The following is a 115,343-nucleotide window of genomic DNA, read 5'->3' as shown; positions in this document are numbered from 1 at the left end:
TCATGGACGTCATTGACGTTGAGCGTCCCGACGGCGTCGTGGTGACGCTCGGCGGCCAGACCCCGCTTAAGCTGGCGCGCATGCTCGAGGAGAGCGGCGTGAACATTATGGGTACCAAGCCCGACGCCATCGATTTTGCCGAGGACCGCGAGCGTTTCGCCGCTCTGCTCGACAAGCTGGGCATCATGTACCCGCCGGCGGGCCAGGCCACCTCGTTTGAGGAGGCCGAGGCCGTGGCCGCGCATATCGGCTACCCGCTGCTGGTGCGTCCGAGCTACGTGCTGGGCGGCCGCGGCATGATGATCGCCTACGATGCCGAGCATCTGCGCGATTACATGGCAGAGGCTGCGCGCATCAGCCCCGACTACCCGGTATATCTGGACCGCTTCCTGGAGGGCGCAATCGAGTCCGATGTCGACGCCCTGTGCGATGGCGAAGAGGTGTACATCGGCGGCATCCTGGAGCATATCGAGGAAGCTGGTATTCACTCCGGCGACTCCGCGACCTGCATTCCGCCGTTCAGCTTTAGCGAGAGCCTGCAGGCGAAGCTCCGCGAGACCACGCGCCGCATCGCGATGGCGCTGGGCGTGCGCGGCCTGGTCAACGTGCAGTACGCCATCAAGGGCGAGACCGTTTACGTGATCGAGGCCAACCCGCGTGCCAGCCGCACCGTGCCGTTTATCTCCAAGGCCACCGGCGTGCCGCTGGCCAAGTGCGCGGCGCGTATCATGGCGGGCGATTCCATCGCAAGCCTGGGCCTGCCGAGCGACGAGCGTCAGCTGGACTGGTTCTGCATGAAGGAAGCCGTTATGCCCTGGGGCCGTTTCCCGGGCGCCGACGTTATCCTGGGGCCCGAGATGAAGTCGACGGGCGAGGTCATGGGTATCGCCAAGAGCTATCCCGAGGCATACGCCAAGACGCAACTGGCGATTGACTACAAGCTGCCCGACCCGAGCGCCGGCAAGGTGTTCATTAGCGTGTGCGACCGTGACAAGCGTCATATCCTTTCGGTCGCCCGTATCCTGCGCTACCTGGGCTTTGATATCTGCTCCACCGAGGGCACGGCGCGCGTGCTGCGTGGAGGCAACGTGACGTGCGAGGTCGTGGAAAAGATTAGCGGCCCGCACGACGGCGAGCGTCCCAACATTGGTGACCTCATCGCCGATGGCAAGATTGCGGTAATCATCAATACGCCGTATGGCCCGGGTTCTCGTGGCGACGGCTACCTTCTGCGCACCGAGGCGGTGCGTCGCGGCGTGACCTGCGTGACCGCGATGTCCGCGGCCAACACGTACGTGAGCGCTATCGAGGCCGTGCGTGAGGACCAGCAGGGTCACGGCAGCGCCAACGACATGGGCATGGACGTCATCGCCCTGCAGGACCTGCCGCAGTACACGGTGTAGTGTGACCTGTCCGGCCGGGGCGGGAGGGGCCGAGATTTCCCCCTTTCGCTCCGGCTGCAAGCAGAGTCGCTCAGGAGGAAACTCGGCCCCTCCCGCCCCGGCCTGCGGTGACTTAGCTGCACCGTGTGCTGCCAAAGGGGCTTTGCGCGATGACTAGGGCTGAATTATTAGTGTGGGCCCTGCCGTTCGAACGAACGGCAGGGCCCACACTAATAATTCAGCCAACGTACGTCATAGCAACCCCCGGTAGGTCGAGGGTGCCCCGCGGCGGTCTGGTGTTTTCATCTGAACGACTTTGCGAAGCAACCGGAGTGAAGATGAAAACACCAGACCGCCGCGGGGCACCCGCAGACCGCAGGGACGGGAGCAGCTATACTACTCTCAGTAGTTAAGGGTCGCGGATCCGCCGCGTCGCCGCTCTCAACAGGAGGTCTTTGTTTATGGCAGATCAAAAGCCGGTCGTCGGGATCATCATGGGTTCCAAGTCCGATCTGGGCGTTATGGAAGGCTGCACCGCCGAGCTCGAGGCGCTTGGTGTGCCCTATGAGCTCGTCATTGCGAGCGCACACCGCACGCCGGCGAAGGTCCACGAGTGGGCCTCGACTGCCGCCGATCGCGGTATCAAAGTGATTATCGCCGCCGCCGGCAAGGCTGCTCACCTGGGCGGTGTCGTGGCTGCCTTTACGCCGCTGCCGGTCATCGGCGTGCCTATGAAGACGAGTGACCTGGGTGGCATGGATTCGCTGCTGTCGATGGTGCAGATGCCTTCGGGCGTGCCCGTGGCCTGCGTTGCCATCAACGGCGCCAAGAACGCCGCCATCTACGCCACGCAGATTCTGGGCGCTTGCGACCCCGAGTACCGCAAGGTTATCGAGAAGATGAAGCAGGAGATGGCCGACGCCTAGGCGTTCCGCCGTTTCACCGCAGTATAAGGAGAGCCATGTCCGACTATCAGGGAAAACGATTCAAGGCTTCTCAGATTCCCGATCCGTCGAAGCCGGGTGCTGCCCATGCGGCACAGCAGGGTCGGACATCCTCTCCTCAGCAGCCGCGCGCACCGCGTCCCGTAACGCCGATGTCCCATCATCGCCAGGATACGCCGGCTGCATATCGCCCTTCGTCGTATGATACGGCCAAGAAAGAATCGCGTTCTACGAAACAGTCGGGCGCTGCTCCGTCGAGCTATACCGAGCCGCCGCGCAAAAAGCGCCGCTCCGTTATCCCCATCTTGCTCATCATTATTGGCATCGGCCTAATCGTTGCCGCCGCTGCCATCTTTATCAATGCGCAGATTGGTTACAAGCAGGCGAGCGAGTCGTACCAAAAGATCGAAAAGCAATATATAAGCGATAAGGACGCCAGCGGTGTGCCGATTATCGACTTCGATGCGCTTGCTCAGACAAACCCCGAGATTGTGGGTTGGATTTATGTGCCGGGAACCAACATCAACTATCCCGTGGTGCAGACCAACAACAACTCCAAATACCTCAACACGCTGTTCGACGGTACAGCCAATGCATCTGGGGCCATTTTCCTGGATAGCGATGACACCGCGCCGGGAATGGTTGACCAGCAGACCACGATCTACGGACACCATATGAACGATGGGTCGATGTTCAACGTGATTTCGGATACGACTGACCAGGCAACGTTCGATAGCATTGAATATGTGTACTACATCACACGGGATGCTACGTATAAGCTGCGACCACTGGCGACCAAGGTCGTTGAGGACACGTATGCCAAGGCGCGCACGCCCAATTTTGAGGGCGATGACGGGCTCAAGAACTACCTGTCCGAGATGCTCGACGGTGCTTCGGCAGTGGCGAGTGATGCAGGCGACCGCGCTGCTTCGGCAACCAAGGTCGTAACGCTTGTGACCTGTCGTTCGTTATCGCTGAGCAACACGCGTGCCGTCATGGTGCTCACTCCGGTCGAGGAATAGATGATGGGCTACTCAATGACGGTGAAAGGGGAAATGATGCTCGAGAATGGCAAAACGATGCCTTCGGTTGATGCTTGGCTGCGCGAGGCCAAGGCCGATTCGTCGGCACCTGCGTGCGGTATGTATCTGACACATAACGGTGTGGTGCGCGCGACGCCCAAGGCCGAGGCGCGCGGTGTCGAGACCGATGGCGTGGCGCCGGGCCATAAGGTGGGCGGCATGGTGTTTGGCTACGACGCCAGCAAGGTGCAGGCTGCTATCGAGGCCACGCGCGCGATGCCGGGTATCGGCTATGTGCGCGTGTGGCTGGCAAGCGGCGAGCTTGCCGTAGGTGACGACATCATGCTCGTGCTCATCGGCGGGGACATTCGCCCGCACGTGGTCGATGCGCTGCAGGCGCTCGTTGGCACCATCAAGAACGAATGCGTGAGTGAGGTCGAGCGCGAGGCGTAAGGCCTCGTCGGCAATCCGAGTCTGTCTATAGCGAAAGCCCGCCGGCAGTTCATGTAGATCTGCCAGCGGGCTTTGATGTGTTGGAGCTATTTTGCTCTGGCGTTTGCTACACGCGTGTGGCGTCCTTGGGGCTCATGGTCATACTCTGAAAACGGTTCTCCATATATTCGTTATCGAAATGCTTGTCATAGAACTGTGCGACGGGAATATTTCGAACGGTTCCGTTGACGCGCTGATACCAATAGTCGAGCGATTGCAACGTCATGACGCCGTCGATCAACATGACGGCGGTCAGGATGACGGTAGCAGAGTAGCGGCGTTTCCATGGAATCATATTGATGAGCTTAAGCAGGCGCGGCAGCAAGACCTTGATCCAGATGAGGCCACCCAGGCCCCACATGCAGGCAAACGGCGTGCATGTGCGTCCCCCGGTCAATACCGCGATGGGATCGGGCATGCCGAATAGCCTAATGTGTGAATAGCTCCACGACACCACGCCAAATGAGGTCTGCATAAACCAGCCTACAAACACCTCGAAAGCGCCGCCGATCAGGGCACTTACCAGGAAAATGATCAGAGGATTCTTTTTATAGAAGCGGTTGAGCGCCATGGTCATGAGCACCGCGCCAAATCCGTAGATGGGGCTAAAGGGGCCAAATAGCATACCGGCACGGTCCTGATAGACGCCGGGATCGACGACGACCATATGCCAGACTTCCTCGAGAATGAGACCTAACACGCTGCAGACGAAGAATACCCAGAACAGGTTGAAGTAGTTGAGCTTGATGTAGCCCTCGCCGGTTTCGTCGCGGCCGAGCATCCCCTCGGCGGCGGCATCGCGGTCGAGCATCTCTTGCAGACGGCGCTGCAGTTCGCGCTCCTGGCGTAGCGTGGGGTCGACGGTGGCCGACAGCGCAATGAGGATGACAAGCTGGACGGCGGGGCGCAGCAGGAAGGGTCCGATGCCCTGGAGCATCACGTCAACTAAAAGCTCCACGACGGTAAATGCGATGAGGACGTAAGACAGGCGGGCGGCATTGCGCCGCTGGTCCTTGATGAGGTCCAGGCCAAAGACGATCAAGATGATCGCGCTTGCCGCCGAGAGCATAATGCCGGCGACGATAAGGCCAACCGCGACTAGGGTGTTATCACCGAGCTTAGCGGCGACGTTGCCGTTAATGAGTGCGGTGATGACCTGCCACATAAAAACGGCGACTGACGGGAGCGTGCCCACGCCAGATAGGGTGCACAGGACTGCGTAGACCTTGATGATAAGGGGGATCTTCTTGGCCTCCGTGGTGCTGGGGACACTGGGGTCGAGTTGATTTCGATCCATACGCTACCTTTCTCGTCTTGTAGTAGCCTACAAGGATACGCCGACGACCAGCTAAAAGACAGGACGAACGTCCCAATTGCAACAATGTAGCCCCTAGCGCGGGCGAGACACGGCGCACGGGAAGTCTTCGAGGCCGTTGCCCCTGAGAGTGGACTACCCAATAAAATGTTTGGTCGCAAAACGGATAATAAGCTCGGTGGGCTTTTAAAAAGCGCTGCTCATGCGCGGGGGAGCGCGTCGCGCCGTGCGTATAATAAGGCGGGTAACGCCAAAATACGAGGCTCTGAGGGGATGCCATGTCTCAAGAAACCATCCGCGCGGCCGAGCGTGCCGCGGGACAGGTGAACGCCATGTCGACGTATGATCCGGACTCTGACCAGCTGCATGAGGAATGCGGCGTTTTTGGTGTCTGGGCGCCCGATCGCGACGTGGCTCGACTGACGTACTTTGGCCTGCGTGCACTGCAGCATCGCGGCCAAGAATCGGCGGGAATCGCCGTTGGTGACGGCGGTACGGTTATGGTCCGCAAGGATCTGGGCCTGCTCGACCGCGTGTTCTCCAATGCCGACTTGTCGACGCTCTCCGGTCAGCTGGCCGTGGGTCATGTGCGCTACGGCACCGCCGGCGCCAAGAGCTGGGAAGCCTCTCAGCCGCACCTCTCTACCATCAATAGCGTCATTATCGCGCTCGCGCACAACGGCACCCTCGTCAACACCGACGAGCTGCGTCGCCAGCTGATCGAGCTGGGCGTACCGTTCCTCTCCAACTCGGATTCCGAGGTCGCGACCAAACTCATCGGCTACTTTACTCAGCGTACTGGCCATCTGCGCGAGGGCATTCGCAAGACCATGGAGCTCGTGCGCGGCGGCTACGCCATGACGCTCATCAACGAGCAGGCGCTCTACGCATTCCGCGATCCGCACGGCATTCGCCCGCTCGTGCTGGGCAAGCTGGTGGACGAGGGTCTGGACCAGGCCGATGCCGCATCCGTTTCGCAGCTGCCGTCGCAGGACGGCGCCGCGACGGTCGACGCCACCACCCATGTCACGCGCGCCGGCGGCTGGGTCGTTGCCTCCGAGACCTGCGCGCTCGATATCGTGGGCGCCGAGTACGTCCGCGACGTCCGTCCCGGTGAGATTTTGCGCATCAGCGCCGAGGGCCTTGTGTCCGAGCAGGGCGTGCCTGCCGCCGAAGAGCCTGCTAACTGCATTTTTGAGCAGGTCTACTTTGCTCGCCCCGATTCCATCATGAACGGCAAGAGCGTCTACGCCTGCCGTTATGACATGGGTCGTCAGCTGGCACATGAGGAGCCCGTCGAGGCCGACCTGGTCATCGGCGTGCCCGACTCCGGCCTGCCGCCCGCGGAGGGCTATTCGCACGAGAGTGGCATTCCCTTTGGCGAGGGCCTCATCAAGAACCGCTATGTGGGCCGTACGTTTATCGAGCCTACGCAGGAGCTGCGTGCCATGGGCGTGCGTATGAAGCTCAACCCGCTGCGTGACAACATCGAGGGCAAGCGCCTGGTCGTCATCGACGACTCCATCGTGCGCGGCACCACCATGGTGCAGCTCGTCAAGATGCTGCGCAACGCCGGCGCCAAGGAGATTCATATCCGCATCAACTCGCCCGAGGTCATCTGGCCGTGCTTCTACGGTATCGATACCGACGTGCAGTCGCAGCTTATCAGCGCCAACAAGACGGTCGACGAGATTTGCGAGTATATCGGCGCCGATTCGCTGGCCTTCCTTTCGGTCGAGGGCCTGCTTAAGGTCATGCCCAAGGGCGGTTACTGCGATGCGTGCTTTACCGGCCGCTACCCCGTGGCGATTCCCGAGAGCTTTGGCCGCGACAAGTTCATGGAGGGCTTTAAGCCCCGCAACCTGGACAAGCCGCTGCACTTTGATGACGACGCCGTGGTCGAGAAATACGACGATCGCAGCTGGGAAGAGGAACACGGCGAGGCCTAAAACCTGCCAAAAAGGGACAGGTTTATTTTGGTAGGTTTTACCTGCTGTTTTGTTGATATGACGGCGCGCGTTGTTATGGCGCGCGCCGAAATGAACGCAACTATGAGCACCGTTTGGCGCCCGGGCGGCGCCACGGTAGTGGGAGAGGAAGGCTCAGATGAGCGACAGCAAGCATGTGACGTATGAGGATGCCGGCGTCGATACCGCCGAGGGCGGCCGCGCCGTTGACGCTATTAAGCAGATGGTTAAGGACACCAACCGTCCCGAGGTCATCGGCGGCATCGGTGGCTTTGGTGGCCTGTTCTCGGCTGCCGCGCTTAAGGATATGGAAGACCCGATTCTGATTAGCGGTACCGACGGCGTGGGCACCAAGCTCGTGCTCGCCCAGATCATGGACCGTCACGAGACGGTGGGCCAGGACCTGGTTGCTATGTGCGTCAACGACATTCTGGCTTCGGGTGCCGAGCCGCTGTTCTTCCTGGACTACGTTGCCATCGGCCACATCGAGGCCGAGCACATGGCAAAGATCATCAAGGGTGTGGCCGACGGCTGCAAGCTCGCGGGCTGCGCGCTCGTGGGCGGCGAGATGGCCGAGCACCCCGGCGTCATGGCTCCTGCCGACTACGACCTTGCCGGATTTACCGTGGGCGTCGTCGACCGTCCCAAGATGCTCGACCCCGCGAATGTCCGTCCCGGCGACGTGATCCTGGGCCTGCCTTCCACCGGCGTGCACTCCAACGGCTACTCGCTCGTGCGTAAGGTCATTGGCGTCGACGGTATTAAGCCGGGCACGCCCGAGGCCGCCGCTAAGGCCGAGGAGCTGAGCCGTCCGCTCGAGGAACTCGGCGGCGCATCGCTGGCAGACGCCCTGTTGGCCCCCACGCGCATCTATGTCAAGCCGATTCTGGAGCTGCTGCGCGGTGGCGCTCCGGTGCACGCCATCGCCCATATCACTGGCGGCGGTATTACCGAGAACCTCAACCGCGCGCTCGCCGACGACGTCGACGCCGTGGTCACCCGCAACGGCGCCGAGATGGGTTGGGACGTTCCGCCCGTCATCACCTACGTGTCGCGCCAGGCCGAGCTCGCGCCCAACGAGGCATGCAAGACCTTCAACATGGGCGTTGGCCTGTGCCTGATCGTCGCCCCCGAGGACGAGGCTGCCGTGACCGAGGCCCTGGTCGCGCTGGGCGAGAAGCCGTTCCGCGTGGGCGAGTGCGTCGAGGGCTCCGGTAAGGTCGTGTACTCCGATGAGCGCTAACGAGCAGATGGCTGCTGCCGCGAGCCTGGGCTTTGTGCCCTACACCCGTCCGACCGGCACCGATACGGCCGAGCCGCTCAAGATCGGTGTGCTCATCAGCGGTTCGGGTACCAACCTGCAGGCGCTGATCGATCTGATCGCCGCCGGCAAGCTCAACGCTTCGATTGAGCTTGTGGTGTCGAGCCGTCCTTCGGCTAAGGGTTTGCAGCGCGCTGAGCGCGCGGGCATCCAGACGCTCACGCTGTCCAAGGATGTCTATGCCGACCCCATCGCGGCTGACGAGATTATCGCGCATGAGCTGCTCGAACGCGGCTGCGAGTACGTGGTGATGGCCGGTTACATGCGCATGGTGCACACGCCGCTGCTGGCGGCGTTTCCCAATCGCGTGGTCAACCTACATCCGGCGCTGCTGCCGAGCTTTACCGGTGCCCATGCGATTGACGATGCGTTTGCTCGCGGCGTCAAGGTGACCGGCGTGACCGTGCACTTTGCCAACGAGATCTACGACAACGGCCCCATCATCGCCCAGCGCGCGCTGGCTGTCGAGGAGGGCTGGGACGTCGACACGCTCGAGGAGCATATCCACGCGATTGAGCACGTGCTGTATCCCGAGGTTGTTCAGATGCTCGCCGACGGCCGCGTCCACGTGCTGGAGAGCGGCAAGGTCGCAATTGATGCGCCTCGCGGCTAGTGGCACACAGTACAATTTAGCCGAGTAGTCAGGGTGGTCATTGGCGCCAAGGCGCAAGTGGCCACCCTTTGTTTTAGGTAGTCATTGGGGACGTTCTTAAACGACTAGTCATTGGGGACGTTCTTGAATGACTAGTCGTTTAAGAACGTCCCAGGTGACTAGGTGAGAGAGGTGGGCCCATGGCTGATAACGAAGCATTGTTTACGCCTGAGCTGGTGTTTTTTGATTGGGAGTGTGCGACGCCGGATGAGGTGTTTGCGCGACTCGAGGGCGAGCTCGCTCCGCGTGGCTACATTGCGCCCGGTTGGCTCGACGCCGTTCGCACACGTGAGGACGCCTATCCCACGGGTCTCGCTATGCCGGCGGCAAACATCGCCATTCCGCATACCGATCCGGGATTTGTGGCCAAGCCCTATATCGCGGTGGTAAAGCCTGCCACACCTGTGACGTTTAACGCGATGGCGGGCATGGGCGCCCCCGTGCCGGCGCAGATCATCATCAACCTGGGCATTGCCGAGCCGGGCGGTCAGGTCGAGGCACTTCAGGCACTCATGAATATCTTTATGGATGCCGACGCTGCAGCCGATGTACTCGGCCAAACCACGCAGCAGGACATGGTCGACGCCATCCGTCGACACTTTTAAGGCCGGCACTGGGGGACTGCCGGCAGCCGGGGACAGTCTCCATCTGCCGGCAGAAAAGGAACGTCCCTAACTGCCAACTGCCAGACCTGTCCCCTTTGCACCAAAATGGTGCAGATTAACCTGTCCCCCATGCACCAGGTGTGCCGCGGGGGCTGCGTTGTGACACAATGGCGTTTGTTCGATTCGTGATGCGAAAGGCCAAACATGGCAAATAAGAAAAAGAACCCCGAGGTCACGCCGACGCCCGAGCAACAGGCTCGCGCCGCCTCCAGCTCTCGCAAGAAGCAGCGCAAGACCTATGTGTCCAAGACCGTCAAGATTGTCCTGGTGGTCATCGGCGTGCTGGCGATGCTGCTTTCCGTCTCGGCCATGGCGTGCTCCGGCCTGATGTCACAGACCGAAAGTGCCAGCTCGGGCTATAAGCTTACTGGTGGCGTGGCTGCCACTATCAACGGCACCAACCTCACCGAGGACACCGTGACCAAGCAGATCATGAGCATGCGCACGTCCTATGGCTACACCAAGGACAAGGACTGGGCGCAGTACCTGGTCGACAACGACCTCACGCCCAAGAAGTATCGCAAACAGCTCATCGACTCCTACGCGCAGCAGATTCTGCTTCAGCAGGCGCAGAAGGAAAACGGCGTAACCGTCTCGGACGAGGAGGTCGAGAAGGCTTGGAAGGGCGCGTGCAAGAGCGCGGGCGGCGCCAAGACTTTTAAGAAGACGCTTAAGACCTACGGCTACACCGAGGACACCTACAAGGATTCGCTCAAGGAGAGCCTGGCGCAGCAGAAGCTCAAGGATGCCGTGGCACCCACCAGCAAGCCCAAGGACAGCGAGATTGTCGATTACATCAATGAGAACCTGTCCAACTACAACGACGCCCGTCGTTCGTCGAATATCCTGATCAAGGTTGATTCCGACGCATCTGACGAGGACAAGGCTGCCGCCAAGGCCAAGGCGCAGGAGTGCCTGGACAAGATCAACTCCGGCGAGCTGAGCTTTGAGGATGCCGTGGAGCAGTACTCCGACGATACCGGCTCCAAGGATAAGAAGGGCGATGTGGGCTGGGACAAGCTCACCACCTTCGTCGACAGCTACCAGGCGGCGCTCGAGGGGCTCAACAAGGGCGATGTGAGCGACGTCGTCGAGTCGACCTATGGTTATCACATCATCAAGTGCACCGACTACTTCCATGTCGATAATCAGGTCGATGACATTAAGCAGGTGCCCAAGGACATCAAGAAGTACGTCTCCAACGTTGTGAAGACGCAGGCGGCAAGCACCGCGTACAGCGAGTGGCTGGAGCAGTACAAGAAGGATGCCGACATCACCGTTAACCCCATGCCCAAGGACGTGCCGTACAACGTCAGCCTGAAGGGCGTCACCAAGAGTTCGACCGACGATTCGTCGACGACTGAGTAATCATGGAGCGGCGCTCGTGCGGGTGCCGCCCACGCTATTGAGGAGGATTTGCAGATGACCAACGAAGAGCTGCAGAAGGAAATGATTGCGGCCATGAAGGCCAAGGACAAGGTTCGCCTGTCTATCATTCGCCAGGTCAAGGCCGAGGTGAAGAATATCGAGGTTAACGAGCGCCGCGACGTGACCGAGGAAGACGTCAACAGCATGATCAAGCGTCTGATTAAGCAGACGAGCGAGACGCTGGAGATGTCCATTAAGGCCGGTACCGACCAGGAGCGTACCGACAACCTGACCGAGCAGGTCAAGATTCTGGAGAGCCTGCTGCCCGCGCAGGTTTCGGGCGAGGAGCTCGAGGCTCTGATCGAGCAGGTCATCGCCGAGCTGGGTGCGACCTCTAAGAAGCAGATGGGCCAGGTCATGGGTGCTCTGGGCAAGGCCACCGGCGGCAACTTCGATAAGCCGGCAGCAGCAAAGATCGTCGGCGCAAAGCTTGCGTAGGGGCCGAGCGGTACATAGTTGATGTTGAGGGGCGTGGCCGTCATGGTCGCGCCCCTTTTTGCTGGGCTGGGCACTCATTGGGGACAGGCTTAAATGAGTGCCCAATGGGTGGGTACTCATTTAAGCCTGTCCCCAATGAGTGGGTGGAAGGTTGCGGGTTCTTTACGGGAATGTAGTGTGGGCTGCGGAAACGCGGTTCTTTCCGTACAATAGTTCAACTCGTGTAAACGCAGGGAAGGGACATTCATGGCAGACATGATCGAGATCAAGCATCTCAACAAGTACTTTGGCGACCTGCATGTGCTCAAAGATATCAATCTCACCGTCAAGCGCGGCGAGAAGCTCGTAATGATCGGGCCTTCCGGCTCGGGTAAGTCGACGCTCATCCGTTGCGTCGATTATCTGGAGGAGCCCACGTCGGGCGAGGTCGTCATCGACGGTACGCCGCTCACCAAAAAGAATCACCTGGAGATGGCTCGCAAGTATAGTTCCATGGTGTTTCAGCAGTTCAACCTGTATCCCAACATGACGGTGCTCGGCAACCTGACGCTCGCGCCCATCAAGCTGCAAAAGAAGAGCAAGGAGGAGGCGACCGAGATCGCCATCGCTGCGCTCAAGCGCGTCGGCATGGCACATAAGGCCGGCGAGTATCCGCAGAATCTCTCGGGTGGTCAGCAGCAGCGCATCGCCATCGCCCGTGCCCTGTGCACCAAGCAGCCCATCATCCTGTTTGACGAGCCGACCTCGGCGCTCGACCCCGAGATGGTCCAGGAGGTTCTGGACGTTATGATTGAGCTCGCGCAGGAGGACATCACCATGATCTGCGTGACGCACGAGATGGGTTTTGCGCGTCAGGTGGCCGACCGCGTCATCTTTATGGAGGACGGCCGCATTCTGGAGGAGGGCACGCCCGAGCACTTCTTCGATAACCCCGAGAACCCGCGCTGCCGCGAGTTCCTGTCCAAGATTCTGCACTAGGCGCGGTGATGGACATGACGGATATGACGAGGGCGGCCGTGTCGCGCCGCCACTTTTTGCAGCTGGCGGGCGCCGGCATGCTCGCGCTGACGGGGACCGCGCTTACCGGTTGCGGCAACTCCGCCGGCGGCGAGGGTTCCGACAAGGGGTCCAAGCTTGCGGCCATCAAGTCGCGTGGCCATCTGAATGCCGGCGTTAAGAAGGACGTTCCCGGCTATGGCTATTACGACACCGCCAAGGGCCGCTTTGAGGGCATGGAAGTCGATTTGTGCTACCAGATCGCCGCTGCCGTCTTTGGCGTGAGCTACAAGGAGGCCCGCGCCCAGGAGCTTGTCGAGTTTACCGACGTAACGCCCAAGACACGCGGCCCGCTGATCGATAACGGCCAACTCGACGTGGTCGCGGCGACCTACACCATCACCGACGAGCGCAAGAAGAGCTGGGATTTCTCGACGCCGTACCGCACCGACTACGTGGGGCTCATGGTCAAGAAGCGTTCGGGCTTTACCTCGATTGAGGATCTGGACGGCAAGGTCATCGGCGTGAGCCAGGGTGCTACCACGCAGGGCCTGATCGAGCAGATGATCAAGGACAACGGCTTTAGCTGCAAGCCAGAGTTTAGGGCCTTTAGCGGCTATCCCATCATCAAGAGCTCGCTCGACGCCGGCAATATCGACGTCTTTGCCATGGACCGCTCCACGCTGGCCGGTTACATGAACGAGACCGTTGAGCTGCTGCAGCCCGAGGTCAAGTTTGGCGAGCAGGGCTACGGCGTGGCGACCAAGAAGGGCTGCGACCTTTCGGCCGTGGTCGATCAGGTGATTTGCGATCGCCTGGCCGACGGCTGGCTCGACCAAGAGGTCAAGACCTGGGGTCTTGTATAGGCGCATCGTCCAAGGAAGGAATCAAATGCTCGAAGGATTATTTGACGCCGACCGTTGGTCGACGACATTTCAAAATATGGGGCCCTTCTGGGAGGGCTTTGGCGTGACGCTGCAAGTGGTCGTTGCCGGCCTGCTGTTGTCGCTGGTGCTGGGCACGCTGCTGGGCGTGTTCTCTACCACTCGCTCGCGCGTGCTGCGCGCCATAAGCCGCGTGTACGTGGAGTTTTACCAGAACACCCCGTTGCCCGTGCAGGTGCTCTTTATGTACATGGCCGGTCCGCAGTTTTTGCAGGCCATAACCGGTGCCGACCAGCCGGTGCGCATCGCGCCGTTCGTGCTGGGCTTCTTGGGCGTGGGTCTGTATCACGCGGCCTACATTTCGGAGGTCATCCGCACTGGTATCGAGGCGGTTCCGCGCGGTCAGATGGAGGCGGCCCAGAGCCAGGGCTTCACCCGTGCGCAGGCGTACTGGTACATCGTACTGCCCCAGACATTCAAGATCATTCTGCCGCCGCTGTGCAACCAGGCGCTCAACCTGGTCAAGAATACGTCGGTGCTGGCGCTTGTGGCCGGCGGCGACCTTATGTACCGTTCCGACAACTTTGTGAGTCTGTACGGTTACCTGCAGGGATACATCGTCTGCTGCCTTATGTACTTCATCATCTGCTTTCCGCTCGCCATACTGGTGCAGTGGCTCGAGCGCCGCTCCAAGGAGCGTCCGCGCGGTGTGAGCCTGGCCGAGCTGGGGCTCGACAACGTAGAGGAGGCCTAGCGCATGGAAATCTTCAACGCGACCAACCTGCTCTACATTTGGGGCGGCTTTGTTAAGACGATCGAGATCTCGGCGCTGTCGATCTTTTTCTCGCTCATCTTTGGCACGGTGCTGGCGCTTGTTAAAAGCTATGCGCCCCGCCCGTTCCGTATTTTGGTGAGTGCCTATATCGAGCTGTTCCGTTGCACGCCGAACCTGCTGTGGATCCTTTTTATCTACTTTACGGTGCAGGGTTTGGACATTGTGATTTCGACCATCGCCTTTACGCTGTTTACCAGCGCTGTTATGGCTGAGATTGTGCGCGGCGGCCTCAACTCGATTCCGCGCGGCCAGTTTGAGGCAGCGCAGAGCCAGGGCTTTGGCTTCTTTGCCACCATGCGCTACATCATTCTGCCGCAGACGTTTAAGACGATCATTCCGGCGCTGTTTAGCCAGTGCACGACCGTCATCAAGGACAGCTCGTATCTTTCGGGCATTAACGTGGCCGAGCTCATGTACACGGCAAACGTCGTGATGGCCCACGCGATCGACCTGTCGCAGGTGCTTATGCTCTACGGCCTGGTGTTTGCGATGTACTTTGTACTCAACTTTGGTATCTCGCTGCTGGTCCGAGCGTATCAACGTCGTATTGTGGCAGCGTAGTCCTGCTTCCCCAAGCACGGCATCTTGCCCCTCAATCGTCGCTTGCGTACATTTAGTACGCGGCGCTCCTCTTTCGGGGCAATCTGCCGCACTTGGGAAACCAGGACGGTCGTAAGTGACAAAATGAGAATCAGGAATCGCCTATTTCTCATTTGTTAGAAAGGAATCGCGATGAGCGATCTGGAGAACAAGAAGAATCCTGTGGTCATTACCATCGCGCGCGACTTTGGCGCCGAGGGCCACGAGATTGGTCGCATGCTTGCCGACGAGTTGGGGATTCCGCTGTACGATAACGAGCTGCTGGTGCGTGCGTCGCTGCGCGCGGGCGAGTCGCTCGACAAGATGGCCGCCTATGATGAGCGTCTGGCCGTGGAGAACATGGCGTTTCTGCCCGACCGCTACGATGCGCGTTCGTACTCGGATAAGTTGTTCCAAAAGATGAGCCAGGTGATTTTGGATCTGGGCGAGACCGAGAGCTGCATTATCGAAGGTCGTCTGTCCGATTACCTGTTGCGTAACAACCCCAACCACATTGCCGTGTTGGTGACCGCTCCCTTTGAGGACCGCGTCGAGATCGTGCGCAAAAAGCGCGGCCTCAACAAAAAGAAGGGCGCCAAGTTGGTTAAACAGCAGCAGAAGGCGCGCGAGGCGTTCTATAAGCGCTACAGTGCCGGTAAGTGGAAGATGACGAGCGGCAAGGACATCGTCGTCAACCGCGCCAAGCTGGGCCGCGAGGGTTGTAAAGACGTTATCGCCGCTGCCTACCGCTACAAGGTGGCACAGCTCGAAGGCTAGCTGACCAAAACCACCACAAAGGTGCCTGTCCCCATCGTGGTGGTCGGGCGATCGGCATAGAAAAAGTCCCCGCCGGGCGTGTGCTCGACGGGGACTTTGCCGTTTGATGGCTAGCGTTGAGGGTGATTACTCGCCCAGCAGGCTCTTGGTGATGGAAGCGGCGGCCTTCTTGCCGGCGCCCATCGCCAGAATGACCGTAGCGGCACCGGTGACGATGTCGCCGCCGGCCCAGATGCGGGGATCGGTGGTCTGGCCGGTCTCCTCGTCGGCGATGATGTAGCCCCACTTGTTGAGCTCCATCTTGCCGCCGATCTTCTTTGCGAAGGGGTTGGCGTTGGTACCGATAGCCGAGATTGCGACGTCGCAGGGAATCTCCTCGATGGCGCCCTCGATGGGCACCGGGCGACGACGGCCGGACTCGTCGGGCTCGCCGAGCTCCATCTTCTGGACCTTGACGGCGCACACGGAGCCGTCCTCGCCAGCGACAAACTCGAGCGGGGAGACGAGCGGCAGAACCTCGACGCCCTCGGCCTTAGCGTGGTGCAGCTCGGCGCGACGGCAGGGCATCTCGTCTTCGGTACGACGGTAGGCGATGATGGCGTGCTCGGCGCCCAGGCGCTTGGCGGTACGGACGGCGTCCATAGCCACGTTGCCGCCACCAAAGACAACGACGTTCTTGCCGTGCTTGGTGGGGGTGTCGTACTCGGGGAACTTGTTGGCCTTCATCAGGTTCACGCGGGTGAGGTACTCGTTCGCGAAGAAGACGTTGGGCAGGTTCTCGCCGGGGACGTTGAGGAACTTGGGCAGGCCAGCGCCGGTCGCCACGTAGATGGCGTCGAAGCCCTGCTCGAACAGCTCCTCGGCCGTGGCCATGTTGCCCACGACGGAGTTGTACTCAAACTTGACGCCCATGTCCTCCAGGCCGTCAATCTCGCGCTTGACGACCGCCTTGGGCAGACGGAACTCGGGGATGCCGTAGACCAGCACGCCGCCGCCGGTGAAGAATGCCTCGAAGACGGTGACGTCAAAGCCGTTGCGGGCGAGCTCGCCGGCGCAGGTGATGCCGGACGGGCCGGAGCCGACGACGGCAACCTTCTTGCCGTTCTTGGGGGCCATCTTGGGCGTGGAGGCGAGCTCGGGGCGGTCACCCAGGAAGCGCTCGAGCTGGCCGATGGCCACGGGCTCGGACTTCTTGCCACGGATGCACTTGCCCTCGCACTGGTTCTCCTGCGGGCAGACGCGGCCGCAGATGGCGGGAAGCATGGAGTCCTCGCGGATGGTATCGAGAGCGCCGCCGAAGTCCTTCTCGCGGATCTGTTCGATAAAGCGGGGGATGTTGATGTTGACGGGGCAGCCCTCAACACAGAACGGCTTCTTGCAGTTGAGGCAGCGCTCGGCCTCGGCCAGCGCCATCTCCTCGGTGAAGCCCTTGTCGACGGGGCGGAAGTCGCAGGCGCGCTCGGCAGCCGGCTCCTCGTTATCGGGGGTGCGGGGCGACTTCATATCGGCAACGAAACGACCGTTAACTAGTGGCATGCGCAGCTCTTTTCCTCATAGGCCTTGAGGGACTCGCCCTCTTCGGAACGGTAAGCGGCCTGGCGGGCACGAAGGTCATCCCAGTCGACCAGGGTGGCATCGAAGTCGGGGCCGTCGACGCAAGCGAACTTGGTCACGCCGCCCACCTCGACGCGGCAGCAGCCGCACATGCCGGTGCCGTCAACCATGATGGGGTTGAGGGACGCGGTGATGGGGGTGTCGTACTTCTGGGCGGTGAGGGTCGAGAACTTCATCATCGGAACGGGGCCGACGCAGAAGACCTGGCTCACGGCCTTGTCCTGCAGCAGGCGCTCCAGCGGAGCGGTAACAACGCCCTGCTCGCCGTAGGAGCCGTCGTCGGTGGTGATGTGGATGTGGTCCTCGTCGAGGAGCTCGCGGAACTGGTCCTCCATGAGCAGGAGGTCCTTGGTGCGGGCGCCCATGATGGCGTGAACTTCGTGACCGGTCTCGACCAGGTGCTTGGCGACCGGGAAGGCAATTGCCAAGCCGACGCCGCCGCCAATGACGGCGCAGGGGCCCTCGGCCATCTCGGTGGGAACGCCCAGCGGGCCCACGACGTCGCGCAGTGACTCGCCGGCCTCGTAGGTGGAAAGCATCTCGGTGGTCTTGCCGATCACCATGAAGATGAACTCGACCCAGCCCTCGTCACCGTTCCAGCCGGCCAGGGTAAACGGGACACGCTCGCCCGTCTCGTTGGCGCGAACCATGAGGAACTGTCCAGCGTGCGCATGCTTGGCGATTGCGGGCGCCTCGATGCGGAACTTGAACACCTTCTCCGAGAACTGCGTCTTCTCCAGGATCTTATACATAGAACCCCTCTCTTGTTAGGGCCGCCGAACCGTGCCTCCACGGAAATGGACGGTAGCCCGAATAAAACCGTACGCGCACAGGCGTTGTGCAGACATACGGTGCAAATTATACCCTCATGGACATGTCACTTACGTGTGTCTTCGGCGGTTGGGAGCAGGGTTTATCCACTTTGGCCTACCAAAGGGGGAGAGGTTTATTTTGGTCGGTTTTATCAGGTAAAACGGCAAAGGGGGCCGGCCTCGGGTTGTGATGAGTCCGGCCCCCTTTGGGGTGCTGTGCATGTATGTCGGCGCGCGGTTGATTGCGATGCCGCAACTGGGGCGTTTCCGCAGGTAAAACCTGCCAAAATAAACCTGTCCCTAAATGATAGGTTTTAGTGCTTGCCGTTGGCGGAGGCGGCGCCGTTGACATGGTCGCGGGCATAAACCACGCCGTGCACGATCGCCAGGCCGGCGGCGTCGGCCGCGCGGGCGCAGGTGTCCTGGAAATCCTCGGCCTCGCGGGCGCGCAGCTGCTTAAGAACGTAGTCGGCGACGGCCATCTTGCCGGGAGGGTTGCCGATGCCGGTGCGGATGCGGCTGAAGTCGCGGCTGCCCATCTTGTCGATGATGGAACGCAGGCCGTTGTGACCGGCATGGCCGCCGCCCACCTTAACACGCACGTCGCCGGCGGGAATATCGAGCTCGTCGTGGATTACGAGCAGCTCCTCGGCCTTGATCTTGTACTCGCGACAGAGCTTGGAGATGGGGCCGCCCGAGGTATTCATGTACGACTGCGGCTTGACCAGCACAATCTGGCGCTTGCCATCCTCTTCCTCAGCATCGTTGATATTGATGAGCGCGACCTCGGCGCCTGCTTGGTTTTTCCAGTACGTGACGCCGGCCTGACGGGCCAGCTCGTCGATTGCCTTAAAGCCGGCGTTGTGGCGGGTCTCGGCATATTCCTCGCCAGGGTTGCCAAGCCCTGCAACCATGCGAATCTTAAGCGGCTGTGCAGCTGCCATATTTGTCCTTCCGTTACATAAAAAGTTTAATCAACGACAAAGGCTACCACGCCCGCCGAAGGCGAGGCTTTGCTTCAGCGAAATCCCACCAGACAAAAGCGCGGCCGCGGCAGAGCGAGCCGTCGGAACAGAAGAAACCCCCGCGCGACCTTTGCGAAGCAAGGGGGAGCGCGGGGGTTTCTTCTGTTCCGACGGCGATGCGCCGGGTTGCAAGGACGATGCGACTACAGCGCGAAGTCGCCGCCGACGAGCGTGGAGACGGGCTCCTCGTGGTAAACGGCGGAGATGGCCTGAGCGAACTCCTCGGCGACCGAGATGGTCTTGATCTTGCCGCCGACCTCGACGGGAATGGCGTCGGTGACGAGGCACTCGACGATCGGGGCGTCGTTCAGACGCTCGATGGCCGGACCGGAGAAGATGCCGTGGGTGGCGCAGACGTAGATGTCGCCAGCGCCCATAGCCTTGAGCTCCTTGACGTTGGCGCACAGGGTGCCAGCGGTGTCGATCATGTCGTCGTTGATGATGCAGGTCTTGCCCTTGATGTCACCGATGATGCCCATGACCTCGGCGGCGTTGTGGCGCGGACGGCCCTTGTGGGCGATGGCCAGGTCGCAGCCGAGCATGTCGGACAGCTTCTTGGCGGCCTTGGCGCGGCCCACGTCGGGGGAGACGACAACCAGGTTGTCGGTGTCGAAGTGCATGTCGTTGTAGTACTGGCCAAACAGCGGCAGTGCGGACAGGTGGTTAACCGGGATATCGAAGAAGCCCTGGATCTGGCCCTGGTGCAGGTCGAGGGTGATGATGCGGTTGACGCCGGCGCGCTCGAGCAGGTTGGCGACGAGGCGGGCGGTGATGGGCTCGCGCGGGCCGGCCTTGCGGTCCTGGCGGGCATAGCCGTAGTGGGTGATAACGGCGGTGATGGAGCGGGCGGATGCGCGCTTGGCAGCGTCGGTGGCGATGAGCAGCTCCATGAGCATGTCGTTGACGTTGCCGCCGGCCACGGACTGAATCAGGAAGACGTCGGCGCCGCGGACGGTCTCGTCGTAGCGGGCGTAAATCTCACCGTTGGCGAACTGCTTTAGCGTAAGGCCCGAAAGCTCGACCCCAAGGTACTCAGCAATCTTCTGAGCGAGGGGACGGTTGGAGGAACCGGAATACACGCGGATGGACTTGCGCATATTCTCCGACTTCTCGGGATCATTAATCGGCATTACCCTTCTCCTTTATATCGAATGCCATATAGATGCCTTGTTGCATTGTAACCGCGCGACGGGGTTAATCGGGTCTTGATAACGTCTTTACCGTCAACGGACACGAACCGACCACTCATCCGGTTGCGCAGGTCACGATAGAAAAAGGAGCTGCTCCCATGGGAACAGCTCCTTAGATGCTTGGTAAAACGTTATACCTCGTCGTCTTCGTGCAGACGGCGGCGGTAATCGGCGGCCCAGCCCTCAATGTTTACCTGACGGGCACGGCCCAGGCCAAGTGCGTCGGCCGGGACCGGCTCGGTGATGACGGAGCCGGCGGCCACGAGCGCGCCGTCGCCGATCTGGGCGGGCGCGACCATCATGGTGTCGGAACCGATGAAGGCGTCCTTGCCGATGACGGTCTTGTGCTTGTGCACGCCGTCGTAGTTGCAGGTGATGGAGCCCGCGCCCACGTTGACGCCGGAGCCCATGGTGGTGTCGCCGATGTAGGACAGGTGCGGCACCTTGGAGCCCTCGCCGATCGTGGACTTCTTGATCTCCACGTGCGTGCCGGCCTTGGAGCCGTCGAGCATGTGGGTGCCCGGGCGCAGGTAGGCGCGCGGGCCGCAGTCGACGCCGTTCTCGATGACGGCCTCGATGGCGATGGTCTCATCGATGGTGCAGCCGCTGCCGACGGTGGTGTCGGTGAGACGGCTGTTGGGGCCGAGCTGGCACTCTTCGCCCACGGTGACGTGACCGATCAGATGCGTCTGCGGCCACACGACGGTGTCTCGGCCGATGGTGGCATCGGGGCCGATCCAGGCCTGCGTGGGGTCGATGAAGGTAACGCCCTCGGCCATCCAGTGCTCGTTGATGCGGTCGCGCGCGATGGCGGTGAGCTGTGCGAGCTGGATGCGGCTGTTGACGCCCAGGCCGTCGCGGTAGTCATCGCAGTGGAAGATGGAGACTGCCTGACCATGGCCTTTGAGGATCTCGAGCATGTCGGGCAGGTAGTACTCGGATTGCGCGTTGTCGTTGCCGATCTCGTCAATGTGGGCGGCGAGCTGCGCGCCGTCAAAGGCGTAGCAGCCGGCGTTGCACTCCAGCAGCGTGGCGGCCTGCTCGGGCGTGCAGTCTTTCTGCTCGATGATGCGCTCGATCTGGCCGTCGGCGCCCAGCTTGATGCGGCCGTAGCCGAAGGGGTCGGGCGGGGTCATGGTCATGACGGTGCAGGCGAGCTCGCCGGTGGCGACGGTTTGCGCGAACTTGGCAACGGTGTCGGCGGTGATGAGGGGCAAGTCGCCGTTGAGCACGACGACGGGGCCTTGCGTGATGCCGCAGGCCTCGAGCGCGACTTTCACGGCGTGGCCGGTGCCCAGGCGCTCGGTCTGCTCAACGCACTCGACCTTGGTGGCGCTGTTGGCGTAGGTGCCGTCGATAAGGGCGCGCATCTCGTCGGCGTGGCTGCCGATGACGACCACGACGCGGCTGCAGCCGGCCTTGATGGTGGCGTCGACGATCCACTGGACCATGGGCTTGCCCAGGATCTTGTGCGAAACCTTGCAGTGGTTCGACTTCATGCGGGTGCCCTCGCCGGCAGCGAGGATAATTGCGGTTGCGTCCATGTGATCTCCTGTTACGTTATAGAGACGTGTGTTTGGAAACGATACACGGCGCAATATGATACCGCAGGCATATGTTGAGCGCGTAACGATTGGTTTGCGGCGGTTGAGGCTTGCGCCGCCGGCGTGGCGTTTGCGCTGCTTGCGTGCAGCGTTGGCGGTGCTGCGAAGCTGTCGTTTGAGCGAGGGGACGGGGGCGCCCGTGGATATCATGCGAGAGGAATCGGGCAACGAACCCGTCGCGGCATTTTCGATGTCGCATCCGGCGGTGCCGGCGTTCTACATGGCGTTGACGCTGGGGCTCACCATGTTCTCGATGCAACCGGTGCTGATCGCGCTGTCGCTTGCGGGCGGGCTGGCGTACGGGCTTGCGACGCGCGGCGCTGCGCGCACGTTGGGGGCGCTTCGCTGGCAGCTGTCGGTGATTTTGATTATCGCGCTGGTCAATCCGCTGTTTAGCGCTTCGGGTTCGACGGAGCTGTTTCGTATTGGCATGCGTGCGGTGTATCTAGAGAGCATGGTTTACGGCCTGTGCATGGGCGGGCTGTTTGTGGCGAGCGTGCTGTGGTTTGAGGCGGCGGCGTCGATGCTCGAATACGACAAGGTGCTTGCACTGTTGGGCAACGCCGCGCCGGTGATCGCACTCATGATTTCGATGTGTATGCGGCTTATCCCACAGTTTTTGCGCCGCGGCCGCACGGTACTGGCGGTGCAGGATGCGATTGATGTACCGGGGCGTGCGCCCACCGATCCCGTGCGATCGCGCCTGCGGGCGTCGAGCGTGCTGATGGGCTGGGGCATGGAAGATTCGCTTGAGCGCGCGGATGCCATGCGCTCGCGCGGGTGGGGTGCTGCGTCGCGCCGTACGACGTACGCGCGGTATCGACTGGGGCGCAGCGACGTTGCCGCGCTGGTCGGGCTCGCGCTGTTTGGTGCCGCCGCGGTGGCAGTGGCATGGACCGCGACAACGCAGTATTCGTTTTACCCGCAGCTTTCGGTGCCGGCGCCGTGGCTGGGCTATGTCGTGTACGCTGCCTGGATGGTGCTGCCCTGTGTGTTACATGCGATCGATGAGAAGAGGTTCGGCTGATGGCTCGGTTGGATAGGGGCCCGGTGTCAGGCGCGGCGTGCGGCCCGGATATGCCGGCGATTGAGGTGCGGAGCCTGAGCTTTGCCTACCCCGGGGCCGATGCTGCGGTGCTCGAGGGGCTCGACTGGTCTGTTCCCCAAGGTGCATTTGCGCTGCTTGTCGGCGGTACCGGATCGGGTAAGTCGACGTTGCTGTCGCTACTCAAGCCCGAGATCGCTCCGGCGGGCGAGCGCACTGGCGAACTGCTCGTGCTGGGCGAGAACGTCGCCGACATGGATGTGCGGGCATCGGCGGAGCGCGTGGGCTATGTGTTCCAGGATCCCGAGAACCAGATCGTGTGCGAAACCGTGTGGCACGAGATGGCGTTTGGCCTGGAAAACTTGGGGCTAGCGCGCGACGAGATGCGCCGCCGTGTTGCCGAGACCAGCTATTTCTTTGGTCTGGAGGACTGGCTTCATCGCGATACCGATACGCTTTCGGGTGGCCGCAAGCAGCTGCTGTCGCTTGCCGCCGTTCTGGCGCTGCGTCCGCGTGTGCTGTTACTCGACGAGCCCACGTCTCAGCTCGATCCCGTTGCCGAGAAGAATTTTCTGCACGCGCTGTTTCGTGTGAATCGCGAGCTGGGCTGCACGGTTGTTGTGGCGACGCATCAGCCGCGCCCAATGCTCGAATACGCGACGTGTGCGTACCGGATTGAGGATGGCCGCGTGCACGAGGCGGCGGATATGGCATCTTTGGGACGCCGAGAATCGCTGTTTTCCGATGACACGTTGGGGTGGGGTGCCATCCGATGTGCAAAAAACGGAGTATTCAGCAGGCGTGAGGACAATTTGGGCTCTCTGGAGCCGCCCGGGGGCGTATCGAGCGCGAAAAAAAGTTTGGAATTGGACAAATCGTCCGAATTTGTGGCGCAAACGTCGCTCGAGAACGGCTTGGAAGCCTTCTCGCGCACGGATGGAAGCAGAATACTCCAAAAAATGCACGCTGGGTCGGCTACCACCCTGTCGGAAGGTTGGTTTCGCTACGATCGAGCGTCCGGCTGGGTGTTGCGTGGGCTCGATGCGTCGTTTTCGGCCGGTGCGGTGCATGCGATCGTGGGCGGCAACGGATGCGGTAAGTCGACGATGCTCTCGGTGCTGGCGAAGACCGCCAAGCTGCAGCGCGGCCGCATGGTGCGCGGAGCGGCCTCGGCGGCGTTGCTGCCTCAGAATCCCAAAGCATTGCTGGTTGCCGAGACGGTGTGCGACGAGCTGATGGAATGGGCTTCAGCCTGCGGATATGACGAGACCGTGGCGCGGGAGCGCGCGGCGAGCTTGGGGCTGGACGGCCTGGAGACGCGCCACCCCTACGACCTCTCGGGCGGACAGCGCCAGCTGCTCGCACTGGCAAAGCTGCTGCTGATCGGCCCCGAGCTGCTGCTGCTTGACGAGCCCACGAAGGGCTTGGACCTGGAGAGTCGCCGCACCATCGCCCGCGCCCTGCGTGACCATGCGAAGGCTGGCGGCACCGTCATCATGGCTACGCACGATTTGGACTTTGCCGAGCAGGTAGCCGACGACGTCGCCATGATGTTTGACGGCGAGATTGCCTGCATGGAGTCCCCGGCCGACTTCTTTGCCGACAACGTGTTCTATAGGGCGTGATGGGATGACGGACTGTCGTTTCTCGCGTTTGCTTGCAAAACTGGAGATCCCGCTGTTGTTGGCGGTGCCGGCGGTGATGGCTGCGTCGTTGCTAGCGGGCGTTGAGCAGGCGGCATTGGCCATGCTGGTTGTGGTGGCGCTGGTGCTCGCGCTGTTCTTTGCGGGTTATGAGGCATCTCGTCCGGGTTTGCGCCAGATTATGCCCACGCTGGTGCTCGCGGCGCTGGCGGCGGCGGGGCGCATCCTGTTTGGGCCCATTCCCGACTTTAAACCGGTGAGCGCCATCGCCATTATCGCGGGGGCGACGCTTGGTCGCCGCAATGGTTTCATGGTTGGCGCGCTGGCGGCGCTGACCAGCAATTTCTTTTTTGGGCAGGGCATGTGGACGCCGTGGCAGATGTATGCCTGGGGCCTGGTTGGCTATGTTGGCGGCGCGCTGGCGTACGCGGGTGCGTTCGACCGCGCCGACGGCACCGTGCGATTGCCGGCGCTGCTGGCGTACGGTTTTGCGTCGGGCTTGCTCTATGGCGTCGTGATTAACGCGTATGACATCATTGGATTTGTACAGCCGCTTACTTGGGCGGGTGCCGTGGCGCGTCTTGCCACGGCAGTGCCGTTCGATATTACGCACGGCCTTGCGACCTGCGTGTTTTTGGCCGCCTTGTACAAGCCTTGGTGTCGCCGCATTAACCGTGTCGTCGTGAAATACGGGCTGTAAGGCATTTCGCGTTCCCTCACGAACTTGCGGTGGAATAGTTCTCGTTTTTGGCTATTTGCTGCCCAAACAGGAACTATTCCACCGCAACTTATAGGGGGAGAGGGGTCACATGATTTGTTTTCCTCTGTCCCCCAGGAATTACTTGGGGCTAGAGCTCTAGCGTGAGGGTGACGGGGCAGTGGTCGCTGCCAAAGATGTCGCCGCGGATATCGGTGTCGCGCACGGTATTGGCGATTGAATCACTTACCAAGAAGTAATCGATGCGCCAGCCGGCGTTGTTCTTGCGGGCATTAAAGCGATAGCTCCACCAGCTGTAGACGCCCTCGACGTCTGGATTAGCCGTGCGCCAGGTATCGGTAAAGCCGGCGTCGAGCAGCTCGGTAAACTTGCCGCGTTCTTCGTCCGAAAAGCCGGCGTTGCCGCGGTTGGACTTGGGGTTCTTAAGGTCGATCTCCTCGTGCGCTACGTTAAAGTCGCCGCAGGTCACGACGGGTTTGCCGCTCTCGCGCTCAAGCGCGCTCAAAAAGCCGCGATAGGCATCATCCCAGGCCATGCGCACGTCGATGCGGGCGAGTTCGTTTTGCGCGTTGGGAGTGTAGACATCCACAAACCAGAACTTGTCGAACTCCAACGCGCAGACGCGGCCCTCGGTTGCGGCTTGGGCGACGAGCTCGGCCGCCTCGCCCTCGCCGGCGTAGGGCAGCAGCGCATCGGCGCGCAGTACGCGCAGCGGTTCCTGGCGGCTAAAGACCGCGGTGCCCGAGTAGCCCTTGCGCTCGGCGTAGCTCCAGGTTTGGTGATAGCCGGGCAGGTCGATATCGACCTGGCCCTCCTGCAGCTTGGTCTCTTGCAGCGCCAGGATATCGACGTCGAGTTCTTGCGCGATCTGGATAAAGCTCGGGTCCTTTTTGAGCACGGCGCGCAGGCCGTTGACGTTCCACGAGGCGAAAGTGTAAGTCTGAGGCATGGTGTCCTTTCGACGGGGTTGGCAGGCTTAAGATTAACGCAACAAGAGCGGGGCGGAGTCCGCGAGTGATAGTGCGAACGCCGCCGTCCCGGAGACACGGACGGAGGACTCATATGACGCAGGCAATATCGGACCCCAGGCAGGCCTCCGCCGCGCTGGCGGATCTGTTTGACACCCACAAGCGCGTGGTCTTCTTTGGCGGCGCTGGTGTTTCCACGGCAAGTGGCATCCCCGATTTCCGCAGCGTGGACGGCCTGTATCACCAGCAGTTTGCCTATCCGCCCGAGACCATGCTGTCGCATAGCTTTTACGAGGCGCATCCGGCCGAGTTCTTCGACTTCTACCGCACCAAGATGATCGCGCTTGGCGCCAAGCCCAATCGCTGCCACACCAAGCTGGCCGAGCTGGAGCGCGCCGGCAAGCTAAATGCCGTGGTGACGCAAAATATCGACGGCCTGCATCAGATGGCCGGCTCACGGCGCGTGTTTGAGCTGCACGGATCGGTCCATCGCAACATTTGCCAGTCGTGTAGCGCGGTCTATAGCGCCGAGTGGATTTGCTCGCGCGAGCACGAGGACGCCGCGGGCGTGCCTGCGTGCCCCGCGTGCGGCGGCCGCATCAAGCCCGATGTAGTGCTCTACGAGGAGCCGCTCGACGAGCACGTGCTGACCGGTGCCGTTGCCGCCATCGCCGCGGCCGATGCCCTCATTGTGGGCGGGACCTCGCTCGTGGTGTATCCGGCGGCAGGCCTTACGCGTTACTTTACCGGCGATACGCTGGCTATATGCAACCTTGCTCCCACCGATCAGGATGCAAATGCCGACCTGCTGATTTCTTGCGACATCGCGGCCGCGTTTGCGTTCTAGCCCGCGCGCGCGGATACAATAGAAAGACTGAGTGCAAAGCGACCCCGCCGCCAGCTCCCCAAGCTCGGCGGCGTGGGCATTTTAGGAGGATGTTCATGGCGAACGACAGCAAGACATGGCGGTGCGGAAAGTACGAGCTCAGCTTTGACCGTCCGCGCATCATGGGCGTCCTCAACGTGACGCCCGATTCGTTTAGCGATGGCGGGGAGCACTTCGACCCGGACGCCGCCATCGAGTACGGCCTAGCGATGCTCGACGCCGGCGCCGACATCATCGATGTGGGCGGCGAGTCCACGCGCCCTGGTTTTACCCCGGTCAACCCCGACGAGGAGGCTCGCCGCGTGCTGCCCGTGGTGCGCGCGCTGGCCAAGGAGGGCGCCATCGTCTCGATCGACACGCGTCATGTGGCGGTTGCCAAGGCGGCCGTGCGCTGCGGCGCCTCGATCGTCAACGACGTGACCGGCTTCACCGACCCCAAGATGGTCGAGTTTGTTAAGACGAGCACCTGCGGCGTCATCGTGATGCATGCCGGCGAGGTCGCCGCGCCCACCCGCACGCACGCAACGGTGCAGCTCGATACCTCGGCAGCGGCGTTTGTTGCCGAGAAGGCGCGCGAGGCGGCTGCCGAGGCCGCGCGTGAGGCCGAGAAGCCGGCTCGCCGCCGTCGCGGCAAGTTGCTGGGTGAGCCTAAGTCGGAGGCCAAGCTTCCGGGCGGCGTGGTGCAGCCCTCGTTGCCGTTTGGCGAACCGGAGCCCACGTCCGAGCCTGCAAGCGAGCAGGAGACGCCCGCCGCCGAGCAGACTGCTGCCGCCGAGACCGTCGCGCCCGCGCCCGCAGCCACCGAGGCCGCATCGGAGTCCAATGACCGTCTGGCCGCCATGATGCGCCGCAGCGCCCGCCGCGAGGAAGCCTACGTGCCCACCTCGCAGCTCCGCCGCTTCACCCTGCCCGATTCGGCGCCCATTATGCGCCGCGTCATGGGCTTTCTGTCTGACCAGGCCCGCACACTCATCCATGCCGGCGTGTCGCGCGACCGCATCTGCATCGATCCTGGCCCGGGCTTTGGTAAGTCGGCTAACGAGGACATCGTCATCCAGCGCGAGACTGCCAAGATGGCGTCACTGGGCTATCCGCTCATGTGCGCCGTGTCGCGCAAGCGCTTTGTGGGCGCCGTCTCGGGCGTGACCGAGGCCGCCGAGCGCGATGCCGCTACGTTTGGCGTGTGCCTGGGCGCCATCCAGGCCGGTGCCAACATCGTGCGCGTGCACGACGCCGCGGGTTTTGCGCAGTTCCTAAACGGCTACTGGGCGGTTGCCAAGCCACAGCCGCGCCGCGCGTTTGTGGCCGTGGGCTCCAACCTGGGGCATCGCTGCGACAACATCCGCGCCGCACGCGAGATGATCGCCGAGATTCCACTCACCTGCGTGTCCAACTCCTCCAAGATCTACGAGAGCGAGCCTGCCTACGAGACGCGCCAGGACGCGTTTGCCAACGCCGTCATCGAGATCAAGACCGAGCTGGCGCCGTTGGTGCTGCTCGACGAGCTTATGAAGATCGAGGCCGAGCTGGGGCGCGACCGCTCCAAAAAGGCCAAGGCCAACGGTCCGCGCACCATCGACCTGGACCTGCTGTGGATGGACGGCGAGACCCACGGCGGCAAAAAGCTGCGCCTGCCGCATCCGCTGATCGGCGAACGCGATTTTGTGCTGGTGCCGCTCGAGGACCTGATGCACGACCCGGCGCGGTTCTTCCGCTACAACGGCGTCGAGGTCAAGGAGCCCGAGGACCGCGTGGGCCATATCGTGGGCGAATTGGGGCGTATGTAGATGATCGAGATGAATGCTGTTGTCGCTGGCACCGAGCTCGACGCGGCGCGCGACGCGGGCCGCGAGGGCATGTCCGCGGGCTGGTGCGCGTGGAGCGCGGGCGATGCATCGCTGATGTTTTCGCTGGTCGTGCGCCCCGATGTGAACATGCATGCCTTCCACGGCCTGCCGTTTGTGGCGGCTATGGGCATGATGGACGCGCTTGTGGGCACGGCTTCGACGCCGGGGTTGGGCCTTGCCGGTAAGGTGGGTATCCAGTGGCCGAGCGATATCGTGTGCGGTGCGCCTGCGTTTGAGACGTCGCTCGCGCGTGTTGCCGTGAACGGCGGTGCCGGTGCTGCGGGCATGTTCGGTGCCGTGACGGTGGATATTGAGCGTTCGGCGCTGAGCGAGCTTGGTGTGGACGTGGCTGACGAAGCGCTGGTCGAGACGCTGGCCGCCGCCGTGCTGGCCCGCGTGGACGCCTGGGCGGTTGTTGCCAACACGCCGCAAGGCGCCGCAGGGCCGCTGGCTCCCGTGCTGGGCGAGTACTTCGACATGGTGCCGCTGCTGGGCCGCCAGGTTGCGGCGGTGTCTCCCAACGGCTTGCCGCTTGCGGTCGGTGTGTTTGCGGGCCTGGACATCTGGGGCCGCGCGACCATCAAGACCGATGCCGGCGAGCAGGAGTTTCCGCCCGAGGCCGTACGAATTCGCGGGCTGTAACGCGAGGCGCCCGCGCTCAAAGATAACGATGACAACGAAGCCCTCTTCGGCCTGTGCCGGGGAGGGTTTCGCCTGTCTGGGGAATGGGCTTGGCGAACGTTTGCGGGGACTGTGGCATCGGGCGTGCTTGACTTAAGCCCCTGCTCTATCCCAGCTCCTGCATGCGGCGGTAGATTTCGCAGATGCCTTTGATGGTGAGTTGGCCGTCGACTATGTCGAAGGCGTCGGTCGAATCGGCGACGATGCTGGCGAGACCGCCCGTGGCGATAACGGTGGCATCCTCGCGGCCCAGCTCGCGCTTCATGCGCGCGACCAGGCCCTCAGCCATGGCGGCGGCGCCCGTTACGGCGCCGACCTTGATGCACTCCTCGGTATCGCGGCCGATGGCGTGCTCGGGCGCCTCGAGCGGCACGCTGGCGAGCTTGGCGGCACGGGCGGCAAGCGCGTCCATGGAGATGCGAATGCCCGGCGCGATCGCTCCGCCAATGTAATAACCGTCCTCATCGATGACGTCGATATTGGTCGCGGTGCCAAAGTCCACCACGATCGCCGGCGCGCCATAGAAGGTCTCGGCAGCGACGGCGTTGGCGATGCGGTCGGCACCAACGGCCTGGGGGCGCGCCGCCCGCAGCTTGGTTACGGCGGCCGTCTGCGGCCCGATGACGATGGCGTCCGCGGCAATGCGGTCGGCCACGGCGTGCCACTCGCGCGAGAGCTGCGGCACCACGCCCGCAAAGGCGATCGCGTCGACCGCATCGAGCGAAAGGCCGTACATCTTAAAGAAACCCATCAGGCGCACATGGATCTCGTCGGCGGTATAGGAGCGGTCGGTGGGCATGCGCCACGACTGCACCAGCTCGTCTCCGTCAAACAGGCCCATGGCCGTCTGCGTGTTTCCCATATCGATAGCGAGCAGCATGTCTACTCCCGGTGTCGGCATAAAAGGACGCGCACCATTGTATACGTGCCGTCGACGGCGCTCGGCTGCGATTCGTTTACGGTGATAGGGGCTGAGGGGTTTAAATATGAAGGAATTATGCTCTACGAGATTTTCCTTGCCGTTTACCGAACTCCCGCGTAATATTCTTTTTTGCGCACATGAGGCGCCCAGACATTGCGGGGTGGAGCAGTCTGGTAGCTCGCCGGGCTCATAACCCGGAGGTCGTAGGTTCAAATCCTGCCCCCGCGACCAAGAACTTGCAGCTCGTCGGCCTAGCCGGCGAGCTTTTTTGTTATTCCGGGACTGTGTTTTCGGTCCAATTCTCGGCTTCTTAAACAAAATCTCGATCTGTAACATCTAGACCCGATTTGGGCGGCTAAGTGTTACAGATCGAGATGTTTCGGCAGGACGGTCTTCGTTTGTCTAAATCTGTAACACGAGGGACGGATTTTGCCGAGTTGTTGTTATAGATTGAGATTTTTTAGCAGGCGGGTTTGGTTTGTCTCGATCTGTAACAGTAAGACCCGGTTTTGTCGCGTAACTGTTACAGATTGAGACAAACCGACGGGCCGCCCTGCCCCATCCACCTGCCGCTACCTGCTGTCCGCCGATTTCCGTTGCGCTGTTGTATTCCCATGCCATATCCTCTAGACAACTACGCGGCAACATCGCCGCCGCGCCTACAAGAGAGGAATGTCCATGACCGCACCTGCATCCAAGCTGCTTCAGCCCATTACGGTTGGCCCCCTTGAGCTCAAAAACCGCATTATGTTTCCGCCGCTGACCACCGGCTACGAGGAGCGTGACGGCTCCATTGGCGAGCGCAGCCTGGCTTTTTACGAGCGCTTGGCCCGTGGCGGCGTGAGTTACATCGTCATCGGCGACGTTGCTCCCGTCATGACCGCAAGCCCCACGCCCAAGCTGGCGGCCGACGCCCAAATCCCCACGTTTAAGGCCCTGGCCGATGCCGTCCACAAGCACGGCGCCAAGGTCGCGCTGCAGCTGTTCCACCCCGAGTACGACGTGCCCGGTGTCGGCCGCATGGTCATGGGATCCATGGCCGCCGCCAAGGCCGCGCAGGAGGCCAAGGCCGCCGGCGACGAGGAGACCTTTGCCGCCAAGATGGCCGAGTCCAACGAGATCCGCAACCAGGCCTACGCCAAGCTGCACCACGACATGCAGCACTTTGTGAACGAGGCGAGTGTGGAGCAGCTCACCCAGATCAAGGAGGCTATCGCCGCCTCGGCCGCTCGCGCGCAGCAGGCCGGGATCGATGCCATCGAGGTCCACGGCGACCGCCTGGTAGGTTCGCTGTGCTCGGCCATCCTCAACCAGCGCACCGACGAGTACGGCGGCTCGTTCGAGAACCGCGTTCGCTACGCGCTGGAGGTCGTCGCTGCCATTAAGGAAGCCGCGCCGCAGCTGATGGTGGAGTACAAGCTCCCCGTGATCATGGAGAACCCCGACGGCACGCCGCGCGGCAAGGGCGGCCTGCAGCCCGACGAGGCCTGCGAGTTCGCCAAGCTGCTCGAGGGCGCGGGCATCGATATGATCCAGGTCGCACAGGCCAACCACACCGGCAACATGGGCGACACCATTCCGCCCATGGGCGCCATGCCCTACAACTGGACGCTGCCCGTGGCCGAGCGCGTCAAGGCCCTGGTCTCCGTGCCGGTGGCAACCGTGGGCCGCGTGGTTTCGGTCGAGGCCGGCGAGAAGATTCTGGAAGACGGCGCCGCCGACATCATCGCCTATGGCCGCTCGCTCATGTGCGACCCCGACATTGCGCTGAAGGCCGCCACGGGTGAGCCCATCCGCGAGTGCCTCAACTGCAACAAGGGCTGCGTCGACGCGATTCAAAACCGCAAGTACATCTCGTGCGTGCTCAACGCCGAGAACGGTGACGAGGCGACCATAGCCATTAAGCCGGGCGAGGGCGACAAGAAGATCGCCGTGGTGGGCGGCGGTATTGCCGGCCTGGAGGCCGCGCGCGTGGCAGCCAAGCGCGGCTACGACGTGACCGTCTACGAGGCGAGCGACCATCTGGGCGGCCAGATTGTGCTGGCGGCCGCGCCCCCGCGCAAGGACGAGATCATGCGCTCGGTCGAGTACTACGAGAAGATTCTGCCTGGCCTGGGCGTGAAGGTCGAGCTCAACCACGTCGCTAGCCCCGCGGACCTCAACGCCGCCGACGCCGCGATTGTGGCTGTGGGCGCACACGACGTGGTCATTCCCGTTCCGGGCGCCGATTCGGACAAGGTCGTCTCGAGCTGGGACGTGCTGGCCGGCAAGGTGGAGCTTACGGGCCGCGTCGCCGTCATTGGCGGTGGCCTGGTGGGCACCGAGACTGCCGAGTACCTGCTGCAGCACGGCTGCGAGGTGGCGATCGTGGAGATGCTCGACAAGATTGCCGCGGGCGAGTCCGAGACCATTCTGCCGCTGATCATGAGCGACTTTGCCGAGCACAACGTGGAGCAGCACGTGAAGACCCGCCTGACCGCCATTACCGACGAGGGCGTGGAGGCTGTTCACACCACCGAGGACGGCGCCGAGGAGCCGGTAAAAATCGCCTGCGATTACGTGGTGATGGCCGTGGGCTCCAAGGCCAACGCGTTTGACTTGGATGGCGTGACGGTGCCCGTGACCCGCGTGGGCGACTGCTCGGGCGAGCGCACCGCCGACATTGCGAGCGCCATTCGCACGGCATATCACGCGGCCAACGAGCTGTAGTTGAACATCGCGGCCAGGCGGGGCGGTAGCACGGATCCGTCTCGCCCGGCTGTGTCCCGTCGGGTGTCAACCGGTGCGGGGCCTGCAAGCGCAGCAGGTCCCGCCCTTTTTGTTTTGCTCCGGTGGATGGCAATGCGCGGTAATCATGAGGAGTGAGGACGTCTACTGCCTCGCAGATCACTCAAAATTATTGGGGGAGGGGTTAATAACTATATCCTCTACACCAAAGGACATAAAAGAGATGTCAATTTTGTTGACAAGCGAATGACGATTAGCTGCGAGTCAGCTACCAGCGTAAATAATCGATAAAGAAATGTCGTAATTTGGTGCCAAATGCCCAGATAACGCCGCGTCTATTTTAATTAACTGCTTTGAGCAAACAGTAAAATGCTACTATCTAACTTGCACGTAAGAAAGCAGATTAACGGTTAAGGCTAAGAAGTGGCAGGTATGTCGGAAGCAACTAGGACTCGCACGCATGCGCCCGAGGTTAGACAGCGCGCCGTCGAGATCCTCCAAGAGGGGGTCGGTCATCGCGCCCTCGCCGCGGAGCTTGGCATTCCCCAGGCCACGGCTCGTCAGTGGGCCCGCGCGTATGCCGTGGGCGGTGCCGACGCCGTTCTCAATGCCGGTTCGCATCATCACACCTATTCGTACGACGTAAAGCTCGCTGTGGTTAAGGACCGTCTGGAAAACGGCTTGACGGTTCGCGAGGCCATGATCAAGCACAAGATTCCCAGCGAGTCTTCGGTCAAGGCTTGGTGCCGTCAGTACCGCGAGAGCGGTGAGTCCGCACTGGTCGATAAGCCGCGCGGTCGCAAGCCGCGCGTTAAAAAGGCGGAATAGCAAACGGGATGGTGCGCCCACAGGGGCGCATTTTTCTTGCCGCGCCAACTTTTTGGACCGGCGCGAGCCTGTCGGGACATCCTCCAAAGTGGCCAATAAACTGCGCGCAGTGGCCCGCGCGCCTGTCGCTGCGATAGGGGGAGCGTCGCCTCTCTGCTCCAAAGCGGACGTGCCCTTGCCCCGTACGCCTAAAACTCCCCAGTTGACCGAAAACCCGCCGCCGCTACTCCTCAATTGAGCTATAACGTTAAACAATTGCAGCGTTTTTGCATGGGGGAGTGATGGTATGACGCTACTGTATTTCCTTACCCTGTTTCCGCTGGTACCGGCGCTGGGCATGCTGCTCGCGCGCGGTGACCGAGCCCGCGATGCGGTGGGGCTTGTAGGCTCCGGCATTATTATGGCGGTGACAGTTGTAGTCGCCGTCTTGTTTTTTGGCACGGGTCCGCAGAGCTTTGAGGTTGCCCCCGGCACCTCGCATGTGCTCTCGATCATCAGCTCCGCCATCGATGTCATCCTGTGCGCCGTCATCCTGTACAACGCGTATAAATATAGGAACGCGCTCACCACGGTGCTCGGCATAGTCCAGCTGGTGGGCTCGCTCGCCTTTGCAGCCATGACGCTGCCCGCGGCCGAAGCCGTCACGGCGACGCCGCTCTACCTGGACTACATGAGCGTGATCATGGTCCTCGCCGTCGGTATCGTCGGCAGCCTGATCTGCGTGTATGCCCTGGGTTACATGAAGGACTTCCAGGCCCATGACGAGCACGAGGCCGCGCTGCGCGGGCAGACCGCGCCCGACCGTCGCCCGCAGTTCCTGGCGCTTATGTTCCTGTTCCTCTCGGCCATGTTCGTCATCGTGACGAGCGACAACCTTGAGTGGCTGTTCTGCGGCTGGGAAATCACCACCGTGTGCTCGTTCCTTATGATTGGCTACACGCGCACGCCCGAGGCCATCAAAAACGCCTTCACCCAGATCATCCTCAACATGCTGGGCGGCATCGCGTTTTTGGCGGGCCTTATGTTTCTGCACGTCAATGGCATGCCGCTGACCATCTCGGGCATGATCGAGCTTTCCGGCGCCGGAACCGCGCAGTCCGCGCTGCTGGTGATGCCGGTCGTTCTGCTGTCGCTCGCCGCACTCACCAAGGCCGCACAGATGCCGTTCCACACTTGGCTGCTGGGTGCCATGGTCGCCCCCACGCCCACGAGCGCCCTGCTGCACTCGTCAACCATGGTCAAAGCCGGTGTGTTCCTGATGGTCAAGCTGAGCCCGCTCTATGCCATCTATCCTGTGACCGGCTTTATGGTCACGAGTGTGGGTGCCATCACGTTTTCGCTCGCTGCCCTCATGGCCATCTCGCAGAGCAATGCCAAACGCGTGCTCGCGTACTCCACCATTTCCAACTTGGGCCTCATCAGTGCCTGCTTGGGTGTCGGCGCGCCCGAGGCCGTATGGGCGGCCATCTTCCTGATCCTGTTCCACACGGTGGCCAAGTCGCTGCTGTTCCTGTGCGTGGGCACGGCCGAGCATCATATCGGCAGCCGCGATATCGAGGACATGGACGGTATGTTCAGCCGCATGCCGCACCTGACGCGTCTGATGATGCTGGGCATTATGGGCATGTTTGTGGCGCCGTTTGGCATGCTCGTGTCCAAGTGGGGCGCCCTGGTGGCGTTTGCGCAGACCGGCAACGTGCTAATGATCATGGTACTTGCCTTTGGCTCGGCCGCGACGTTCTTCTTCTGGGGCAAGTGGCTTGCCAAGCTTTCGGGCGTCGACCCCACGGCTCAAAACGTTGAGGCCAATGTCCATAAGACCGAATGGATGGCCCTCAACACCATCGCCGCGCTGCTGATTCTGTGCTGCGTGGCGTTTCCGGTTATCTCGAGCGGTCTGGTGTCGCCTTACCTCGCCATGGTGTTTGGCCGCGTGCCGTACGTTATTGGCAAGGACGCCATGTATCTGATGGTGGTTATCGTGGCTTTTATCGCCGTGGTGCTGCTGACTTCATTCCGCGTGAGCAACAAGCCGCACGTCAACGTGTACCTCTCGGGTGTGGGAACCGACAAATATCGCCATTTCCGCGGCTCGATGGGACACGAGGTGAAGGCCGAAAAGCGCAATTGGTACTCGGAGGACGCCCTTGGCGAGAAGCGTATTGGCCCCGCGGGCAGCGTCGTGTGCTGCAGCATTATCTTGTTTGCGCTGCTGTGTTGCGCGTGGATTGGACCCGAGAGACTTGCCATGAGCGCGCCCTCGGTGCTGCGCGGCAAGTATTTCGAAGGTTCGGGCGTCGTGGGCATATTTATTGGTACCGTGGTGTTTGCCCTGCTGGCGCCTTTGGTTGGTGGCCTGATCGACGGCGTTGACCGCAAACTTTCGGCCCGTATGCAGGGCCGCGTGGGTCCGCGCCTGCTCCAGCCTTTCTACGACGTTGCCAAGCTGCTGCGCAAAGCCCCTGCCAGCGTAAACACCATGGACGATACCTATATGGCGTGCGCGCTCATCTTTACCGTCGTGGGCGGCGGCATCTTTGTGTCGGGCTCTAACACGCTACTGTGCGCTTTTATGGTGACGCTCGCCGCGATCTTTGTGGTGTTGGCGTCCGCCTCGACGCAAAGCCCGTTTGCCCAGGTTGGCGCCGATCGTGAGTTACTGCAGGTTATGAGTTACGAGCCCGCCGTTTTGCTGATGAGCGTGGGCCTGTACCTTGCCACCGACAGCTTCGATTCCATCGCCGTGACGGGGCAGTCGGTCCCCATCATCGTGTACAGCGCACCCATTTTCCTCGCGTTGCTCGCGGTGCTTACCATCAAGCTGCGCAAGTCGCCGTTTGACCTTTCGTACTCGCATCACGTGCATCAGGAGATCGTCCAGGGCGTCGCCACCGAGATGAGCGGCGGCACGCTGGCCAAGATGACCCTTATGCACTGGTGCGAGACCGTGCTGTTTTTGATGTGGGTGGGCATGTTCTTTGTCTGGGACAACCCGGTGAGTTGGGTTGTAGCCCTGGTCGTGATGGCCGCGACGTACTTTGTCGAGGTGCTTATCGACAACACCTTCGCGCGCAGCACCTGGCGCAGCTGCTTTAAGCTCGGCTGGGGCGTGGCGCTGGTGTTTGGCCTGCTCAACCTTATGCCCATCCTCGTCGACGTGTTTATTTAGGAGGCGGCATTCATGGATCATAAAATGTCGCGCTCGCCGTGGGTTATTCATTACGACGGCTCGAGCTGCAACGGATGCGATATCGAGGTGCTGGCCTCGCTCACGCCGCTGTTCGATGCGGAGCGCTTTGGCGTGGTCAACACCGGCAACCCCAAGCATGCGGATATCTTTTTGGTGACGGGGTCGGTCAATGCCCAGAACCTGCCCGTCGTGCGCCAGATCTACAACCAGATGCTCGAGCCCAAGTGCGTGGTGGCGTGCGGCATCTGCGCGTGTTCGGGCGGCGTGTTCCGCGATGCCTATAACGTGATCGGCGGCGTGGACCGCGCGATTCCCGTGGACGTGTACGCGCCCGGGTGCGCCATTCGCCCCGAGACGGTGATCGATGCCATCGTGGAGGCGTGCGGCATCCTGGACCAGAAGGAGGCCGTGATGCGCGCCGGTGGCGACCCGCTCACCGTGGGCGGTGCCGCTACCTGGGACGGTGGCGTTGAGCTGGGCGAGGATGGGTTTGTGGCTGTGGGGGCCGGGACTGTTGGTGCCGGTGACGGCGTCGAGGCCAACGTGTCCACCAGGTCCGCCGCACCCGTCGCTGGCGACGCACCTGCTGGGACGCCCGCCGCTGCAAAGGAGGCCGAGTAATGCAAAAGGCAATCTATACCACCGTCGGGATCGACGAGCTCCTGCCGCATGTCCAGGCGCTCAAGGGCGTCGGCGCGCGCTTTGTGCAAATGCACGCCGAGCGCAACGTCGACGACGGCTCGTATCGCCTGGTCTATACGTTTATCAACGTTCGTGCTGCTCAGAAGCATATTGCGCAGGACGGCAGCTATGCGATTGAGAACCTGGTAGTCGAGGGCATCGACCAGTACCAGGAGATTCCGTCCATCAGCTCGTATTATCCGGCGGTATTTCCGTTTGAAAACGAAGCGCACGACCTGTTTGGGCTTGCCATCACCGACATGCAGATCGACTTTAAGGGCTTTTTCTACCAGGTCTCGACTGCCGAGCCCATGAGCGTTATCACGCCCGAGGTGAAGGCTGCACGCGAGAAGGCCATGAAGGTCCGCGCGGCTGCCGAGGCCAAGGCGCGCAAGGCTGCGGCCGAAAAGGCCGCCGCTGCCGCGGCCGCCGCGGGGGAGGGCGCTGCGAGCATCGACGATGCCGCGGGTTCCGCTGCTCAGCCCGCTGCGGCTGCCGGCTCCGATGCTCAGCATGACGATGCCGCTGCCAAGGCCGCGCTCAAAGCCGCCGAGCTGGAAGCAAAGCTCGCCGCCATGGATCCCGAGAAGGCGGCCAAGGTCCGCGCGGCGCTTGCCGCCAAGGCCGCCCGCGACAAGCAGAAAAAGGAGGCGTAAGGTCCATGGCACATCGCTCCGTTATTCCGTTTGGCCCGCAACACCCGGTGCTGCCCGAGCCGCTTCATCTGGACCTGGTGATCGATGACGACCGTGTTATCGAGGCAATTCCGCAGATCGGCTTTGTGCACCGCGGACTCGAGAAGCTCACCGAAAAGCGCGACATGCACCAGTTTGGTTACATCGCCGAGCGCATCTGCGGCATCTGCGCCGTGGGCCACAGCTGCGGCTATGCCAGCGCCTGCGAACGCATGCTCGACATCGAGGTGCCCGGCCGCGTGCAGTATATCCGTGCCATTTTGCACGAGCTTTCGCGCATTCACTCGCACCTGCTGTGGCTGGGCCTGCTCGCCGATGCCTTTGGCTTCGAGGCGCTGTTCTATCGGTCGTGGACCCTGCGCGAGCAGATTCTCAAGATCTTCGAGAGCACCTGCGGCGGCCGCGTGATCCTTTCGATTAACGAGATCGGCGGCCTTAAGCACGACATCGAGGACTCCGAACTGGCGGGGATTGTCCAGACGCTTGACGCCATGCGTCCTGACTACGAGGCCCTGGTGCATACGTTTTTGGACGACAACAGCTGCGGCGAGCGCCTGCATGGCGTGGGCGTGATCAGCAAGAAAGACGCGCTGGATCTGTCGATGGTCGGCCCGTTCGGTCGCGCCTCGGGCGTGGATTACGACGTGCGTATGTTTGGCGACGGTGCCTATGCGGATCTGGCTGCGTTTGAGCCCATCGTTGCTACCGATGGCGATTGCTATGCCCGCTGCCAGGTGCGCTGTGCCGAGGTCACGCAGGCCATGGACATTATCAAGGAGCTTGTCGGCAAGATTCCGCACGACGGCATCGGCGGGCGCACCAAGCTTACGCCGGCCGACGGCGCGCGCGGCGAGGTTGTGATTGAACAGCCGCGCGGCGAGGCGTACTACTATGTGCGCGGCAACGGCACCAAGAATCTGGACCGCTTCCGTGTGCGCACGCCGACGTCGCAAAATCTGGCGGGTCTGACGCATGCACTGCAGGGCGTGCTCCTTGCCAACGTGCCCATGATTATCCTGACCATCGACCCCTGCATTAGCTGTACGGAAAGGTAGGCGCGGCATGAGTTTGCTGACATTTGCCAAGACGGCCTTGGGTTCTATGGTCAAGCAGCCGGTAACGGTGTGCTATCCGCAGGAGAAGCTCGCGGCACCCGAGCGCTTGCGCGGACATATCGTTAACGACATGGACGTGTGTATCTGCTGCGGCATGTGCGCGCGTCGCTGCCCGGCGGGCGCGCTCGCGGTCGATCGCAAGGGCGGAACGTGGTCGATCGATCCGTATTCTTGTGTGGTGTGCGGCGAGTGCGTCGAGAGCTGTCCTAAACACTGCCTGAGCATGGACACCGCCCGCACTCCGGTTGCGGCGGACAAGACTCCCACGGTAGAAACCAAGCCGGAGTAGCGTTTGGATGGGGCCGGTGGGGCAAAAATGCCCCACCGGCCCCGCGCGTGAACGCGCGGTTGGGCCGCCACGAACAAAACTATGCCGGTTTACGGAGCTGGATAGCGAACCTCCGACCATACGGAAAATCCCAAAAACAAAACCGCAGGTAGAACGCCTGCGGTTTTTCATAAAACGCGGTTGTGGTCGGGGGTGTCGAGTCAAACGTAGTAGATGGGCCGGTTTCGTGGCGGGCGGTTCCGGCTGATTCCTTGGGGGCGAAGGAAAACGGATCATTTTGGTCCCGCGAGGCTGGCGGAGGCACTCGTGCGGGGTCGCCCGAACAAAACTATGCCGGTTTACGGGGCTGAATCACGAGCCCCCAACCATGCCGATATTCGTGAAAATAAAACCGCAGGTAGACGAGCCGTCATTTTGCAGAAACCGTGGGTATGGATGGGGGCCCTGAGTTTAGCCCCGTAATCCGGCATGGTTTTGAAATGGCATCAAATCGATAACAGCCATTTTGCTATGTCGGAGTGTCCGGCCATTGGGTAGTTATCCCCGCAGGTAGGCGATGGCGATCTGCGTGCGGTTGCGTAGGCCCATTTTGGCTAGGATTGAGCTGATGTGGTTGCGCACGGTGCCTTCGCCCATGTAGGCGGTGGCGGCGATCTCCTTGTTGTCGAGGCCGCGGGCGATGAGCTCGGCGACTTCGAACTCGCGGTCGGTTAGGCCGGCAAAGGCTGTGGGCCGGCGGGGCGCGTCGGCTTCGGTGCCCGCCCCATCAAAATCGATATCCTCGATCGCCTTGCCCTCGAGCACGCGTTTGCCGCTCATGACCTGCGCCAACGCTGGCGGAATGGCGGCGACATCGGTTTTGATCAGATAGCCGCGGGCACCCAGCTTGAGCGCCGACACAATGTACTCGTCATCCGAGAATGTCGTCAGAAACACCACGCGTGCCGCAGGGTCGCGCCCGAGGATCTCGCGTGCTGCCGATAGGCCGTCGCGTCCCGGCATCTGGATGTCGAGCAGTGCGATATCGGGTGCGTGCTCGGCGTAGAGCGCCACCGCATCGTTGCCGTTGGCGCCGGTGCCCACCACCTCGATCTGCGGCTGGGCGCCCAGGATAATCTTGAGCGAATCGACCACCAAGCGGTCGTCGTCGACAACAATAAGCCTCATCGGCCCTCATCTCCTTGCGGTTTGGGAACGGTGGCAAACACGCGCCAGCCGCCGGCGCCGGCACGCGGACCGGCGGTGAAGGTGCCGCCAAGCGCCTCGACGCGCTCGCGCATGGAGGCGAGCCCCATGCCTTCTGCGACGTTGCTGCTGCTCGCCGGGGTCGCGTCCACGCCATCATCGGTAACGATGAGCTGGTAAAACGACGGATGCTCCATGCACCGCACGGTAATGGTTTTGGCATGGGCGTGGCGCATGGCGTTGGAAAGCGCCTCGCGCAGGACCGCCGCAAAGCAGTTGGCGACATTTGCGGGCGCATGTTCGGCCAAAACTTCAAGCTCAACCTGCGGGCCGCCGTCCGAGCGTGCGCCTTCAACGATGCAATCGAGCTGTACGGAGAGGTCGACGGCGTTGTCGTTGAGGGCGTGGACGCTGGTGCGTACGAGCTGGAGCGCCTCGTCAACCGTGCGTTTGACGTCGGCAAAGTCGGCGGCAATCCTGGGCTCGTCGGCGTGGACCACGCGCAGAGCTTCGGCCTGCAGCGAGGCGCGCGTGAGCTGGTGCCCGACGTTATCGTGGATCTCGCGCGCGATGCGGGCGCGTTCGGCGAGCGTCGCGAGCTCGATTTCGTAGTCCTGGCGGTCAGCAAGATCGCGGTTGCGCGCCTCGAGCGCGAGGGCTCGTTCCTGCAGCTCGTCGCGGGTACGGCGCATGCGCAGCTGCTCGCGCTCCAGCTGGGCGGTACGTAGCGATAGCAGGGTGGCGGCAACCGAAAGGATAGCGGCCAACAGGAGCGTTCGGGCGGTAAGCGCGTCGGTGCGAAAATCTGCGACGAGCGCACAGGCAAAGACAGCGCCGACACCCAGCGCGATCCAGGCGTGCTCACGGCGCGCGCGCCGCGCGATGTCATAGAGGGCGAGAGGCGCAAACGGCACAAACGGCAGCACGAAGACAGCCGCGATGACGTAAGCGTAGCTCGCGGCCTCGCTTGCACGGCAGGCGCGGTTTCCCTGTGCGACTTCGGCCAGTGAGGTGGCAATAACGCCCAGGCAAAACGCCGCGACCAGGCGAGCGTCCACGGCAAGGCCCATTGCGGCCGCAATGCAGCACGCCAGCACGATCGATTTGTCGAAAAGCCTGTTCATACGGGTATTGTACGCGAAGCCGCGCGTGGTGGAGGGGCCGCCTGCGCAACCGTGACATTCCTCCCGCGCGGCAAATCGGCGTCGATCGCTCGCACGAGCGGGGGTTTCGCCTCCGCCCCCCGCACTCGTGACAAAGCTCACTGGTGCGCGCCGGCGGCTCCTGCGATGATGCAATCGTACCGGGCCGCAATCAACAGAAGGGCCGCCTCATGACAGATATCGTCCGCGTCGAAAACCTCGTCAAGCGCTACGACGACCTTATCGCGCTCGACCACTTTAACCTCAGCATCGCCCCCGGCGAGATCTTTGGCCTGCTGGGCCCCAACGGCTCGGGCAAGACCACGTCCATCAACTGTATCCTGCAGCTGCTCGCCTACGACAAGGGCACCATCGAGCTGTTCGGCGAGCCCATGACGCCCGCCCGCTACGACCTCAAGCGCCGCATCGGCGTGGTACCGCAACAGGTGGCGGTGTTCGACGAGCTCACCGTGCGCGAGAACATCGACTATTTCTGCAGCCTCTACGTCAGCGACCGCAAACGCCGCCGCGCGCTGGTGGACGAGGCGATCGACTTTGTCGGTCTGGGCGACTTTACCAAGTTCCGCCCCGGCAAGCTTTCGGGTGGCCTGGCGCGTCGCCTCAACATCGCCTGCGGCATCGCGCACAAGCCCGAGCTCATCTTCTTTGACGAGCCCACGGTGGCAGTCGACCCGCAGAGTCGCAACGCCATCCTGGAGGGCATCTGCCGCCTGCGCGACGAGGGCGCCACGGTGGTGTATACCAGCCATTATATGGAGGAAGTCGAGCAGATCTGCAGCCGCATCATGATCATGGACGGCGGCCGCGTGCTGGCGCAGGGCACCAACGACGAGCTCAAGCGCATGATTCAGATGGGTGAGAAGATCGTGATCGAGGTCGGCGAGGTGCCGAGCGCGGCGCTCGGTGCCGTCGCGAGCCTGCCGCATGTCCTGGACCTGTCGGCGACGGCGGGCCAGCTCACGTTTTCGTGCGAGGCGAGCCCGCATAACCTGACGGACATTCTCGATGCGCTGCGCTCGCATGACGTGGCGCTCGGCCGCATTTATTCCGAGCCGCCGACCCTCAACGACGTGTTCCTCGAGATCACCGGCCGCGAGCTGCGCGACTAGGGGGCAGTCATGTTCAACACCATCATCACTACGGTCAAGACGCTGCTGCGCCGGCCGAGCACGTGGGTCTGGGGCGCTCTCTTTCCCATTGCGCTTTCCACGATGTTCATGTTTATGTTTGCGAACCTCAGCTCCGACGGTACGGTCGACCCGGTGCCGGTTGCCGTCGTGGCGGACGAGGCTTGGAACGTTTCGACCTTTAAGGGCGTGGCGACGTCGCTTGCCAAGCAAGGTGACGATCAGCTGCTCGAGATCCACGAGTGCGACGACGCAGCCGATGCGAACCGTGCGCTTAAGGCCGGCGAGGTCGCGGGCATCTATACGGTCGACGACGCGGGCACGCCCAAACTCACGTTGCTTTCGAGCTATGACAACTCGCGTGCGTCGTCGGTGCTCACCGACCGCAGCATTTTGGAGACGGTGGCAAGCTCGTATACACAAAATGCCGAGCTCATGTCCCAGATTGCCCAGGACAACCCGGCGGCACTCGCCGACCCGGAGGCGGTTGCGCGCGCCCTGTCGCTCGAGGGCAGTACCCGCCGCGTAAGCCTGACACGCACAACGCCCGATGGCACGGTCATCTACTACTACGCGCTCTTTGGCCTGGTCGCGATGATGTCTGCCGAGTTTGCCGCCTTGAGCGTCGTCGACCTGCAGCCCAATCTGTCGGGCCTTGGCGCGCGTCGCTGCGTGGGCGGCCTTTCCAAGACGGCGTCGCTGGCCGGTATCTTTGTGGGCTCGTGGCTGGTTTCCTTTGCCTCGATGACGATTGCGATCGGCTACGTGCGCCTGGTCGTGGGCGTCGACTTTGGCGGGCGCGAGGGGCTGTGTCTGGTGGGCGGTGCCGCTTCCGCGGTTGCCGCTACGGGCCTGGGACTCTTTGTGGGCACACTTCCCGTTAAGGGCGGCAAGGCGTCCAAGTCCGGCATCCTCACGGGCTTTGCTACCACGTGCGCCCTGTTCGCCGGCCTCTACGGCGAGCCGGCGATGGCACTTGCCGACGACGTCGCCCGCGCCTGCCCGGCCGAGTGCTGGCTCAACCCCGTCAAGCTCATCTGCGACATGTTCAACCGCCTGTATTTCTTTGAGGACCTGGGCCCCTTTGCCGTTCGCGCTGGCGCGCTGGTCCTTATGGCGCTGCTGTTCGTTGCCGCCGCCACGCTGATCTTTGGAAGGAGCCGCTATGAGCACCTTTAAGACCGCGCTTCGCATGGCGCTGGCGCACCCGTTCTACCTGCTTATCTACACGGTGTTCATTTCGCTCATGGGTGTGTTTATCGCGGCATCGGTGAGCTGGAACTCGTCGCAGCTCACCGAGTATAAGCCCTATGATGCCAACGTGATCGTGGTCGACCGCGACGACAGCGATCTTTCGCGTGCGCTTACCAAGCATCTGGGTTTGCGCTTTGAGCTGGTCACGGGCATCGGCGACGATACGTACGACCTTGCGGACGCGCTCTCCAAGAGCAACAGCGCCAAGGGCAGCGCCGACTGCGTGTTCTTTATCCCGGAGGAGTTTGAGGACGACCTCGTTGCGGCTGCCCGCGCGGGGGAGGCCCTGCCCAAGCTCGACGTGACCTACGGTGCCGGCACCATGGCGGCGGCGCTTTCGTCTGCCGAGGCCTCGCGCTGGATCTCGCTCGCGGGCGCTGCGGCCGCACTTGAGCCTGCTGCCTCCAACGGTGACGTCGCCAAGGCTGCCGAACACGCGGCCACCGAGCGTGCCGAGGTCGAGATCGAGCAGGTCAAGGTCGACTCGACTGCCGCCGCCACGCTCGAGTCGTACTTCAACTTTGGCGCGTACGCGATCATCTCGTCGGTCATCGTGTCGGTGGGACTGGTGTTCTCGGGCATGAACGAGCCCGAGCGCGTACGTCGTATGGATGCCGGCCCAATCTCCGAGCGCCAGCGCTCGCTTGCCGTGTTCGCGGCTGCTGCAGTGCTCACCGTCTGCATCTGGTTTGTGTCGAGCATGATGGGCGTCGTGGGCTTTGCCGGCGCGGTTGCCGAGGTCGGCGTGGGTCGTGTGTGCCTGGCGCTGGCAGCGACGTTTGCCCTGGCGTGCACGCCGCTGGCCGTTGGCTTTGCCCTTTCGGGCCTGGGTGCGCGCGAGGAGCTGCTCAATGGCGTGGGCAACCTGCTCGGCATGCTCATGACGTTTTTGGGCGGCGCTTGGATGCCGCTGTCGCTCATGGGCTCGGCCGTGCAGACGGTGGCGCACTTTGTGCCGACGTATTGGGTGAACGACGCGATCGGCAAGGCGCTTGCTTCGGACCTGACGTCTGCCGTGTTGGGCGACATCGCCTGCGACCTGGGCGTCACCGTGCTCTTCGCCGCCGCCATTGCCGCCGTAGGCCTGGCTCTCGCACGCGCCAAATCCCGCGCCTAGTCTGAAATAAATCCTAGGCCTCGCCCCAAAATAGTTCGCCAAGGTTTACTATTACGTTCATAAAGTAGTACGAGGCTAACAATGGGGGATACCATGGCAACGCAGGAAGCCTATGTCCAGGTCAAGGATCTCAAAAAGCACTACGGCGACGGTGATGCGCGCCTGACGGTACTCGATGGCATCGACACGTCCATCAATCGCGGCGAGATCTGCGTCATGCTGGGACCCTCGGGCTCGGGCAAGTCGACCTTTCTCAACCTGATCGGCGGCCTGGAGGATGCCGACGGCGGCTCCATCATGGTGGACGGCTGCGACCTCACGGTGCTCAAGCCTGCCGACCTGGGCGAGTATCGCCGCCGTGAGCTGGGTTTTGTCTTCCAGTTCTACAACCTGGTGCCCGACCTCACCATCAAGGAGAACATCGAGGTCACGGCGCACCTGTCCAAAAACCCGCTCAATGTCGACGACCTGCTGCGTTCGCTGGGCCTCTACGAGCACCGCAACAAGTTCCCGCGCCAGGTCTCGGGCGGCCAACAGCAGCGCTGCGCCATCGGCCGTGCGCTCGTCAAAAACCCGGGCCTGCTGCTGTGCGACGAGCCCACGGGCGCGCTTGACTATAAGACGTCCAAGGAAATCTTGCAGCTCATGGAGGATGTCAACCGCACCTACGGTTGCACCATCATCATTGTCACCCACAATGCCGCCATCGCGCGCATGGCCAATCGCGTGCTGCGCCTGCGCGACGGGCGCATCGTCGAGGAAGAGCTCAACGAGTCGCCCGTCGCGGCCGCCGAACTCGATTGGTAGGCGGCGCCATGACACCTCTCACAAAACGTCTCCCGCGCGAGCTGCTCCGCAATATCGGCAAGTATCTGGGCATCTTTTTGCTTATGTGCGGAAGTATCGCTCTCACCTCGGGCTTTTTGCTCGCGGCGCATTCCATCGGTTGCCTTATCGACGACATGCGCGATGCGTACACGATTGAGGACGGCCGCGTGACGACCTCCTTCGAGGCCACCGACGACCAGCTCAAGGCCGCCGAAGACGCCGCCAGTGACGTCGGCGGCGTTACGCTCTACAAGAATTTCTCCATCGACGCCATCATCAAAAAGACCGCCGGCGACGACGGCACCAAGCGCACGCTGCGCACCTATGCGCACCGCACCAAGGTCGATATCGCGTCCTACTGTGAGGGCAAGGAGCCCAAGACGGACGATGAGGTGGCAATCGACCGTGTCTTCGCCACCAACAACGACCTGTCCGTGGGCGATAAAGTCGAGCTCGAGGGCCGAACCTACACCGTCTGCGGCATCATGACCCAGCCCGATAGCCAGGCGCTGTTCCTCAACAATTCGGACTTTACGGTGAACACCATCACGTACGGCGTGGCCGAGGTCACCGATGGCGGCTTTGCCGCGCTCGAAGATGCCGGCGGCGCACCCGCCTACACCTACTCCTTCACCTTTACCGATCGCGACCTCCCCACCGCGGACCGCATCGACGCCGAGCAAGATATGGTCGAGGCGCTGACCGATGCCGATGCGCGCGTGGACGATCTGATCGACGCCGATTCCAATCAGGGCATTGGCTATGCGCGCGATGACGTGGACGGCGACTCTATGATGTGGATGACGCTGCTCGACATCATCATCGTGATCATGGCGTTCGTCTTTGTGGTCCTTACCGACGCCACCATCGAGGAGGAGAGTGCCATCATCGGCACGCTGCTCGCCAGCGGCTATCGCCGCCGCGAGATCGTGCTGCACTACCTCGCGCTTCCCGCCATCGTGGGCGTGCTCGCGGCGCTTTTGGGCACCGCGCTCGGCGTTGCGTTCTTTACCGAGCCCATGCGCGGTCTCTATTACGGTTCGTATAGCCTGCCGCCCTTCCAGGTGTACTGGAGCTGGGAGATCTTTGTGAAGTGCGCCGTGGTTCCCGCCGCCGCGCTCATCCTCATCACGCTGGTGGGTCTGCTTCGCAAGATGGGCAAGACGCCGTTGCAGTTCCTTTGTCACGAGGCGAGTGGCAAATCGGGCACCAAGCGCGGCCTGCAGCTGCCGGAGCGCATGGGTTTTGTTTCCCGCTTCCGCCTGCGTATCTTCCTGCGCAATCTGGGCAACTTCGCCACGCTCTTCGTGGGCATCGCGTTTGCCTCGCTGCTACTGCTCTTTGGCCTGGCGATTCTGCCCACGATGACGCACTATGCGGACAACCTCGAGACAAGCCTGGTCGCCGAGCACCAGTACACGCTCAAGGCGCCGCTGGAGCTCGAGGGTACTGCCGAGGAGCGCGAGCAGTGGTCGGCACTCGAGCGCTTGCAGTCGGTTGACGGCGCGCTGCTTTCCGCCGCTCAGGATGCCGATGACGAGCTTGACGACGCGGCCGATGCGGCGCAGGCGGCAGCCGATGCCGCGACCGCATCTCCGTCTGCCGAGAGCCTGACTGCGGCGCAGGATGCGCTTGCAAACGTCCAGGACAAGAAGGATGCGCTTTATGCGCGCCTCGATGACCTTGCCGATGCCCTCGGCTGCGACCGCGACGAGGCTATCGACCTGGTCGACAAGGCCTCTAAGATCGGCGCTGACAACGACGACATTCACCCGGTTAACACGACCGATAACGGTGCAGACAAGATTGCGCAGACCGAGAAATATGCCGTTTACCAGCTGCAATACGACCGCGGCGATGGTAATGGCGAGGAGACGATTTCCGTCTACGGCATCTCGCCCGATTCGCGCTATTGGAAAGACCTCAACGTTGGCGATGGGCGCGTCGTCTTTGGCGGCGGCCTGCTCGACAAGTTTGGCTGGAGCGAGGGCCAGAAGGTCACGCTCATCGACAAGTACGAGGGGGAGCATTATTCCCTTGAGTACGCGGGCAAGGACTGTGCCTGGGGCTCCAAGTCGGACATGAATATCTATATGAGTATCGACGACTTTAACGAGCTGTTCGGCAACGACGCCGCCTACTTTAACGGCTATGTGAGCGACGAGAAGCTCGACCTCGATGCTCGTTACTTTACCGGCGACACCACGCCCGACGACATGCGGGCCGTGGGCGACCAGTTCATCGGCATGATGAGCAAAATGATCGGAATGATGATCGGGCTCGCGGTGTTTATCTTCCTGTTGTTTATGTACCTGCTGACCAAGGCGGTGATCGACCACAGCGCCCGTTCGATCAGCTACATGAAAGTCTTTGGCTATCGCGATAGCGAGATCTCGCATCTGTACATCCGCTCGATCACGCTGTGCGTGGCGGCGTCGCTCGTGCTGAGCCTGCCGGTCATTATTGGCTCGCTCACGGCCATCTTCCGCTCGATGTTGCTCGCCTACAACGGCAATATCGAGATCTACGTGCCCGCTTGGTCCATGGCTGCATGCGTCGGCATTGGCTTTGCAACCTACCTGGTCGTGGCGCTGCTGCACACGCGCTCCATCAAGCGCGTCAGTCTGGCCGAAGCCCTCAAAGTCCAAGAGTAGTCGTTAGGGACGTTCTTAAACGACTAGTCATCGGGGACAGTCTTTGCCGACTCGCCGGCTCGTCGGCCGTGCTGGCAAGGACTGTCCCTAGCTGCCAGGTGGCGAGGCACTCATTTAAGTCCGTCCCCAATGAGTGGCTGGGGACATTCTTTCGCCGCCCGGCAGGAAAGGGACGTCCCCAACGACTAGGTTTCGCGCTTGACTTTGACCCTACTTCAGCGGGTACCATCCTCTTATGTCTGTAACGCCATATAGACCGAGGGGATAGATCTATGACCGCAACTGCACCCGCAGCACCCGCTAAGGTGTACTTCACCAACCTGCGCACGCATGCTCGCGAGAGCCAGCTCGACAAGCTCAAGCGCCTTATCCGTCACGCCGGTATCGAGCAGATCGACTTTGAGAACAAGTTCGTCGCCATCAAGATTCACTTTGGCGAGCTGGGCAACCTGAGCTTTTTGCGCCCCAACTACGCCCGCGCCGTCGCGGATGTCGTGAAGGAGCTGGGTGGCAAGCCCTTCCTCACCGACTGCAATACGCTCTATGTGGGTAGCCGCAAAAACGCGCTTGAGCACATCGACACCGCCTACCAGAACGGCTTTACCCCGTATGCCACGGGTTGCCAGATCATCATCGCCGACGGTCTCAAGGGCACCGACGAGGCGCTCGTCCCGGTCGAGGGCGGCGAGTACGTGCGCGAGGCCAAGATCGGTCAGGCACTCATGGATGCCGATATCGTGATTAGCCTCACCCACTTTAAGGGCCATGAGCAGGCCGGCTTTGGCGGCGCCATGAAGAATCTGGGCATGGGTGGCGGCAGCCGTGCCGGCAAGATGGAGCAGCATGCCGCCGGCAAGCCGAACGTCGCGACCGAGCACTGCGTTGGCTGCCGTGCCTGCGAAAAGATCTGTGCGCACAACGCCATCTCGTTTGACGATACCCGCGAGCGCGAGCTTGCCAACGGCAACACCCGCACGGTGCACGTGGCCGCCATCGACCACGATCGCTGCGTGGGTTGCGGACGCTGCATTGCGGCATGCAACCAGGACTGCATCAAGCCCGGCTATGACGCTGCGGCCGACGTGCTCAACTGCAAGATCGCCGAGTACACCAAGGCCGTCGTCGACGGCCGCCCGAGCTTCCACATCTCGCTTGCCATGGATATCAGCCCCAACTGCGATTGCCATCCCGAAAACGACACGCCTATCGTTAACGATATCGGCATGTTCGCGAGCTTTGACCCGGTCGCCATCGACCAGGCCTGTGCCGATGCCGTCATGGCATCCGAGCCGCTGCCCAACACCGAGCTCACCGACAGCGCCGCCAAGATGGAGCATAACCACGAGCATCTGGAGGGCGAGCAGGCCAAGGACCCCTTCTGCATCACGCATCCCGACACCGACTGGCGCGCCTGTATCGCACACGCCGAGAAGATCGGCCTGGGCACGAGCAAGTACGAGCTCATCGAGGTCAAGTAGCGCCTAGTTATTGGACAAATGAAGCGCTTTTCTGGCGCAAGTAGAGCAAAAGCCGCCCGTGGGCACAGCGCTCACGGGCGGCTTTCCGGAAGTATGCGGCAAATTTCGAGACCGCCGAGCACACGACGTTTTTTGGCAACAAAACCCCTGATAAATTGTTGGTAAAACTGCGGTCTGGTCGGCAGTTCCAGATTTTTCCGCATACTTCCGAAAATAGGGGGTCAGATAAAGCCCCAGACGTTGCTTTTTGCCTAAAAATACTCGTCGAGGAAGTTGTTGACTGTGTTCCAGTAGAGCTCGGGGTCAACTTGCGCACTCTTGGCGTGGGTGGCGCCATGGATGGTGAGCTTTTGCTTGACTTTGCTGGCGCACGCGTCGTAGTTTTGGTCGAGCATGTCGTACGGCACAAAGGTGTCCTGGTCGCCGTGGATAAACAGCATGGGAACCGTCGCGTGTTTGAGTTGCTCCACACTGCTCGCCTTATGAAAGTCGTAGCCCGCGCGCACGTTGCACACCAAGTTTGCTACATCGAGCAAGGGAAAGCTGGGCAGGCCGAACACGTCCTTGAGCTGCAGAGAAAACTCGTCCCAAACACTCGTATAACCACAGTCCTCGATAATACATTTCACGTTTGCGGGCAGAGATTCTCCCGCCACGTTCATAGCGGTTGCTGCACCCATCGACTCGCCAAAGACCAGGATGCGCGCCTCGGGGTCAGCCTGAACGATTTGCTCGATCCATGCGACGATATCGAGGCGCTCGGGCCAGCCCATGCCGATATAGTCGCCGCCGGAGCGCTCGTGGGCGCGGGCGGCAGGCGCAAGCACGTTCATGCCGCGGTCGTGGAAGCGCTTGGCGTATCGGGCCATGCCGATGGGCTCGTTGGTATATCCATGCAGGCAGACGGCGTAATCGTGGGTGTTCTCCGAGGCGGCAAAATACCAAGCGGCAAGTTCGGTTCCGTCATCTGCGGTGAGGCTGCTGCTCTCGCGATTCTCTTTAAACCACGCCCGCGCCTCGGTTTCCTCGGCATCCGGCTGCTCGCCTTCTTTGTCGTTCTTGCTATCCTGCATCATCTTCATGGTGTAGGGCGCTTGGGGATTCAGGGCAAAGTCAAACAGAAAGTTGCCGGCAAATCCGAGCAGCGCAACGACAACCACCAGTGCAACGATGCCGGCTATCTTGAGCTTTCGATGGGAACGTGCGTTTTGAGCCATGCGGTATTCTCCTATAAGATGTTAATACATCAACATTTAATGCAAGCGCATTATGGACGTTCGCCGTTGATGCGTCAACAAGCAAAGAATGGGTAAACAAAGGGTCACGTATGGTGCAAATTTCGCACGTACCTAGACGCTTTGATATAGTGTTGAGAACTCTTTACGTTGGAGGATGTAACCGGCATGTCCGATTCGAGCGACAGTTCTAAGCCGCGACCCAAGACCGCGGCCGTTCCACACTACACGGTGGGCGAGGAGATCATGAACTCCGTCACCCATGGTGTCGGCTGCCTGCTGGGTATCGCGGGCCTGGTGCTCCTGATCGTATTCGCCGCCCTGCGCGGCGGGGGCCCGGCCCACATGGCCGCGGCAATTGTCTATGGCGTCAGCATTATCCTCGAATACCTAGCCTCTACGCTCTACCATGCGATTCAGCCCGCGGGCGCTAAACGCGTGTTCCGCATTATCGACCACAGCTGTATCTATCTGCTCATAGCCGGCAGCTATACCCCGTTTTGCCTTATCACGCTCGCAAACGACGGCGGCCCCGCGCTGTTCTTTGCCGTATGGGCTATTGCCATTGTCGGCATCGCCCTCGAGTGCTTTATGCGCGAGCGTCAACCGCACTGGGTAAGCGGCCTGGTCTACCTGCTGATGGGCTGGCTCGTCGTTTTTAAGCTGCCCGAACTTGTGTCGCTGCTCAACCCCGTGGCACTTGCCCTGCTCGCCGTCGGCGGCGTGTGCTACACCGCGGGCGTGCCGTTCTATATCGCCAAAAACGTGCGCTATCTGCACAGCGTGTTTCACCTGTGGGTGCTCGCCGGCAGCATCTTCCAGTTCATGGCGGTGATCCTCTTCGTAATCTAGCGACCATGCCTGCGCACCCGCGTCCCCGTTTGGGCGCCGGCGCAATTGCCGTATCCGTCATCAACGTTTTACCCTGACGCCCGAATCTTGGAGGTTCGAGAAACTCCCGATGGACATAGCCATCTCCCTTATCACCACCCTCGTTTTGACCCTCATCAACGGCTACTTCTCCATGTCCGAGATGGCGCTCACCACGGCTAAGCGCGCCGTGCTGGAGCACGAGGCCGAGGAGGGCGACAAGCGCGCCGAGCGCGCCATTAAGCTGGCCGCCGATTCCGACCAGCTGCTCGCCACCATCCAGGTCGCCATCACGCTCGTGGGCTTTGCCTCGTCTGCCGTCGCCTCGACGAGCCTGTCCGACCCGCTTGCCACGTGGCTCACGAGCTTTGGCATCGCGCCGCTCTCTGCCATCGCGCGCGGCCTGGCGCCGGTCATCATCACCGTTGCGGTCGCCTTCGTGTCCATCGTGATTGGCGAGCTTGTGCCCAAGCGCATCGGTCTGGCCAACGCCGAGGGCGTGTCCAAGCAGGTCGTGGGACCGTTGTCGTTTTTCCAAAAGATCGCCCGTCCGCTCGTGTGGCTGACTGGCGCTTGCTCCGATGGCCTGGCCCGCATCCTGCGCATCAAGAGTGCCGACGACCGCCAGAACGTCTCGGGAGAAGAGATCAAGTACATGGTCTCGGAGCAGGACGACCTGCTCGACGAGGAAAAGCGCATGATCCACGAGATCTTCGACCTAGGCGACACCGTTGCCCGCGAGGTCATGGTGCCGCGCGTGGACACCACCATGTGCGAGGACGACGAGACGGTCGCCGACGTGCTGTCCACCATGCGCCAGACCGGCTTCAGCCGCATCCCCGTCTATCACGAGGATCCCGACAACGTCGCCGGCATCGCGCACATCAAGGACCTGATCCAACCCGCGCTCGACGGCAAGGGTGACCAGCCCATCGCCGGCTTTTTGCGCGACGCCACCTTTGTGCCCGACACCAAGGATATCCTGCCGCTGCTGTCCGAGATGCAGACCTCGCACGACCAGATCGTGGTGGTTGTGGACGAGTACGGCGGCACGGCCGGCATCATCACCATCGAGGACATCGTCGAGGAGATCGTCGGCGAGATCGAGGACGAGTTCGACCCCGACAACAAGTATCTCACGCGCCTTTCGCGCCGCGAGTGGCTCGTTGATGGGCGTTTTTCGTGCGATGACGCGATTGAGCTTGGTTGGCCGCTTGAGGAAAGCGATGATTATGAGACCATCGCCGGCTGGATTTTGGAGCTTTGCGACTCGGTGCCCGACATCGGAGAGGTGTTTGAGGTTGCGGGGTACAAGTTTAAAGTGCAGTCGATGCGTGGCCAGCGCATCTCGCTCATTCGCGTGATTGCTCCGGCCGAAACCGATAAAAAGGATTCCGAGTCTTCGGTAGACGAGCCGACGACGTCGGGTGCGGGTTCCGCGAATCCGCACGACGGCGACGAGTAGGACAAGGAAGAGTAGGGGAGAGTTATGGCAGGCCTGTTCAACATCCTTAAGGTCACCGTCAGCGAGGACAAGATCTGCGCGCACGTGCTGGTGAACCCCGGCATGCCGCTCATGACCTCGGAGGATATCGAGGCTACGGCGCGCGTGTATTACCTGGTGCCGGCGATTGCCAAGCACCTGTGCCTGGGTGATTCCGGTCGCGAGTTCCAGGACTGCATGGGCCAGACCGAGCTTTGCCATCTGCTTGAGCATGTGACGGTCGAGCTCATGAACGAGACCGGTCTTGCCGGCAGCATCTCGTGCGGCCGCACGCGCGTAAGCGAGCACGACGAGCGCGTCTTTGAGGTTGAGCTTTCGTGCCCCGACGACGCGCTGGCCATCGGTGCGCTGTCTTCGGCCACCTTTATGATGGACTGGGCCTATCTGCACGCCGACCAGCCTGCCCCCGACGTGGAGGGCACGGTCGCGGGCCTGCGCAACCTGGTGCTGGGCATGCGCACCGAGGCCGAGGGCAAGGATCCTCACGAGGCCGTCGCCGCTGCGAACGGCGAAGATGCTGCCGAGGACGAGGGCTTTGACGAGGGCGATGTGCCGGTTGACGCCGAGCCCGTTGCCGATGCGACCGCCGAGCCCGTTCCCACCGAGCCCCAGGGCGTCCCCAACTTTGACGACGAGCCCCAGGTGGCGATTGATACCGAGGGCGCGGTTGCCGAGAACCACGAGGCCTCCGCTGCCGTCTTTGGCGGTGCGGCGACGGTTCCGGCAGGACCTGCGCATGAGGGCGGTCTGCCGCTCGTGGACGGCGCCGGCGAGGACCCGGGTGCCACGGTGACCATGCCGGCTATGCCCCAGGAGTAGGCCTACGCGTTTATCACCATCACGTACCTGCGCCTTTGCCGTACGCAGATGAGCGGAGCGGCAAGTGATGCGCTGCGGGTATAATGGACAGCATTCAAACGGTGGGCACCGACGTGCCCGCAGGAGAGGAATGATCATGGGTAAGACTTTCAGCTTTGTCTCCGGCGCACTTTTTGGTGCCGCTGCCGGCGCTATTGTCGGCGTTGCTCTGGCCCCGCGCTCGGGCGCCGAGACCCGCGCCATGGCTGCCGATATCGCCAACGACGCCTGGGACAATATGCGCGACACCTACGAGCACAGCGCCGAGGAGGCCCGTGCTGCGGTGAATGACTTTGGCCCGATGGTCGACGCCAAGACCGATGACCTGCGCGCCAAGGTCGATCTGGCCCGCGAGCGCATGGACCAGCTGCGCGAGCAGCTCAACGATGCCATCTCGGGTGGCAACGTGACGCCCGCCGCCGACGTCGTGGTCGAGAACGCCGTCGAGGCTGATACCGAGGCTGCGGAGCCCTCGACCGAGGCATAATGCGCGCCGGGGATTTTGTCGGCGCCAAGATCTATCGCAAGCCTACCGAGGACAAGCGCATCAAAAAGGACGGCACGCCGCGCAGCCCTAAAAAGCTCGGAAAGATTCACTTTCCGGTCTTTACCCCGGGCGGTACGCGCGTGGTCGGCTTTATGGTCCGCCAGTCTGATATCGCGGGCATGATCGAGCGCCCCGACCGATTCGTAGCGCTCGACGCCATTGGTGTCTACGAGGGCGCCATTGCGGTCGATGACGTCAAGGACACGTACGATGCCGCCGCTGCCAAGCGCCTCGACATCAACCTGGACGATTGCATCATCTGGGTCGGTATGGACGTGCGCACGGAATCAGGCGACGTCGTGGGCTATTGCTCGGACGTTGAGTTCAAGCCACGCTCGGGCATCGTGCAGGCATTCTATGTGACCGCCGGTGCTGCTTCGAGTGTTTTGGTTGGTGACACGCAGGTGCCGCCGACGATGCTGCGCGGCTATGCGGACGGCGCGATGATTGTTTCGGACGAGGTCAAGTCGCTCGGGTATTCGGGCGGTGCGGCTGCCAAGGCCGCCGAGGCCAGCGTCGTGGTGGGCGACAAGGTCAAAAAGGGCGCCAAGGTGCTCGACGACAAGGGATCGGTTGCCGTGGACAAGGGCAGTCGCGCACTGGGCAAGCAGCTCGGCAAGACGCGCGGCATGTTCAAGGCCTTTAAGGACGAATACCAAAAGGCGAGCGGAGGCTCGTCAAAAGCTACAAAATAGCGACGTACCAAATGATGGGAGGCAAGCCGGAGACCTGTTGCTCCGGCTTGCTGTGTTTATGGGGGAGGGCACATGCGCCAAAACGGATCCAACTTAAACGGGCGTTCGGGTGCGCGTCCGACGGCGCGCCGCGACCTGGGGCAGCTGCCCAGCGGTCAGCGCAAGCGTCACCGTAAGCCCGGCGCGATGTATCTCAACCATAGCCGCGGCTTTAGCGACCGCAGCGCTCGCATCGGCAACAGCCGTACGCCCCGTCGTTCGTCTCGCCTGCCCTATGCGCTCATTGCCGTGGGTTGTGCGCTCGTGCTGTTTATCGCTGCCGTCGTGGGCTACGTCAACCGCAGTGTGGACGTGGAGCTCAACGGCCAGAAGACCGCGGTGCGTGTGGGCTCTACGCTGCAGAATCTCATCGACGACCAGGAGTTGACTGACACCTACGACGCAGGCGACCTGCTGGCCGTCGATGACAGCGTGCTCAAGCGCCATGGGGGCGAAAAGCTGTCGGTGAAGGTCGACGGCAAGCGCGTGAAGCAGGGCAAATGGGACAGCCGCGAGCTTGAGGGCGGCGAGAAGGTGACGGTCAAGGATGGCCGTAACACCTACGAGAAGCACGAGGTTCAGGCTACGGTTATCGAGCCCAAGCTCAAGGTCGAGGGTACGGGCGCTATCGAGTATGTGCAGACGTGGGGTGTCCAGGGCCGCTCCGAGGTGTGGGTTGGTGAGCAGTCGGGCAAGACGCAAGACCGCGGCGAGGTTGTGCCCGCCACCGATTGCGTCGTTGCGTGCGCCAGCGTGGCGCCCAAGGGTAACGAAAAGTATGTGGCGCTGACGTTTGACGAGGGTCCGAGCGGCGCTACCAAGCAGATCTTGCAGGTGCTCAAGGAAAAGGGCGTCACCGCGACGTTCTTCCTTTCGGGCGATGCGGTCGAGGCCTCTCCTGCCACGGCCAAGGCGATTGTCGATGCCGGGTGCGAGATCGGATCCAACAGCTACAGCGACGATTCGCTCAAGGACCAGGACCGTGAGGCGGTACGCGAGCAGATCACGAAAGGCACCGATGCGATTAAGTCGGCGACCGGCGTGAAGACGATGCTACTGCGTGCTCCCTACGCTGCCTTTGACGAGCAAAACTGGATTGATGCGATGGACCTGGTCTCCGCCGTGGTCTCGTGGAATATTGACTCGGGCGACTGGCTGCTCAACGGTGCCGACGAGCAAGTCTCGACGGTGCTCGATTCGGTGACGCCGGGCAATATCGTGCTGCTCACCGATAGAGACGAATGCGCCGAGCAGATGCTCGAGGCGCTGCCGCAGATTATCGACGGCCTCATTGCCGACGGCTACAAGATCGTGACGCTCAGCGACCTGGTCAAGACGGACACGTCGCTGAGCAAAAAGCTCACCTCGCTGACGAAGGTCACCATGCCCAAGGACGCCGTGTTCCCCCAGCTTGCCGAGGACGAAGATACCACAGAGTAGTCATTGGGTAGTCATTTAAGAACGTCCCCAATGACTATGTCACGGATGCGTCAGCGTTTGGTATGCCTGCAATGTGCAGCGCATAAATTCGATGCCGCAGGGCGATGCTGATGCTATAGTTACTGCGGTTAATGAGGGTCAAGAGAAAGGTTACAGGTGAAATCCAAACCTCGACCATACAGTCGATGACCCCATGCAGGTGCTTTTTGCGCATGCACGGGGTGTAAGCGTCGAGCGGCGTGCCGCCCGCGCATGCGTATACATATCCAGAAGCCCCCGGACGTCGCACATGCGGCCGCGTCCGGAGGAATAATGATGGGGAGCACCATTGAATTATCTGAGTGAGATGCTCAAATTGCCGGTCTTGGACGTCGATGGAGAAAAGCTCGGCGTGGTGAACGATTTTGGTATTGCTACCGGCGAAGTTTTTCCGCACGTGACGTCGCTCGCGTTCCGCGGTCCCGGCAAGACGCCGTTTATGATCAGCTGGCGCAAATGGGTCGACCGTATCGACGAGACGGGTGTACACCTTAAGACGTCGGCCACCGAAATCCGTTTTTCGTACCTGCAGCCGACCGAACTCTTGCTTGCCCGCGACGTGCTCAACAAGCAGATTGTCGACACGCAGGGCATGAAAGTCGTGCGCGTAAACGACATCAAGTTTTCCATGTCGGGCGAAAATCAGCTGCGCCTGCTGGGCGCCGAAGTGGGCGCCCGCGGTCTGCTACGCGCGATCAGCCCCGCACTCGAGCATATCGTCGAAGGCTTTATGAAGCACCTGGGCAAGCCGCTCAGTGAGGACATCATCGCTTGGTCCTACATGGACCTGCTCGATCGCTCGACCAAGAACATTCAACTCTCGGTGTCGCATAAGACGCTCGGCGAGCTGCACCCTGCCGACATCGCCGACATTATCGAGCAGCTCGACCCGCGCCTGCGTGCGCAGGTGTTTGCACAGCTCGATACTGCCCAGGCCGCCGAGGCCATCTCGGAGTTCGATGACGACGAGCTTATGACCGAGATGCTCGAGGGCCTGTCCGACACGGACGCATCGTCGATGCTGGCCATGATGGACCCGGACGACGCCGCCGACCTGATCGACGAGCTCGATTACGAGAAGGCCGAGAAGCTCCTGCGCCTGATGGGCGTCAAGGAGGAGAAGGCGATTCGTAACCTGCTGGGCTATGAGGACAACACCGCCGGCCGCATCATGACCTCGGAGTTTGTCTCGCTGCCCGCCACGGCGACGGTCGGCGATGCCATCGAGGCGATTCGCAAACTCGATGAGGACTTCGAGAGTGTCTATTACGTCTATACCGAGGATCCGAGCGGCATGCTCACCGGCGTGCTCTCGCTGCGCACGTTGATCGTGGCCGACCGCGATGCCACGCTGGGCCAGCTCGCCTATCGCGACCTGGTCTACGTGTCGCCCGACGAGGACCAGGAAGACGTGACGGACGAGATGACCAAGTACGACCTGGTTGCCATCCCTGTCTGCGACGAGAACCGTCATATCCTGGGCATCGTGACCTTCGACGACGCCATGGACGTTATCGCCGAGGAGCATCAGGAGGACCTGCAGATCGCCGGTGTCGGCTCGGGCGATAGCGCGTCGGACGACTCGACGAACGTGCTCAGCTGGTTTGTGCATCGCCAGTACTGGGTTGTCGTGTGGGGCATTGCCTCGTGCATCATGGCAACGGTGCTGGGGACGGCGCTCGGCTCCGCGCATCTGGTGGTGTTCCCCATGTGCGCCATGCCGCTCGTGCTGCTTGCTGCCTCGCGCATGGTGTCGTTCGTCAAGAACTACTTCTTGGAGTATGACGGTCACGACGACGAGCCCAAGCCGTATCTGGGGTTCTTCTTCCAGAGCACGGGCATGGGCCTGATTCTGTCACTCGTGACCTACCTGTGCGCCCAGCTGGTGCGCACCGCCGCGTTCCCCGATGCGCCCATGTTTGAGGAGCAACTCTTTACCGGGTCCTTTAATATCGCTGCCATCATTTGCCTGGTTGGCAACATGAGCGCCGTGATTTACCTGATGGTGCTGTTCTGGCGTGACGAGCATGACCTCAACACGTCGGGCACCGCCATGAACGTTATTGCCGTCATGATCTCGTGCGTAGCGTACTGCGCCGCTGCGGTGCTGCTCACCATGTCGGTCATTGGCTAGGTGGTCGCGTGCAAAATACCAAGCAAAAGTCGGGCACCAAGCAAAAGTTGACCATCGCGGCCATCTTTGGCGCTATGGGCCCCGGTCTGCTGGCGGCGCTTTCGGGCAATGACGCCGGCGGCATTGCAACGTATTCCAGTGCGGGCGCCAGCTATGGCTACAAGATGCTCTGGATGCTTCCCGTCATGACTGTGCTGCTCATCGTGACGCAGGAGACCGCGGCGCGCTGCGGCTGCGTCACGGGCAAGGGCCTGGCATCGCTCATCCGCGAGCGCTTTGGCGTGCGCAAGAGTGTACTTGCTATGGCGGCGCTGTTGATCGCCAACACGGCTGTGACCATTTCGGAGTTTGCGGGTATCGCCAGCGGCCTTGCTCTCTTTGGCGTGCCGGCGAGCATCTCGGTGCCGTTGGTGGCGCTGCTGGTGTGGATGCTTACCATGTCGGGTAGTTTCCAGCGCATCGAGAAGATTCTGCTGCTGGTAAGCTGCGTCTTCGTGACCTATATTGTCGCCGCGTTTATGGCTGGCCCCAACTGGGGTGAGGTCGCGGTCGACCTGGTCGTGCCTAACATTCAAAATGACCCCAGCTACGTGTCGCTCGTGGTCGCAACGATCGGTACCACCATCGCGCCGTGGATGATTTTCTTGGCGCAGAACAACGTGGTCGACAAGAACGCGGGCGAGGACGATATCGTGCTGCAGCGCATCGATACCGTGAGCGGCTCGCTTGCCGCCGATGTCATTGCCGGCTTTATTATCATCACGACCGGTACGGTGTTGTTCCCGGCGGGCATTCAGATTAGCGATGCTGCCGATGCTGCCCGTGCGCTGGAGCCTATTGCGGGTCAGTGGTCCACGGTACTGTTTGCCTCGGGCCTGGTCGCGGCGAGCTTCTTGGCTGCCTGCGTGCTGCCGGGCGTTACGTCGAGCGCTATCTGCGAGGCATTTGGCTGGGAGCGCGGTGCCGACCGCAGCTGGGACGAGGCCCCGGTCTATCGCGGCATCATTACGGCCATCATCGGTATCTCTGCCGTGCTGGTGCTTATGCCCGGCGTCGATCTGTTCCAGATTATGATGACCTCGCAGGTCATCAATGGCGTGCTACTGCCCGTGGTTCTGGTGTTCCAGGTGGTTATTGCCGCTGACCGTCACATTATGGGCACTAACCGCAACGGCCGCGTGTGGAATGTGCTCACTTGGGCGACTATCGGTGTGATTACGGTGCTCACGGTCGTCATGTTTGTTCTGCAGGCGATGGGTTACAGCGCTTAGCGCCTCTTTTGGACTCCAAACAGGCCGCAGCGATGGGCTGCGGGCTGTTTTTGTCTGCTATAGGGTGTTAGTTATATGGCAGTGGGCAAAAAATGCCAAATATGAGTACTGTTGCTAAGTGAATAGCATTTACATTCAAGAAGATAATAAACATAACCTATAGTATGTTCATTAAAATTGGCTCCAATACGCCTTAAACCAGTCAGGTTGGCTGCTTTAGGGGGTTGTAGGGTTCGCTCGGACGTCATTTTGGGTGGTTTTGCCTGCTACTAAAATGGTAACAGTACTCATATTTGCCCTTTTTTGCCCACAGACCTTTGAGGGTGCGGCGAAAAGGGCTTGTTTTGATTGTTTGGGGCAGGCGCGAGGCGCGGAAACGATGTCTGGAGCGACGGAGCGGCCTGGAATTCATCCGTAGAGGTCTTCATTGGCTGCGCCAGGAGTGTCCCTAGGTACCGGTACATAAGGAACGTCCCTAACTGCCGGAGGGGGCGTCTGCCGTGGCAGACGCCCCCTCCGGATGTGGGAAGTTTGCGCTGCAGGTTACTTGTCGGTGCCCAACTTGTGCGGCTTGAAGGCAAGCGCATTGATGAGTGCGTCGGTGGCAGACTTGACGGCTGCCGGCTGCGGATCGTTGACGTGATCCTCGGGATGCACGGGCAGGTCCTTCTTGACTGCATCGTGGATCAAGTTGAGGTACTCAGTCACGCCAGTGGTCGATAGGTGCGTGCCATCGCCATCGAACAGGTCGTTGCGATTGGCACTGTATCCGTACCAGTCGATAACGCGCACGTTTTTGTAGCGCGTAGCGGCGTTGGCGATGGCCTGGTTGGTAGAACCAACCCATGGCTGCGGGCTGCGCGTGTTCACAAACACCACAATACGCTTATCTCCTGCATCGGCCATGATGGCGTCGATCTGGTCGTCGGTTACCAAGCCGTTGGTGCCCAGCGCAAAGACCACGATCTTGCCGGCAAGGTTCTGTTGGAGATAGCCCTCAAATGTCGCGCGGCCCGCATCAAACTGGCGGCCCTTTTCGGCATCGATGTGACTGTGGGGGAATACGCCGTCAAAGGAATCGACGGCGCGCAGCGACACGGAGTCACCGATCATTAGCAGGTCGTAGGAGCCATCGGGGAAGCCGTCGTTGTCCTTGTCGGTGTCGTCGGCTGCCTGTTGGTCCGTTGGCGCGGTGTTCTTGGCTTCCTTGTTGAGGACTTCGGCGCCCTCACCGCTCAGTGCAGACGTCTCGGGCACAAAGACCAGGCCGCCCAGTGCAACGACCAACACGACAGCGCAGGCTGCGCAGACAGGGACGTGCGCGCGCACCCAGTTGGCGGGCGTGGTGGTGCCGTCGCGGAACTCGGATACGGTGCGCCCAAAGGCGCCCTTTCTAAACGGCGTCTCGATAAAGCGATATGAACATTCGGCTACGGCGACCACCAACAACACCTGCAAAATGTACTGCCACCACGGCGTATCGTTGATGTTGGCGACCGGGTTCATGAGCAACAGTAGCGGATAGTGCCACAGGTAGATGCTGTACGAGCGCTTGCCAACCCACACGAGCGGCTCGGCGGACAGTGCGCGGGCAACCATTCCCTGGGGCTGCACGCAGGCCGCGATGACCATGAGCGTGAGGATGGAGCATAGCAGCGTGCCGCCGCGATACTGGAACGCGGTGTAGCCGTTGGTGAGCGCGACCATGGCGGCAAGGCCAACCAGACCCACGACGCCCAACACATCGATGGATGCGGGCGAGGACCAAAAGCGCACGAGGGCGCTCGGCTGTGCCGGGACGGTCTCGGCTGCGTTGTCGGCCTTCTCGCCAGGCTTGCCCTCGGCGTTCTTGCCGTGCTTGGCGGCGCCAGCCAGGCGATTGAGCCCCAAACGATGAGCGAGACGCACCGGCGCCAGGTCGCGATCGGGGATAAAGGCCATCCAGGCGCCCAGCAGCAGCGAGAAGACGCGGGTGTCGGTGCCGTAGTACACGCGGCTGGGGTCGGCGGCAGGGTTGTAGAGCACCATCATGGCAAGGGCGGATACCGCTGCGAGTCCCAGGACCACACGGCGCGTGTTGGGTTTGCTCACATGCATGGACACCATGGCAAACAGCAGCGGTGGCCAAACCAGGTAGAATTGTTCCTCGATGGCGAGCGACCAAAAGTGCGTAAGCGGCGAGGGGTCGCCCAGGGCGTTGAAGTACGAGACGTCCTGCATAATCTGCCACCAGTTGTTAAAGAACAGCAGCGACGGCAGAATGTCGGGACGCATCTTGGTGAGCATCACGTGGTTGAAGACGGTGCACAGAGCACAGGTCACCACCACAACGGTCACCACGGCGGGGACCAGGCGACGGATGCGGCGGATCCAGAAGCTCTTGAGGTCGATGCGGCCGGTCTTAGCGACTTCGTTGAGTAGCAGGCGTGTGATCAGATAGCCCGAAAGCACAAAGAAGATCGTGACGCCAAGCAGGCCGCCCTGAGCCCACGTGAGGTTGAGGTGATAGAGCACCACCGCGACGACGGCAAGCGTGCGCAGGCCGTCAAGGGCAGGGATGTAGCGGGACTTGGGGCGAGCAGGCGTCTGCTCCGCGGCGGGAGTGTTGGCGCGGCCCGCGTTGTTGGCAGAAGCGCGATGGGGGCTCGCGGTGCGTCGCGGCTCGTTGGCACGGCGTTCGCCCTTCACGCGTTCGTGCGGCGCCGGCTCGTTGCCCGTGCGGCGTCGACCGCGCGAGCCCGATTGCGAGAATTGTTCCATAAAACATCATCCAATGACGAGAATAATCAGCACGTATTCATTGTAGCTGCCTGCCCCTGTGAATGCTTGCTGCTGGCGCAAGCTCAAGCGCGCGTCCACATCAAAGTGGACTAAAGTTATAGGGGGTGCGAGAGTGCACAATCGTTGGTCGACGGTGGGCGCAAAGCCTGAAGACGAGGAGGTTTCCATGGCAGATCGCGGCATCGTTGCGGTGTTCGGCAGCATGAACATGGACCTTTCGGTGGCGTGCGAGCGCATACCGCGTGCGGGCGAGACCGTCGGCGGCAGCGGGTTTATCACCAACGCCGGCGGCAAGGGCGCCAATCAGGCCGTAGCTGCCGCGCGTATGGGCGCGTGCACGCACATGATCGGCGCGGTCGGTCGCGACGCGTTCGGCGCATCGCTCGTGGTGGGGCTCCAAGACACCGGCGTGGACTGTGACTTTGTAGTGCATCGCGATGACGTGGAGACGGGAACGGCGACCATCATTCGCTGCGAGGGCGACAACCGCATCGTACTGTCACCGGGCGCCAACCATGCGCTTGCGGGCGCGGACGTTGCCCGCGCGCTGAGGCGTCTGGTGGCCCATGAGCTCGACGGCGACGCCAGCGAGATTGCCCCGGCTGCCGGAAGCGTCTTTATCGCCCAGGGCGAATGTGACCTTGCGGCGACGGCCGAGGCGCTTGTTTGTGCTCACGAGCTGGGGTTCTATACGGTCTTTAATCCAGCGCCTGCCTGCGAGCTGCCTGCGGAGGTCTGGCCTGCGGTCGACCTGGTCTGCCCCAACGAGACCGAGTGCCAGGTTCTGACGGGCATTCTGCCCACGGATGATGCAAGCTGCGTCGCGGCGCTCAATGCGCTGCTCGACAAGGGTGCCGGGGCTGCGGTCATCACGTTGGGCGGTGCCGGCTCGGTTACGCTCGGCGATGGCGGTGAGCTGCTGCGCATGCCGGCACTTTCGAGTACGGTAGTCGATACCACGGCCGCCGGCGATACGTTTATCGGCGCGTTGGCGGCGGCTCGCCTAGAGGGCCTGCCGCTCTTTGAGTGCATGGCCGCGGGTGCTCGCGCCTCGGCAGTGACGGTGTCGCGCCTGGGCGCTCAGCAATCGATTCCCACGCGCGCCGAAGTTGAACATTGGTTTGGTTAAACGATAAAGACGGAGAAGCGGAGTAGAACAATGACAACCAAGAAGCTGATCCTTGATCTGGATATGGGTGTGGACGATGCGATGGCGCTGGCCTATGCCATCGCGAGCCCCGAGGTGGAGCTCGTGGGCATCACCACGTGCTTTGGCAACGTGCGCGTCGAGCAATCGGCGCACAACTGCCTTGCGGTGCTCGATCTGCTGGGTCGCCCCGAGGTTCCGGTGTACCTGGGTGCCGACCGTCCTCTGCAGGCGACTGAGCCCTATACGCCGCCGGCGTCCACCGCGCTCATTCACGGCAAGAACGGCATCGGCGGCGCGAGCGTGCCCGCGTCGCCCTACGAGCCGGTGGGGGCGACCTCGGCCGACGGCAACGCTGCGGTCGATTATCTGATCGATGCCGCGCGCACCTATGGTCCCGATCTGGTCTACGTAGCGACTGGCCCGCTCTCCAACCTGGCGCTCGCCCTGGAGCGCGATGCGGCGGCGATGATGTCCATCGGCCGCGTGGTCGTGATGGGCGGCGCCCTTACCGTGCCCGGCAACGTGAGCGCGGGCGCCGAGGCCAATATGGCGAGCGACCCCGAGGCAGCCGACGCGGTGCTGCGCTCGGGCCGTAAGCTCACCATGGTGGGTCTGGACGTGACGCATCGCGTGGTGCTCACACGCCGCGACATTGCCGGCTGGACGGGCTCGGGCACCATGGCGGGCTGCGCATTTGCGAGCATGGTCGAGCACTACATTGGCTCGTACGAGATGAACGCACCCTACCTGGGTGGTTGTGCGCTGCACGATCCGCTGGCCGTTGCCGTGGCGATCGACCCCACGCTCGTAGGTGCGCTCGGCTGCAACCTGCGTGTTGATCTGCTGGGCGAGTACCGCGGTCGCACCATCTGCGATGAGCGCCGCCTGTCCGATCCGGACAAGAGCGCGCTTGTGGCACTGACCGTGGATGCTCCGCGCTTCCTGTCCGAGTTCAAGACGCGTATGGCCCGTGTCCTTGGCTAAGTTGTCTTTTTGGACGGGGCTTTTTTGACTGGTATGATTGGTACGACCATTCGAACCAGCTAAAAGAGCCCCGTCCCAATTTGACTATCGAGAGGATCTGCCATGGAGCGCATCGCCAGCTTTTCCGTTGATCATCTGCTGCTTGAGCCCGGCGTGTATGTGAGCCGCATCGACCGCGATCCGGCGACCGGTGCTGCCGTCACCACGTTTGACCTGCGCCTGACCACGCCCAACAAGGAGCCGGTCATGAACACCGCCGAGTGCCACACCATCGAGCACCTGGGTGCAACGTTCTTGCGCAATCATGCCGAGTGGTCGGGCCGCATTGTCTACTTTGGCCCCATGGGCTGCCGCACGGGCTTTTACCTCGTTGTGTTTGGCGAGGTGACGAGCGAGGAGATCCTGCCGCTCGTGCGTGAGCTGTTCGAGTTTGTCGCCGACTTTGAGGGCGATGTCCCCGGTGCCGCTCCCGAGGAGTGCGGCAACTACCTGGACCAGAACCTTCCCATGGCTAACTGGCTCGCGCGCCGTTACCTCGACCGCGACCTGGCCGATATCGACGAGAAGCACCTGCACTATCAGCAGGCATAAGGGCTTTATCGCCCAAAACGCGCGCATTGGGCGCCTTCGCTTATGCGGGGGCGCCTTTTTGTTGATTGGTCGGGACGAGCGTTCAAAATCGCTCATGTTTGTTCTAGAATGTTCGTATAGTCACATTTACGAACAGGAGTGAACATGCATATCTGCTCTGTCAACGATCCCGAGTTCAAATCCTATGGCAACGTTTGGAATAACGTTCCGTCCGAGCTCACGTCGCCCGTGCTCGAGGCGCTTTCTGCCACGTCCATTCCCGAGGGCAGCAAGTACGTAGCAAGTGCGCCGGAGCTCGAGGGCGTCAAGGATGCCGATAAACTGGGCTTTCTCATGTTTGGCGGCCGACCCTTCCAGCTGGGCTGGTGCAATGGCCACAACACGCAGCTCAACTGCCTGGAGTATCACCGCGCCAGCGAGTTCAACCTGGGCGCGCGCGACTTTATCCTGCTCGTGGCGCATCGCTGGGAGATCGAGGACGGTAAGCTCGACACCGCGTGCGTCAAGGCGTTCCGCGTGCCGGCGGGTACGGTCGTCGAAGTCTTCAACACCACGCTCCACTACACGCCCTGCATGGTCGATGACGGCGGCTTCCAGGTGATGGTGGCGCTGCCGGCGGGCACCAACGGCCCGCGCCCCGAGGCTGCATCCGACATGCCTGCTGCCGGCGACAGCTACTGCTACTGGAAGGCCGACAAGTGGGTCCTCTGCCACGCCGACAGCCCCAAGGCAGCCGAAGGCGGCTACGTAGGCCTCATCGGCAAAAATCTCGACATCACCGTGGACTAGCGCATCGCCCCAAACCACCACAAAGGTGCCTGTCTCCTTTGCGGTGGTTTGGGGCGGGCAGATATCGGGAAGTGCCAGACGGGGGAGGCTGCCGGGCGCCTTGCCGTCTGCGGATTTTGGGACATGTGGCCCGCTTTTTGAGCCTGCCTGTCGGTACACTAAAAGCACTATGGGTACCCGCGAGCGACATATCGGCAACGCGGCCGCCCGATCCGCACCCGTGGCGGATCCCAGGGGCGGCAGGCTCTTCGCCATGCCGCGATTCCTTGTTGGCATAACACATCAGGTGTACCGCCACCGCGTCTTTGCTATCGCCGGTGTCATCACCGCGATGTTCCTCATGCTTTTGGCAGTCTTGCCGGCGCTGTTCGCCTTCGACCCCAAACTTTCTAACGCCGTGCCCGCCTATAGCGAGGTGTCCGAAGAGGTCGTGGATGCGCTCGTCCATTCGAGCTCTCTGCCGTTGCTTGTTGCCGCAATTGCATTTTCGATCTGGGGCGTATCGGTCTATCTGCGCTGTTTGGACTATGTGTTGCGCCGCCGTCTTGTTGCCATCGCCACCATCTGCGCCCTGTGGATGATCGAAGTCATTCTCAAGTACAAGTCGTTCACGCCGTTCTATGCCACCGTGCTGTGGTACCTGTACTACGTGCCCATGACGCTCATTCCGCTGCTCTACCAGTTGTGTGGTCTGCGCCTTGCGGGCCTGGAGCAACACCGCCTGGGTCGCCGCTACTGCGCTGCGCTGTGGATTATGGCTATCCTGCTTATCGGATTTGTGCTCACCAACGATTTTCACCAGCAGGTCTTCCACTTTGACCGTACAAGCGACACCTGGAGCAACGATTACACGTACGGCTGGGGTTATTTCGCCGTCCTCGTGTGGACGGCCTTTAACTTTGTGGCCTTTTTTATCCTGGTGGGCCGGTCCTCGTCCTTTCGCATCCAACGTTTCTCGGGCACGGCGGCGCTCGTGCTGCTGGGCGGCGCGTTCTTTGCCATCTCATATGCGTTGCGCGTGCCTTGGGCATGGAGGCTCAACTTCTCGCTCGTCTATTGCGTCTTGTGCGTGGTGGCGATGGAAATCTGTCTCGATTGCGGTGTCGTTCCGTCATATCACGACATCGCCGGCATTTTCGACACCTTGCCGCTTGACCTCAAAGTTCTAACGCGCGACCTGCAGGAAGTCTATGCCACGCCAGTGTCAAAGCCAATGCCGGTGGGCGTGCGCGAGGAGTTGCGGACCCAGGCGCACAGCCGCGCCCATGCCTTTGCCGTGGCGTCCGATCCCGATGTGATGTGCCGTGCCTTTCCACTGCTGGGCGGATCGGCCCTGCTTGCCCAAGACGTGTCGGATCTCAACGAGCTTAACCGTGAACTGGCACATCGTCGTATGGAGCTGCAGCGTCAAAATGAGCTGCTCGCCGCCGACTACGACCTTAAGACGCACCTGGCAGACCAAGAGGCCGAGACCTTGCTGGTCCAAGACGTGGACCAGGCGCTTGCCCGCGCGCTCGAAGGGATGTACGACCTGCTGAGCTCGCTGCCGCCGTTGACCGATGAATCGTCTTCGCACGAGCGTTACCGCATGCTGCAGCGCGCCAAGATGCTCGTCGCCTATTGCAAGCGCAAGGGGTCGCTCACGTTGGCACAGCACGGGGAGAGCGGTTTTGATTGCGACCGCATTCAGCTCATTGCCAACGAGCTCGCAAGCGACCTGCGCACCATCGATATCGATTGCGCCTCGATTATCGCCATACGGCGCCCGATGCACGCCAGTACGGTAAGCGCCCTGTACGACTGCGTGTATGACTTTGCGTTTTTTGCCTACACCACCGACCATCCGGCGCTTATGTATCACTTGGGCGATCATGACCGATGCAGTGTCGAGCTGCGTGCCGCGCTTTTTTCCAACGATGATGCAGATCTTTCGCAGACGCCCGCTGCGCAAGAGCTCGAAAGCGCTCTGCAAGGGCGCAACGTGGCATACCGCCTTGAGGGCGAGCCCGGCCAGCTGCGCATGATCGTCTTGATGCCGAGGGCGGGTGAGTGACGATGCAGATTTCGCTCATTCTTCCCCAAATCGTTGCGCTCGATGTTGTCTTTGCCCTGGCTGCGTGTCTGCAGACGATCCACGTCCCGCTCATCGCATCGCGCCGCTCGTCCTATAACCGTAAGGTGATTTGTGCCTACGAGGCGAGCCTTGTGCTTCACCTAATTATTTCGGTGCTCATCTTGTTCGCGTCGTCTGGCTCATATCTGGTGGCGCCGCTTGACGTTTGCGCCAGGGCAATGGGCGGAGCGTTGTGGCTCAATGCCGTGATCTTTGCCTACGGCATGGTGCTTATGGTGCACTATCGTCGCCCCGTCATGCTGGCCGAACTGTTGCTCGTTGCCGCCGTGACACCGCCGGTGGTTTTTGCCATGGGCTCGGCGTGGACCACGGTCCTTATCGCAGAGGGAGCGTTTTTCCTGTTCCGCTCCATTGCGGCGCTCTTGATGGATGTCCGCAACCGCCAGGAGGATATCACCGCGTTCTCGACGATCGAAACCATCAACGTGATTCCCGTGGGCATCCTGTATCTGGACCCGAGGGGCCGTCCGCTGCTCATGAACCGCTGCATGCGAAAAAACCTGGTGGAGCTTCATATGCCCACCGACCTAGGCGATATGAGCGGTACATGGAACGACCTGCGCAAACTCAGCATGCAAATGCCCGAAAGCAGCCAGAACCGCGTGCGGATTAATCTGGACCGCTTTGGTGAGGCGCGCGTTGTGGTCGAGGTTTCTCCCGCCGAGATTCGCTTGTTCGTGCACGATGACGTTATGGTTTCGGGCCGCCTCTTCGAGCGCATTATCGGTCTGGATGTAACAGAGTATGCGCATGCCCATGATCGCCTAGCGCAAGCCAACCACCTGCTTGAGCTTGCGGGCCAAGAGCTCCAAGCCCAGATCGAAGAAGTCAAAAAAGTTGCTGACAATGCGGCCTATCTGCGTATGCGCGCTCGCGTGCACGACGTGATCGGGCAGCGCCTGTCCATTCTCCATCGTTATCTGGAGGAAGGGCGCCTGGATGACGAGTCACTCGAGCAGATCGACCCGCTGCTGCGCTCAATCGCTGCCGATCTGCGCAGCGGGGGCGACAGCGAACCGGCAGAGCAACTGGGCGATATCGTCCATGCCTTTGGCCTGGTGAGCGTGCAGATCGATGTGGAGGGCGAGCTGCCAAACGACGCGCGTGTCGCCGCAGCATTTTTGCAGATTATCCGCGAAGCCTCGACCAATGCCACCAAGCATGCACAGGCCCATCAGGTCCATGTGCGCCTGTGGCAGGAGGGGACAGAAGACGGCGCTGTCGCGCGGATGGTCGTTTCTAACGACGGCGCGCCTGCACCCGTATCGTATCGCGAGGGAACGGGTATCCCAGGTATGAGGCATGTCGCACAGAATCTGGGCGGCAGCCTGGAAGTCCACACCGCCCCGCCCTTCACGCTTACGGTGTCCATTCCGCTCGCCTCCAGCGCCACGGCCCAAAGGAGAAGTTCATGATTCGCGTGTTAATCGTCGAAGACCAGGCCATCCTGCGCGAGAGCCTCGCGCGCTCCGTCGGTGACCAGCCCGATATGACCGTCGTCGCCGCGATCGCCGATGCCTCCGAGGCCTTGGGTGTCGCGCTCAAGGAGCGTCCGGACATGATACTGATGGATGTGTGCACCGAGCACGATTCCAACGGCATCGTGGCGGCGGCGCGCATTAAAGAACAACTGCCCGAGTGCCGCGTCATTATCATGACGGGTATGCCCGAGATCACCTTTGTGGACCAGGCACGCGAGGCGGGCGTCGACAGCTTTGTGTATAAGAACGTCGGTATCGACGAGCTATTCGCCGTGATGCGCTCCACGCTGGCGGGTTACTGCACGTTTCCCAAGCCGCCCGAGAGCATCTTCTCGGGCACGGCGGCCCTCGACGATGTCGAGCTATCGATCTTGCGCCTTGCCTGCGAGGGCAAGAGCCGCCGCGAAATCGCGGCCGAGCTGTTTATGAGCGAGGGCACCATCAAACGCCGCATCTCGGAGATCCTCAACAAGACCGGCTACGACAACATCATGCGCCTGGCCGTGCACGCGGTAACGGAGGGCAGCATCGTTCCCAACATGGAGCGCTAACGCTCGTTACGCATCGGCATAAAAGCGGCGGGGCCGCAGGATCATTTCCTGCGGCCCCGCCTGACATGTGCGCGGATGTGTCCGCCAATCCGCGGCTATCGGTGTCCGCCGTTACGCGATGGTTGCGCTGTAGGAGGCGACGTCCTCGTAGGAATCGGTCAGGTAGGCGTCGATGCCGATGGTCGTGTTGACCAGGTCGTCAAGACTGTCAAGTTCGCCGCTCGAGAACGTGAATTCCTCGGTGGCGCTGGTGCCGGGCATCAGGTTAGCCGAGAACCAGGGTTCCTTCATGGTGCCGTTGACGTTGGTCTTGCCGGAAGGAGCGTAGAAGGTCAGGTCCTTGTCGCTCTTGTTGGTGATGTTGACGACAAAGCCGATGTCGCCCCAGTCGTCCTTGAACTTCTCGGTGATGGTGATGGTGCACAGATCGTCATCGGCGACGGTGACGGCGGGGGAGATTTCGACGTTCTGGACATCGTCGTCTTCGACGGCCTCATCGATCTCCTCTTCCTTCTCGGCCGCCTCGCGATCCTTCTTCACCGTACCGGACAGGTCCTTGTCGGACTTGGTAAAGACAAGATTGCCGTCATCTTCTTCGAGGATGAGTTTGCCGTCCTTGAGCTTCATGTCGTGCGACTCATCTTCGGCGGTGATGGTTACGGTGGTGGCGTCCTTTGCCTCCCATTTAAGGTCGACGACTTCAAGGAACAGGTCGAGGGCGCCTGTACCGTCCTCATCGAGAATCAGGACGCAGTGGACACCCCAATCCTCGAGCATCTTCATGTACTCATCGGTCAGCTCTTCGCCATCCACGGTTCCACCCGAGAGTTCCCAGCTGCCGACGAAGTTGGCCTTGGGGTCTTTGCCGCCGCCGCTGCAGCCCGTCAGGGCAAAGGCGAGCGCCAGGACGCATGTCAGAAATGCGAGTACGGACTTTTTGAACGTTGTCTTCATGGTGTCCTCCTTTATCGAACGAAACCCATAGAAGCAAATGCGGGGGTGGCGGATCCCCCGCCAATTACCAGATAGAGGGGCTAGGGCCGGGGCGTTCCGCAGTTGCTGCAGAACTTGCCGCCGTTTTCGCTGCCGCAGTTGGGGCAGAACCACTTGGCCGGTGCCGGGGCGGGTGCGGGACTGCCGCACTCGGAGCAGAACTTGCCGGTGTTGGTGGCGCCGCAGCTGCAGGTCCATGCGCCGGCCGCAGGTGCGGCGGTGGGTGCCGGTGCGGGAGTCGGAGCCGGCTGCGGGGCAGCCTGCTGCTGTGCCTGACCGGCGGCGAACAGCTGGCTAGCGTTCATGCCGCCCATGCCACCTGCCATGCCCATGCCCATAAAGCCTGCCATCGCGCCGTTGGGGTTGGCGGCTGCCGCGCGCATTGCGTCGCTCTGGGCGCTGGCAATGTTGGCGGCTGCCATGGTGGGATCGCGCATGACCGCGGCTTTCTGCAGGTCCTTGATCATCTGCTCGTCTTCTTGCGAGGCGGCGATGGAGTTGACGCCAAAGCTCACAATCTCGACACCACGCAGGTCGCGCCAGTCGGCAGAGAGGACCTCGTTGAGCGCGCGGGCGAGCTCGGTGGTGTGGCCGGGGATGGCGCTGTAGCGGATGCCCATCTCCGAGATCTTGGCAAAGGCGGGCTGCAGGGCGGTGAGCAGCTCGGACTTAAGCTGGCTGTCGATCTTGTCGCGCGTGTAGCTATCGGTCACGTTGCCGCATACGTTGGTGTAGAACAGCAGCGGGTTGGTGATGCGGTACGAATACTCGCCGTTGCAGCGCACGGAGATGTCGACGTCCAGGCCAATGTTGTTATCGACCACGCGGAAGGGCACGGGCGAGGCGGTGCCGTACTTGTTGCCGATGATCTCCTTGGTGTTGATGAAGTAGACGCGCTGGTCCTTGCCCGCGTCGCCGCCAAAGGTAAAGCGGCTGCCGATATTGGCGAAGGTCTCCTTGATGGAATCGCCCAGGTTGCCGCTAAAGACGCTCGGCTCGCTGCCGGTATCGAAGACAAACTCACCGGGCTCCAGCGCGACTTCGATGATCTTGCCGTTTTGCACCACGAGCATGCCTTGTCCGTCGTTGACGGCGATGACCGAGCCGTTGGAGATGACGTTGTCCTCGCCGCGCGTGTTGGAGCTGCGGCCACCGGTACGTTTGCTGCCCTTGCAGGCCAAGACGTCAGCAGGCATCGATTCGCAGTAGATAAATTCCTTCCACTGGTCGGCCATGACGCCGCCGGCAGCTCCCAATCCAGCTTTCAAGAGTCCCATGGTGATCTTCCTTTCTCGTCAAAGGCCGGGTGGTATTGGTTGGATTGCTTAGTCGTCCTTGTCGTCTTTCATGACAACGGTGGTCTCGGTGTGGCTGAAGGTGTCGTGCTTCTCGGTCAGGTCGAGCTCGCCACAATACTCATCGGCACAGGTTGCTTCGTTGGCCGTCTTGAGCTGGCCTACCAGTAACACGTCTCCGATAATCACGATGATCAGCGGCGCGATGATATTGATGAGGATGCCCTCGATATCAAAGGTGAGGTAATCCGGATCGAAGGCGTATTCCCCCATAAAGAGAATCTGGGAGAGGATAAATCCGATCATAAAGAACAGCACCGAGGCGATGACGAGCTTGGGCTTGGAGCAGGGGAGCTCGCCGACCAAGCGACCGGTCTGGCCGTTCATGGCAAACAGGTAGCTCTTGCCGTTCCACGAGGTGGAGAGCATCCAGACGGGGAACAGGGCGTAGTCGCTGTCTTCCCAGGTGTAGTCGAGCTGCTTGCTTTCGACCGTGGCATCGTCGTATTCGTCGACGACGGTCTCGCGCAGGGCCGAGATTGTGCTTTCTTCCATACGGCGCTCGGCGCGCGCCTTGCAGGTCTCGCAGTCCTCGTCGTAACGGTTGGCGATGTAGCCGGGCATATATGCGACCGAGAACGGACGCAGTGCGTCGTAGTCAAACGGCTCGATGGCGTCCATGTGGCCGTCGGGCATCTTGGATGATCCGTCGACGGGCACGCGCTTAAACGAGATATTGCCCTTGCGATAAGCATCGTAGTGGTCGGTGGTCGTGACGGTGCGATCGGATTCCTCGGTCACGGTCTCGTTGGTCGCGTCAAAGTATACTTCGCCGTCAACGCGGGCGCCGTAGAGCCAAAACGGCACGTAGACACCTTGGACCTCGTCGATGTGGTTGCCGGTGACAAAGCTCTTGGGCAGCAGGATCTTGCCCTTGTAGTGCTCCTTGAGTGCGGTCATGACATCGTCGCGTCCGAGTTTAAACGGAATCACCAGGTCGGGCGAGAAGTCGCCAGAGAGCTGGCCGGGCGCCACGGCGGAGTTGCCGCAGTACGGGCAGGTGGTGACGGCGACGGTGCCGTCGGACACGAGCTCGGCGCCGCACGACGAGCAGATGTAGCCGGCGTTTTGGGCGAGTTCCTGCACCGCGTCGTCGGCGACGGGCTTGGGCGTTGCGGCTGCTGCATCGGCTTTGGCATCTGCCTTGTCCTGGCGCTCGCGATAGAGGGCCTCGACTTCTTCGACTTCAAAACGAGAATCGCAGTAGTCGCAGACGAGCTTTTGCTCGGCACTGGCAAAGTGAAGGGGGCCGCCACACGCGGGGCATTGATAGTTGATGCTCTCAAAGGCCATGATCGGTCCTTTCGCTGCCGGAGGCTATGCGCCGATGGCGCCGCCGCAGTATTCGCAGCGCCCGCTGGCATCGGGAATGGTGGTGGCTCCGCAGAAGGGGCAGGTCACCGCGGTCTTGGGGGCTTTGGCGGCCACGACGCTGTCGCGCGTCTCCTGGCGCAGCTGCACCAGCGCATCGCGGACTTCGGTTGCCTGGCGCTTGGCCTCGCGATATTCGATGGAGCCGCGCTGATCGATGGTGGAGTCGTTCACGCGCAGGTTGATCTCGGTAAAGTACGGCGTGTTGACGTGGATGGTCAGATTAAAGTCGTAATCCAGGTCGTAGCGCGGCGGGTTGTAGCTCTCGCGCTCGCCGTCCTTGGTCTCGCGATAGATCTCGGTGCGTTGCTCGTCGATATCCATATCGCAGCCGAGTACCTGCGAGAACTCGATGATGTCGGGATTGGCGTCGCGCCAGCGGCTCTGCGAAGTGATGATCAGCAGGCCCGCGTCCTCATCGAGCATAATATTGGTGCGCCCGGCAGAAAGCGTGCGCGTGGGGTTGAACGAAGACAGGCGTTCGGCGTTGGCCTCGCGGTAGGCGAGTTGCTCACGGATATCGTCCGCGGTGCTGGAGCGATAGCCGTGAAAGTAGGGGGAGAGCTTGCCGGCGCACTCTTTGCACAGGTAGCCTTCATTGATTTTTGTCTTACCTAGAAGTCCCAGCTCGGTACCGCAAATCGCGCACTCTTTCTTCTCGAACATCTTGTCAAAGAAGCCCATGGCTGCCTCCCATCAACAGGTAGCGTGTGTCACTTTTGATGATGGGGGAGTGTGCGATTCTTCGCGATACCCAGACGGCTCAAGGAGTCTCCACAACTGGGACACATGGCCCATTTTTGACTAGTCGTTGGGGACGTTCTCAAACGACTAGTCGCGGGGGACACTCTTCGGCCACTCATTGGGGACGTACTTAAATGAGTGGTAGTTGGAGACACTCCTGGCCGAGCTAGAGATCGCGCGCGTCCCTTCTGGTCCATGCGGCTCAAAATCGCGGCGTGATGTGGACGGCTGGGGTCGAATTGGCAACATTTCGAGCCTGGCTTCGATATTGAGACTGGTTCTTTATTAAAATAGATTTCCAGACAATTGAGCGGCTGGGGGGTTAACCATGAGGGGCATGGGAGACACAACCGCATATTTGCGTCGGGGCATTCGGGAGATTATATGCCTGGCGCTGTTCTTCTTCACGTTTTTGGCGTGCGAGTATCTCTTTGATGTACGCATGGCCGAGTTCGTGCCATCGAGTGAGGTCGTCATCTACGAGAGCATCGTTGTCGGCGCGAGCGTGATTGGCTTTTTCGTGCGCCCATTTCTGTACTATCGCCTTCCCCAGACGATCGATGCGACGAGCGATATTACAGGCGTGCTGTTGGTATCGGCGTTGCTGCTGATGATTACGGCAGTGCGGTTTGAGGTAGTAATTGCCGGCGGCCTGGTGGCGTGCTGCGCCCTGGGCTATTGCGGATCGACCGCCCATGCCAATCTTGCGCGGCGTTTTGCGCAGACGCCCTGCCTGGCGCGCGCCGCCGCACTTTCCTATGCCATGGGCGTTCTGGTACAGGTGATCAACCACATGGTGATGCCTGTCGGTATTCCTCAGCAGGCTGTTCTGGTCGTCTGTGCCATCGCGCAGGTGGCGTTGCTCCACGGTGCCCGACGCGCCAAGCTGCGCGACGAGTCCGACCCCAACTTTGAACCCAGTGCTGCCGGGCTTTCGGTAGATGCTCTGGAATATGGCGCCAAGTGGCATGACGATCCCGAGGCAAAGGCGGCATTCCGTCGCGCCGTAGTTCGCCTGACCGTGGCGACGGCGTATCTTTCCAGCGTATTCGCCGCTCTCAACGCGGGCTTCACGACCTTGCATGCTGTCGGAGCCGTCGATTTGGGCGATTGGCCGCGCCTGCTGCTTGTCGTGAGCTCGTTGGTCGCTGGCGCACTATTTGACCTGCACGGCCGCTCGTATATGAATATCGGCATGACATGTGCCGCCATACTGTCCACGCTTTCGTTCTTTGTGCTCATCGTCGATGGCAATGGCGGCAACGAGCTTGCTGCCACGATCATCTTTTATCTGGGCTCAGGCTTCTTTGTGGTGTTCTTTACCACAAAATATGCCGCCGTCTCGCTTTATGCGCGCTGGTCATATTTTTGGCCGTGCATGGGTCGCGTCGTCAACAACGTGTGCTCGATGTTCGTGACGGCGCCGGCAGTGGCGATCATCTCGAGTCAAAACGTGCTGGCTGCGGTCGGCGCGGCGCTCGTGATGTTTGTGGGCATTGCGATTACGCTGCTGGGACAGTTGGGGCAACGAGCCGATGACGCCGTGATACGGGGCGAGCTGGCACCTGCCACCGATGATCTTGGTGGGGATCTTGCGCCCACGTGCTCCGACTCCGTGCCCGTGGAGGCAGCGGAGCTCACGTCAGATGAGCGCCTCGATGCTTTCGTCGTCACCTTTGGGCTTACAGAGCGCGAGCGCGATATTCTTGAGGTCTTGGTCGTTTCGGACCAGAGCGTTCAGGACATCGCCACAACGCTCTTCCTTTCGCGCTCCACGCTCTATCGCCACATTTCTTCGATCAACAAAAAGGCCGGTACCGCCTCGCGTGTAGCCCTTATCAACTTCTTCTGGTCCTGGACGCCCAAGGACTAGCTAATCCTCCAATAAGTTGCGGTGGAATAGTCCCTAAATTAAAGTCACGGGGCTTTAAACAGGAACTATTTCACCGCAACTGCTGGGGGGATAGACTGCGGCGGCGGCAGCTGTGGTAGTGGCAACGGCAGCTGGCAGGGTGTTTTCCGTCTACTTGCTACAGCAGCTCGCCGTGGCGGGCAATGTAGCGGCGCTTTGCCAGCTGGGTGAGCGCGATATAGGCGGTAACGATGCCAATGAGCAGCCCAAAAAAGCTCGTGGGCAGCGGCATGAGGCCGAGCGCATCGGCGATGGGGCTTGCCGGCAGCCAGGTGACGAGCGCCAGGCCCAGCACGGTAAGAACGCACAATGCGGGCGCGGCGTGGTCGCGCGGGCTCGGCAGATGCGGGGAGCGCAACATGTGGACCACGAGTGTCTGCGACCACATGGACTCGACAAACCAGCCGCTCTGGAAGAGCGCAGCAAAGGTCGCCATACCCGCGACGTCGCCCGCGGCGGCAAGCTCGGACCAGCTTGCGTCCACGGCGGCGGGGCACACGACAAAGAAGAGCGCGGCGAAGGTCACGATGTCAAACAGCGAGCTCACGGGGCCCAGCTCGAGCATAAAGCCCTTGATGGACGCGGCGTCCCAGGCACGCGGGCGGGCAGTCCAGGCGTCATCGACGGTGTCCCACGGCAGTGCGATGCACACGATCTCGTAGACCAGCGACAGCAGAACCAGCTGCAGGGCGCTCATGGGCAAAAACGGCAAGAACAGGCTCGCGACGGTCACGGACAGCACATTGCCAAAGTTGGAGCTCACCGTGGTCTTGAGGTACTTGAGCAGGTTGCCGTAAGTGCGGCGGCCTTCGATGATGCCGCGCTCGAGCACGCCCAGGTCCTTCTGAAGCAAGATGATATCGGCGGATTCCTTGGCAATGTCGACGGCCGAATCGACCGAGATGCCGCAATCGCTCGCACGCATGGCGGCGGCGTCGTTGATGCCGTCGCCCATAAAGCCCACGGTGTGGCCGAGCATCTCGCGCATGACACGTACCAGGCGCGCCTTCTGCAGCGGCGAGAGCTTGGCGAAGAGGTGGGTTTTCTCGGCGCGCTCGGCAAGTTCGGCGTCATCGAGCGCATCGATCTCGGAGCCGAGCAAGACGTTGCTCGCATCGATACCAATCTGCTCGCAGACGGTGGCGGCGACGCGGTCGTTGTCGCCGGTTAGGACCTTGACCGCCACGCCCTTGGCCTCGAGGGTGGCGACGGCGCCCGCGGCACTTGCTTTGGGCGGATCGAGGAAGGCCAAAAAGCCCATCAGCACCATGTCGCACTCGTCGGCGATGCCAAACTCGCCCACGCAGCGCGGATTGGTCTTCTGCGCCACGGCAATTACGCGTAGGCCCTCGGCGTTAAGTCCGGCGATCTGCTTGCGAATCTGGGCGAGCTTCTCGTCGGTGAGCGGCTGAGCGATGCCATCGATCTCGACAAAGGAGCAGATCTCGAGCATTTCCTCGGCGGCGCCCTTGGTAACCATCTGGGTTTTGCCTTGGGCGTCGGCGACAACTACGCTCAGGCGACGGCGCGAGAAATCGAAGGGAACCTCGTCGACCTTGGTGTAGCGGTCGCGCAGGCTCTGGCCCAGCATGGAATCGGGTGCGACGGTCGAGGGTGTCACATCGGCACGGTCGATTACGGCCAGGTCGATAAGATTTTTGAGGCCGGTCTGGAAGAAGCTGTTCAAAAACGCATGGCGCAGCACGCGCGCGTCCTCGTTGCCATCGGTGTTGAGGTAGCGCTCGAGCACGATGCGGTCTTCGGTGAGGGTGCCGGTCTTGTCGCAGCACAGGACGTCCATCGCTCCGAGGTTTTGAATCGCCGGCAGCTCCTTGACGATAACCTGGCGACGGGCGAGGTCCTTGGCGCCCTGCGACAGGCTCGTGGTCACGATGACGGGAAGCATCTGCGGCGTGATGCCCACGGCCACGCTCGTGGCGAACAGCAGCGCGTCGATGACGTTGCCCTTGGTGGCGGCGTTGATGGCAAAGACGGCCGGCGCCATAACGAGCATCAGGCGCACCAGCAGCATGGAGACGCTCGAGACGCCGCGGTCAAACGCGCTTTTTTCGCCGCGCCCGTTGAGCATCTTGGCGATGCCGCCCAGGTAGGTGTCCGAGCCGGTGGCAACGACAAGCGCCATGGCGGCGCCGTTTTGCACGGAGGTGCCGGTAAAGACGATGTTCTTGCAGGCAGAGAGTGGCAGTGCGGAGCCGTCGGCGCCCTCGACGACGGTGACGGCGGTGGTCTTCTCGACGGCCTCGCTCTCGCCGGTGAGTGCGGACTCGATCACAAACAGGTCGCGCGCGGTGATGATGCGGGCATCTGCCGGCACCATATCGCCGGCAGAGAGACGGATTACATCGCCGGGGACGAGCTCGTCGAAGGGGATCTCGATGCGCTCGCCGTCGCGCAGGGCGGTGCAAGTGTTGGAGACCAGGTCCTTGAGGGCCTCGGCCGCATTGCCGCTGCGGGCTTCCTGGATAAACTTCATGCCGCCCGATACCAGCAGCATGGTGCCGATGACGATGACCGTGGAGGGGTCGCGCTGCGGTTCGGGCACGGCGAGCACGTCGATGTAGAGCGAGACCAGTGCGAGCGCGGCGAGGATGCCGGCGAAGGGATCGATGAACGCGTCGGCGATGCGGCGGGCGAGCGTTTTGGTCGTTGCCTCGATGGCGTTGGGGCCGACGGCGTTCAGGCGCTCAGTTGCCTGCTCGACGGTGAGGCCGTTTGCCGTGGCGTCAAGCAGTACGAGGGCGTCCTCGGCACTATGGGTGGCGGCGAATATGGTGTTCTTGGACAGGCCGGTATGAGCGGCAGGGCGCGCCGTGCGGCGGCGCTTGGAGATGGCTTCGAGTACCGTGACGGTTTTGAGCATCAGCATAGGGTCCTCCTTGTTGAGGGGAGTTAGCGTACGTGTCGTATTTGCTTCAAAAAACCTAGATGTCGCTCACGTCAAGCTCTTGAGCCCACAAAGGGTGCAGCGCGCCTTTGCGGTGGTTTTGGCGATCTGCCGGTGGCGTTTATGCGTGTGCGGAGTCCTCGCGGCGTGCCGAGGGCGACATGCAGGTTTTTCGACTAGGACTGCCTTCCATGGCACACCTCCTAAAGGCTGAGCGCAGCGCGCTTTGGGTATCTCGTACCCCTTTTTAATCCGCCCGTATTCTTGATGAGGGGGTTTGACATGTCAACCCCATTGTTCGGAAAACCATTCCCCCTGACAAAGCCTTTACAGAATGCCGTGGCCCCAAAGCGCGCCCGCATCGACGCTTCGCCTGCGCTAAACTGGAAGGCACGTACGCGATTACGAGAGGAGCCCGCATGGAGGCTTACAAGCAAGAGTTCATCAAGTTTATGGTCGAGTCCGACGTCCTTAAGTTCGGCAGCTTTACGCTCAAGAGCGGCCGTCAGTCCCCGTTCTTTATGAACGCCGGCGCTTACGTGACGGGCTATCAGCTCAAGAAGCTGGGCGAGTATTACGCCCAGGCCATCCACGATAACTTTGGCGACGACTTTGATGTGCTGTTTGGACCGGCCTACAAGGGTATTCCGCTGGCCGTCGTGACCGCAATTGCCTACCACGAGCTGTACGGCAAGGAGGTCAAGTACTGCTGCGACCGCAAGGAGGCCAAGGACCACGGTGCCGATAAGGGCAACCTGCTGGGTTATGAGCCCAAGGACGGCGACCGTGTGGTCATGGTCGAGGACGTTACCACCAGCGGCAAGTCCATCGACGAGACCTATCCCAAGGTCAAGGCTGCTGCCGATGTCGAGATCAAGGGCCTGATCGTGTCCCTCAACCGCATGGAGGTCGGCAAGGGCGGTGTGACCACCGCGCAGAAGGAGATCGAGGCCAAGTACGGTTTCCCCGTCGCGAGCATCGTCTCCATGGCTGAGGTCGTCGAGACCCTCTACAACCACGAGATCGACGGCAAGGTTGTCATCGACGACGAGCTCAAGACCGCCATCGACGCCTACTACGAGCAGTACGGAGCACGTTAGTTACGGCGTTTTACCAAACGCCGTAACTGCTCGACGCTGCGCGGGCCGCATTTGGACAATCTGACGTTCAACTTCAAGGGCGCGACCAGAAGGTCAGCGCCCTTTCGTTTCACGTCACCTTGTCTCAAATGCGACCCGCTCGCTGTCCGTTCTCTACCTGCGGCGTCGTCTTGCTCCGAATGCGGCTCGCTCGCTGTCGTTGCCGAAACATCGGCGTTGCCGGACTAGTCATTGGGGACGTTCATAAATGACTACTCAGGAATGAGCGTGGATAATCTCCCGTTTTTGGCCTGTGTGCAGGCTCAAAGTGGGAGATTATCCACGCTCGCTTTAATTTGCCTGGGTTGCGATGCCTATCTAATCGGCTCGGCGTCTTCCCTGAGAATCGAAAGATACTCTTCATACCCGTACTGCCGGTATCTCTGTCTTGACTCGTCGAGCGGACGGAGGATACCCAATTCTTCAAATGATTTGACGAGCGAGCTCGCGGTACTCCTGCCGATATCGAGTTGGGCAGCGATGAATGCGGTGTCGACGATGGGGTGCTCTTCAAGAATGCCCAACAGCCTTTGCCCGTTTGCAGCAGTCCTTCCGAGATTTTCGGTAATGGTTGCTGTGGAACGGTTATGGAGGTCAACAAGGTTTTTTAAAGACCCTACCGAGTCCTCCGCACTCTCGAGAAGACTGTTGCAGAAAAACTCTATCCATTCCTCGTAAGTGCCTCTCTCCCTTACGGATGTGAGTTGCCGGTAGTACTCGCTTCGATTTTTCTTGAACTGGAACGATGGATAGAACAAGCAAGAATGAAGAACGCCATCATTGATGAGCATAAGTGTAATGAGAAGCCTGCCCAGGCGACCGTTTCCGTCTAGGAATGGATGGGCAATTTCAAATTGGTAATGGACGAGCGCCGCCCGCACAATCGGATCCATTTCGACTTGAGGCTCATTGATAAAGCGTTCGAGGTCCTGGAGCGTGTTACTCAAATCTTCAATGTTTGGAGGGACAAACGATGCGGTTGCAATGGTGCAGCCTGAGGGGCCAATCCAGTTTTGTGAGGAGCGCAGTTCGCCTAGATTCTTCTCCGTTCCGCGCACTCCGTCCAGCAGGACCGCATGAACTTGCCTAAGAAGTCTCGTGCACAAGGGCATCTTTTTGAGCAGTTCTACGCCGCGGTCGACAGCACGGACGTAATTCACGACGTCTGCGACATCTTTATGATGGAGTTGTGTTTGCGATGGACTAAGTAGGTCGTCAAACGTGCACTGGGTTCCCTCAATTTGCGAAGAAAGGAGTGCTTCTTTGCGCACGTACATTGTCAGATACATGTCGGCGTTGGGAACAAAGTAGAGCATGCCTTCAAGCTCTCCAAGCTTTCGTGAGCATGCGGAAAGCGTGCGATAGGTTTCCTCGGTGAGGTTTAGCTGCCTCAATGATTGCAAGGGCGTTGGAAAAAACGAATAGTAAGCCAATTTCCCCGATAGATTATTGCGGAGCGTTCCCTGGCCGTTCTCCTCGATTTGCATCGCGCCCTCCATATCTTTAGTGCCGGAAACTCGTTATTAGGCTAATCATATCAATTCTAATAACGAGTTTAAGGATTAAATAGTTATTAGAATTCATGTAAACAATCTAATGATGAGAAGTCGTTATTACTTGACCATGGAGCTCGGCTTGGTACAAGGGGGTCATCCAAAATGAACGTGGATAATCTCCCGTTTTTGGCTCGGTGACGGCCTCAAAGTCAAAGTGGGAGATTATCCACGCTCGTTAGTTAAGCGTCCGAAAATCCACACTCGCCAAACCTACCAAAAAGGGACGGGTTTATTTTGGCACGTTTCGGTCGGTATCAGGAAGTGTCAGGGACGGGGCGGCGGCAGGACTCGAGAGCGAAAAGAAGTATCGGGTTTGGTGCGCCCGCTTCTGCCCGTCCCGTGTGCAGGCGATACTTGGCTTATCGACCAGCGATGCAAAGGAGATGCTCGTCCCACGAGCACTACCGGGAAGGGCTCGCGATTCGAGTCCCCACCTTAGCATTTGAACCATTTGGCACTATAATTACCGTAGGCATGCGCACAACGTTGCGCTTAATCAAGAGGAGAAAACGTATGGGTCTGTTTGACATGTTCAAGAAGAAGGCTGAGCCCGCGGCTGCCGCTGCTCCGGCCTCTATCTCTGCTTCTGCTGGCGCCGACGTGCTGTGCTCGCCCGTCAAGGGCAAGGTCATCAAGATGGCTGACGTGCCCGATCCCGTCTTTGGTGGCGAGGTTCTGGGCAAGGGCTGTGCCGTGTGGCCCGAGGACGATCTGGTCTACGCTCCCTGCGACGGTAAGGTGACCGTCACCATGGGTCACGCCGTGGGCTTGCAGTCCGATAGCGGCATCGAGGTTCTGGTGCACGTTGGCGTCGATACCGTCAACATGAACGGCGACGGCTTCGAAGGCTTCGTCAAGGCCGACGACGTCGTGAAGGCCGGCCAGCCCATTCTCAAGATCGACCGCGCCAAGATCGCTGCTGCCGGTTACAAGGACTGCGTCGTCGTGGCCGTGTCCAACACCGCCGAGTTTGCCGATGTCGAACTCGCCGTCGAGGCCGACTCTGCTGTCGCCGCCGGTGACGCCATCGTTAAGGTCGTCCGCAAGTAAACTGCGGCATCCAAAGGATGTGCAAGGGTGGTCGGGTTTTCCGGCCACCTTTTTTATTGCACCGTGGGGAAGCGTTTTATTGCGCGTTGGGCGGGCTTGCAAACCGTTCGGACGCTAAAACGAACCGACCGCGCCTTCGCGTTGCCGAGGGTGTTCATAAGTGGATAGTATGGGCTTACTTATTACAACGTGTGCCGCGTCCGGGAAGCGCGGTGCCGCTCATTGGGAGGAACAACATGAAAAAGAAGCTGCTGCTTGCGCCCCTCATGGCCGTCTTGGTTGCATGCGTGGTCGTGCTTTCCGGCTGTGGAGGTCCTTCGGTTGAGGAGCTCATCACCGAGGATCTTACGACGCAGTTTGACGAGGTCAAGAACGGTGGCGACGACTTCCTTTCTGGTCTGGAGGAAGCTTCGAGCGACGAGTTCGAGCAGCTGGGTATCGATCCCAAGGAGTATGCCAAGACCTATCTCGAGGGCTTTGACTACAAGATCGGCGACGTGACGGTCGACGAGGACAAGGGTGTCGCGACCGCCGAGGTCTCTATCACCTGCAAGTCTATGAACAAGATCGTCGAGGACTTCTCCACCCAGTATCAGGAGAAGGTCGCCGCGCTTGACACGGTTCCTTCCGATGACGAGCTGTACAAGATGGCCGGTCAGGTTATGGTCGATGTGACCAAGGCCACCGAGCCCAGGAAGACCACGGTTATCTTCAAGTACACCTGCAACGACGACGGCGAGTGGTCTGCCGACGACTCCGTCAACTCCGAGATGATGGATGCAATGCTGAGCTAGTTCGTTGCGGCGTTTTACCAAACGCCGCAACTGCTCGACGTTGCGCGGGCACCAGAGCGACAACTTGTCATTCAAAGAGGACGGTATGACCAGAAGGTCTATGCCGTCCTCTTTTCATGCCAATTTGTTCGCTCTGGTGTCCGCTCGCTGTCCGTCCTCTACCTGCGGCGTTGCCATTGTTGGGGTAGTCGTTGGTGACGTTCTTGTTTGACTAGTCGTTTAAGAACGTCCCCAACGACTACTTTCCGCGCAACGGTATTGCGACGGCTGGGTTGAGCAGCACCAGCGTTACTCGCCCAGAATCAGCGCCGCGAGCTCTGCCTGGGTGTCCACCACGTAGTCGGCGCCGGCGGCTTCCAGCTCTGCGCGGCCGCGGAAGCCCCAGCTGACGCCCGCGCTCTTAAGGCCGGCGTTGTGGCCGGTCAGGATATCGACATTGGAATCGCCCACATAGAGCGTGGTTGCCGGATTGGCGCCCAGCTTTTCCATCACATGTAGCGTAACGGGTGCTTCGGGCTTGGGCGGAAACGCATCGACACGGCCCTGTACCAGCGCAAAGCGCTCGGAACCAAAATACTTCTCGATAAGCGGAGCCGCCGAGACGTGGTCCTTGTTGGTGAGCACGGCAAGCTGAACGCCCGCGGCGCGTAGGCGGTCGAGCATCTCGATTGTACCGGCATAGGGGGCGGTGTGGTCCTCCTTGTGCTCGCCGTAGTAAGCCCTAAACTCGGCAAGCGTCTGCTCAAACATGCGACCGTCGCCCGCATATTCGGCAGGCATAAAGCGTTCGACGAGCTTGAGCATGCCGTTTCCCACCTTGTAGCGGTACTCGTCGACGGCAAACGTGGGCCAGCCGTGCATCTCGCAGGTATGGTTGCCGGCGGCCGCCAGGTCCTCGAGCGTGTTGAGGATGGTGCCGTCCAGGTCAAAGATCACATGGGAAAAAGCTGCTGCCATGAAAGCTCCCGTCATTGGGTTCCAAAACGCACCCCATGATACTGGGCATGCGTGCCGGGCATGTTTGGAATCTGAATATCTTTAATAGCCCTGAGCCTTTGTCGCTAGCAAATCCTCGGCAGCTGCTCTCCCACGAGCATGTCGAGGATGCGGGTCGAGCCCCAGCCGGTGCGCACGCGCACGGCGGGACGGGCATCCTCGGCAAGTGGCAGCACGCGACCGATGATGGCGGCATTCTCGCCGTAGCGGGCGGCGCGCATGGCGGCTAGCGCGGCATCGGCTTGCTCGGCCGGCACGACGGCAACCATCTTGCCCTCGTTTGCCACCTGCAGCACATCGTAGCCGAGCATCTCGCAGGCGGCCTGCACGTCGGGACGCACGGGCACGGCATCTTCGTCGACCTCCATGGCAACATTGCTGGCCTGGGCAAACTCGTTGAGTGTGGACGCCAGGCCACCGCGCGTGGGGTCGCGAAAGCAACGCGTGCCGGGCGCTGCGGCCAGAACGTCGGCAATCAGGTGGTTGAGCGGCGCGGCATCGCTTTCGATCGTGCTCGAAAACGCCAGGCCCTCGCGTTGGCTCATGATGGCGATACCGTGGTCACCCAGTGTGCCCGACACCAGGATAACGTCGCCGGGCTGGCAGTTGGCGCCGCTGAGCGCCACGCCCGTGGGAACCTCGCCCACGCCGGCGGTATTGATGTAGACGCCGTCGGCCCCGCCGCGCTCGACCACCTTGGTGTCGCCCGTGATTATGGACACGCCCGCCTCACGTGCTGTCTCGGCCATCGTCTGCACAATCTGGTGGAGCTTATCCATGGGATAGCCCTCTTCGAGGATAAAGCCACACGACAGGTAGCGCACGTTGGCGCCCGAGGTCGCGACGTCGTTAACGGTTCCGCACACGGCGAGGCGGCCGATGTTGCCACCGGGGAAGAACTGCGGCGAGACTACAAAGCTGTCAGTCGACATGGCTATGCGCCCGCTCGCGGGCAGCGCGGCGACGCCGGCGTCGTTGCCTTCGAGCAGCTCGGGCGACCCAAATGCATCCAGAAAGACCTCATCGATGATGCGTTTCATCATCTGACCGCCAGAGCCGTGGCCCAACAGGACGGTGCTATCGGTGGCAGTACGGGACATATCGAAAACTCCAATCGTGGGTGGAATCGGCAATAGCCGAGTGTGGCAAAATCGATGTTAAGTAAAAGTCAGCGAGCGCCATTCAGACGAAGTGAGCTGCCTTGAAAGAGGAGGCTGCTGGGCTTTTGCCCGCAGCCGACGATTGAAAGGCAAATCGCTCGCCTGAATGGTGCGCAGCGTCGGCCGGTCCGCCGTTCGTTAGAACGGCGGACCTTAATAGTCGCGGTAGCGGTAGTACGCCGCGCAGCTGCCCTCGGAGCTCACCATGCACGGGCCGACGGGGTGCTCGGGCGTGCAGGTGCGGCCAAAGAGCGGGCAGCTGCTCGGCGCAATGGCCCCGCGCAGCACGTCGCCGCAGCGGCACCCGCGCGGCTCGACCGTCGCCTCAACGGGCACGTCAAAGCGAGCACGGGCATCAAAGCGCGAGAACTCGGGGCGGATGGAAAGACCCGAGTTGGCAATCAGCCCCAGCCCGCGCCATGTGGTATCGCACGGCTCAAATACCTGCTCGACCAGCTGGCGCGCCACGGGATTGCCGTCGGCATTGACGCCGCGACGGTAGGCGTTGTCGATTGCGGGCCTGTCCTCGACAACCATCTGGACCAGCATACAGATGCCCTGCAGGATATCGACCGGTTCAAATCCTGTGACCACGCCCGGGGTATTGAACTCGTCGACCAAAAAGCCAAAGGGGGCTAAGCCCGTGATGGTGGCGACGTGTCCCGGCAGGATAAAGCCGTCGATGGCGGTCTCGGGATCGTTGGCGATGGCGCGCAGCGCCGGCGGCGTGGTCTTGTGGGCGCAATAGACCGAGAAGTTCAAAAGCCCGCGCGCTTCGGCCTCCAAGATGGCGGCGGCGATGGTGGGCGTTGTGGTCTCAAAGCCCACGCCCATAAAAATGACCGGGCGATCGGGGTTTTGCTCGGCAATGTCGAGCGCGTCGAGCGGGGAGTAGACGATGCGAATGTCACGCCCTGCCGCTTTTTGCGCAGCGAGCGAGGTGGATGATCCGGGCACGCGCATCATGTCGCCAAAGGTGGTGATGATGGCGCCGTCTATGTTGGCGAGCGCGATTGCGTGGTCGATGTCGCGGTTGGCGGTGACGCAGACGGGGCAGCCCGGGCCGCTCAGCAGCTTGAGCCCGGCCGGCATAATGGAGCGAAAGCCATAGCGCCCGATGCTCACGGTATGCGTGCCGCAGACTTCCATAAGGTTGATGGCGCGGTCGCCGACAAGCTCATGAATGCGCTCGATGAGCTCGCGAGCCAGCTTGGGATTGCGGAATGCCGAGAAGTCGATACCGGAGCGAGCCGGTTGTTCGGGCGCCACTAGTAAGCCTCCGCCGGGTTGGTGGCAAGCTGGTCTTCTTCGACCAGCTCGGACATGGCATTAACAAGCTCGAGCGTTTCCTGTGCTTCCTGCTCGTCGACGATCTGGATGCCAAAGCCGGCGTGTACGAGAATATAGTCGCCAACCTGCGCCGTCGGCACGAGTCGCAGCGACACGGGGCGCTCGATGCCCATCATGTCGACGGTGGCCTTGAGGTCGTCGTCGCGTTTGACTACTTTACCGGGAACGGCAAGGCACATATTGTTCCCCTTTTATACGCTTTGCGCTGGACGGGCGCTCAATAATCCATCAGTTGATGGTAGCGCTCGCGGGCGCTGCGGGCAAACGCGCTACACCTGTGAGACGGCGGCTTGCGGGCTGGCCGAACAGCCTATTGCGGTGCGACCTGTGCGAGGCGAGTGCGTGCGACTGCCGCCTGACCGTAGGCGATGCAGCCGTCGTTAACGGGCACGGTTTGGGGAATCAAGACCGTAAGGCCTGCGTCTTTAAGCTTGCGGGTGAGGAACTGAAGCAAAAGTCGGTTCATAAACACGCCGCCCGAGAGCGCGACGGTATCGATGCCCTCGTGCACGCAGATATCGCTGGCGATGCGCGCCGAGGAGCGCGCGACGGCGACATGGAAGTCGAGTGCGAGCCTGTCGGCGGGCGCTCCGGCTTCAATTCCTCCCAAAAGTGCCTCAAAGAGTGCTTTCTGGTCCAGAACATAGGGGCCGTCTAGCCACGATGGGCCAGATGCGAAATAGCCGGCGTTGTCGTCGGGAAAATGGGCGATTTCGTTGTCGAGCGCGCGCCAGGCGGCGGCCTCAAGCTCGATGGCGGGTTCGCCCTCGTAGGTTGCCTTGTCGCAGATGCCCAGAATTGCTGCTGCGGCATCAAAGAGACGCCCCATGCTGCTGGTACGCGGGCTGTTGATGTCGCGCTCGATCATGGTGGCTGTCACGCTGCGCGTTTGCTCGTCGAGGCTGTCCAAAAGTCGAGCGGCACCTGGGTGCTCGAGCAGGCCGAGCTCACTGAGCAGGGCAAAGGCGTTGCGGCGGGCGTCGCGCACGGAGGCCGCCCCGCCGGGGAGCGCCCAGGTGCGCAAATGCGCGGCGCGCTCAAAGCCGCCAAGGCCGGCGACAAGAAACTCGCCGCCCCAAATGGTCCCATCGGTGCCGGCGCCGGTGCCGTCAAAGGCGATGCCAAGGACGCGCGCGTCGGTTGTAAGCTGGCCCGCGGCGATGGCCTCGGCCATTACGCTCGCGATATGCGCATGATGGTGCTGCACCTCGACGAGCGGCAGATTGCATTTTCGCGCCTGCTCGCGCGCCCACTGGCCCGATAGATAGCTGGGGTGTACATCGCAGGCCAAGGCGGCGGGCGCCAAGTCAAAGAGATCTTCCAAGCGCGTGCGCGCGGCGTTCCAGGCATCGAAGGTCCCGCCGTTTTCAACATCGCCGATATGCTGCGACACAAAACAGGTTGCCTCGCCGTTCGTCCCTTCGCGCGTGAGCGCAATCGTGGCCTTTTGTTGTGGCCCGCAGGCGAGCACGCAGGACGGAGCGCCGTCGAGCGCCGGCAACGGCAGCGGCTGGGGTGCATATCCGCGAGCGCGGCGCACGGGCATAACGGCGCCGCCGACCACGCGCACTACAGAGTCGTCGTAGCGCGAGAGGATCGCGCGGTCGTTACCGAGCAACGCGTCGGCGATGCCGGCGGCAACGAGGTGTTCCCAGGCAAGATCGTCATCGGTCTCGATGGGCTCTTCGCTCAGGTTGCCGCTGGTCATGACGAGCGCGTGCATACCGCAGGCTTCTGCCACGGCAAGCAACAGATGTTGAAGCGGCGTATAGGGGAGCATGACGCCGAGCTCGGGCAAGTCGTGCGCGACAGATGGCGCGAGGGCGAGGATGTCGGGGGAACCGCCGTTGCCCTCGCCAGCAGTGCGCTGGCGCAGCAGCACAATGGGGCGGATACTGCCGGCGAGCAGATCGCGTTCAGCATCGTCGATATGACACAGGCGCCCGGCATCGGCAAGACTGCGCACCATGACGGCAAGCGGCTTGTTGCTGCGGCGTTTGCGACGGCGCAGCTCGGCCACCGCCTGCTCGTTGGCGGCATCGCAGGCCAGGTGGAATCCGCCCAGGCCCTTGATGGCGACGATGCCGCCGCTGGCCAGCAGCTCGACGCAGCGCTCGATGATAGCGTCGCTGGTCTCGCGCGTGGTGCCGACGGCCGGTGTCGCGGACGAATTCCCGCACGCATCGCCGTTCACAGCCTCGCGCCACGTAATATGCGGCCCGCAATCAAAGCAGGCATCGGGCTGCGCGTGAAAGCGACGGTCGAGCGGACTGGCATACTCCGCGGCGCACTCAGGGCACATGGGAAAACGGTCCATCGAGGTAGCCGCTCGGTCATACGGCAGCGATCGGATGATGGTAAAGCGCGGCCCGCAGTTGGTGCAGTTGATAAAGGGGTAGTGATAGCGCCGATCGGCGGGGTCGAACAGCTCGCGCAGACAGTCGTTGCAGGTGGCGATATCGGGCGAGATGAGCGTGGTGTGCGCGGTCTGATCCTGCGACGCCACAATGCGAAAGCCCTGCTCGTTAGCGGCATCCCAACCGTTGGCCGCCAGGTCCACAACCTCGACATGCTCTACGCGGGCTGCCGCAGGCGCATGCTCAGAAAGCGCGGCAACAAAAGCATCGAGCGCACCGGCCAGAGCATGCGCTTCGATATGCACGCCGTCGCCCGCGTTGAGCACCCATCCGCAAATGCCATGCGCCATGGCCTCGCGATACACAAACGGCCGCATGCCAACGCCCTGCACAATGCCCGTTACATGAATATGCACATGCCGCATGCGACACCCCTCATCAAACCGACCAAATAGGGACAGGTGCGCTACAGCCCCAGGCTCTGCTTGGTGGCGGCGCACGTGAGCTCGCCGTGCTTAACGCCGCGCAGGCCCAGCAGACGGTCGGCTAGTTCGTAGACGCGCTCGCCGCGACCCTTGAGCGCCAGAATCTCCAAGCAGTTGTGGTGATCCAGATGCACGTGCATGGTCGATACGATCTCGTCGGTGTAGTCGTGCTGCACTTCGTCCAGACGGCGCGTCAGGTCGCCGGTATGGTGGTCGTAGATCATGGTGAGCGACCCGATAACATGCTCATCGGGCGTGCGCATCTGCTCCTTGGTGATCGAGGCGCGAATCAGGTCGCGCACGGCCTCGGAGCGGTTGGCCACGTCGCCGCGGCGCGCGATCTGTTCGTCAAAACGGCGCAGCAGGTCGTCCGGTGCGGTAACCGAAAAACGGACCAGCTCGGAGCCGGAACCACTACAGTGGCAGCCCGCGTCACCGTCCGCCCCGTGCGGATGCTCGTGCTCGTACCCGCAGCCGTGCTCGTGTTCGGCCACGTTACACCAGCTTCACGGAGCCGACGGAGTTGTGGTCGGCCTCGATGGCCTCTTCGTAGCCCTCGAGTGCGCCGTGGGCCTCGTGCAGCGCGGCCATGGCTGCCTCGAGCTTGGCGCCGATGCGCTCCATGTCAAAATTCTCGGTCGCATGCAGCAGCTGATGGCTCCACTCGTGAGCGAGCTCGATGGTGTCGTCGACCTGCTTGACGCTCATGGCAAGCTGGCTCATGTTCATTCCAACATCATGCATGGGAAATCTCCTTTTGTATGGGGCAGTTCAGTGGTTCAGATTTTACTACGCCCACTCTGTGCGCAGCTGCATAAGAAAACGGGTGCGAGTCTGTGCGACTCGCACCCGTTCACTGGGGGCTGTTTATAACTACCATACTATCCGTGGTCGCACGCGCCGCACCCGGCAGTCCGGCGAGCGGTGCAAAACCGCTCATGGACGGCGGGTAAGTAACAAGCGTATTACAGATGCTTTTCCAGCAGCGCCTGCAGCCTCGCCTTGGGCAGAGCGCCAACCGAGCGGTCAATCTCTTCGCCGTTCTTAAACACAATCAGCGTGGGGATGCTCATGACGCCATACTTCATGGCCAGGTCCTGGTTGTCGTCGACGTTGCATTTGGCAACGGCAAGCTTGCCCGCCAGCTCATCGGCAACCTCGTCAACGATGGGCGAGAGGGATCGACAGGGCCCGCACCAGGGTGCCCAAAAATCGACCAGCACGGGCAGGCTGTCGTTAACGATGGAATCGAAGTTCTCGGGGGTAATCTGATTAATGTCAGCCATGGTGACCTCCATAATGCGACGCGGCTCGGCCGCGTAAAACTCAGTACGACCGTGCTTATACCCAGCCGCCCGCAAAGCAACCACTCGCGGGCAGCTCTTTTATATAATGGTGGGCACGCAAACGATTGGAGAGCGCATGTCCACGTCACAAAGCCAGAAAAAAGAAGTCATCGCCCAGGCCGCCGAGCAGGAGCTCGCATCGCTTGTGGGCCGTGGCGTGCGCATCGCGGGCAACGCGTGCTCGCCGATCGTTCTGGTCAAAGGCGATTTGGACGAGGCCGAGCGCTCGGGCGGCGAGCTGGCTGCCGGTCCGGACGGTGCGGCGTTGCGCAAGGCGCTTGGGGCCATCGGCTACGCGCCCGAGGATTTTTGCGTGCTGGCAAGCGTCGCCGGCGTGGGTGACGGAGCGGTCGCGGTGGGCGAGACGCTGCCGTGCGAGCTGTTCCGCGAGGCACTTGAGGCCTTGGACCCCGAGGCGGTGCTGCTGCTCGACAACAACGCGGCTGACGCCATGCGCGAGACCTACGCCGATATGCTCGTGGCGATCGATGACTTCGACACCGCCATGCTCAAGCCCGGCCTGGTCGCCCATGTGCAGGGCCGCCGCGTGCTCGCGCTCGACGGCTTTGAGGCGGCACTCGCCGACAAGGCCGCTAAGCAGCGCATGTGGGCCTACATCAAGCAGCTGACCCCGGCGGCCGCTCCGCTGTAGCGAGCCCGCGTCGACAAACGACCCCGAGCGGGCGAGCCGTACCCGCGGAACGCAAATCCGTCGCGCCCGCGCCCATACATCACAGCGCGCAGCTCAAACCGATCGCCGTTAATGCGGAACTGGCAGTTGCCGTTCATGCGTTCGACGGCAAGCTTAATGCTCTTGGTTCCAAAGCCGTGCCCGGTGTGCGCGGCTACGGGCATGCCGTCGACCATGCGCGGCGCGCGGTCAAACGTGTTGGAAACCAACAGCAGCAGCTGGCTGTCCTCCAATCGCAGGTCAAAGTCGACGAATCGCTTTCCTTGGGGCGCGGCGCTTGCGGCGGTGATAGCGTTTTCCAAGGCATTCGAGAGCACGCTAAACAGGTCGGCGTCGCCTACGTGGACGGTTTCGGGTACGGCGGCGCGCAGGTTGGCGGTAATGCCGTTTCTATTGATATCCGAGTTGAATGACGAAAGCGCAATGTTTACGGTCTCGTTGGCGCAGAAGCGGCGTACGGCGGTGCGGTCGCCGGCTTCGCAGAGTTCGTCGATGCGTTTGAGCGCCTCGTCGGTGTGGCCTTCCTCAATTAAAGCGCCCAGGCCGCGTAGGAAGTGGCGCATGTCGTGGCGAAGAATTGACAGCTCGCGCCCAGATTGACGCCAAGCCTCGAGCTCTTTGATGGCGGCGCTGTCGCGGGTTTCGAGCATCCAGCGCTCTCGCTCGGCGGTCTCCTTTTCTTCGTATTCGCGCAGGTAAACGGCAAGAAACATAAGATAGAAGGCACAGAGCGCAAAGGCCAAAAACTCAACCGTCACCACCGAGCCCGAGTGGAACAGCGTGGTGTAGACGTTGGTGGCGTAGTCAAAGATGTAATAGACGAGCGGCAGGATTAAAAGGATGCCCAGCTCGGTGGGGCTTTTAATCGCCAGGCGGGGTCCAATGTCGCCGGCCCAATGCAGCAGGACGGCAAAGACGCCGAGCGTGGTAGCGATGCGTGCCAGATAGTACGCAATCTGAGAATTGGTTGCGGCAAAGGCGGCGATACCCATCCAATTGCTGAACTGACAGCTCAGATAGGCGCTGGTGACGCCCAATGCCGCGAGCAGCGGGCTCAGGCGGTAGCGCGCACACAAGTAGACGGTAAGCGGCAGGTGCACGACGAGCGGATAGACCTGACGGGCAAAAAGCTCTCCGCCAACGACATTGGCGATCGAAAAGGCAGCGCCGGTTGCGGCTCCGACCCCCACCAACTCGAGTGCATGGCGTCGATTGATTTCGATACCGCACAGCGCCGCCGAGGCAAAGACGCCAAAGAGTAGCGTTGTGGCGTGGTGGATTGCCCAAAGGACCATTTCGACCGAGGAGATCATCAGCGCCTCCCGCCCTCAAAGCGCACCGCAAAGTAGGCGTCTTGGAACCCCTGCTTGCTGCTGCGCGACAGCGGAATGCACGCGCCGGAGCGCATGACGATGTCCGTGCGATCGAAGTGGTCGATGTTGCGCAAGTTGACCTGGTAGCTACGGTGGCATTTAAAGAAGGTGGCATTTTGCGCCAAACGGTCCTCGACGCTGCGGAACGACTCGAGTGCCTCGATATCGCGTCCGTCGCGCAGGTGGAAGACCACGTGCTTGTTGCGCGCCTCGGCATATTCGATGTCGGACAGGTGCAGGGCGTGGTAGCCAAAGGACGTTTTGATCACGAGCTCGTCGGTTGCCGCCGGGCGCATGCTCGAAAGCTCGTCGAGTAACTGCGCCAGGCGTTCGTAAGTCACGGGCTTGAGCAGATAGTCGAAGGCGCGGACCTCGTAGGACTCCAGTGCAAACTCGGGCGATGAGGTGAGAAACACCAGACGCACGGCGGTGTCGGCCTGGCGCAATTCGCGCGCGGTGTCCATGCCGTTGACGAGCGGCATGATCATGTCGAGCAGGATGATGTCGGCGCGCGACGCGGCGTGGCGCGCCAGCAGGTCCTCGCCGCGCGTAACGAGCGCAACATCGACCGCCGTGCCCGTCTCGGTCGACCAACGGTCGATCATTCGGTGCAGTCTATCTAGAAAAGCGACGTCATCGTCGCAGGCAATAATCTTGAGCATTCTGAGCCCCCTTAGTAGTTCGATTTTGCCACATTGGGCGCGGACCACTCGCGGGGGAGCGCCCGTTCGTGCCTCATGGTGCGCAACTCGCGCCGAGCGGTATTGCGGTGGCGAAAGATGCCTCCTGCGCTATCGAGAGCTCGGCTATCCTCAGCTTGCCAGTTCGAAAATGGACCTGCCGCATGATTGAATCTTTATTTCAACTTTACACCTAGGTTTACAGCTGTCTTGTCAGCTGTAAACCTAGGTGTCATACTAAAGCCCCAAGATTCGCCAAAAGAGAGGGGCCTTGATGGCACAGAGCGCGAACATGGATGCGTCGGAGCTTGCACGCGATATCGCGGCCGGCCTAGCATCGGCAACGACGGCAACGGAGCGCGCGGCACTGGTGCCCGCAGAGCTCGTCGAGGCCATTCAGCAACTAAAAACCCAACGTGACGCGGTGATCCTGGCGCACTACTATGTGGCGCCTGAGGTCCAAGCCGTTGCCGATTACGTCGGCGACAGCTTCTACCTGGCAAAGCTTGCCAAGAGCCTGCCGCAGCAGACCATCGTGCTGTGCGGCGTGGAGTTTATGGGCGAGAGCGCCAAGCTGCTCAATCCCACCAAGACGGTGCTGCTGCCCGAGCCGGGCGCGGACTGCCCCATGGCTCACATGGTCAAGCGCGAGACGGTCGACGCGGCGCGCACCGAGTACGGCGACGACCTGGCCGTGGTCTGCTACGTCAACTCCACGGTCGAGATCAAGAGCTGGAGCGACGTGTGCGTCACCAGCTCCAACGCCGTTAAGATCGTGTCCGAGCTGCCGCAGCAGCATATCCTGTTCATTCCCGACCAAAACCTGGGCCGTTTCGTAGCCGAGCAGGTGCCGCAAAAGCACGTCATCCTCAACAACGGCTACTGTCCGCGCCATCACATCATCACCGTTGAGCAGATCGTCGACGCGCAGGAGGCGCACCCCGACGCGCTCGTGCTGGCGCACCCCGAGTGCAAGGCCGACGTCCTGGCCGAGGCCGACTACATCGGCTCCACCGCCGGCATTATCAAGTACGCCGAGGAGTCGGACGCGAGCGAGTTCATTATCGTGACGGTCCGCGGTGTGCTCTACGAGCTTGAGCGCCGCTGCCAGGGCACCGGCAAGAAGTTTTACTTCCCCGCGGTGCAGCCCACCTGCGTCAACATGGATCTCATCACGCTCGAAAAGCTCGTGCGCTGCCTGGAGACGGGTGAGGGCGAGGTGCAGATCGGCGTGTCGGACGAGGCTGCCGACCAGGCCAAACTTACGCTCGACCGCATGCTCGAGTACGCAGCACGCTAGAACAATGTGGCATGAGGGACGGTTCCTTATGTCACATTCAAGGGAGAGGATTCCTGTGGAAACCAAGCAATACCCCGATATGGAGTGCGACGTCGTCATTGCCGGCTGCGGCGTAGCGGGCCTGTACGCGGCGCTCAACCTGCCGACGAGCACGCGCGTGATCATGCTCTCCAAGGGCGCGGTCGACGAGTGCGATTCGATGCTCGCGCAGGGCGGCATCTGCGTGCTGCCCGAGGGCTCGGACTACGATGCCTTCTTTGAGGACACCATGCACGCCGGCCATTACGAGAACCGCCGCGAGAGCGTCGACATCATGATCCGCTCGAGCCGCTCGGTCATCAACGACCTGCTAGCGATGGGCGTTGATTTTGAGCGCAAGGCCGATGGCGGCCTCGACTTTACCCGCGAGGGCGCGCACAGCCGTCCGCGCATTGCCTTCCATGCCGACATTACGGGCAAGGAGATTACGACCAAGCTGCTTCAGGCCGTCCGCAAGCTGGACAACGTGCAGATTCTCGAACACGTTGCCATGACCGACATCCTGACGGCCGAGCGCGATGGGGCCACGGTGTGCACTGGTGTCGTCGCTGTTGCCGTGGACGAGGACGATTCAGCTCGCCCCGCCGACGAGCTGGCAAATACCGCCGAGGGCGTGCATGCCGGCGAGCCGTTTAAGATCCATGCCCGCCACACGCTGTGGGCGACGGGCGGTATCGGCGGCGTATACGACCATTCGACCAACTACCCGCAGCTCACGGGCGATGCCTGCTACATTGCTCAGGAGCATGGCATTAAGATGGAGCATCTGGACTACGTGCAGATTCACCCCACGGGCCTGTTCTCGCCGCAGCCGGGCCGCACCTTCCTGATCAGCGAGAGCTGCCGCGGCGAGGGCGCGATTTTGCTCAACGCCGCCGGCGAGCGCTTTACCGACGAGCTTCAGCCGCGCGATGTGGTCGCCGCCGCCATCCGCGAGCAGATGAAGCAGGACGGTACCGAGCACGAGTGGCTGAGCTTTGCCCCCGTCGAGCGCGACGTGGTGACTGGGCACTTTGCCAACATTCGCGCGCGCTGCCTTGAGGACGGCCGCGACATCTTGGACGAGCCCATCCCCGTTACGCCCACGCAGCACTACTTTATGGGCGGCGTGTGGGTCGACAAGGACGGCCGCACCTCGATGCCCGAGCTCTACGCCGCGGGCGAGACGGCCTGCAACGGCGTGCACGGCAAGAATCGCCTGGCTTCCAACAGCCTGCTCGAGTCCCTGGTTTGGGGCCGCCGTGCCGCCTGGTGCATGCGCACCGGCGAGTCGCTCGCCGTGGAGCGGGCGGGCGAGCCCGCGCTTGACGGGCGTCATCGCGCCCTGAGCGCCGACTCCCTGGCAATCGATGATTTGGCCCGTGCCGCCGGCACGCAGGCCGTGGAGGAGTAGACCATGAATCCCATTACCATGAAGCTCGTCGTCGATGACCTGATTTTGCAGGCTCTGCGCGAGGACATTACGTTTGAGGACGTGAGTACGGCGAGCGTGTGCCCCACGGCGCGCCCCGCTACCGTTGAGCTCATCGCCAAGGCCGACGGCATTATCGCCGGCCTGGACATATTCGCCCGCACCTTTGAGCTGCTGGATCCGCAGAGCTCCGTGTTGTTCGATGTCTCGGATGGCGACGAGGTGCACGCCGGCGACCACGTGGGCCAGGTGCGCGGCGATGTGCGCGTGCTGCTTTCGGGCGAACGCGTGGCACTCAACTACCTGCAGCGCATGAGCGGTATCGCTACCTACACGCACAGCATGGCCGCGGCGCTCGAGGGCACCAAGACCGTGCTTGTCGACACACGCAAGACCACGCCGGGCATGCGCGTGTTTGAGAAGGCGGCGGTCGAGATCGGCGGCGGCAGCAACCACCGCTACAACCTGTCGACGGCCGTCATGCTCAAGGACAACCACATCGACGCCGCCGGCGGCGTGACGCGTGCGATCGAGATGGCGCGCGCCCATGCATCGTTTACCACGACGGTCGAGATCGAGTGCGAGAACCTGGACATGGTGCGCGAGGCCGTGGAAGCCGGCGCCGATATCATCATGTTCGACAACATGACTCACGACGACATGGCTGCCGCGATTGAGCTTATCGCCGGCCGCGCCAAGACCGAGTGCTCGGGCAACGTGGATGCCAGCAATATCCGCGCCCTGGCTGATCTGGGCGTCGACTACATTAGCTCGGGGGCATTGACGCACTCTGCGCCGATTCTCGACCTCTCGCTTAAGCACCTGCGTCTGCTGGACGGTAAATAATGGACGCCCGCGAGCGTCGCCGTGCCATCATGGCCGTGCTCGAGGGAGCCAAGGGGCCAGTTTCGGGCAGCGCGCTTGCCCGCGAGGTGGGTGTGAGCCGCCAGGTCGTGGTGCAGGACATCGCCCTGCTGCGCGCCGATGGGCACGATATCGTGGCGACCAACCGCGGCTACGTGCTGCAGGAGGCCCCCAGCAGCCCCGCCGTGCCCACGCGCTTGGTCAAGGTTCGCCACAGCGTGGAGCAGGCAGGCGATGAGCTCACGAGTATCGTCGACGCCGGAGGCGCCGTGCTCAACGTGATCGTCAATCACCGCGTGTACGGTAAGATCACGGCCGACCTGGACATCCGCAATCGTCGCGATGTTGAGCGCTATCTGCGCGATATCGAGAGCGGCAAGAGCTTCCCGCTGCTGACGGTGACCAGCGGCTACCACTTCCATCGCATTGCGGCGGAGGACGAACAGACCCTCGACGAGATCGAGGCGATGCTCAAGGAAAAAGGCTACCTAGCAGACCTGATGCCCTACGAAGACGATCTCTCTTAGCCGACGCTGCAAACGCCCCTAAGCGGCAATCTGACGTTCAATCGTCGGTCGCGTACCCAAAGTACGCTTCCCTCCTCTTTCACGTCACCTTGCTCGCTTAGGGACGTTTTCGCTGACGTGGGCTCAACCTGCGACGGTGCCAAATTAGTTATCCGCACAAAAAGGAGGCCTCCGCGGCGATGCGGAGGCCTCCTTTTTTGTGCACGGTGTACTTTTGAGTGTGCAAGTGGGGGAGTTGTTACTCCTCGACGATCTCGGTGATCGCGCCAGCGGGGCAAGCGTCCTGGCAAGCGCCACAGGCGACGCAGGAGTCCTCGTCAGCGACGGTAGCGACGTCCTGGAGCTCCAGAACGCCAGCGGGGCAGGAGTCGACGCAAACGCCACAAGCGATGCACTCGTCGGCATCAATTACGGGATGAGCCATGGTAGTTTCCTCTCTGTTGACCGACGCTACAGGCGATGCGCGCCGGTTTGATTCGGGCAAAAACATACCACGGGAGCGACCGTTTGCAATACCCTCTGACCGGCATCTTCATACCGTTCGCCGAGTATGCCAAGGTTTACTAAAAAATGCGCAGGTGGGGCCGTTGAGCTGCGCAAATGTTAGCTAAAGGTGACTTGAAATATCGAGCTATTGAGCGCGCCTGCGGAAAGGGCATCCCGTTATTTGGCCGAAAACCGGGTCGTAGTTTCCGGTTGGGCCCGCTAGCGGAAACTGCGACCCGGTATCAGCTCTCAAAACGGGACGAGCTTTCCGCAAGGCAGCCCCAGGCACCCTCGGACCCAAGCCTCAGCCATCTCTACATAGATCTCGATAGATTTGCCGAGAACTCAATCAGCGCATCTACCTGCACATTTAAGAACCTAAACTCTCAGCAATAAGAAATCTTATATGAATTGACTTAGATTTTGTATATTCCGGCCCATAAGGGGATACACTACATCCTGAAAGACAAGCCGAAACACCGCTCGGCAGACCGCCGAGTCGGTGCAAACGCACAAGAGAGAGGGAATTTCTAATGGGCAAGATTCTTGGTATCGACCTTGGTACTACCAACTCCGCTATGGCCGTCCTCGAGGGCGGTTCTCCGACCATCATCGTGAACGCCGAGGGCGACCGCACCACCCCGTCTGTCGTGGGCTTCCGTGCCGACGGCGACCGCGTCGTGGGCAAGGCCGCTAAGAACCAGGCTGTCACCAACCCCAAGAACACCGTGTTCTCCATCAAGCGCTTCATGGGCCGCAAGTATTCCGAGTGCACCTCCGAGATCAAGACCGTGCCGTATGAGGTCAAGGAGGGCCAGGGTGGCCGTGCCGTCGTCGACATCGAGGGCAAGGATTACACCGCCGAGCAGGTGAGCGCCATGACGCTCGCCAAGATGAAGGCCGACGCCGAGAAGTATCTGGGCGAGACCGTCACCGACGCCGTCATCACCGTCCCGGCCTACTTCAACGACGCCCAGCGTCAGGCCACCAAGGACGCCGGTAAGATCGCCGGCCTCAACGTCAAGCGTATCGTCAACGAGCCGACCGCTGCTGCTCTGGCCTATGGCCTGGACAAGCAGGGCACCGACCAGCGCATCCTGGTCTTTGACCTGGGCGGCGGTACCTTCGACGTCTCCATCCTCGACCTCGCCGACGGCGTGTTTGAGGTTCTGTCCACCTCGGGCGACAACCACCTGGGCGGCGACGACTGGGATCAGCGCGTCATCGATTGGATGGCCGATAAGTTCCAGCAGGAGAACGGTGTCGACCTGCGTCAGGACCCCATGGCCCTGCAGCGTCTGAAGGAGGCCGCCGAGAACGCCAAGAAGGAGCTCTCCGCCGCCCAGCAGACCACCATCAACCTGCCGTTCATTACCATGAACCAGTCCGGCCCGCTGCACCTCAACTACACGCTGACCCGCGCCGAGTTCGAGAAGATCACCCGCGACCTGCTCGAGCGCTGCAAGCAGCCTGTCACCAACGCCCTGCGCGACGCCAAGCTTAAGCTCTCCGATCTGACCGAGGTCATCCTCGTCGGCGGCTCCACCCGTATGCCCGCCGTCCAGGAGCTCGTCAAGACTATGACCGGCAAGCAGCCCAACATGTCCGTGAACCCCGACGAGGTCGTTGCCGACGGCGCCGCCGTCCAGGGCGGCGTGCTCACCGGCGACGTCGAGGGCATCCTGCTGCTCGACGTTACCCCGCTGTCGCTGGGTGTCGAGACCATGGGCGGCATCATGACCAAGATGATCGACCGCAACACCACGATCCCGACCTCCAAGACCGAGGTCTACTCCACCGCTGCCGACAACCAGACCAGCGTCGAGATCAACGTGCTCCAGGGCGAGCGCGAGCTTGCCCGCGACAACAAGTCGCTCGGTAAGTTCCAGCTGACCGGTATCCCGGCTGCCCGCCGCGGCGTGCCGCAGATCGAGGTCACCTTCGACATCGACGCCAACGGCATCGTCAAGGTCTCTGCTAAGGACAAGGGCACCGGCAAGGAGCAGCAGATCACCATTTCCGGTTCCACCGCGCTTTCCGACGACGAAGTCGATCGTATGGTCAAGGACGCCGAGGCTCATGCCGAGGAGGACAAGAAGCAGAAGGAAGAGGTCGAGGTCCGCAACCAGACCGACAGCCTGTGCTACTCCACCGAGCAGACCCTCAACGAGCTGGGCGACAAGGTTTCCGCCGACGTGAAGTCCAAGGCCGAGGCCGCTATCGCCGACGCCAAGAAGGCGCTCGAGGGCTCTGACGTCGAGGCCATCAAGGCCGCCGGCGAGTCCCTGCAGTCCGTGGCCTACGAGCTGGCCCAGGTTGTCTACGCCGACGCTCAGCAGCAGACCGACGGTGCCGCCGGCGCCCAGCCTGCCGACGATGACGTTGTCGACGCCGACTACGAGGTTGTGGACGACGAGGACAAGTAATCATGTCCGCCCGTAAAGCTCGCACGGAGGCGGCCGCCGTTGGTGCCGCCCCCGTTGACTCTGAGGAGAAGGACGTGAAGATTCCCGTAGAGGCCGTCGACGATACCGAGGCCAACGAGGCCGCGGCCGCCGAGGCTGCCGAGAACCAGGTAGAGGATTCCAACAAGGAGGCGACGATGACCGAGGACGAGATGGTGGAAGCCGCTATCCGCGCCGGTGAGGAAGCCGCCGACAACGACTTTAAGCTCAAGTTCGAGCAGGCCCAAAAGGAGCTCGCCGACGTGCGCAATGAGCTCGATGCTGCGGCAGAGGCTCAGAAGGCCGCCGAGGACAAGGCAAAGGACGCCACTGAGCGTACCGCCCGTCTTCAGGCCGACTGGGAGAACTTCCGTCGCCGCACCGCCAATGAGCGTATCGCCGAGCGCGAGCGCGCGACCGAGAAGCTCGTCACCGCGCTGCTGCCGGTGGTCGACGATATCGAGCGTGCGATCGACCATGCCCGCAGCCAGGAGCTTGCCGACGACTTTAAGCAGTTCGTCGACGGCGTCGACGCGGTGCATGCCAAGCTGCTCGATGTGTTTGCGCACGAGGGCGTTGAGCCCATCGACCCTAAGGGCGAGGCGTTCGATCCGCTCGAGCACCAGGCCGTGGGTCGCGTTGAGGACGCGTCGCAGTACGACGAGACCGTCAACGACGTGTACCAGAAGGGCTACCGCATGGCGGATCGCATCCTGCGTTCCGCGATGGTGACGGTGACCTACGGTGGCGAGAAGCGCCCCGCACCGGAGCCCGAAGCGGCGCCCGAGGATGCTGCGGCCGATACGGCCGAGAGCACCGAGGAGTAATTGAGAAGGGCCCCGGGGCAACACCCGGGGCCCTTTCTGGCCTAGTGCCATATGAAAGCATGAGCCGTCGTCTGCATGGACGGCGGACGTAACAGGAGAGGAGCTACGATGGCTGCAGGCAAAACCTTCTATGACATCCTGGGCGTATCCAAGAGCGCCTCCGACAAAGAGATCAAGAGCGCGTTTCGCAAGCTCGCGCAAAAATATCACCCCGATGCCGGCGGCGACGAGGCCAAGTTTAAGGAGATCAGCGAGGCCTATGAGACGCTTTCGGACGAGAAGAAGCGCAAAGAGTACGACCAGATGCTCATGTTTGGCGGTATGCCGGGCGCGGGCGGCGCGTATGGCGGCGGCTACGGTGCCGGCGCGGGTGCCAGCGGCTGGGGCGACATCTTCGACAGCATCTTTAGCGGCAACGGCGCCTGGGGCAGCGATTGGGGCTCGGGCTTTGCCGGGGCTGCGGGCGCTGCCGGTGCCGGCGCTGGCCGCAGCCGTGCTCGCAAGGGCGGCGACCTGTCGCTGACCGTCGATGTGACGGCCGAGGACGCGTTTCGCGGTGTGACGCACAAGGTCACCTATCGCATTCCCTCGACAGGTGAGCAGCAGACCATTACGGTCTCGGTGCCTGCGGGTGCGGTCGACGGCGGCAAGCTGCGCTACAAGCGTCGCGGCGAGTATGGCGTTGCGGGTGGCGAGCGCGGCGACCTGGTCGTGACCACGCATGTGGAGGAGCACCCGCTGTTTAAGCGCAAAGGTGCCGACGTGACCATGGAGGTACCGGTCTCGGTCTACGAGGCGGCGCTCGGCTGCACGGTGGACGTGCCGACGCCCGGCGGTGCGACGGTTCGTCTGAAGGTGCCCGCGGGTACCCAGACGGGCAAGAAGTTCCGCTTTAAGGAAATGGGGGCGCCCGACGTTAAGCACCGTGGCCGCACAGGCGCGCTGCTCGTCGAGATCAAGGTGCAGGTCCCCACGAACCTATCCGATGACGAGCGCGATGCCATGACCAAGCTGCGCGAGACCGACACACGCGACTATCGCGAGAAGGTCAACCGTTACAAGGCGACGTACTAGGGCGGTCGCGGCGCACGCCCGCGCCCACGGGCTTATGATGGACGATAACGAGACGGAAAGGGGTCAGGTAGCATGGCCGAGGACAATAGGAACAAACCGCTGTACATGATCAGCGTGGCGGCCGAGCTGACCGGCATGCACCCGCAGACTCTGCGCGTCTACGAGTCCAAAGGCTTGGTGAATCCCCAGCGCTCGGGCGGCAACACGCGTCTGTATTCGCGTGCCGATATCGAGCGCCTGGAGCTCATCAACCAACTGACCGACGAGGGCATCAACCTCGCCGGCGTGGTGCGCATCCTCGATATGAAGGAGCGTGCCGAGGAGCGCGAACGCGAGAACGAGAAGCTCCGCGCCCGCGTACGCCAGCTCGAGGACGAGCTGCACGAGTACAAGATGCAAAAGAAGATCACCGCCCTGGCCCCGCGCGACGGCTCAGTTAACCCCGAGCAAGTCATGCGCAAGCTGCTGGGCGCCGGCGGGGATTTGTAGTTACGCGGTTTTACCAAACCGCGTAACGGGCCGACGCTGCTCGACGTCCAGAGCGACAATTTGTCATTCAAAAGGCAAGGCATGACCAGAAGGTCTATGCCTTGCCTTTTTCATGCCAACTTGTTCGCTCTGGACGTCGCTCGCTGTCCGTCCTCTACCTGCGGCGTTGCCTTGCTCCGGATACGGCAGGGTAGTCATTGGGGACGTTCTTAAATGACTAGTCAAAGGGGACATTCTTGCGGCATTTGGCACTTGGGGACGTTCCTTTTGTGCCGGCACTTTGGGACACTCCTTGTTAGGAGAGTGATGCAAGGGGCTCGTCCTTTACTTTACCGAGATAAAGTGAACGTGCAGATTCGCAACCCACTCGCAACTGTTCTATGGCACGATATTGAATGAATGTATGCTATGCGCCCGAGCCTTTCGGGCAGAGTGGGAGACAGTATGGTCAAGCTGTACGAGGACGGCATCTACCTGCGCGGCGGCAGCGAGGTTGTGCCTGCGGCCGAGGCTGCCGAGCGCGGTATTACGCAGACGCCCGAGGATGCCAAGCGTGGCACCATCGCGTATTCGATCCTCCAGGCACACAATACGTCCGGAGATCCCGAGGCGCTCAAGATCCGCTTCGACGCCATGGCGAGCCACGACATCACCTTTGTCGGCATCATCCAAACGGCGCGTGCCTCGGGCATGGAGCAGTTCCCGCTGCCCTACGTGCTCACCAACTGCCATAACTCGCTGTGCGCCGTGGGCGGCACCATCAACGAGGACGACCACGTCTTTGGCCTTTCCGCTGCTAAGAAGTACGGCGGCATCTTCGTTCCGCCCCATATTGCGGTCATCCACTCCTTTATGCGTGAGAACTTCGCCGGCTGCGGCAAGATGATCTTGGGCTCCGACTCGCACACCCGCTACGGCGCCCTGGGCACCATGGCCGTGGGCGAGGGCGGCGGCGAGCTGGCAAAGCAGCTGCTGCGCGACACCTACGATGTCGCCTATCCCGGCGTCGTCGCCATCTACCTCACGGGCGCTCCGCGCCCCGGCGTCGGCCCGCACGATGTGGCGCTCGCCATCATCCGCGCCGTCTTTGCCAAGGGCTACGTCAAGAACAAGGTCATGGAGTTCGTGGGCCCCGGCATCGCGAGCATGACGACTGACTATCGCAACGGCGTCGACGTCATGACCACCGAGACCACCTGCCTTTCCTCCATCTGGGCCACCGACGAGGACACACACGCGTTTTTGGCCATGCACGGCCGCGGCGACGACTACCGCGAGCTCAAGCCCGCCGATGTCGCCTACTACGACGGCTGCGTCGAGGTCGATCTGTCGAGCATCAAGCCCATGATCGCGCTGCCGTTCCATCCTTCCAACGGCTTTGAGATTGACGAGCTCAACGAGAACCTCGAGGACATCCTGCACGAGGTGGAGCTCGAGGCCGCCAAGATCGGCGAGGGCAAGACGCACTTTAGCCTGCTCGACAAGATCGTCGACGGCAAGCTGCACGTGCAGCAGGGCGTTATCGCCGGCTGCTCGGGCGGCAACTACGACTCCGTGGTCCAGGCTGCCCGCGTGCTCAAGGGCGCCAACACCGGCTGCGGCGAGTTCTCGCTGTCGGTCTATCCCACGAGCCAGCCCGTGGCACTCGAGCTTACACGCCGCGGCTACATCTACGACCTCATGGAGGCCGGCGCGATCGTGCGCACGGCGTTCTGCGGCCCGTGCTTCGGCGCCGGCGACACGCCCGCCAACAACGGCCTTTCGATCCGCCACACTACGCGCAACTTCCCCAACCGCGAGGGTTCCAAGCCGGGCAATGGCCAGCTGAGCGCCGTGGCCCTGATGGACGCCCGCTCCATTGCGGCGACGGCTGCCAACGGCGGCGTCCTGACGCCGGCGACCGACCTGCCCGAGGAGACTTGGGACGAGGCCTGCGAGTACACCTTTGACGACGCGCCGTACAAAAAGCGCGTGTACTGGGGCTTTGGCAAGGCGGAGCCTGCCGACGAGCTGGTCGAGGGTCCCAACATCAAGCCGTGGCCCGCGATGGAGCCGCTCGGCGACGATATCCTGCTCAAGGTGTGCTCCAAGATCATGGATCCGGTCACCACGACCGACGAGCTCATTCCTTCGGGCGAGACGAGCTCCTTCCGCTCCAACCCGCTGGGCCTGGCCGAGTTTACGCTCAGCCGTCGCGATCCGGCCTACGTGGGTCGCTCCAAGGAGGTCGACGCCGTGGAGAAGCGCCGCGTTGCCGGCGAGGCAGCAGGCGATCTGGCGGCACTCGATGCCGAGCTTGCGGGCGTGTTTGAGGCGCTGGTCGGCGCGGGTGTCGCGGCCGATGCCAAGGCGACTGAGTACGGCTCCATGCTCTATGCCAAGAAGCCCGGTGACGGTTCCGCCCGCGAGCAGGCCGCGAGCTGTCAGCGCGTGATCGGCGGTCTGGCCAACATCGTCCACGAGTACGCCACCAAGCGCTATCGCTCCAACGTGATGAACTGGGGTATGGTGCCCTTCCAGATGGGGGCCGAGCCCAGCTTTGAGGTGGGCGACTATGTCTTTGTGCCGGGTATCCGTGCCGCGCTCGACGGTGACCTAAAGGACATCGCCGCCTACGTGGTGCGCGCCGACGGTGCGGTCGAGCAGATTGAGCTCTACATTGCCGATATGACGGCAGAGGAGCGTGCCATCGTCAAGGCCGGCTGCCTGATCAACTACAACAAGTTCAAGGCCGCTGCCGAGTAACGCACTTAATTGTCCGCCCGGGACTTACCCTTTCCCGCCCGCTCACGCGCTTCGCGAGGGTCGCGTTCGGGAAAGGGTAAGCCCCGGGCTACATTTCTGCGTTCTCGTTGGGTCTTGAGGGACGCTAATAAATAGACTTGCTTGATGCCGCCTCTGTTATCGGGGCGGCTTCTTTTGTCGAAAACCACCATGAAGGGGTAGGCGCCTTTGCGGTGGTTCCGTTTGTCTCGACCTGTAACATCTGGGCCCCTATTTGACGAGCGGTTGTTACAGATTGAGACAAACGATCGCCGCCGATCATTTCATCTCAATCTGTAACATCTAGGATCGAAAAGGGCCGCTAGATGTTACAGATCGAGACAGTGGAACATCGGAGCCGAAACCACCACAAAGGTGCCTGCCCGGCGGGTCCTTATTTCGATGGGGTCCAGGTTATTTCATCGTCAAATAGCCAAGTGCGTGCCGAGCCACTGTTGCGCGCTGTCTGCGGATCGGGCTCGCAGGTTTGTTCGTAGGCATCCTCGGTACACCGATCCATAAAATCGACGACTGCCGTCTGGTCGCCCTCCATGACGTAGATTACGTCGCCATCCGAGATATAGACCCCCGGTCCTTCATTGTCCACGCAGCCGGGGTCGTATGAGACGTTGCACAATTTGCTCCCGTTTGCCGCATCGAGCTCAAGGGTCGAATGATACCCGCCAACCATTTGGCCGTTCTTGGCTCGATATGTTGCGGCGCCGTACCACCGCTTAAACGTCTTGCCTTTGAGTAAACTGGTTGCCTTACCGATAAGCTGCTCATCTTGGGTATAGCGCGTGGCTCCAAGTTCGATTCGGGGATAGTTACTGACCCCAAGCGCTGCGGGCGTACCGTCGAAATCGACGGTGATCGAATCGGGTTTGACGATATCGGTGAGGATTTCGATGGGGTAGCTTACGGTTTCAACCGCCGCCTGCGTTGCCGAGGCAGGGAGAAATGCGAGATAGATAATTCCTACGCCGACTGCGGTAATCGCAAACGCTAAGACGAGCAGGCCGATATAGGTGGAGCGTTTCACGGCGGGTACCTCGCAAACAGTATGCATTCATTAAGATAAGTGATACCAGCTTACGACAATATTCAAAAGAAAGCGATCGGTCGAAATGACGGGGCGAAAAGGCCCTATTGGGCTTCGATTTGACCTCTAATAGGAATATTTGCCCCACTCATTCTGGGCGAGAGGTCAATAATTCAGTTCACGAGTCTTGAGCGATACTATTCTCACTAAACTCACTATTTTCACAGTAAGCACTATAAATACGATAGGGAGGACGACGAGAACGTTGTGACGTGCGATAGCTAAGCCGTTTAAGCCGGACTCTGACCTTGAATCTCCGCCTCTATCTGTGCGAACGGGCTATTGTCGGTTCTCGATTCCATCGCTGCGTTTTCGTTGGGTCTTGAGGGACGCTAATAAATAGGCTTGCTTGATGCCGCCTCTGTTATCGGGGCGGCTTCTTTTTGTCGAAAACCGCCACAAAGGGGACAGGCACCTTTGTGGCGGTGGGGACGAGCTCGATGTTGTTGTGATCGTTGAGCGGCATGTTAATGGGCACCTCTACAGAATTTCATCTGGGCTGGCGGGTTTGGTTGTTTTGGGGATGCCGAGTTTGGATGACGCGAAATCGTCAACATTGTCCTTAATTCCGTCTTTGGTGTAGACAGTGACCATATAGGTGCTGTGTCCGAATTCGCCCTTGTCGCGTGTTGCCCAGGCATCCCAGTAGGCGGCCCCGTTTCGCCCTTTGATTTTTCCGACACGGCGGAGTTCTGTTCGCTTTAATTTCTGGTTGCTATAGATGGTTCGACCGGCTTCCGCGGTGAGCCCGCACTGTCCAAGCAGCTTGTCGAGGACTTGGTTCATGTGGCGCTCATCGGTGTTTGGTGCGTAGTCGTAGGCGAGGGTGATGGAGTCAAGGGGCTGGTCGTCGATCAGATAATTCATTGTCTGAGGTTCGAGGCAGAAATAAGGAGAGCATCCGTCGACCTTGCCGAGCAACGGTAACTTGGACTGCCAACTTCCGGTGGGAATTGCATATTCGTAGAACACGCCACGGCAGACAAAGGAGAGCGAGGTGGCACGCGAGCCGGCGTCGATCATCCCGCAAAGATCGAAGGGCGAGGCGATACCAAAAGAAAAGGGCGTGATGACGATAAGGAAGAGCATCACGATGGGTATGGCGAGAATGGCGATGACGTTGCGACCGGTGGAATGAGACGGCTTCATATGCGCTCCTCGAGACAAAGAGCTGTTGAGGATAGGCAGAAATGGATATGTTCAGAGAACAATTCAAGTTTAATCTCATGGCGTGAGATGGTCGACCGTTAGCGTCGAAAACCACCACAAAGGTGCCTGTCCCCTTTGTGGTGGTGGGGAGCGCGCGGCTTCTTTTGGTGATAGTGTTAGCCGGCGGTATCATTAGGACAAATGGCGCGGGTTTGCATTGTGAGGTGCTTTGCTGTGAGAAGTCCTGCCCGTATTGGATTGATTGTCTTGGCGCTTGCGATCGCTGTGGTTGGCGCGGGCGCTGTCGGTATGGCATTTCTACCTGCTGCGGTGACGGAGCCGGTGGTCAAGCCTGTGACTCAATCTGTCGAACTTCTGACCGGCGACGACAAGCCTGAGACCATTACCGTTGATTTTGATGAGCAACCGGCTGCGCTGGGCATTAGTAATTATCCACGCATTCAGCTTGGGGCTATGCGCTATACCACGGATTCTGGTCTGATCGACAGGGCGTCCGAGCTGCTCAAGGGCAAAATCTTTAAGCGCTGGTATGGATATGCGTCCTATCGGGCAAAAGCGAACGACATGGTTGGCGGATGCCACTCTTCCATCGAGCTGGACACTGCAAACGGCGCAAAGTTATGTGATGTCTCGTACGATCCGGGCTACGAGGACAATGAGGGTCCGGGCATCTACATCATGGACGGCGATGTCGCCTATGTCATGGAGGGCGACCAGACCGAGCTCAACGATTTTATGGGCCAGTGTATCCAAGATGCCTATAAACAGACCTGCTTGCCTGACCCGCAGGCTGCACGCGATAGTGGGTCTGCCCGTACATGGCTGTTCGAGGATGAGATGCCCTGGACCGTCGAATCGGGAAGTACGGGTCCGGCGAAGGAGTAGAGACCGCGACCACCACAAAGGTGTCTGTCCCCTTTGTGGTGGTTTGCATGTCGTGGGAACACTCAGAAAATCTTATATATAGAGACTTAGATTTATGTATAAGATCGCACAAAGCTGGCAACAATACTTCTCGAACAACGTGAAGCCGCCCCGTAGGGCGGCCGCCCCAAGAGAGGTGATTCCATGAGAATCGATAAGCTAGCAATGACGTCGCGCGAGGCGTTGCAGACCGCCATGAGCACGGCTGCCGATGCGCAGGCCGGCGCGGTGGAGCCGATTCACCTGCTGTCTGCCCTGCTCGGTGCCGGCGAGCGCAATATCTCCGTGATCATCGAGCGCATCGGCGCTGATCCGGCCCAGCTCGCACGCTCCACGCAGGATGCCGTCGACCGCGCGCCCAAGGTTTCGGGCGAGGGTCAGCAGATGGGCCTGTCCAACGAGCTCGTCCGCGTCATCGAGAAGGCCGAGAAGAAGGCCACCAAGATGGGCGACAGCTTTGTGGTGACCGAGCATCTGCTGATGGCGCTTGCCGAGGACAAGGGCGAGGCGGGCCGTGTGCTGCGCGACGCCGGCGTCACCAAGGAGCGCATCGAGCAGGTCTACGAGGAGCTGCGCGGCGATGACCGCGTGACGTCCGCCGAGGACAAGACCCAGTTTGAGGCGCTGGAACAGTACGGCCGCAATATCTGCGACCTTGCCCGCGCCGGCAAGCTCGACCCGGTCATTGGCCGTACCGACGAGATCCGTCGCACCATTCAGGTCCTGTCCCGCCGCACCAAGAACAACCCCGTGCTCATCGGCGAGCCGGGTGTCGGCAAGACGGCCATCGTCGAGGGCATCGCCCAGCGTATCGTGGCCGGCGACGTGCCGAGTACCCTGCGCGACCGCGACCTTATCGAGCTCGACATGAGCGCGCTGGTCGCCGGCGCTAAGTACCGCGGCGAGTTCGAGGACCGCTTGAAGGCTGTGCTCAAGGAGGTACAGAAGTCCGAAGGCAAGGTCATCCTGTTCATCGATGAGCTCCACACCATCGTGGGCGCTGGTGCCACCGAGGGCTCCATGGACGCCGGCAACATCCTCAAGCCGGCGCTTGCCCGTGGCGACTTGCACGCGATCGGCGCGACCACGCTCGACGAGTATCGCAAGTACATCGAGAAGGACGCGGCGCTCGCCCGTCGTTTCCAGACCGTTATGGTGAGCGAGCCTACCGTCGAGGACACCATCTCGATCCTGCGTGGCCTCAAGGAGAAGTACGAGATCTTCCACGGTGTGCACATCACCGATAGCGCGCTCGTGGCCGCTGCTGACCTCTCCGATCGCTATATCGCCGACCGCTTTCTGCCCGACAAGGCCATCGACCTGGTCGATGAGGCCGCAAGCCGCCTGCGCATGGAACTCGACAGCATGCCGGTCGAGATTGACGCCACCACGCGTCAGCTCACCCAGCTGCAGATCGAGGAGCAGGCGCTCATGAAGGAGACCGACGACGCCTCCAAGGAGCGTCTGGAGGCCCTGCGCCAAGAGATCGCCGAGGTCCAAGAAAAGCTCAACGTGCAAAAGGCCGGCTGGCTCAACCAGAAGAACGCCATCGACCACGTGCAGGAGCTTAAGGGACAGCTCGACGAGGCCAGAAGCGAAGAGGAGCGCGCGACGCGCAACGGCGACCTGGGCCGTGCGTCCGAGCTGCGCTACTCCGTGATTCCGGGTCTGCAGCAGCAGATTCAGGATTCCGAGGCTGCGCTCGAGGCACAAAAGCAGAAGGACGGCGAGGGTCTCAACGAGCAGGTGACCTCCGATGAGATCGCCGAGGTCGTGAGTGCCTGGACCGGCGTGCCCGTGTCCAAGATGATGCAGGGCGAGCTCGACAAGCTGAAGGGCCTGGAGGGTGAGCTGCATAAGCGCGTCATCGGCCAGGACGAGGCCGTCTCCGCCGTCGCCGCGGCTGTGCGCCGCAGCCGTGCGGGCCTCTCCGATCCGGACAAGCCCATCGGCAGCTTCTTCTTCCTGGGCCCCACCGGCGTGGGCAAGACCGAGCTCGCCAAGGCACTTGCCGAGTGCCTGTTCGACGACGAGCGCGCGCTCGTGCGTATCGACATGTCCGAGTACATGGAGAAGTTCAGCGTCCAGCGTCTGATCGGTGCGCCCCCAGGATACGTGGGTTACGACGAGGGCGGCCAGCTCACTGAGGCCGTGCGCCGTCGTCCGTACTCCGTGATCTTGCTCGACGAGATGGAGAAGGCTCATCCTGATGTCTTCAACGTGCTGCTGCAGGTGCTCGACGACGGCCGTCTGACCGATGGCCAGGGTCGCCAGGTGTCCTTCAAGAACACGATTATCATCATGACGTCCAACGTGGGCTCCAAGGCCATCGCCGATCTGTCCGGTAAGGACGAGGAGGAGATGCGCCATCAGGTCGACGCCGCCATGGCTCAGACCTTCCGCCCCGAGTTCCTCAACCGTATCGACGATATCGTGGTGTTCCATCCGCTCGGCATGGCGCAGATCGAGAAGATTGTCGACATCCAGCTTGCCGACGTTCGCGCACGCCTGGCCAAGGAGCGCATGACGCTTGCCATCACCCCGGCGGCCAAGCAGATGCTCGCCGTGGGTGGCCTGGACCCCGTGTTCGGTGCCCGTCCGCTCAAGCGTCTGGTTCAGCGCGAGGTCGTGGATGCCATCGCCGCCGCTATCATCGACGGCACGGTGCGCGAGGGCGATCAGGTGACGGTCGATGCCGACAAGGACGGCGGCTTTACCGTCGTGTGCGACAACACGCCGGCGGCCACCTACGAGGTCCCCGACGCCGAGTAGGTTTTGGGCCATGCCTTAAAATCTACCAGCCGTCTCTAAACGCCAAGGGCGGCGGATCCAATTGGGTCCGCCGCCCTTTTTCGTGCGACAATCGATGATATTGAACGGATGCGATGCGAGGAGCTATGCAGATGAAAGACGAGATCAAGACAAGCGCGCCGGCGACCGATGCCGCACCCGCCGTACCCAAGCCTGTGCCTAAGCCGGCGCCCAAGCCGCGCGACCCCTACATCCGTGCCGAGAACGAGGACGATGACGGCTACGATCCCTACAGCGATCGCCGCCCCGAGCGCGAGCCGCTGTTCGAAGCCGACCCCTGGCGCTAGTTGCATCAAGTAGCTAATTTGGCGATGATTTCCTGGGACGGGGTAGTCAAAAAAGTCCCGTCCCAAATCGACTGTCCAGGGAGTCGCATTCGAGCTTGGTTGCCCTCTCAGCCACTCGGCATCCTTCGAGCAGTAATAGTGAAAAAACTTGCTTAAGTGTTAATCAAGTCAGACATAATCTTGATCTCTAATTAATCAAGAATCGCTATAATTTTGATTAGCTAGAGAGCAAGATTGGAGAATCATGGCATTCAACGACTTGATCGCCCAGAAAATAAAGGACTTTGAACAGCAGGGGGTTCCGCAGGTCTTTGAGCGAGACCTTGATCTAGGAAACCCACAGGAGCCAAAGCGCGACAACATCGTAAATGTGATTGTGGGGGCCCGCCGTTGTGGAAAGACGTATCGCCTGTATCAGGAGATGCGGCGGCTTCAGAGCCGGGGCGTCGAGCTTGACCGGATGCTTTACTTCAATTTTGAGGATGAGCGCTT

98 protein-coding genes and 1 tRNA gene (2 of these 99 running past the window's edge) are annotated in these 115,343 nt (G+C 61.4%); 68 read left to right on the top strand and 31 right to left on the bottom strand.

The annotated features are described in order from the left end of the window. The 4 genes from carB to AAAX32_RS03805 form a co-directional block, all read left to right on the top strand. Positions 1-1,403, top strand: partial view of a carbamoyl-phosphate synthase large subunit gene (gene carB, locus AAAX32_RS03820; protein ID WP_349100045.1) — the 3' end only. It extends 1,912 nt beyond the left edge of the window; the window shows 1,403 of its 3,315 coding nt (coding positions 1,913-3,315); its start codon lies beyond the left edge, outside the window; the stop codon is at positions 1,401-1,403. 440 nt (positions 1,404-1,843) lie between these two features. After that, positions 1,844-2,308, top strand: a complete 465-nt coding sequence (purE, locus tag AAAX32_RS03815) for a 5-(carboxyamino)imidazole ribonucleotide mutase (protein ID WP_006235810.1) — start codon at positions 1,844-1,846, stop codon at positions 2,306-2,308. Positions 2,309-2,343: 35 nt separating this feature from the next. Then, positions 2,344-3,348, top strand: a complete 1,005-nt coding sequence (locus AAAX32_RS03810) for a class B sortase (protein ID WP_349100044.1) — start codon at positions 2,344-2,346, stop codon at positions 3,346-3,348. 36 nt (positions 3,349-3,384) lie between these two features. Further along, positions 3,385-3,801, top strand: a complete 417-nt coding sequence (locus AAAX32_RS03805; protein ID WP_230318606.1) for a molybdenum cofactor biosynthesis protein MoaE — start codon at positions 3,385-3,387, stop codon at positions 3,799-3,801. A gap of 106 nt (positions 3,802-3,907) precedes the next feature. On the opposite strand, the gene AAAX32_RS03800 is transcribed toward AAAX32_RS03805, so the two are convergent. Then, positions 3,908-5,137 carry a putative ABC transporter permease gene (locus AAAX32_RS03800; protein WP_148331752.1) on the bottom strand — a complete coding sequence of 410 codons (1,230 nt, stop codon included), beginning with the start codon at positions 5,135-5,137 and terminating at the stop codon, positions 3,908-3,910. A gap of 296 nt (positions 5,138-5,433) precedes the next feature. Here AAAX32_RS03800 and AAAX32_RS03795 point away from each other — a divergent pair, with 296 nt between their 5' ends. From AAAX32_RS03795 to AAAX32_RS03745, 11 genes are all read left to right on the top strand, one after another. Further along, entirely contained in the window at positions 5,434-7,104 is a 1,671-nt protein-coding gene (locus AAAX32_RS03795; protein WP_148331751.1) for an amidophosphoribosyltransferase, read from the top strand. A gap of 157 nt (positions 7,105-7,261) precedes the next feature. Further along, entirely contained in the window at positions 7,262-8,365 is a 1,104-nt protein-coding gene (gene purM / locus AAAX32_RS03790) for a phosphoribosylformylglycinamidine cyclo-ligase (protein ID WP_117655823.1), read from the top strand. Next, positions 8,355-9,056 carry a phosphoribosylglycinamide formyltransferase gene (gene purN / locus AAAX32_RS03785; RefSeq protein WP_006235804.1) on the top strand — a complete coding sequence of 234 codons (702 nt, stop codon included), beginning with the start codon at positions 8,355-8,357 and terminating at the stop codon, positions 9,054-9,056. The genes purM and purN overlap by 11 nt, the downstream gene beginning before the upstream one ends. A 179-nt stretch (positions 9,057-9,235) precedes the next feature. After that, positions 9,236-9,700, top strand: a complete 465-nt coding sequence (locus AAAX32_RS03780) for a PTS sugar transporter subunit IIA (RefSeq protein WP_349100043.1) — start codon at positions 9,236-9,238, stop codon at positions 9,698-9,700. 204 nt (positions 9,701-9,904) lie between these two features. Beyond that, positions 9,905-11,128 carry a peptidylprolyl isomerase gene (locus AAAX32_RS03775; RefSeq protein WP_349100042.1) on the top strand — a complete coding sequence of 408 codons (1,224 nt, stop codon included), beginning with the start codon at positions 9,905-9,907 and terminating at the stop codon, positions 11,126-11,128. A gap of 54 nt (positions 11,129-11,182) precedes the next feature. Next, the gene (locus AAAX32_RS03770) at positions 11,183-11,626 is read left to right on the top strand and encodes a GatB/YqeY domain-containing protein (protein ID WP_006235801.1); all 444 of its coding nucleotides are present in this window, start codon (positions 11,183-11,185) and stop codon (positions 11,624-11,626) included. A 246-nt stretch (positions 11,627-11,872) separates the two neighbouring features. Continuing rightward, positions 11,873-12,604 carry an amino acid ABC transporter ATP-binding protein gene (locus AAAX32_RS03765; protein WP_022094215.1) on the top strand — a complete coding sequence of 244 codons (732 nt, stop codon included), beginning with the start codon at positions 11,873-11,875 and terminating at the stop codon, positions 12,602-12,604. An 8-nt stretch (positions 12,605-12,612) separates the two neighbouring features. Continuing rightward, the gene (locus AAAX32_RS03760) at positions 12,613-13,488 is read left to right on the top strand and encodes a transporter substrate-binding domain-containing protein (RefSeq protein WP_195239944.1); all 876 of its coding nucleotides are present in this window, start codon (positions 12,613-12,615) and stop codon (positions 13,486-13,488) included. A 25-nt stretch (positions 13,489-13,513) separates the two neighbouring features. Then, complete coding sequence (locus AAAX32_RS03755) at positions 13,514-14,260, top strand: amino acid ABC transporter permease (RefSeq protein WP_022094217.1); 747 nt, start codon at positions 13,514-13,516, stop codon at positions 14,258-14,260. Between the two features lie 3 nt (positions 14,261-14,263). After that, positions 14,264-14,902: an amino acid ABC transporter permease gene (locus AAAX32_RS03750; protein WP_055285379.1), complete on the top strand. Its 639-nt coding sequence runs from the start codon at positions 14,264-14,266 to the stop codon at positions 14,900-14,902. 171 nt (positions 14,903-15,073) lie between these two features. Next, entirely contained in the window at positions 15,074-15,697 is a 624-nt protein-coding gene (locus AAAX32_RS03745; RefSeq protein WP_055251542.1) for a cytidylate kinase-like family protein, read from the top strand. A gap of 126 nt (positions 15,698-15,823) precedes the next feature. Here AAAX32_RS03745 and gltA read toward each other — a convergent pair whose 3' ends face one another. The 5 genes from gltA to glmU all read right to left on the bottom strand — a co-directional run bounded on the left by gltA (position 15,824) and on the right by glmU (position 21,882). Next, the gene (gene gltA / locus AAAX32_RS03740) at positions 15,824-17,233 is read right to left on the bottom strand and encodes an NADPH-dependent glutamate synthase (RefSeq protein WP_342996874.1); all 1,410 of its coding nucleotides are present in this window, start codon (positions 17,231-17,233) and stop codon (positions 15,824-15,826) included. Beyond that, the gene (locus AAAX32_RS03735) at positions 17,224-18,063 is read right to left on the bottom strand and encodes a sulfide/dihydroorotate dehydrogenase-like FAD/NAD-binding protein (RefSeq protein ID WP_006235793.1); all 840 of its coding nucleotides are present in this window, start codon (positions 18,061-18,063) and stop codon (positions 17,224-17,226) included. Before AAAX32_RS03735 ends, gltA begins: the two co-directional genes overlap by 10 nt. Before the next feature lie 374 nt (positions 18,064-18,437). Further along, positions 18,438-19,067, bottom strand: coding sequence for an aminoacyl-tRNA hydrolase (pth, locus tag AAAX32_RS03730; protein WP_349100041.1), 630 nt, complete (start codon positions 19,065-19,067; stop codon positions 18,438-18,440). Between the two features lie 224 nt (positions 19,068-19,291). Then, positions 19,292-20,278, bottom strand: coding sequence for a ribose-phosphate pyrophosphokinase (locus AAAX32_RS03725; protein ID WP_022094252.1), 987 nt, complete (start codon positions 20,276-20,278; stop codon positions 19,292-19,294). A 191-nt stretch (positions 20,279-20,469) separates the two neighbouring features. Then, entirely contained in the window at positions 20,470-21,882 is a 1,413-nt protein-coding gene (glmU, locus tag AAAX32_RS03720) for a bifunctional UDP-N-acetylglucosamine diphosphorylase/glucosamine-1-phosphate N-acetyltransferase GlmU (RefSeq protein ID WP_349100040.1), read from the bottom strand. Positions 21,883-22,090: 208 nt separating this feature from the next. On the opposite strand from glmU, the gene AAAX32_RS03715 reads away from it, so the two are divergent. The 3 genes from AAAX32_RS03715 to AAAX32_RS03705 are packed head-to-tail and all read left to right on the top strand — an operon-like array spanning position 22,091 to position 25,330. Next, the gene (locus AAAX32_RS03715) at positions 22,091-22,969 is read left to right on the top strand and encodes an energy-coupling factor transporter transmembrane component T (RefSeq protein ID WP_349100078.1); all 879 of its coding nucleotides are present in this window, start codon (positions 22,091-22,093) and stop codon (positions 22,967-22,969) included. Positions 22,970-23,019: 50 nt separating this feature from the next. Next, a complete protein-coding gene (locus AAAX32_RS03710) occupies positions 23,020-24,612 on the top strand; it encodes an ATP-binding cassette domain-containing protein (RefSeq protein WP_349100039.1) in 1,593 nt (530 codons plus the stop codon). A 4-nt stretch (positions 24,613-24,616) separates the two neighbouring features. Then, a complete protein-coding gene (locus tag AAAX32_RS03705) occupies positions 24,617-25,330 on the top strand; it encodes a DUF6580 family putative transport protein (RefSeq protein ID WP_349100038.1) in 714 nt (237 codons plus the stop codon). Positions 25,331-25,478: 148 nt separating this feature from the next. Here AAAX32_RS03705 and AAAX32_RS03700 read toward each other — a convergent pair whose 3' ends face one another. Next, entirely contained in the window at positions 25,479-26,297 is an 819-nt protein-coding gene (locus AAAX32_RS03700) for an exodeoxyribonuclease III (protein ID WP_349100037.1), read from the bottom strand. A gap of 113 nt (positions 26,298-26,410) precedes the next feature. Here AAAX32_RS03700 and AAAX32_RS03695 point away from each other — a divergent pair, with 113 nt between their 5' ends. The 3 genes from AAAX32_RS03695 to AAAX32_RS03685 all read left to right on the top strand — a co-directional run bounded on the left by AAAX32_RS03695 (position 26,411) and on the right by AAAX32_RS03685 (position 29,691). Further along, positions 26,411-27,163: an NAD-dependent protein deacylase gene (locus tag AAAX32_RS03695; protein ID WP_161115243.1), complete on the top strand. Its 753-nt coding sequence runs from the start codon at positions 26,411-26,413 to the stop codon at positions 27,161-27,163. 95 nt (positions 27,164-27,258) lie between these two features. After that, complete coding sequence (gene folP / locus AAAX32_RS03690) at positions 27,259-28,989, top strand: dihydropteroate synthase (RefSeq protein ID WP_349100036.1); 1,731 nt, start codon at positions 27,259-27,261, stop codon at positions 28,987-28,989. Then, entirely contained in the window at positions 28,990-29,691 is a 702-nt protein-coding gene (locus AAAX32_RS03685) for a hypothetical protein (protein WP_349100035.1), read from the top strand. It begins immediately after the preceding gene. A 145-nt stretch (positions 29,692-29,836) separates the two neighbouring features. On the opposite strand, the gene AAAX32_RS03680 is transcribed toward AAAX32_RS03685, so the two are convergent. Then, a complete protein-coding gene (locus AAAX32_RS03680; RefSeq protein ID WP_346982001.1) occupies positions 29,837-30,610 on the bottom strand; it encodes a type III pantothenate kinase in 774 nt (257 codons plus the stop codon). Between the two features lie 196 nt (positions 30,611-30,806). Here AAAX32_RS03680 and AAAX32_RS03675 point away from each other — a divergent pair. From AAAX32_RS03675 to AAAX32_RS03640, 8 genes are all read left to right on the top strand, one after another. After that, positions 30,807-30,883, top strand: a tRNA-Met gene (locus AAAX32_RS03675). A gap of 447 nt (positions 30,884-31,330) precedes the next feature. Then, positions 31,331-33,361, top strand: coding sequence for a bilirubin reductase, long form (bilR, locus tag AAAX32_RS03670; protein ID WP_349100034.1), 2,031 nt, complete (start codon positions 31,331-31,333; stop codon positions 33,359-33,361). A 450-nt stretch (positions 33,362-33,811) separates the two neighbouring features. Continuing rightward, entirely contained in the window at positions 33,812-34,207 is a 396-nt protein-coding gene (locus AAAX32_RS03665) for a transposase (RefSeq protein ID WP_006235758.1), read from the top strand. Between the two features lie 286 nt (positions 34,208-34,493). After that, the gene (locus AAAX32_RS03660) at positions 34,494-37,376 is read left to right on the top strand and encodes a proton-conducting transporter membrane subunit (RefSeq protein WP_349100033.1); all 2,883 of its coding nucleotides are present in this window, start codon (positions 34,494-34,496) and stop codon (positions 37,374-37,376) included. Between the two features lie 12 nt (positions 37,377-37,388). After that, positions 37,389-38,018, top strand: a complete 630-nt coding sequence (gene nuoB, locus AAAX32_RS03655; RefSeq protein ID WP_349100032.1) for an NADH-quinone oxidoreductase subunit NuoB — start codon at positions 37,389-37,391, stop codon at positions 38,016-38,018. Continuing rightward, complete coding sequence (locus AAAX32_RS03650) at positions 38,018-38,734, top strand: NADH-quinone oxidoreductase subunit C (protein WP_349100031.1); 717 nt, start codon at positions 38,018-38,020, stop codon at positions 38,732-38,734. Before nuoB ends, AAAX32_RS03650 begins: the two co-directional genes overlap by 1 nt. Positions 38,735-38,739: 5 nt before the next feature. Next, entirely contained in the window at positions 38,740-39,828 is a 1,089-nt protein-coding gene (locus AAAX32_RS03645; protein WP_349100030.1) for a nickel-dependent hydrogenase large subunit, read from the top strand. Between the two features lie 7 nt (positions 39,829-39,835). Then, the gene (locus tag AAAX32_RS03640) at positions 39,836-40,177 is read left to right on the top strand and encodes a 4Fe-4S dicluster domain-containing protein (protein WP_349100029.1); all 342 of its coding nucleotides are present in this window, start codon (positions 39,836-39,838) and stop codon (positions 40,175-40,177) included. A 537-nt stretch (positions 40,178-40,714) separates the two neighbouring features. Here AAAX32_RS03640 and AAAX32_RS03635 read toward each other — a convergent pair. Next, positions 40,715-41,344, bottom strand: coding sequence for a response regulator transcription factor (locus AAAX32_RS03635; protein ID WP_349100028.1), 630 nt, complete (start codon positions 41,342-41,344; stop codon positions 40,715-40,717). Beyond that, complete coding sequence (locus AAAX32_RS03630; RefSeq protein ID WP_349100027.1) at positions 41,341-42,486, bottom strand: histidine kinase; 1,146 nt, start codon at positions 42,484-42,486, stop codon at positions 41,341-41,343. Before AAAX32_RS03630 ends, AAAX32_RS03635 begins: the two co-directional genes overlap by 4 nt. Positions 42,487-42,695: 209 nt before the next feature. On the opposite strand from AAAX32_RS03630, the gene AAAX32_RS03625 reads away from it, so the two are divergent. The 6 genes from AAAX32_RS03625 to AAAX32_RS03600 all read left to right on the top strand — a co-directional run bounded on the left by AAAX32_RS03625 (position 42,696) and on the right by AAAX32_RS03600 (position 50,983). After that, entirely contained in the window at positions 42,696-43,634 is a 939-nt protein-coding gene (locus tag AAAX32_RS03625) for an ABC transporter ATP-binding protein (RefSeq protein ID WP_349100026.1), read from the top strand. Positions 43,635-43,643: 9 nt separating this feature from the next. After that, a complete protein-coding gene (locus AAAX32_RS03620; protein WP_349100024.1) occupies positions 43,644-44,831 on the top strand; it encodes an ABC transporter permease in 1,188 nt (395 codons plus the stop codon). Then, a complete protein-coding gene (locus AAAX32_RS03615; protein WP_349100023.1) occupies positions 44,818-46,023 on the top strand; it encodes an ABC transporter permease in 1,206 nt (401 codons plus the stop codon). The genes AAAX32_RS03620 and AAAX32_RS03615 overlap by 14 nt, the downstream gene beginning before the upstream one ends. 93 nt (positions 46,024-46,116) lie before the next feature. Beyond that, positions 46,117-46,830: an ABC transporter ATP-binding protein gene (locus tag AAAX32_RS03610; RefSeq protein WP_349100022.1), complete on the top strand. Its 714-nt coding sequence runs from the start codon at positions 46,117-46,119 to the stop codon at positions 46,828-46,830. An 8-nt stretch (positions 46,831-46,838) separates the two neighbouring features. After that, entirely contained in the window at positions 46,839-49,505 is a 2,667-nt protein-coding gene (locus AAAX32_RS03605) for an FtsX-like permease family protein (protein ID WP_349100021.1), read from the top strand. Between the two features lie 272 nt (positions 49,506-49,777). Beyond that, positions 49,778-50,983 carry a DUF362 domain-containing protein gene (locus AAAX32_RS03600; RefSeq protein WP_196025906.1) on the top strand — a complete coding sequence of 402 codons (1,206 nt, stop codon included), beginning with the start codon at positions 49,778-49,780 and terminating at the stop codon, positions 50,981-50,983. A gap of 251 nt (positions 50,984-51,234) precedes the next feature. Here the strand turns inward: AAAX32_RS03600 and AAAX32_RS03595 are convergent, their stop codons facing one another. Beyond that, on the bottom strand, positions 51,235-52,200 hold the full coding sequence (locus tag AAAX32_RS03595) for an alpha/beta hydrolase (RefSeq protein WP_196022339.1): 966 nt from the start codon (positions 52,198-52,200) through the stop codon (positions 51,235-51,237). Between the two features lie 186 nt (positions 52,201-52,386). On the opposite strand from AAAX32_RS03595, the gene AAAX32_RS03590 reads away from it, so the two are divergent. From AAAX32_RS03590 to AAAX32_RS03555, 8 genes are all read left to right on the top strand, one after another. Continuing rightward, positions 52,387-53,070, top strand: a complete 684-nt coding sequence (locus tag AAAX32_RS03590) for a hemolysin III family protein (RefSeq protein ID WP_349100020.1) — start codon at positions 52,387-52,389, stop codon at positions 53,068-53,070. Positions 53,071-53,179: 109 nt separating this feature from the next. Further along, positions 53,180-54,553, top strand: coding sequence for a hemolysin family protein (locus tag AAAX32_RS03585; RefSeq protein ID WP_349100019.1), 1,374 nt, complete (start codon positions 53,180-53,182; stop codon positions 54,551-54,553). A gap of 24 nt (positions 54,554-54,577) precedes the next feature. Continuing rightward, on the top strand, positions 54,578-55,411 hold the full coding sequence (locus tag AAAX32_RS03580) for a hypothetical protein (RefSeq protein ID WP_349100018.1): 834 nt from the start codon (positions 54,578-54,580) through the stop codon (positions 55,409-55,411). A gap of 136 nt (positions 55,412-55,547) precedes the next feature. Beyond that, positions 55,548-55,937, top strand: coding sequence for a YtxH domain-containing protein (locus tag AAAX32_RS03575; protein ID WP_035136593.1), 390 nt, complete (start codon positions 55,548-55,550; stop codon positions 55,935-55,937). Further along, entirely contained in the window at positions 55,937-56,692 is a 756-nt protein-coding gene (locus AAAX32_RS03570) for a hypothetical protein (RefSeq protein WP_055310650.1), read from the top strand. Before AAAX32_RS03575 ends, AAAX32_RS03570 begins: the two co-directional genes overlap by 1 nt. A gap of 72 nt (positions 56,693-56,764) precedes the next feature. Beyond that, positions 56,765-58,171 (top strand): polysaccharide deacetylase family protein, encoded by a 1,407-nt coding sequence (locus AAAX32_RS03565; protein WP_349100017.1) that lies wholly within the window; start codon positions 56,765-56,767, stop codon positions 58,169-58,171. A 328-nt stretch (positions 58,172-58,499) separates the two neighbouring features. Further along, positions 58,500-60,344, top strand: coding sequence for a CBS domain-containing protein (locus tag AAAX32_RS03560; protein ID WP_217107409.1), 1,845 nt, complete (start codon positions 58,500-58,502; stop codon positions 60,342-60,344). 74 nt (positions 60,345-60,418) lie between these two features. Further along, complete coding sequence (locus AAAX32_RS03555) at positions 60,419-61,615, top strand: Nramp family divalent metal transporter (RefSeq protein WP_117637211.1); 1,197 nt, start codon at positions 60,419-60,421, stop codon at positions 61,613-61,615. Between the two features lie 543 nt (positions 61,616-62,158). Here AAAX32_RS03555 and AAAX32_RS03550 read toward each other — a convergent pair. Continuing rightward, a complete protein-coding gene (locus AAAX32_RS03550; protein ID WP_349100016.1) occupies positions 62,159-64,375 on the bottom strand; it encodes an acyltransferase family protein in 2,217 nt (738 codons plus the stop codon). 187 nt (positions 64,376-64,562) lie between these two features. Here AAAX32_RS03550 and AAAX32_RS03545 point away from each other — a divergent pair, with 187 nt between their 5' ends. From AAAX32_RS03545 to AAAX32_RS03515, 7 genes are all read left to right on the top strand, one after another. Next, on the top strand, positions 64,563-65,525 hold the full coding sequence (locus AAAX32_RS03545; protein ID WP_217107411.1) for a ribokinase: 963 nt from the start codon (positions 64,563-64,565) through the stop codon (positions 65,523-65,525). Between the two features lie 30 nt (positions 65,526-65,555). Then, positions 65,556-66,530, top strand: coding sequence for a nucleoside hydrolase (locus AAAX32_RS03540; RefSeq protein ID WP_148332915.1), 975 nt, complete (start codon positions 65,556-65,558; stop codon positions 66,528-66,530). A gap of 102 nt (positions 66,531-66,632) precedes the next feature. Continuing rightward, the gene (locus AAAX32_RS03535) at positions 66,633-67,121 is read left to right on the top strand and encodes an S-ribosylhomocysteine lyase (RefSeq protein ID WP_195521906.1); all 489 of its coding nucleotides are present in this window, start codon (positions 66,633-66,635) and stop codon (positions 67,119-67,121) included. 144 nt (positions 67,122-67,265) lie between these two features. Next, positions 67,266-67,910, top strand: coding sequence for a DUF4867 family protein (locus AAAX32_RS03530; protein ID WP_148332917.1), 645 nt, complete (start codon positions 67,266-67,268; stop codon positions 67,908-67,910). Positions 67,911-68,163: 253 nt separating this feature from the next. After that, complete coding sequence (locus AAAX32_RS03525; RefSeq protein ID WP_217107413.1) at positions 68,164-69,963, top strand: histidine kinase N-terminal 7TM domain-containing protein; 1,800 nt, start codon at positions 68,164-68,166, stop codon at positions 69,961-69,963. Between the two features lie 2 nt (positions 69,964-69,965). Next, positions 69,966-71,459 (top strand): ATP-binding protein, encoded by a 1,494-nt coding sequence (locus AAAX32_RS03520; protein WP_349100077.1) that lies wholly within the window; start codon positions 69,966-69,968, stop codon positions 71,457-71,459. Continuing rightward, a complete protein-coding gene (locus AAAX32_RS03515; protein ID WP_349100014.1) occupies positions 71,456-72,076 on the top strand; it encodes a response regulator transcription factor in 621 nt (206 codons plus the stop codon). Before AAAX32_RS03520 ends, AAAX32_RS03515 begins: the two co-directional genes overlap by 4 nt. Before the next feature lie 111 nt (positions 72,077-72,187). On the opposite strand, the gene AAAX32_RS03510 is transcribed toward AAAX32_RS03515, so the two are convergent. The 4 genes from AAAX32_RS03510 to AAAX32_RS03495 all read right to left on the bottom strand — a co-directional run bounded on the left by AAAX32_RS03510 (position 72,188) and on the right by AAAX32_RS03495 (position 76,479). Beyond that, positions 72,188-73,030: a hypothetical protein gene (locus tag AAAX32_RS03510; RefSeq protein WP_225094097.1), complete on the bottom strand. Its 843-nt coding sequence runs from the start codon at positions 73,028-73,030 to the stop codon at positions 72,188-72,190. 80 nt (positions 73,031-73,110) lie between these two features. Further along, a complete protein-coding gene (locus tag AAAX32_RS03505; RefSeq protein ID WP_349100013.1) occupies positions 73,111-74,346 on the bottom strand; it encodes an SPFH domain-containing protein in 1,236 nt (411 codons plus the stop codon). A 48-nt stretch (positions 74,347-74,394) separates the two neighbouring features. Then, positions 74,395-75,717 (bottom strand): hypothetical protein, encoded by a 1,323-nt coding sequence (locus tag AAAX32_RS03500; protein WP_349100012.1) that lies wholly within the window; start codon positions 75,715-75,717, stop codon positions 74,395-74,397. A gap of 24 nt (positions 75,718-75,741) precedes the next feature. Then, positions 75,742-76,479, bottom strand: a complete 738-nt coding sequence (locus AAAX32_RS03495; protein ID WP_055310636.1) for a DUF4428 domain-containing protein — start codon at positions 76,477-76,479, stop codon at positions 75,742-75,744. 388 nt (positions 76,480-76,867) lie between these two features. Here AAAX32_RS03495 and AAAX32_RS03490 point away from each other — a divergent pair, with 388 nt between their 5' ends. Beyond that, entirely contained in the window at positions 76,868-78,412 is a 1,545-nt protein-coding gene (locus AAAX32_RS03490) for a helix-turn-helix domain-containing protein (RefSeq protein WP_349100011.1), read from the top strand. A gap of 157 nt (positions 78,413-78,569) precedes the next feature. Here AAAX32_RS03490 and mgtA read toward each other — a convergent pair whose 3' ends face one another. Further along, positions 78,570-81,338 (bottom strand): magnesium-translocating P-type ATPase, encoded by a 2,769-nt coding sequence (mgtA, locus tag AAAX32_RS03485; RefSeq protein ID WP_148332523.1) that lies wholly within the window; start codon positions 81,336-81,338, stop codon positions 78,570-78,572. 437 nt (positions 81,339-81,775) lie between these two features. On the opposite strand from mgtA, the gene pyrE reads away from it, so the two are divergent. Beyond that, a complete protein-coding gene (gene pyrE / locus AAAX32_RS03480; protein WP_148332521.1) occupies positions 81,776-82,456 on the top strand; it encodes an orotate phosphoribosyltransferase in 681 nt (226 codons plus the stop codon). A gap of 353 nt (positions 82,457-82,809) precedes the next feature. Here the strand turns inward: pyrE and AAAX32_RS03475 are convergent, their stop codons facing one another. Further along, a complete protein-coding gene (locus AAAX32_RS03475; protein ID WP_217107417.1) occupies positions 82,810-83,982 on the bottom strand; it encodes a Fic/DOC family N-terminal domain-containing protein in 1,173 nt (390 codons plus the stop codon). Positions 83,983-84,564: 582 nt separating this feature from the next. Here AAAX32_RS03475 and AAAX32_RS03470 point away from each other — a divergent pair. Both AAAX32_RS03470 and AAAX32_RS03465 read left to right on the top strand, forming a co-directional pair. Then, entirely contained in the window at positions 84,565-85,101 is a 537-nt protein-coding gene (locus AAAX32_RS03470) for a PTS glucose transporter subunit IIA (protein ID WP_055285321.1), read from the top strand. A gap of 236 nt (positions 85,102-85,337) precedes the next feature. Further along, positions 85,338-85,895, top strand: coding sequence for a hypothetical protein (locus AAAX32_RS03465; RefSeq protein ID WP_161115207.1), 558 nt, complete (start codon positions 85,338-85,340; stop codon positions 85,893-85,895). Positions 85,896-86,183: 288 nt separating this feature from the next. On the opposite strand, the gene AAAX32_RS03460 is transcribed toward AAAX32_RS03465, so the two are convergent. From AAAX32_RS03460 to trxA, 8 genes are all read right to left on the bottom strand, one after another. After that, positions 86,184-86,852 (bottom strand): HAD-IA family hydrolase, encoded by a 669-nt coding sequence (locus tag AAAX32_RS03460; RefSeq protein WP_226790500.1) that lies wholly within the window; start codon positions 86,850-86,852, stop codon positions 86,184-86,186. Between the two features lie 104 nt (positions 86,853-86,956). Then, on the bottom strand, positions 86,957-87,991 hold the full coding sequence (gene hypE, locus AAAX32_RS03455) for a hydrogenase expression/formation protein HypE (protein ID WP_117848344.1): 1,035 nt from the start codon (positions 87,989-87,991) through the stop codon (positions 86,957-86,959). Between the two features lie 213 nt (positions 87,992-88,204). Then, complete coding sequence (gene hypD / locus AAAX32_RS03450; protein WP_349100010.1) at positions 88,205-89,320, bottom strand: hydrogenase formation protein HypD; 1,116 nt, start codon at positions 89,318-89,320, stop codon at positions 88,205-88,207. Further along, complete coding sequence (locus AAAX32_RS03445; RefSeq protein ID WP_006235228.1) at positions 89,320-89,580, bottom strand: HypC/HybG/HupF family hydrogenase formation chaperone; 261 nt, start codon at positions 89,578-89,580, stop codon at positions 89,320-89,322. Before AAAX32_RS03445 ends, hypD begins: the two co-directional genes overlap by 1 nt. A 131-nt stretch (positions 89,581-89,711) precedes the next feature. Further along, a complete protein-coding gene (gene hypF, locus AAAX32_RS03440) occupies positions 89,712-92,183 on the bottom strand; it encodes a carbamoyltransferase HypF (RefSeq protein WP_349100009.1) in 2,472 nt (823 codons plus the stop codon). Between the two features lie 41 nt (positions 92,184-92,224). After that, complete coding sequence (nikR, locus tag AAAX32_RS03435) at positions 92,225-92,737, bottom strand: nickel-responsive transcriptional regulator NikR (protein ID WP_349100008.1); 513 nt, start codon at positions 92,735-92,737, stop codon at positions 92,225-92,227. 1 nt (position 92,738) lies between these two features. Next, positions 92,739-92,987, bottom strand: coding sequence for a hypothetical protein (locus tag AAAX32_RS03430; protein ID WP_118270887.1), 249 nt, complete (start codon positions 92,985-92,987; stop codon positions 92,739-92,741). Between the two features lie 221 nt (positions 92,988-93,208). Continuing rightward, positions 93,209-93,529, bottom strand: coding sequence for a thioredoxin (trxA, locus tag AAAX32_RS03425; RefSeq protein WP_022093990.1), 321 nt, complete (start codon positions 93,527-93,529; stop codon positions 93,209-93,211). Positions 93,530-93,665: 136 nt separating this feature from the next. On the opposite strand from trxA, the gene AAAX32_RS03420 reads away from it, so the two are divergent. Next, positions 93,666-94,241: a hypothetical protein gene (locus AAAX32_RS03420; protein WP_349100007.1), complete on the top strand. Its 576-nt coding sequence runs from the start codon at positions 93,666-93,668 to the stop codon at positions 94,239-94,241. On the opposite strand, the gene AAAX32_RS03415 is transcribed toward AAAX32_RS03420, so the two are convergent. Together AAAX32_RS03415 and AAAX32_RS03410 are read right to left on the bottom strand one after the other, a co-directional pair. Then, positions 94,202-95,593, bottom strand: a complete 1,392-nt coding sequence (locus AAAX32_RS03415; RefSeq protein ID WP_349100006.1) for a GHKL domain-containing protein — start codon at positions 95,591-95,593, stop codon at positions 94,202-94,204. The two genes, AAAX32_RS03420 and AAAX32_RS03415, sit on opposite strands and share 40 nt — an antisense overlap. Then, the gene (locus AAAX32_RS03410; RefSeq protein ID WP_349100005.1) at positions 95,593-96,315 is read right to left on the bottom strand and encodes a LytTR family DNA-binding domain-containing protein; all 723 of its coding nucleotides are present in this window, start codon (positions 96,313-96,315) and stop codon (positions 95,593-95,595) included. The genes AAAX32_RS03415 and AAAX32_RS03410 overlap by 1 nt, the downstream gene beginning before the upstream one ends. A gap of 292 nt (positions 96,316-96,607) precedes the next feature. Here AAAX32_RS03410 and nadA point away from each other — a divergent pair, with 292 nt between their 5' ends. The 4 genes from nadA to AAAX32_RS03390 are packed head-to-tail and all read left to right on the top strand — an operon-like array spanning position 96,608 to position 100,474. Continuing rightward, positions 96,608-97,633 (top strand): quinolinate synthase NadA, encoded by a 1,026-nt coding sequence (nadA, locus tag AAAX32_RS03405; RefSeq protein WP_349100004.1) that lies wholly within the window; start codon positions 96,608-96,610, stop codon positions 97,631-97,633. A gap of 55 nt (positions 97,634-97,688) precedes the next feature. Next, positions 97,689-99,065 (top strand): FAD-binding protein, encoded by a 1,377-nt coding sequence (locus tag AAAX32_RS03400; RefSeq protein ID WP_349100003.1) that lies wholly within the window; start codon positions 97,689-97,691, stop codon positions 99,063-99,065. A 3-nt stretch (positions 99,066-99,068) separates the two neighbouring features. Beyond that, entirely contained in the window at positions 99,069-99,929 is an 861-nt protein-coding gene (nadC, locus tag AAAX32_RS03395) for a carboxylating nicotinate-nucleotide diphosphorylase (protein ID WP_117564546.1), read from the top strand. Continuing rightward, positions 99,929-100,474 carry a transcription repressor NadR gene (locus tag AAAX32_RS03390; protein ID WP_217107428.1) on the top strand — a complete coding sequence of 182 codons (546 nt, stop codon included), beginning with the start codon at positions 99,929-99,931 and terminating at the stop codon, positions 100,472-100,474. The genes nadC and AAAX32_RS03390 overlap by 1 nt, the downstream gene beginning before the upstream one ends. A 238-nt stretch (positions 100,475-100,712) precedes the next feature. Here AAAX32_RS03390 and AAAX32_RS03385 read toward each other — a convergent pair whose 3' ends face one another. Further along, complete coding sequence (locus AAAX32_RS03385; protein WP_006235216.1) at positions 100,713-100,898, bottom strand: 4Fe-4S binding protein; 186 nt, start codon at positions 100,896-100,898, stop codon at positions 100,713-100,715. Positions 100,899-101,493: 595 nt separating this feature from the next. Here AAAX32_RS03385 and dnaK point away from each other — a divergent pair. From dnaK to AAAX32_RS03360, 5 genes are all read left to right on the top strand, one after another. Next, positions 101,494-103,386, top strand: a complete 1,893-nt coding sequence (gene dnaK, locus AAAX32_RS03380) for a molecular chaperone DnaK (RefSeq protein WP_006235214.1) — start codon at positions 101,494-101,496, stop codon at positions 103,384-103,386. Positions 103,387-103,388: 2 nt separating this feature from the next. Then, positions 103,389-104,231, top strand: a complete 843-nt coding sequence (locus AAAX32_RS03375) for a nucleotide exchange factor GrpE (RefSeq protein WP_217107429.1) — start codon at positions 103,389-103,391, stop codon at positions 104,229-104,231. Between the two features lie 108 nt (positions 104,232-104,339). After that, a complete protein-coding gene (locus AAAX32_RS03370; RefSeq protein ID WP_117876925.1) occupies positions 104,340-105,305 on the top strand; it encodes a DnaJ C-terminal domain-containing protein in 966 nt (321 codons plus the stop codon). Between the two features lie 72 nt (positions 105,306-105,377). Then, complete coding sequence (locus AAAX32_RS03365; protein WP_006235210.1) at positions 105,378-105,794, top strand: helix-turn-helix transcriptional regulator; 417 nt, start codon at positions 105,378-105,380, stop codon at positions 105,792-105,794. A gap of 444 nt (positions 105,795-106,238) precedes the next feature. After that, positions 106,239-108,539 (top strand): hydratase, encoded by a 2,301-nt coding sequence (locus AAAX32_RS03360; RefSeq protein WP_349100002.1) that lies wholly within the window; start codon positions 106,239-106,241, stop codon positions 108,537-108,539. Positions 108,540-108,951: 412 nt separating this feature from the next. On the opposite strand, the gene AAAX32_RS03355 is transcribed toward AAAX32_RS03360, so the two are convergent. Together AAAX32_RS03355 and AAAX32_RS03350 are read right to left on the bottom strand one after the other, a co-directional pair. Beyond that, positions 108,952-109,599 carry a hypothetical protein gene (locus AAAX32_RS03355; RefSeq protein ID WP_117770267.1) on the bottom strand — a complete coding sequence of 216 codons (648 nt, stop codon included), beginning with the start codon at positions 109,597-109,599 and terminating at the stop codon, positions 108,952-108,954. Between the two features lie 540 nt (positions 109,600-110,139). Beyond that, on the bottom strand, positions 110,140-110,808 hold the full coding sequence (locus AAAX32_RS03350) for a hypothetical protein (protein ID WP_117770268.1): 669 nt from the start codon (positions 110,806-110,808) through the stop codon (positions 110,140-110,142). A gap of 234 nt (positions 110,809-111,042) precedes the next feature. Between AAAX32_RS03350 and AAAX32_RS03345 the strand changes: the two genes are divergently transcribed. The 4 genes from AAAX32_RS03345 to AAAX32_RS03330 all read left to right on the top strand — a co-directional run. Further along, positions 111,043-111,714: a hypothetical protein gene (locus AAAX32_RS03345; protein WP_147333364.1), complete on the top strand. Its 672-nt coding sequence runs from the start codon at positions 111,043-111,045 to the stop codon at positions 111,712-111,714. Positions 111,715-111,897: 183 nt separating this feature from the next. Further along, the gene (clpB, locus tag AAAX32_RS03340; RefSeq protein ID WP_117770270.1) at positions 111,898-114,525 is read left to right on the top strand and encodes an ATP-dependent chaperone ClpB; all 2,628 of its coding nucleotides are present in this window, start codon (positions 111,898-111,900) and stop codon (positions 114,523-114,525) included. A gap of 131 nt (positions 114,526-114,656) precedes the next feature. Continuing rightward, entirely contained in the window at positions 114,657-114,851 is a 195-nt protein-coding gene (locus AAAX32_RS03335) for a hypothetical protein (protein ID WP_349100001.1), read from the top strand. A 244-nt stretch (positions 114,852-115,095) separates the two neighbouring features. Further along, positions 115,096-115,343, top strand: the start of a protein-coding gene (locus AAAX32_RS03330) for an ATP-binding protein (protein WP_117770272.1). The gene runs 1,105 nt beyond the window's last position; the window shows 248 of its 1,353 coding nt (coding positions 1-248); the start codon lies at positions 115,096-115,098; its stop codon lies beyond the right edge, outside the window.

Origin of the sequence: Collinsella sp. CLA-ER-H3 (genome assembly GCF_040092425.1) — a bacterium.
Taxonomy (GTDB): Bacteria; Actinomycetota; Coriobacteriia; order Coriobacteriales; family Coriobacteriaceae; genus Collinsella.
This window is presented reverse-complemented; position numbering and strand designations above follow the sequence as displayed.

Coding starts and splice junctions, on each gene's coding strand:
- purE (WP_006235810.1), top strand. CDS start 1,844: ATGGCAGATCAAAAGCCGGTCGTCGGGATCATCATGGGTTCCAAGTCC.
- AAAX32_RS03810 (WP_349100044.1), top strand. CDS start 2,344: ATGTCCGACTATCAGGGAAAACGATTCAAGGCTTCTCAGATTCCCGAT.
- AAAX32_RS03805 (WP_230318606.1), top strand. CDS start 3,385: ATGCTCGAGAATGGCAAAACGATGCCTTCGGTTGATGCTTGGCTGCGC.
- AAAX32_RS03800 (WP_148331752.1), bottom strand. CDS start 5,137: ATGGATCGAAATCAACTCGACCCCAGTGTCCCCAGCACCACGGAGGCC.
- AAAX32_RS03795 (WP_148331751.1), top strand. CDS start 5,434: ATGTCTCAAGAAACCATCCGCGCGGCCGAGCGTGCCGCGGGACAGGTG.
- purM (WP_117655823.1), top strand. CDS start 7,262: ATGAGCGACAGCAAGCATGTGACGTATGAGGATGCCGGCGTCGATACC.
- purN (WP_006235804.1), top strand. CDS start 8,355: ATGAGCGCTAACGAGCAGATGGCTGCTGCCGCGAGCCTGGGCTTTGTG.
- AAAX32_RS03780 (WP_349100043.1), top strand. CDS start 9,236: ATGGCTGATAACGAAGCATTGTTTACGCCTGAGCTGGTGTTTTTTGAT.
- AAAX32_RS03775 (WP_349100042.1), top strand. CDS start 9,905: ATGGCAAATAAGAAAAAGAACCCCGAGGTCACGCCGACGCCCGAGCAA.
- AAAX32_RS03770 (WP_006235801.1), top strand. CDS start 11,183: ATGACCAACGAAGAGCTGCAGAAGGAAATGATTGCGGCCATGAAGGCC.
- AAAX32_RS03765 (WP_022094215.1), top strand. CDS start 11,873: ATGGCAGACATGATCGAGATCAAGCATCTCAACAAGTACTTTGGCGAC.
- AAAX32_RS03760 (WP_195239944.1), top strand. CDS start 12,613: ATGGACATGACGGATATGACGAGGGCGGCCGTGTCGCGCCGCCACTTT.
- AAAX32_RS03755 (WP_022094217.1), top strand. CDS start 13,514: ATGCTCGAAGGATTATTTGACGCCGACCGTTGGTCGACGACATTTCAA.
- AAAX32_RS03750 (WP_055285379.1), top strand. CDS start 14,264: ATGGAAATCTTCAACGCGACCAACCTGCTCTACATTTGGGGCGGCTTT.
- AAAX32_RS03745 (WP_055251542.1), top strand. CDS start 15,074: ATGAGCGATCTGGAGAACAAGAAGAATCCTGTGGTCATTACCATCGCG.
- gltA (WP_342996874.1), bottom strand. CDS start 17,233: ATGCCACTAGTTAACGGTCGTTTCGTTGCCGATATGAAGTCGCCCCGC.
- AAAX32_RS03735 (WP_006235793.1), bottom strand. CDS start 18,063: ATGTATAAGATCCTGGAGAAGACGCAGTTCTCGGAGAAGGTGTTCAAG.
- pth (WP_349100041.1), bottom strand. CDS start 19,067: ATGGCAGCTGCACAGCCGCTTAAGATTCGCATGGTTGCAGGGCTTGGC.
- AAAX32_RS03725 (WP_022094252.1), bottom strand. CDS start 20,278: ATGCCGATTAATGATCCCGAGAAGTCGGAGAATATGCGCAAGTCCATC.
- glmU (WP_349100040.1), bottom strand. CDS start 21,882: ATGGACGCAACCGCAATTATCCTCGCTGCCGGCGAGGGCACCCGCATG.
- AAAX32_RS03715 (WP_349100078.1), top strand. CDS start 22,091: ATGCGAGAGGAATCGGGCAACGAACCCGTCGCGGCATTTTCGATGTCG.
- AAAX32_RS03710 (WP_349100039.1), top strand. CDS start 23,020: ATGCCGGCGATTGAGGTGCGGAGCCTGAGCTTTGCCTACCCCGGGGCC.
- AAAX32_RS03705 (WP_349100038.1), top strand. CDS start 24,617: ATGACGGACTGTCGTTTCTCGCGTTTGCTTGCAAAACTGGAGATCCCG.
- AAAX32_RS03700 (WP_349100037.1), bottom strand. CDS start 26,297: ATGCCTCAGACTTACACTTTCGCCTCGTGGAACGTCAACGGCCTGCGC.
- AAAX32_RS03695 (WP_161115243.1), top strand. CDS start 26,411: ATGACGCAGGCAATATCGGACCCCAGGCAGGCCTCCGCCGCGCTGGCG.
- folP (WP_349100036.1), top strand. CDS start 27,259: ATGGCGAACGACAGCAAGACATGGCGGTGCGGAAAGTACGAGCTCAGC.
- AAAX32_RS03685 (WP_349100035.1), top strand. CDS start 28,990: ATGATCGAGATGAATGCTGTTGTCGCTGGCACCGAGCTCGACGCGGCG.
- AAAX32_RS03680 (WP_346982001.1), bottom strand. CDS start 30,610: ATGCTGCTCGCTATCGATATGGGAAACACGCAGACGGCCATGGGCCTG.
- bilR (WP_349100034.1), top strand. CDS start 31,331: ATGACCGCACCTGCATCCAAGCTGCTTCAGCCCATTACGGTTGGCCCC.
- AAAX32_RS03665 (WP_006235758.1), top strand. CDS start 33,812: ATGTCGGAAGCAACTAGGACTCGCACGCATGCGCCCGAGGTTAGACAG.
- AAAX32_RS03660 (WP_349100033.1), top strand. CDS start 34,494: ATGACGCTACTGTATTTCCTTACCCTGTTTCCGCTGGTACCGGCGCTG.
- nuoB (WP_349100032.1), top strand. CDS start 37,389: ATGGATCATAAAATGTCGCGCTCGCCGTGGGTTATTCATTACGACGGC.
- AAAX32_RS03650 (WP_349100031.1), top strand. CDS start 38,018: ATGCAAAAGGCAATCTATACCACCGTCGGGATCGACGAGCTCCTGCCG.
- AAAX32_RS03645 (WP_349100030.1), top strand. CDS start 38,740: ATGGCACATCGCTCCGTTATTCCGTTTGGCCCGCAACACCCGGTGCTG.
- AAAX32_RS03640 (WP_349100029.1), top strand. CDS start 39,836: ATGAGTTTGCTGACATTTGCCAAGACGGCCTTGGGTTCTATGGTCAAG.
- AAAX32_RS03635 (WP_349100028.1), bottom strand. CDS start 41,344: ATGAGGCTTATTGTTGTCGACGACGACCGCTTGGTGGTCGATTCGCTC.
- AAAX32_RS03630 (WP_349100027.1), bottom strand. CDS start 42,486: ATGAACAGGCTTTTCGACAAATCGATCGTGCTGGCGTGCTGCATTGCG.
- AAAX32_RS03625 (WP_349100026.1), top strand. CDS start 42,696: ATGACAGATATCGTCCGCGTCGAAAACCTCGTCAAGCGCTACGACGAC.
- AAAX32_RS03620 (WP_349100024.1), top strand. CDS start 43,644: ATGTTCAACACCATCATCACTACGGTCAAGACGCTGCTGCGCCGGCCG.
- AAAX32_RS03615 (WP_349100023.1), top strand. CDS start 44,818: ATGAGCACCTTTAAGACCGCGCTTCGCATGGCGCTGGCGCACCCGTTC.
- AAAX32_RS03610 (WP_349100022.1), top strand. CDS start 46,117: ATGGCAACGCAGGAAGCCTATGTCCAGGTCAAGGATCTCAAAAAGCAC.
- AAAX32_RS03605 (WP_349100021.1), top strand. CDS start 46,839: ATGACACCTCTCACAAAACGTCTCCCGCGCGAGCTGCTCCGCAATATC.
- AAAX32_RS03600 (WP_196025906.1), top strand. CDS start 49,778: ATGACCGCAACTGCACCCGCAGCACCCGCTAAGGTGTACTTCACCAAC.
- AAAX32_RS03595 (WP_196022339.1), bottom strand. CDS start 52,200: ATGGCTCAAAACGCACGTTCCCATCGAAAGCTCAAGATAGCCGGCATC.
- AAAX32_RS03590 (WP_349100020.1), top strand. CDS start 52,387: ATGTCCGATTCGAGCGACAGTTCTAAGCCGCGACCCAAGACCGCGGCC.
- AAAX32_RS03585 (WP_349100019.1), top strand. CDS start 53,180: ATGGACATAGCCATCTCCCTTATCACCACCCTCGTTTTGACCCTCATC.
- AAAX32_RS03580 (WP_349100018.1), top strand. CDS start 54,578: ATGGCAGGCCTGTTCAACATCCTTAAGGTCACCGTCAGCGAGGACAAG.
- AAAX32_RS03575 (WP_035136593.1), top strand. CDS start 55,548: ATGGGTAAGACTTTCAGCTTTGTCTCCGGCGCACTTTTTGGTGCCGCT.
- AAAX32_RS03570 (WP_055310650.1), top strand. CDS start 55,937: ATGCGCGCCGGGGATTTTGTCGGCGCCAAGATCTATCGCAAGCCTACC.
- AAAX32_RS03565 (WP_349100017.1), top strand. CDS start 56,765: ATGCGCCAAAACGGATCCAACTTAAACGGGCGTTCGGGTGCGCGTCCG.
- AAAX32_RS03555 (WP_117637211.1), top strand. CDS start 60,419: ATGGGCCCCGGTCTGCTGGCGGCGCTTTCGGGCAATGACGCCGGCGGC.
- AAAX32_RS03550 (WP_349100016.1), bottom strand. CDS start 64,375: ATGGAACAATTCTCGCAATCGGGCTCGCGCGGTCGACGCCGCACGGGC.
- AAAX32_RS03545 (WP_217107411.1), top strand. CDS start 64,563: ATGGCAGATCGCGGCATCGTTGCGGTGTTCGGCAGCATGAACATGGAC.
- AAAX32_RS03540 (WP_148332915.1), top strand. CDS start 65,556: ATGACAACCAAGAAGCTGATCCTTGATCTGGATATGGGTGTGGACGAT.
- AAAX32_RS03535 (WP_195521906.1), top strand. CDS start 66,633: ATGGAGCGCATCGCCAGCTTTTCCGTTGATCATCTGCTGCTTGAGCCC.
- AAAX32_RS03530 (WP_148332917.1), top strand. CDS start 67,266: ATGCATATCTGCTCTGTCAACGATCCCGAGTTCAAATCCTATGGCAAC.
- AAAX32_RS03525 (WP_217107413.1), top strand. CDS start 68,164: ATGCCGCGATTCCTTGTTGGCATAACACATCAGGTGTACCGCCACCGC.
- AAAX32_RS03520 (WP_349100077.1), top strand. CDS start 69,966: ATGCAGATTTCGCTCATTCTTCCCCAAATCGTTGCGCTCGATGTTGTC.
- AAAX32_RS03515 (WP_349100014.1), top strand. CDS start 71,456: ATGATTCGCGTGTTAATCGTCGAAGACCAGGCCATCCTGCGCGAGAGC.
- AAAX32_RS03510 (WP_225094097.1), bottom strand. CDS start 73,030: ATGAAGACAACGTTCAAAAAGTCCGTACTCGCATTTCTGACATGCGTC.
- AAAX32_RS03505 (WP_349100013.1), bottom strand. CDS start 74,346: ATGGGACTCTTGAAAGCTGGATTGGGAGCTGCCGGCGGCGTCATGGCC.
- AAAX32_RS03500 (WP_349100012.1), bottom strand. CDS start 75,717: ATGGCCTTTGAGAGCATCAACTATCAATGCCCCGCGTGTGGCGGCCCC.
- AAAX32_RS03495 (WP_055310636.1), bottom strand. CDS start 76,479: ATGGGCTTCTTTGACAAGATGTTCGAGAAGAAAGAGTGCGCGATTTGC.
- AAAX32_RS03490 (WP_349100011.1), top strand. CDS start 76,868: ATGAGGGGCATGGGAGACACAACCGCATATTTGCGTCGGGGCATTCGG.
- mgtA (WP_148332523.1), bottom strand. CDS start 81,338: ATGCTGATGCTCAAAACCGTCACGGTACTCGAAGCCATCTCCAAGCGC.
- pyrE (WP_148332521.1), top strand. CDS start 81,776: ATGGAGGCTTACAAGCAAGAGTTCATCAAGTTTATGGTCGAGTCCGAC.
- AAAX32_RS03475 (WP_217107417.1), bottom strand. CDS start 83,982: ATGCAAATCGAGGAGAACGGCCAGGGAACGCTCCGCAATAATCTATCG.
- AAAX32_RS03470 (WP_055285321.1), top strand. CDS start 84,565: ATGGGTCTGTTTGACATGTTCAAGAAGAAGGCTGAGCCCGCGGCTGCC.
- AAAX32_RS03465 (WP_161115207.1), top strand. CDS start 85,338: ATGAAAAAGAAGCTGCTGCTTGCGCCCCTCATGGCCGTCTTGGTTGCA.
- AAAX32_RS03460 (WP_226790500.1), bottom strand. CDS start 86,852: ATGGCAGCAGCTTTTTCCCATGTGATCTTTGACCTGGACGGCACCATC.
- hypE (WP_117848344.1), bottom strand. CDS start 87,991: ATGTCCCGTACTGCCACCGATAGCACCGTCCTGTTGGGCCACGGCTCT.
- AAAX32_RS03445 (WP_006235228.1), bottom strand. CDS start 89,580: ATGTGCCTTGCCGTTCCCGGTAAAGTAGTCAAACGCGACGACGACCTC.
- hypF (WP_349100009.1), bottom strand. CDS start 92,183: ATGCGGCATGTGCATATTCATGTAACGGGCATTGTGCAGGGCGTTGGC.
- AAAX32_RS03430 (WP_118270887.1), bottom strand. CDS start 92,987: ATGCATGATGTTGGAATGAACATGAGCCAGCTTGCCATGAGCGTCAAG.
- trxA (WP_022093990.1), bottom strand. CDS start 93,529: ATGGCTGACATTAATCAGATTACCCCCGAGAACTTCGATTCCATCGTT.
- AAAX32_RS03420 (WP_349100007.1), top strand. CDS start 93,666: ATGTCCACGTCACAAAGCCAGAAAAAAGAAGTCATCGCCCAGGCCGCC.
- AAAX32_RS03415 (WP_349100006.1), bottom strand. CDS start 95,593: ATGATCTCCTCGGTCGAAATGGTCCTTTGGGCAATCCACCACGCCACA.
- AAAX32_RS03410 (WP_349100005.1), bottom strand. CDS start 96,315: ATGCTCAAGATTATTGCCTGCGACGATGACGTCGCTTTTCTAGATAGA.
- nadA (WP_349100004.1), top strand. CDS start 96,608: ATGGCACAGAGCGCGAACATGGATGCGTCGGAGCTTGCACGCGATATC.
- nadC (WP_117564546.1), top strand. CDS start 99,069: ATGAATCCCATTACCATGAAGCTCGTCGTCGATGACCTGATTTTGCAG.
- AAAX32_RS03390 (WP_217107428.1), top strand. CDS start 99,929: ATGGACGCCCGCGAGCGTCGCCGTGCCATCATGGCCGTGCTCGAGGGA.
- AAAX32_RS03385 (WP_006235216.1), bottom strand. CDS start 100,898: ATGGCTCATCCCGTAATTGATGCCGACGAGTGCATCGCTTGTGGCGTT.
- dnaK (WP_006235214.1), top strand. CDS start 101,494: ATGGGCAAGATTCTTGGTATCGACCTTGGTACTACCAACTCCGCTATG.
- AAAX32_RS03375 (WP_217107429.1), top strand. CDS start 103,389: ATGTCCGCCCGTAAAGCTCGCACGGAGGCGGCCGCCGTTGGTGCCGCC.
- AAAX32_RS03370 (WP_117876925.1), top strand. CDS start 104,340: ATGGCTGCAGGCAAAACCTTCTATGACATCCTGGGCGTATCCAAGAGC.
- AAAX32_RS03365 (WP_006235210.1), top strand. CDS start 105,378: ATGGCCGAGGACAATAGGAACAAACCGCTGTACATGATCAGCGTGGCG.
- AAAX32_RS03360 (WP_349100002.1), top strand. CDS start 106,239: ATGGTCAAGCTGTACGAGGACGGCATCTACCTGCGCGGCGGCAGCGAG.
- AAAX32_RS03350 (WP_117770268.1), bottom strand. CDS start 110,808: ATGAAGCCGTCTCATTCCACCGGTCGCAACGTCATCGCCATTCTCGCC.
- clpB (WP_117770270.1), top strand. CDS start 111,898: ATGAGAATCGATAAGCTAGCAATGACGTCGCGCGAGGCGTTGCAGACC.
- AAAX32_RS03335 (WP_349100001.1), top strand. CDS start 114,657: ATGAAAGACGAGATCAAGACAAGCGCGCCGGCGACCGATGCCGCACCC.